Source organism: Bacteroides sp. B1-V-101, assembly GCF_023656585.1.
Classification (GTDB): Bacteria; Bacteroidota; Bacteroidia; order Bacteroidales; family Bacteroidaceae; genus Bacteroides; species Bacteroides thetaiotaomicron.
Window position 1 is genome coordinate 1 of sequence record NZ_JAMOKH010000015.1, and the last position, 115,343, is coordinate 115,343.

The 115,343-nt window shown below is 42.0% G+C and carries 77 protein-coding genes, 4 tRNA genes and 1 pseudogene (1 of these 82 running past the window's edge); 49 read left to right on the forward strand and 33 right to left on the reverse strand.

Annotated features, from left to right (window positions below; all coding sequences use genetic code 11):
- Window positions 1–151 precede the first annotated feature (151 nt).
- Both NBH01_RS13115 and NBH01_RS13120 read left to right on the forward strand, forming a co-directional pair.
- Complete coding sequence (locus NBH01_RS13115; protein ID WP_250700143.1) at window positions 152–3,640, forward strand: SusC/RagA family TonB-linked outer membrane protein; 3,489 nt, start codon at window positions 152–154, stop codon at window positions 3,638–3,640.
- 19 nt (window positions 3,641–3,659) lie between these two features.
- On the forward strand, window positions 3,660–5,534 hold the full coding sequence (locus NBH01_RS13120) for a SusD/RagB family nutrient-binding outer membrane lipoprotein (protein ID WP_041161436.1): 1,875 nt from the start codon (window positions 3,660–3,662) through the stop codon (window positions 5,532–5,534).
- Window positions 5,535–5,725: 191 nt separating this feature from the next.
- On the opposite strand, the pseudogene NBH01_RS26800 reads toward NBH01_RS13120, so the two are convergent.
- From NBH01_RS26800 to NBH01_RS13160, 8 genes and pseudogenes are all read right to left on the reverse strand, one after another.
- Window positions 5,726–5,815: pseudogene (locus NBH01_RS26800) on the reverse strand (transposase); the annotation flags it as partial.
- Window positions 5,816–6,119: 304 nt separating this feature from the next.
- Window positions 6,120–7,088, reverse strand: a complete 969-nt coding sequence (locus tag NBH01_RS13130) for a permease (RefSeq protein ID WP_014299560.1) — start codon at window positions 7,086–7,088, stop codon at window positions 6,120–6,122.
- 45 nt (window positions 7,089–7,133) lie between these two features.
- Window positions 7,134–7,583, reverse strand: a complete 450-nt coding sequence (locus tag NBH01_RS13135; protein WP_014299561.1) for an arsenate reductase ArsC — start codon at window positions 7,581–7,583, stop codon at window positions 7,134–7,136.
- On the reverse strand, window positions 7,580–8,293 hold the full coding sequence (locus tag NBH01_RS13140; RefSeq protein WP_014299562.1) for an aromatic aminobenezylarsenical efflux permease ArsG family transporter: 714 nt from the start codon (window positions 8,291–8,293) through the stop codon (window positions 7,580–7,582). Before NBH01_RS13140 ends, NBH01_RS13135 begins: the two co-directional genes overlap by 4 nt.
- Window positions 8,294–8,303: 10 nt before the next feature.
- On the reverse strand, window positions 8,304–8,708 hold the full coding sequence (locus tag NBH01_RS13145) for a nitrophenyl compound nitroreductase subunit ArsF family protein (RefSeq protein WP_014299563.1): 405 nt from the start codon (window positions 8,706–8,708) through the stop codon (window positions 8,304–8,306).
- 11 nt (window positions 8,709–8,719) lie between these two features.
- The gene (locus NBH01_RS13150) at window positions 8,720–8,950 is read right to left on the reverse strand and encodes a thioredoxin family protein (protein ID WP_014299564.1); all 231 of its coding nucleotides are present in this window, start codon (window positions 8,948–8,950) and stop codon (window positions 8,720–8,722) included.
- A gap of 70 nt (window positions 8,951–9,020) precedes the next feature.
- Entirely contained in the window at window positions 9,021–9,347 is a 327-nt protein-coding gene (locus NBH01_RS13155; RefSeq protein ID WP_025066930.1) for an ArsR/SmtB family transcription factor, read from the reverse strand.
- Between the two features lie 217 nt (window positions 9,348–9,564).
- Window positions 9,565–9,648, reverse strand: a tRNA-Leu gene (locus NBH01_RS13160).
- A 164-nt stretch (window positions 9,649–9,812) separates the two neighbouring features.
- Between NBH01_RS13160 and NBH01_RS13165 the strand changes: the two genes are divergently transcribed.
- Window positions 9,813–10,895, forward strand: a complete 1,083-nt coding sequence (locus NBH01_RS13165; protein WP_117577896.1) for a mannose-1-phosphate guanylyltransferase — start codon at window positions 9,813–9,815, stop codon at window positions 10,893–10,895.
- An 87-nt stretch (window positions 10,896–10,982) separates the two neighbouring features.
- On the opposite strand, the gene NBH01_RS13170 is transcribed toward NBH01_RS13165, so the two are convergent.
- Complete coding sequence (locus NBH01_RS13170; RefSeq protein ID WP_048693374.1) at window positions 10,983–12,632, reverse strand: AMP-binding protein; 1,650 nt, start codon at window positions 12,630–12,632, stop codon at window positions 10,983–10,985.
- A gap of 33 nt (window positions 12,633–12,665) precedes the next feature.
- Window positions 12,666–13,241, reverse strand: a complete 576-nt coding sequence (locus NBH01_RS13175) for a helix-turn-helix domain-containing protein (protein ID WP_008761981.1) — start codon at window positions 13,239–13,241, stop codon at window positions 12,666–12,668.
- 373 nt (window positions 13,242–13,614) lie between these two features.
- Here NBH01_RS13175 and NBH01_RS13180 point away from each other — a divergent pair, with 373 nt between their 5' ends.
- Window positions 13,615–16,239, forward strand: coding sequence for a hypothetical protein (locus NBH01_RS13180; protein WP_234141287.1), 2,625 nt, complete (start codon window positions 13,615–13,617; stop codon window positions 16,237–16,239).
- Between the two features lie 75 nt (window positions 16,240–16,314).
- Here the strand turns inward: NBH01_RS13180 and rpsO are convergent, their stop codons facing one another.
- The gene (gene rpsO, locus NBH01_RS13185; protein ID WP_008761978.1) at window positions 16,315–16,584 is read right to left on the reverse strand and encodes a 30S ribosomal protein S15; all 270 of its coding nucleotides are present in this window, start codon (window positions 16,582–16,584) and stop codon (window positions 16,315–16,317) included.
- Between the two features lie 156 nt (window positions 16,585–16,740).
- On the opposite strand from rpsO, the gene typA reads away from it, so the two are divergent.
- Window positions 16,741–18,540 carry a translational GTPase TypA gene (gene typA, locus NBH01_RS13190; protein ID WP_008761977.1) on the forward strand — a complete coding sequence of 600 codons (1,800 nt, stop codon included), beginning with the start codon at window positions 16,741–16,743 and terminating at the stop codon, window positions 18,538–18,540.
- Window positions 18,541–18,669: 129 nt separating this feature from the next.
- On the opposite strand, the gene NBH01_RS13195 is transcribed toward typA, so the two are convergent.
- The 3 genes from NBH01_RS13195 to pckA form a co-directional block, all read right to left on the reverse strand.
- Window positions 18,670–19,194 carry a chromate transporter gene (locus NBH01_RS13195; RefSeq protein WP_008761975.1) on the reverse strand — a complete coding sequence of 175 codons (525 nt, stop codon included), beginning with the start codon at window positions 19,192–19,194 and terminating at the stop codon, window positions 18,670–18,672.
- Window positions 19,191–19,748, reverse strand: coding sequence for a chromate transporter (locus tag NBH01_RS13200; RefSeq protein ID WP_011108481.1), 558 nt, complete (start codon window positions 19,746–19,748; stop codon window positions 19,191–19,193). The genes NBH01_RS13195 and NBH01_RS13200 overlap by 4 nt, the downstream gene beginning before the upstream one ends.
- A gap of 131 nt (window positions 19,749–19,879) precedes the next feature.
- The gene (gene pckA, locus NBH01_RS13205; protein WP_008761973.1) at window positions 19,880–21,487 is read right to left on the reverse strand and encodes a phosphoenolpyruvate carboxykinase (ATP); all 1,608 of its coding nucleotides are present in this window, start codon (window positions 21,485–21,487) and stop codon (window positions 19,880–19,882) included.
- 281 nt (window positions 21,488–21,768) lie between these two features.
- On the opposite strand from pckA, the gene upp reads away from it, so the two are divergent.
- The gene (gene upp, locus NBH01_RS13210; protein WP_008761972.1) at window positions 21,769–22,422 is read left to right on the forward strand and encodes a uracil phosphoribosyltransferase; all 654 of its coding nucleotides are present in this window, start codon (window positions 21,769–21,771) and stop codon (window positions 22,420–22,422) included.
- A gap of 6 nt (window positions 22,423–22,428) precedes the next feature.
- Here upp and NBH01_RS13215 read toward each other — a convergent pair whose 3' ends face one another.
- From NBH01_RS13215 to ahcY, 6 genes are all read right to left on the reverse strand, one after another.
- Window positions 22,429–23,301 (reverse strand): helix-turn-helix domain-containing protein, encoded by an 873-nt coding sequence (locus NBH01_RS13215; protein ID WP_008765359.1) that lies wholly within the window; start codon window positions 23,299–23,301, stop codon window positions 22,429–22,431.
- A gap of 39 nt (window positions 23,302–23,340) precedes the next feature.
- Complete coding sequence (locus tag NBH01_RS13220; protein ID WP_016268872.1) at window positions 23,341–24,978, reverse strand: hypothetical protein; 1,638 nt, start codon at window positions 24,976–24,978, stop codon at window positions 23,341–23,343.
- A 5-nt stretch (window positions 24,979–24,983) separates the two neighbouring features.
- Window positions 24,984–26,075, reverse strand: a complete 1,092-nt coding sequence (locus NBH01_RS13225) for an HlyD family secretion protein (RefSeq protein ID WP_143919321.1) — start codon at window positions 26,073–26,075, stop codon at window positions 24,984–24,986.
- A gap of 24 nt (window positions 26,076–26,099) precedes the next feature.
- Complete coding sequence (locus NBH01_RS13230) at window positions 26,100–27,425, reverse strand: TolC family protein (RefSeq protein ID WP_008761968.1); 1,326 nt, start codon at window positions 27,423–27,425, stop codon at window positions 26,100–26,102.
- Between the two features lie 337 nt (window positions 27,426–27,762).
- Window positions 27,763–30,294 (reverse strand): YfhO family protein, encoded by a 2,532-nt coding sequence (locus tag NBH01_RS13235; protein ID WP_048693389.1) that lies wholly within the window; start codon window positions 30,292–30,294, stop codon window positions 27,763–27,765.
- Window positions 30,295–30,412: 118 nt separating this feature from the next.
- Entirely contained in the window at window positions 30,413–31,831 is a 1,419-nt protein-coding gene (gene ahcY, locus NBH01_RS13240) for an adenosylhomocysteinase (RefSeq protein ID WP_016268876.1), read from the reverse strand.
- 184 nt (window positions 31,832–32,015) lie between these two features.
- On the opposite strand from ahcY, the gene NBH01_RS13245 reads away from it, so the two are divergent.
- Entirely contained in the window at window positions 32,016–33,587 is a 1,572-nt protein-coding gene (locus NBH01_RS13245) for a PAS domain-containing sensor histidine kinase (RefSeq protein WP_061473684.1), read from the forward strand.
- A gap of 74 nt (window positions 33,588–33,661) precedes the next feature.
- On the opposite strand, the gene NBH01_RS13250 is transcribed toward NBH01_RS13245, so the two are convergent.
- Together NBH01_RS13250 and NBH01_RS13255 are read right to left on the reverse strand one after the other, a co-directional pair.
- Entirely contained in the window at window positions 33,662–35,359 is a 1,698-nt protein-coding gene (locus tag NBH01_RS13250) for a S41 family peptidase (protein ID WP_022470498.1), read from the reverse strand.
- A 44-nt stretch (window positions 35,360–35,403) separates the two neighbouring features.
- Entirely contained in the window at window positions 35,404–36,393 is a 990-nt protein-coding gene (locus tag NBH01_RS13255; RefSeq protein WP_011108486.1) for an adenosine kinase, read from the reverse strand.
- Between the two features lie 77 nt (window positions 36,394–36,470).
- On the opposite strand from NBH01_RS13255, the gene NBH01_RS13260 reads away from it, so the two are divergent.
- A tRNA-Asn gene (locus NBH01_RS13260) sits at window positions 36,471–36,544 on the forward strand.
- Window positions 36,545–36,571: 27 nt separating this feature from the next.
- Window positions 36,572–36,645, forward strand: a tRNA-Asn gene (locus NBH01_RS13265).
- Between the two features lie 424 nt (window positions 36,646–37,069).
- Here NBH01_RS13265 and NBH01_RS13270 read toward each other — a convergent pair.
- Window positions 37,070–37,777: a ComF family protein gene (locus tag NBH01_RS13270; protein WP_011108487.1), complete on the reverse strand. Its 708-nt coding sequence runs from the start codon at window positions 37,775–37,777 to the stop codon at window positions 37,070–37,072.
- 31 nt (window positions 37,778–37,808) lie between these two features.
- Window positions 37,809–38,612: an inositol monophosphatase family protein gene (locus NBH01_RS13275; protein ID WP_011108488.1), complete on the reverse strand. Its 804-nt coding sequence runs from the start codon at window positions 38,610–38,612 to the stop codon at window positions 37,809–37,811.
- 314 nt (window positions 38,613–38,926) lie between these two features.
- Here NBH01_RS13275 and NBH01_RS13280 point away from each other — a divergent pair, with 314 nt between their 5' ends.
- The 8 genes from NBH01_RS13280 (at window position 38,927) to NBH01_RS13315 (ending at window position 51,579) form a co-directional block, all read left to right on the forward strand.
- On the forward strand, window positions 38,927–40,468 hold the full coding sequence (locus NBH01_RS13280; protein WP_008761961.1) for a BT2802 family ribose utilization protein: 1,542 nt from the start codon (window positions 38,927–38,929) through the stop codon (window positions 40,466–40,468).
- Window positions 40,469–40,696: 228 nt separating this feature from the next.
- The gene (gene rbsK / locus NBH01_RS13285) at window positions 40,697–41,620 is read left to right on the forward strand and encodes a ribokinase (RefSeq protein ID WP_008761960.1); all 924 of its coding nucleotides are present in this window, start codon (window positions 40,697–40,699) and stop codon (window positions 41,618–41,620) included.
- 39 nt (window positions 41,621–41,659) lie between these two features.
- Entirely contained in the window at window positions 41,660–42,595 is a 936-nt protein-coding gene (rbsK, locus tag NBH01_RS13290; RefSeq protein WP_011108490.1) for a ribokinase, read from the forward strand.
- A 12-nt stretch (window positions 42,596–42,607) separates the two neighbouring features.
- The gene (locus NBH01_RS13295) at window positions 42,608–45,859 is read left to right on the forward strand and encodes a SusC/RagA family TonB-linked outer membrane protein (protein ID WP_217719704.1); all 3,252 of its coding nucleotides are present in this window, start codon (window positions 42,608–42,610) and stop codon (window positions 45,857–45,859) included.
- Between the two features lie 12 nt (window positions 45,860–45,871).
- Window positions 45,872–47,872: a RagB/SusD family nutrient uptake outer membrane protein gene (locus tag NBH01_RS13300; protein WP_217719703.1), complete on the forward strand. Its 2,001-nt coding sequence runs from the start codon at window positions 45,872–45,874 to the stop codon at window positions 47,870–47,872.
- A 45-nt stretch (window positions 47,873–47,917) separates the two neighbouring features.
- The gene (locus NBH01_RS13305) at window positions 47,918–49,525 is read left to right on the forward strand and encodes a DUF4969 domain-containing protein (protein ID WP_225693443.1); all 1,608 of its coding nucleotides are present in this window, start codon (window positions 47,918–47,920) and stop codon (window positions 49,523–49,525) included.
- A gap of 11 nt (window positions 49,526–49,536) precedes the next feature.
- On the forward strand, window positions 49,537–50,553 hold the full coding sequence (locus tag NBH01_RS13310) for a nucleoside hydrolase (protein ID WP_008765330.1): 1,017 nt from the start codon (window positions 49,537–49,539) through the stop codon (window positions 50,551–50,553).
- A gap of 21 nt (window positions 50,554–50,574) precedes the next feature.
- A complete protein-coding gene (locus NBH01_RS13315) occupies window positions 50,575–51,579 on the forward strand; it encodes a GRP family sugar transporter (protein ID WP_217719701.1) in 1,005 nt (334 codons plus the stop codon).
- Between the two features lie 104 nt (window positions 51,580–51,683).
- Here the strand turns inward: NBH01_RS13315 and NBH01_RS13320 are convergent, their stop codons facing one another.
- The 5 genes from NBH01_RS13320 to NBH01_RS13340 all read right to left on the reverse strand — a co-directional run bounded on the left by NBH01_RS13320 (window position 51,684) and on the right by NBH01_RS13340 (window position 58,443).
- Complete coding sequence (locus NBH01_RS13320; protein ID WP_195381042.1) at window positions 51,684–53,510, reverse strand: endonuclease/exonuclease/phosphatase family protein; 1,827 nt, start codon at window positions 53,508–53,510, stop codon at window positions 51,684–51,686.
- Window positions 53,511–53,637: 127 nt separating this feature from the next.
- On the reverse strand, window positions 53,638–55,188 hold the full coding sequence (gene ahpF / locus NBH01_RS13325; protein ID WP_225693458.1) for an alkyl hydroperoxide reductase subunit F: 1,551 nt from the start codon (window positions 55,186–55,188) through the stop codon (window positions 53,638–53,640).
- 82 nt (window positions 55,189–55,270) lie between these two features.
- The gene (ahpC, locus tag NBH01_RS13330) at window positions 55,271–55,837 is read right to left on the reverse strand and encodes an alkyl hydroperoxide reductase subunit C (protein ID WP_008761950.1); all 567 of its coding nucleotides are present in this window, start codon (window positions 55,835–55,837) and stop codon (window positions 55,271–55,273) included.
- Between the two features lie 182 nt (window positions 55,838–56,019).
- Window positions 56,020–57,489, reverse strand: a complete 1,470-nt coding sequence (locus tag NBH01_RS13335; protein WP_202572604.1) for a sodium:solute symporter family protein — start codon at window positions 57,487–57,489, stop codon at window positions 56,020–56,022.
- Between the two features lie 24 nt (window positions 57,490–57,513).
- Entirely contained in the window at window positions 57,514–58,443 is a 930-nt protein-coding gene (locus tag NBH01_RS13340) for a dihydrodipicolinate synthase family protein (protein WP_008761948.1), read from the reverse strand.
- A 148-nt stretch (window positions 58,444–58,591) separates the two neighbouring features.
- Here NBH01_RS13340 and NBH01_RS13345 point away from each other — a divergent pair, with 148 nt between their 5' ends.
- From NBH01_RS13345 to NBH01_RS13460, 24 genes are all read left to right on the forward strand, one after another.
- Window positions 58,592–59,116, forward strand: coding sequence for an NUDIX hydrolase (locus NBH01_RS13345; RefSeq protein ID WP_011108496.1), 525 nt, complete (start codon window positions 58,592–58,594; stop codon window positions 59,114–59,116).
- Window positions 59,117–59,407: 291 nt separating this feature from the next.
- Window positions 59,408–62,419, forward strand: a complete 3,012-nt coding sequence (locus NBH01_RS13350) for a tetratricopeptide repeat protein (RefSeq protein WP_090612725.1) — start codon at window positions 59,408–59,410, stop codon at window positions 62,417–62,419.
- 12 nt (window positions 62,420–62,431) lie between these two features.
- Entirely contained in the window at window positions 62,432–64,153 is a 1,722-nt protein-coding gene (locus NBH01_RS13355) for a TonB-dependent receptor (RefSeq protein WP_250700144.1), read from the forward strand.
- A gap of 386 nt (window positions 64,154–64,539) precedes the next feature.
- Window positions 64,540–67,713, forward strand: a complete 3,174-nt coding sequence (locus NBH01_RS13360; RefSeq protein WP_225679266.1) for a SusC/RagA family TonB-linked outer membrane protein — start codon at window positions 64,540–64,542, stop codon at window positions 67,711–67,713.
- An 11-nt stretch (window positions 67,714–67,724) separates the two neighbouring features.
- Complete coding sequence (locus NBH01_RS13365; RefSeq protein ID WP_234141290.1) at window positions 67,725–69,482, forward strand: RagB/SusD family nutrient uptake outer membrane protein; 1,758 nt, start codon at window positions 67,725–67,727, stop codon at window positions 69,480–69,482.
- Window positions 69,483–69,511: 29 nt separating this feature from the next.
- Complete coding sequence (locus NBH01_RS13370) at window positions 69,512–72,292, forward strand: SusC/RagA family TonB-linked outer membrane protein (RefSeq protein WP_234141291.1); 2,781 nt, start codon at window positions 69,512–69,514, stop codon at window positions 72,290–72,292.
- A gap of 22 nt (window positions 72,293–72,314) precedes the next feature.
- A complete protein-coding gene (locus NBH01_RS13375) occupies window positions 72,315–74,036 on the forward strand; it encodes a RagB/SusD family nutrient uptake outer membrane protein (RefSeq protein WP_062695880.1) in 1,722 nt (573 codons plus the stop codon).
- A gap of 31 nt (window positions 74,037–74,067) precedes the next feature.
- Entirely contained in the window at window positions 74,068–75,537 is a 1,470-nt protein-coding gene (locus NBH01_RS13380) for a BACON domain-containing protein (protein WP_029425074.1), read from the forward strand.
- A 25-nt stretch (window positions 75,538–75,562) separates the two neighbouring features.
- Window positions 75,563–77,044 carry a BACON domain-containing protein gene (locus NBH01_RS13385; RefSeq protein WP_055221564.1) on the forward strand — a complete coding sequence of 494 codons (1,482 nt, stop codon included), beginning with the start codon at window positions 75,563–75,565 and terminating at the stop codon, window positions 77,042–77,044.
- Between the two features lie 84 nt (window positions 77,045–77,128).
- Window positions 77,129–78,250: a DUF4971 domain-containing protein gene (locus NBH01_RS13390; RefSeq protein WP_234141295.1), complete on the forward strand. Its 1,122-nt coding sequence runs from the start codon at window positions 77,129–77,131 to the stop codon at window positions 78,248–78,250.
- Between the two features lie 145 nt (window positions 78,251–78,395).
- Window positions 78,396–80,117 (forward strand): O-antigen ligase family protein, encoded by a 1,722-nt coding sequence (locus NBH01_RS13395; RefSeq protein ID WP_234141297.1) that lies wholly within the window; start codon window positions 78,396–78,398, stop codon window positions 80,115–80,117.
- Window positions 80,118–80,139: 22 nt separating this feature from the next.
- Window positions 80,140–81,660, forward strand: coding sequence for a hypothetical protein (locus tag NBH01_RS13400; RefSeq protein WP_250700145.1), 1,521 nt, complete (start codon window positions 80,140–80,142; stop codon window positions 81,658–81,660).
- A 14-nt stretch (window positions 81,661–81,674) separates the two neighbouring features.
- Complete coding sequence (locus NBH01_RS13405) at window positions 81,675–82,223, forward strand: DUF5043 domain-containing protein (RefSeq protein WP_250700146.1); 549 nt, start codon at window positions 81,675–81,677, stop codon at window positions 82,221–82,223.
- Between the two features lie 110 nt (window positions 82,224–82,333).
- Window positions 82,334–83,950 carry a hypothetical protein gene (locus tag NBH01_RS13410; protein ID WP_250700147.1) on the forward strand — a complete coding sequence of 539 codons (1,617 nt, stop codon included), beginning with the start codon at window positions 82,334–82,336 and terminating at the stop codon, window positions 83,948–83,950.
- A gap of 20 nt (window positions 83,951–83,970) precedes the next feature.
- Entirely contained in the window at window positions 83,971–84,489 is a 519-nt protein-coding gene (locus NBH01_RS13415) for a hypothetical protein (protein ID WP_055222173.1), read from the forward strand.
- Between the two features lie 173 nt (window positions 84,490–84,662).
- Window positions 84,663–85,211 (forward strand): DUF5043 domain-containing protein, encoded by a 549-nt coding sequence (locus NBH01_RS13420; protein ID WP_250700148.1) that lies wholly within the window; start codon window positions 84,663–84,665, stop codon window positions 85,209–85,211.
- A 110-nt stretch (window positions 85,212–85,321) separates the two neighbouring features.
- Entirely contained in the window at window positions 85,322–86,875 is a 1,554-nt protein-coding gene (locus tag NBH01_RS13425) for a hypothetical protein (RefSeq protein ID WP_250700149.1), read from the forward strand.
- 1 nt (window position 86,876) lies between these two features.
- A complete protein-coding gene (locus NBH01_RS13430) occupies window positions 86,877–87,419 on the forward strand; it encodes a DUF5043 domain-containing protein (protein WP_250700150.1) in 543 nt (180 codons plus the stop codon).
- Between the two features lie 191 nt (window positions 87,420–87,610).
- Window positions 87,611–88,156, forward strand: coding sequence for a DUF5043 domain-containing protein (locus NBH01_RS13435; RefSeq protein ID WP_070103012.1), 546 nt, complete (start codon window positions 87,611–87,613; stop codon window positions 88,154–88,156).
- Between the two features lie 110 nt (window positions 88,157–88,266).
- Entirely contained in the window at window positions 88,267–89,823 is a 1,557-nt protein-coding gene (locus NBH01_RS13440; protein WP_250700151.1) for a hypothetical protein, read from the forward strand.
- The gene (locus NBH01_RS13445) at window positions 89,823–90,359 is read left to right on the forward strand and encodes a DUF5043 domain-containing protein (protein ID WP_055218638.1); all 537 of its coding nucleotides are present in this window, start codon (window positions 89,823–89,825) and stop codon (window positions 90,357–90,359) included. Before NBH01_RS13440 ends, NBH01_RS13445 begins: the two co-directional genes overlap by 1 nt.
- 156 nt (window positions 90,360–90,515) lie before the next feature.
- Window positions 90,516–90,989 carry a hypothetical protein gene (locus NBH01_RS13450; RefSeq protein ID WP_147350289.1) on the forward strand — a complete coding sequence of 158 codons (474 nt, stop codon included), beginning with the start codon at window positions 90,516–90,518 and terminating at the stop codon, window positions 90,987–90,989.
- Window positions 90,990–91,007: 18 nt separating this feature from the next.
- Window positions 91,008–92,996, forward strand: a complete 1,989-nt coding sequence (locus NBH01_RS13455; protein ID WP_234141739.1) for a discoidin/SUN/FTP domain-containing protein — start codon at window positions 91,008–91,010, stop codon at window positions 92,994–92,996.
- 39 nt (window positions 92,997–93,035) lie between these two features.
- Window positions 93,036–94,079, forward strand: a complete 1,044-nt coding sequence (locus NBH01_RS13460) for a glycosyl hydrolase family 18 protein (protein WP_113748079.1) — start codon at window positions 93,036–93,038, stop codon at window positions 94,077–94,079.
- Window positions 94,080–94,618: 539 nt separating this feature from the next.
- On the opposite strand, the gene NBH01_RS13465 is transcribed toward NBH01_RS13460, so the two are convergent.
- Window positions 94,619–98,536 carry a hybrid sensor histidine kinase/response regulator transcription factor gene (locus NBH01_RS13465; RefSeq protein ID WP_113748867.1) on the reverse strand — a complete coding sequence of 1,306 codons (3,918 nt, stop codon included), beginning with the start codon at window positions 98,534–98,536 and terminating at the stop codon, window positions 94,619–94,621.
- A gap of 258 nt (window positions 98,537–98,794) precedes the next feature.
- Here NBH01_RS13465 and topA point away from each other — a divergent pair, with 258 nt between their 5' ends.
- Window positions 98,795–101,143 (forward strand): type I DNA topoisomerase, encoded by a 2,349-nt coding sequence (gene topA / locus NBH01_RS13470; protein WP_008765309.1) that lies wholly within the window; start codon window positions 98,795–98,797, stop codon window positions 101,141–101,143.
- A 175-nt stretch (window positions 101,144–101,318) separates the two neighbouring features.
- Window positions 101,319–103,361 carry an LruC domain-containing protein gene (locus NBH01_RS13475; protein WP_225629643.1) on the forward strand — a complete coding sequence of 681 codons (2,043 nt, stop codon included), beginning with the start codon at window positions 101,319–101,321 and terminating at the stop codon, window positions 103,359–103,361.
- A 159-nt stretch (window positions 103,362–103,520) separates the two neighbouring features.
- On the opposite strand, the gene argS is transcribed toward NBH01_RS13475, so the two are convergent.
- Window positions 103,521–105,314 carry an arginine--tRNA ligase gene (gene argS / locus NBH01_RS13480; protein WP_062694263.1) on the reverse strand — a complete coding sequence of 598 codons (1,794 nt, stop codon included), beginning with the start codon at window positions 105,312–105,314 and terminating at the stop codon, window positions 103,521–103,523.
- Window positions 105,315–105,396: 82 nt separating this feature from the next.
- Window positions 105,397–105,669 carry an HU family DNA-binding protein gene (locus NBH01_RS13485; RefSeq protein WP_008761933.1) on the reverse strand — a complete coding sequence of 91 codons (273 nt, stop codon included), beginning with the start codon at window positions 105,667–105,669 and terminating at the stop codon, window positions 105,397–105,399.
- 215 nt (window positions 105,670–105,884) lie between these two features.
- Between NBH01_RS13485 and NBH01_RS13490 the strand changes: the two genes are divergently transcribed.
- From NBH01_RS13490 to secDF, 5 genes are all read left to right on the forward strand, one after another.
- Window positions 105,885–106,559, forward strand: a complete 675-nt coding sequence (locus NBH01_RS13490; RefSeq protein ID WP_008761932.1) for a rhomboid family intramembrane serine protease — start codon at window positions 105,885–105,887, stop codon at window positions 106,557–106,559.
- Window positions 106,540–107,442, forward strand: a complete 903-nt coding sequence (locus tag NBH01_RS13495) for a rhomboid family protein (RefSeq protein WP_008761931.1) — start codon at window positions 106,540–106,542, stop codon at window positions 107,440–107,442. The genes NBH01_RS13490 and NBH01_RS13495 overlap by 20 nt, the downstream gene beginning before the upstream one ends.
- A 3-nt stretch (window positions 107,443–107,445) precedes the next feature.
- Complete coding sequence (locus NBH01_RS13500) at window positions 107,446–108,531, forward strand: endonuclease/exonuclease/phosphatase family protein (RefSeq protein WP_062694262.1); 1,086 nt, start codon at window positions 107,446–107,448, stop codon at window positions 108,529–108,531.
- A 24-nt stretch (window positions 108,532–108,555) separates the two neighbouring features.
- Window positions 108,556–110,643: a M3 family metallopeptidase gene (locus NBH01_RS13505; RefSeq protein WP_062694260.1), complete on the forward strand. Its 2,088-nt coding sequence runs from the start codon at window positions 108,556–108,558 to the stop codon at window positions 110,641–110,643.
- 165 nt (window positions 110,644–110,808) lie between these two features.
- Entirely contained in the window at window positions 110,809–113,841 is a 3,033-nt protein-coding gene (secDF, locus tag NBH01_RS13510; RefSeq protein WP_062694255.1) for a protein translocase subunit SecDF, read from the forward strand.
- 173 nt (window positions 113,842–114,014) lie between these two features.
- Here secDF and NBH01_RS13515 read toward each other — a convergent pair.
- Window positions 114,015–114,086 (reverse strand) — tRNA-Arg (locus NBH01_RS13515).
- Between the two features lie 203 nt (window positions 114,087–114,289).
- On the opposite strand from NBH01_RS13515, the gene NBH01_RS13520 reads away from it, so the two are divergent.
- A protein-coding gene (locus tag NBH01_RS13520) for a 2-oxoacid:acceptor oxidoreductase subunit alpha (RefSeq protein WP_008761927.1) crosses the window boundary here: on the forward strand, window positions 114,290–115,343 show its 5' portion. It continues 797 nt past the right edge of the window; 1,054 of the gene's 1,851 nt are visible here — the first part of the coding sequence; it begins with the start codon at window positions 114,290–114,292; its stop codon lies beyond the right edge, outside the window.

Genomic DNA, 115,343 nt, shown 5'->3' on the forward strand with positions numbered 1-115,343 from the left:
TCGTTTTCGGGTATATAGGAAGAAAAAGACTCCCTTACGATTGCGGATGTTTGTTACAGATACAATATGGGGTGTATCGGATATTTGTAAACTCCGAATATTGTCGTATATTTACATCCGTGATTTTATGTTAAACTAATCTAATTTTACTATGATTAAAAAGAGATTATCTAAAGTGCTCTCCATTTCCCTGTTTTACTTAACGTGGTTGGCGGGGGGGGTAACCATCTGTCCTTCAATTAGTTATGCCAACACAAGTGAGGCGTTGGTTGTTCAGCAAACACGTACGGTGAAAGGGCTTGTGAGTGATGAGCTCGGTCCGGTCGCCGGTGCAACGGTTATTGTAAAAGGTACGCAGAACGGAGTTATCACCAATGTGAACGGGGAATTTACGCTTTCGGGTGTTAAGGTGGGCGATGTCATCGAAGTGTCATACATCGGTTATGCCACTCTTAGCGTGAAATACAATGGCGAACAACGCTTGAGTTTGCAACTGAAAGAAGATTCGCAACAACTGGGTGAAGTGGTGGTGACTGCTTTGGGATTGCCCAAACAGGCTAAATCAGTGGGATATGCGACATCCCGTGTATCCACGGCTGAGATTGAACGAGCCAATGCATTGAACCCGGTAAATGCGTTGCAAGGTAAAGTGGCCGGCGTACAAATCAATGCGGGAGGTGCATCCGGTATCACTTCTTCTTCCTCCATTACTATTCGTGGAGCTAAATCTGTTGATAAGAATAATTCGCCGATATTTGTTGTCGATGGCATGATTATTCAAGAAGCTATGACGGGTAATCTGGCCGGTACGGACTGGGGTTCTCAGCTTAAGAACTTGAATCCTGCCGATTATGAAAGCGTCACTGTATTAAAAGGAGCGGCTGCAACTGCGCTATTTGGTTCACGTGGTGCCAACGGTGCCATCATGATTGTATCAAAAGGCGGTAAATTCGGAAAGAAAGGTTTGGGAATAGAGGTGAACCAAACGGTTGAAACGACGGATGTTTATAAATCTCCGGTGGACATGCAGAATGTGTTCGGAGCCGGTGTTGTTTACAACGGTTATCAAGGCGACTTGGGGCCTGACGGTACTCTGTTGAAAACGTCAAACAGTTGGGGCCCCAGAATGGACGGCCGGATGATTAACCAATATTTACCGAATGGAGAATCCACTCCTTTTGTCCCCCATGAAGATAACTGGAAAGAGTTTTACCAAACCGGTGTGAACAGTACCACCAATGTGGCTGTCAATGGAGGTAACGAGAAATCGTCTTTCCGTCTCTCTTACGGATATACCGGCAATAAGGGTGTATTCAAAAACAATGACTTCTCCCGTCACAACATCGCTTTCAGAGGTAATACTGAATTGAACAAAGTATTCTCCATAGAATTAGGTGTGAAATATGCTTTTTCTTCCGCCAAGAACGGTGCCAGCCAAGGTGGTTGGGATTGGGGGAACAACGTGGGTATGATGACCTCGTACAACTTGCCTCGCAATTATGATGTAGGCGCCCACTACCAACAATATCGGGATCCTGAGACCAAAGCTGTTGTTAATGCTACGTTCGGGGCGTTGAGCAGTTATTTCCATACCCGGGATACCCAATTGCAGCAACGCAACGAAAACTCCTTATTGAGCGACATTATTCTTCGCGCCAAAATAACACCGTGGCTGACGAGCAGCATCAAGGCCAACTATAATTATTATGCCATCAGTTCTGAAAAGCGTTGGTGCGGTACAGGCGCGAATTACGGTCCTTCCGGTTCGGGAGGCTACGGACGTGGCGGAAGCACGGAGGGCAATTATAACTTTATGGGAATGCTTCAGTTTACAGAACAGCCATTCAAAGTGGGCAATGAAGATTTTACGTTTAGCGCCATTGCAGCGGCCGAACTTTACGGTAATACGGAAAAACATTCGTGGAAAAAAGAGACCAATGGCGGGCTGGTGGTTCCGGGTGTTTTCGCGTTCTCCAATTCCAAAAACAAGATTGAACCGGAATTCGATTATACTCCACGTAATCAGCAGACATTCGGTATATACGGAATCGTCAACTTAAGCTGGCGCGACCAGGTATTCTTGGAATTGACGGCACGCAATGACTGGTTGTCCACTTTGACTTATCCTGTTTACATGACAAGCGGAAGAAACAACTTTTCCGTTTTCTATCCTTCAATCAACGGCTCGTGGGTATTCACAGACACGTTCAGGAAGAAGATGCCCGAGTGGTTCTCTTTCGGTAAGATACGTGCTTCTCTTGCGCGTGTAGGTATGGGAACGAAAGCCTATGCCACCAGTGATGGCTATGGCATCTTTAAACAAAAAAACATTTATCTGCCCGACCGTAGCGGTTCGGTATTGGCTGCAACCCCGAATCTGGGAACTACATACAACGAAGATCTTAAACCGGAAATTCAGCAGTCTATTGAACTTGGCTTCGATGTCCGCTTTTTTAACGAACGGTTGAACATTGACTTCGCTTATTATAAAACGAATACATTCAACCAGATCATGAAGGTAGGTTCCGTAACGGAATCGGGAGCAAACTCCAAGTTGATCAATGCCGGTAATATCCAGAATCAGGGTATAGAGTTGCAGGTTGAAGGCACTCCCATTCGTACGAAAGATTGGCGTTGGAGCCTTGGCGGTAACTTGACGGTGAACCGTGGTAAGGTAATAGAGTTGGACAACGAAGTGAAAGAGTGGCAGTTGATGGGTGGTTATGATGCTGCACCCGAAATTTGGGCCTACGAAGGAGGAGAATTCGGTGTATTGACTTCCTACAAGAATAGTTCTTACATGTCTCCGATTGTTACATGGCAAGGTGAGAAAGGTGACCCGCGCAATGGCAAGATGGTTATCCAGTATGAAAGGGAATACGCTTCTCCGCATTCCGTATCCATGTATTCGCCGGTGACTTACTACCAACGTAATGAGAAAGGTGATCGCGACCGTCACATTTTGGGTAAAGTGGAACCTGATTTTACATTGAGCTTGAATACGTCTTTGTCTTATAAGAATTTCGACTTATATATTCAGGGCGACGGACGCTTTGGCGGAAATTACTTCTCCAATATGTGGAAATATGCTTCCCCGACAGGCTCTTTGAAATCCTCTTTGGAAGGACGTGCCCAAGAATATGGCGGTATAAAGCGTATAAATTATAAAGGCGAAACGGCGTATGACGGCCTTATGCTGGATGCCGTATTTGCCGAAGGAGCCAAAGCTCCGGTGCAGAATCCGGACGGAACGGCCGGTGAATTGGTCGATGTGGGTGGTATGACCTATAAAGAAGCCATTGAAAAGAAGAACATTCGTCCGGTCATGACAGGAGCCTGGTACGCTTGGAATTACGGTTGGGGTATGGCTGCCATGCCGGGTTCCATTCAGGATAACACCTGGTTCTGCCTGCGTGAAATCACTTTAGGCTATCGTTTGCCTGAGAAGATATGTAAGAAGTTTGGAGCCAATTACCTGCGTCTCGGTTTCACAGCCCGCAACATTTGTTATATCATCAACAAATTGACTGATGGTTTGAACCCGGCCTCCATATCAAACAATAACCCGTTGCAACCTATGGATATTGGTGGTGTTCCATTCTATCGTACCTATGCCGTTAATTTAACCGTAAGATTCTAAAACATCTATATTGAAAGATATGAAAACATTTAAATATTTATTTGCAGGAGTTTGTTCCGTGTTCATGCTTATAAGCTGTTTGGGCGAATATCAGGACTTGAACACCGATCCGGAACAATTGAGCGCAACAGATCCGCGTAGCGAGTTTACCGGTGCTACCCAAAACTTCAATAATTGCAGTCGCAATCACCTTACCGGTAAATATCACGGAACCATGATTTATATGCAATATCTGGTTGCGGCGGGAGGCGCTTCCAGCGGTTCGTATGTTTCGGTGTCGAAACCCAATGAGCATCCCGAACCGTACAGCCCGTCCTATGGCTTTTATTACAGTGCCAATAATGACGGTTTTGGTGGATTCGGTTTGAGACTGACCAACATTATAACTTCATCCATTCCTCAGAATCAGGAGGCGGAACGCTTCAACGACTTAAAGGCCATTTCGCAGATTTTGCTGAACTACGAACAATGGTTGATACTTGACACTTACGGAGCTGCTCCTATTACGGAAGCTTTCCGCGAACAAGGCGAAGGCATCCGTACGCCTCGTTACGACCTCTATCAGCAAAGTATCGACGGCAGTACTCCGATGTATAAAAAGATAGATGCAGAGGTAAAGGCGGCCATTGAACTGTTGAAAGCTTCGAATGAGAATCAATATGCCATTGGTAACAGCGATTTCTTCTATTTCGGTGATGTTCGGAAATGGATAAAATTCGGTAATACGTTGCGTGTAAAGATGGCTCAACGGCTCGAAAAGGCCGATGTTGTTTTCTACGAAAGTGTCATTTCCGAAGTCTTGTCATCCAGCGACAATATCATTTCCAATCAGGGAGAATCTTGTATCTATTATCATCCGAATGACTATAACAACAATACGGACGATATTCAGGATATTACCAGTCGTTATGTGGCATCGGCCGCATTTGTGAACTATTTGAATGCGTACAATGACCCGCGTCTGCCTGTTTTGGTCCGTCGTAATGGTTTCGGCGATGGCAACAACAATGCTGAGAACGATAAATGGTTTGAGACTTTTAAGAAAGAATATCCTGATTATCTCACTCAATATTCTGCGTTCACTAATCGCTATGTCGGCATGTCGGCCAATCCGGACAGCGCCAATACCACGTTCCATAAGAACGCATATCTGACATTGCCCTATCATAAAGAAGACGGAACAGAAGCCAATCTGGAAATTCGCATGCACTCTCAGGCTGAAAGTCGCTATTTTGTGAAAAACGGTGGCCGTAATGGTAACAGCAATATGCCTGCACGTGCCATTGAAAGTGTGGATTATGAAATAGACCAAGACAAAATCGGCTGTTTCACGCCTATCCTGACTTATCCGGAAACATGTTTTATGCTGGCTGAAATTGCTGTTAAAAAAGGCTTGGGAGTAGCCGGAAAAGATGCAACGACATGGTTTCGAGAAGGTATACGGGCTTCTGTTGAGCAGTATAAAAATTGGGCCGCCAAAATGTATGTTGTTGCTCAAACAGCCGAAACAGCTCCTAACTTTAATCCGATCACTGAAGAAAAGATTGCCGAATATCTGAAACGGCCGGAATTCCAGACTGCCACTTTGGAAAAGATCATTTCGCAACAGTGGATTAATTTATATATGCAACCGGAAGAGATGTGGGCCACTTGGAAACGGACCGGATTACCTAAATTCAAAGACAAACCGATGCCTGAAGAAGGTGTAGCGTTCCTGGAAACGATTCAGGATGCCAAAGCAGATCTTATTATTCCGCGTCGTAACTCGTTGGGAACTCCCAATTCTTTGAATATGGATAATTATCTTTCTGCCGTTGAGGCTTTGAAGAAAGATGCCAAATACGGTTCCGGAACGGAAAAGACAGAAGGCCGCATCTGGTGGGATAAAGAATAACAAACCTACGTCCTAAGTTTACGGACATGGGAAAAAGAAAGGGGCATCGCTGTTTAAGTATAGCGGTGCCTTTTTTCTTATATAATAACTTGAATTCGGTCTATTTTTTATACAATAAGTCTTTTTTTTAATGATCTCAATATTCATAGTTGGCTTCTTAGGCATGAGTTGACAGGCAATAAGTGTGGCTAATTGGATACGAAGTTATCGATACTTCTGTGCCCGGTATGTTCTATGTGACATACATTCTTGAGTTCATCATTGACTGTTTCAATGGCAGATTGCATATTCCGGAGCAACCCCACCCAATCACTAACGGAAAAATATAGCTCATAAAGCTTTACAAAGTCGTTTCCCGGTGTTTCCGTTCATCCGATTTGAGTTCAAAATTGGATGAATATGACTAAAAGAACGATAGATTTTACCTTTTTCCGGAGCATATCCGTTCACGTTTTGCACTTGTCAAGATACCTTTGCGTTCCTAAAACAGTAAAATGCAAAGATATGGCTGGTACACTAATCGATATGAGTAAAATCAAGCAAATGTTCCGGTTCTACCAGATGGGACACTCCAACACTTTTACACTACAATACCATGTTATACAGATAACCTAACATAATGATAAATAAGGTTATCAATCCAAAGAATATCCCTATCAACCGCCAAGTCATTACTTTTTTCAACAGCGTAGCTTCGGGCAATGACAGCCCAACAACTGCCATCATAAAAGCAAGCGCAGTTCCTATGGGGATACCCTTAGCTACAAAAACTTCAATTACCGGTACTATTCCGGCAGCATTGGCATACATTGGAACTGCCAACACTACTGATAAAGGAACTGCAAACCAATTATCCTTAGACATATACTGTTCAAAAAATCCTTCCGGTACATAGCCGTGCATAAATGCACCGATACCGATGCCGATAAGGATATACAGAAGTACACCTTTGACAATGCCCCATGCTTCTTGCATGATAATCGGCAATCGTCTAAAGAACGGAGTATGCTCTTTTTCCCATGTTCCGGAGTCGGAAGTTGAGTTTTGCTGAATTTGTTTTACCCAATCACTCAAATAAGGCTCCAATTTCATCTTGCCCAAAATAAATCCACCTACCATACCTAACAGAATACCGCTAATCACATAAATAGAAGTAATACGCAACCCAAAAGTGCCGATAAACATGGCAACAGCAACCTCATTCACCAAAGGCGAGGTTATCAAATAGGCGAATGTTACCCCCAAAGGAATACCCCCTTTCACAAATCCGATAAACAGCGGTATGGAAGAACAGGAACAGAACGGGGTAATAGCACCAAATAAGGCTGCAAAGAAATATTGCAATCCATATAGTTTACGAGAGGTCAAATAATTGCGCAAACGTTCTATCGGGAAATAAGCATTTATAATTCCCATTATCACGCTGATAAAAAATAATAATATCAAAATCTTTATCGTATCGTAAAAGAAGAAGTTTATAGCTTCTCCTAAAGCTGTTGAAGCATCCAAACCGAAGATGTCATACACCAGCCAATCTGCAAACCTTTGTATCATAATCCTATTATTGTTTGTAATAATACGAACATATTACCTAAAAAATTAGCGGTTACAAGCACATTTAGGCAGTTCTTGTTTTTTTATCTCTGTAATGTAGAACTTGGCAAATTCATTCTTGATTTCATTACGCACTCTTTCAAATTCGTTTCTGATGAAGTCCGTTGTCCCTATTACTTCCGAGGGGTCATCAAAACCAATATGCAACCGTTTCCCTACATTGCCCTCAAAAGCCGGACACGTTTCGTTAGCACTACCGCATACTGTTATCACATAATCCCATGTATCACTTAAATAAGCAGTTACATTGGTAGGAATATGCTTACTTATATCAATGCCAACTTCTGCCATTGTCTTAACAGCCAAAGGATTAACTTTCTCAGCCGGATGCGTACCAGCGGAATACACTTGTATATTCTTATCAAACGATTGCAGGAAACCATGCGCCATTTGGCTGCGACAGCTATTTCCTGTACATAAAATTAAAATTTTCATATTATACCCAAATTTATCAATCCATAATAAATGCCAACCAAAATAAACAGTATAGCTACCATGTTATTAAACCACTTCTGAAAAGTCTGCACACGGTTATAAAACTTTCCTATCCCTGCTACACTGTATGCCAAAATCCAAGCGACAAGCATAACTGGAAGCCCTGTTGCCAATGCAAAAATGACAGGTAGCAAATACCCCTCACTTTCCATAGCTGACATGGGAATAAGCATGCCAAAATAAAATAGACCACTGGTCGGACAAAACGCCATGGCAAACAATATCCCCAACAACAAACTACCCCATGAGCCTTTTAGTTTTTCTGTCTTTTCAGTAGCGGAAAATCCGAACTTAGGTAATTGCAATTTATCTCCGAATAGCATAAACAGCCCTATCAACATCAAAGCAGGAGCAAGCAGCAGTTCCCCCCATTCGCTGATACCTTTTTGTATGGCAAACATATCTGCACCCTTTCGGAGTATTGCGATAAGTATTGCGCCTAATGCAGAATAAGCCAATACACGCCCTAAAGTATATAGAACACCATTTGTAAATATCCGGTTACGGTTATTTATATCCTTACTGATAAATCCAATAGCGGTAATGTTGGTAGCCAATGGGCAAGGACTTACAGCAGTCAACAGACCGAGCAGAAAAGCGGTAATAATAGGTATCTCACTATTATCCAACCATGTTTGCAAGTATTCCATAAAACTGTATTTATTTTAGCAACTGATTGATTTTCTGTTTTAATTCTTTCTTGAAAGCCGATGTATTGTTTCGGGCATTCTGAAAACCAAAGCGTGTCATGTCGTTACGTTCTTCTTTACCGTTCTTCCATTTATTAACATAAAGAGAAGACCAACTTACACGATATTTCTCTGCCAACTTCTCGCCTTCGGGAGTTGAAATATCTACTTCTTTGAAACGTAGTTTACCATTTTTAACCAACTCTGCCAAATCTGCATTGACCACTTCTTTCGTATATTTCTCAATGGCTTTGCAAGTTACACAACGTTGTTTCCCATGAAAATAAAGAACTTCCACATAGGTATCCGCGGCAATCTGAGCCATTCCACAAATAGAAAACAAACAAGCAATGGTAAGGAATAAAAAGCGTTTCATCATAATCTGATTTACTTGGTTAATACATCTTTTACTTCTTTGGCAGAAAGTTTGCCCTTTGCCACAACCTTACCGTCAACAACGAGGGCAGGAAGTGTCATTACATTGTATTCCATAATCTTCATCAAATCTTCTTCTTTGGTTATTACCGCTTCCAAAGCTAATTCTTTTACTACTTGTTCAACCGTTGCATGCAGAGCCTTACAACCTGCACAGCCTGTTCCTAATACTTTAATTTCCATAATTTATAAATTTATTATATTAAACGTAATTCGCAAAACAACGAACATTGATATTAAAAAAAGGGGATTATCAGCAACACTCCCCCGATTTACAGATACATTGCCCGAAAAACTCCTTAAAGAGTTCACGAGCCAATTGCCAATTCTCTCGGTTGATACAGTATTTCACTTTAGGCGTTTCAACCTCTCCTTGTATAAGTCCTGCATCTTTCAACTCTTTCAAGTGCTGTGATACGGTTGCTTTGGCAATGGGAAGTTCTTCGTGAATATCCCCAAAATAACACGTTTTCTGCTTTGCCAAAAAGTGCATAATAGCAATTCGGGCAGGATGTCCCAATGCTTTGGCAAATCTTGCCAACTGTTCCTGCGTAACAGTATAATCTTTCTTTTCTTCCATATCTCGAATATTGTTCGCAAATATACGAACAATATTATAAAAACCAACAACACTTCTATAATTTAACAAATCAAAATTTATATGATTTTATTCTTTTACTAATGGAAAGGAACGGCTTACTGCTACATTTTTTGCACGTGTGGGGAAAATGTGGGGAAAATTCAAGCAAAAGAAAAAGCTAAGTGATTGATTTTTCAATACTTAGCTTTTATCTTCGTACCCAGACCCGGGGTCGAACCGGGATGGAAGTGAATCCACTGGTGTTTGAGACCAGCGCGTCTACCGATTCCGCCATCTGGGCATGCTTGATTTCTCAATTGCGGTGCAAAGATACGACAATATTTTGATTCCACAATAGCTTGAGAAAAAAAAGGAGCAAAAAATAATAAAACATGTCCCAAAGGCTTCTGTATTTAGAGAATAAACCGTACATTAGCAAAAACATTTAAAAATAGAGTCACTATCATGACAAACATGGATAATTATTGCGTGATTATGGGTGGTGGTATCGGTAGCCGCTTCTGGCCGTTTAGCCGCAAAACATTGCCCAAACAATTTCTTGACTTCTTCGGAACCGGTCGTTCACTCCTACAACAGACCTTCGACCGCTTTCAAAAGGTAATCCCAACCGAAAATATTCTTATTGTCACCAATGCAATGTACGCCGATCTGGTGAAGGAACAACTTCCCGAATTGGATGAGAAACAGATTTTATTGGAACCCGCAAGAAGAAATACCGCTCCATGCATCGCATGGGCTGCCTATCACATCCGCGCTTTAAACCCGAATGCGAATATCGTCGTTGCTCCCTCAGATCATCTGATTTTGAAAGAAGAAGAATTCCGTGCGGCAATCATTAAAGGACTGGAATTCGTTTCTCACTCTGAAAAGTTACTGACACTAGGCATCAAGCCCAACCGTCCTGAGACCGGATATGGCTATATACAAATTGACGAACCAACCAGTGATGGCTTCTACAAAGTAAAGACATTCACCGAAAAACCGGAACTGGAATTAGCCAAAGTATTCGTAGAAAGCGGTGAATTCTACTGGAACTCCGGATTATTTATGTGGAACGTCAATACCATTATTAAAGCTGCAGAAATCCTGCTTCCCGAATTAGTATCCAAACTGGCACCGGGAAAAAACATCTATGCTACAGATAAAGAGAAAGCATTCATTGAAGAAAACTTTCCCGCATGTCCCAATGTATCCATTGACTTCGGTATCATGGAAAAAGCGGACAATGTATATGTATCTTTAGGCGATTTTGGTTGGTCTGACCTGGGCACATGGGGATCACTCTACGACTTATCAGAAAGAGACCGGGAAGGCAATGTGACCTTAAAAAGTCATTCTTTGATCTATAATGGAAAAGATAATATGATCGTACTCCCCAAAGGAAAGCTCGCCGTGATCGATGGCTTGGAAGGCTATCTGATAGCCGAATCGGACAATGTCCTGCTAATCTGCCGTAAAGACGAAGAACATTCTATCCGCAAATACGTGAATGATGCCCAGATGCAACTGGGAGACGATTTCATTTAAGAATGAAGAACTAAAAAAGAAGAATGAAGAATTGCTATGCAGCATACAGCGCAGCTAATTCTTCATTCTTCTTTTTTAATTCTTTATTTAAATAATTTCTATCCCCTGCTCCTTACAAAGCTGCAATCCAAGATCTTTCAGTCTGAATTTCTGAATTTTACCACTGCCTGTCATCGGAAACTCCTTCACAAAGAAGACATATTTCGGTATCTTATAACGGGAAATCTTATTCTTACAGAAGTCACGAACGTCCGATTCATGCATTTTCACCCCTTCCTGCAAGATGATAAAAGCACCAACCGCTTCACCATATTTCTTAGAGGGAATCCCTGCTACCTGAACATCCTTTACTCCATCAAGTTTATAAAGGAATTCTTCGATTTCACGTGGATAGATATTTTCACCACCACGAATAATCATATCCTTGATACGTCCTGTGATCCGGTAATTTCCGTCCTCATCTTTAATGCCTAAGTCGCCCGAATGCAGGAAGTTATCTTTATCAATCACTTCAGCCGTAGCTTCCGGATTCTTATAATACCCTTTCATCGTATTATATCCACGATTGCACATTTCGCCTTGTACGCCTACCGGACATTCTTCGCCGGTTTCAGGATCAATCACTCTGACTTCTGTAAATTCAAAGTCGCGTCCTACCGTATTACAACGTACATCAAACGAATCATCGATGCGGGTAGCGGTCATACCGGGAGCGGCTTCAGTCAGTCCGTATACACTGGTAACCTTCATGTACATCTTTTCTTCTACCTGTTTCATCAGTTCAACCGGACACAACGAACCTGCCATTATACCGGTACGCAGACAAGACATATCAAACAAGTCGAACATCGGATGATGCAACTCGGCAATAAACATCGTAGGCACTCCGTAAAGAGCCGTACAGCGTTCTTTATGAATGGAAGCCAACACGACCAACGGATCAAACCGCTCTACCATCACCTGTGTACACCCATGAGTCAGACAGTTCATCGTAGCCAACACCACTCCAAAACAATGGAATAGCGGCACACAACAACAGAGTTTGTCATCCGCCGTAAACTTCATGTGTTCGCCGGTCAGAAAACCGTTGTTGGCAATATTATAATGAGTCAGCATCACTCCTTTCGGGAAACCGGTAGTTCCTGATGTATATTGCATATTTACCACATCATGACAGTCCACTTTACTTTTAAGTTCAGTCAGGCGATCATCTTCCACATTATTCCCTAGCAGCAAGATTTCCGCAGTATTATACATTCCCCGATGTTTCTCCTGACCGACGTATATCACATTCTTCATATACGGAAAGCGTTCACTCTTCAAATGACCGCGTTCGCAGGTTTTCAGTTCAGGAAGCATCGTATACGTCATTTGCACAAAATCACTGTCCTTTTCACCATTGACGATACAAAGTGTATGCATATCGGAATTCTGGCAAAGATACTCCAGCTCGGCCTGCTTATAATTCGTATTCACCGTGACGTATACCGCACCAATCTTGGCACAAGCATACAGCAATGTCAGCCAATCGGGCACGTTCGCCGCCCAAATACCGACATGAGTACCACGTTCCACACCAACAGCGATCAGTCCTTTCGCCATATCATCCACACGCTGGTTTAGCTGGCTCCATGTAAAACGAAGATTACGGTCGGAATAAACGATATATTCCTTATCGGGAGTCTCTTCAGCCCAATGTTCCAGCCATTGCCCAAGAGTACGTTCAAATAATTGCATGCGATTATTCTTAATATTTGGTATCAGATTTTATTAAATCGGAGTGTAGACTACAGCCAATATTTTAGCAGCCTGCCCTTCGTAAGCATGTACATGATGAGGAACGATGGAGTCATAGTAAATACTATCACCTTCTTCCAGCAAATAGGTATTCTTACCATAGCTGATTTCCATAACCCCTTCCATAACCATGATAAACTCTTCTCCTTCATGCGAAGAAAGCACAAAGTCGCTGTCCTCTGTCGGCATCACGTCAATGATAAACGGCTCCATGTGACGATCCGCTTTCGATTTAGACAATGAATGATATTCCATGTGCTTGCGTGAATGAATCGCATTATTGGAAAAGCTGATGGCATCTTTAGCCTCTTTTTTACGGCATACCACAGGCCCGATTTCATCCTGATCATCCAGGAAAGTGCCCAGACGTACCCCCAGCACACGCGCTATTTTAATCAGCGGTGCAAGAGACGGTATATCGATGTTATTTTCAATTCGTTCGATCTGCTCGATAGCCAAACCCGAACGCTGTGCCAATTCCTCTATACTTATTGATTTATCTTCCCGGAGCGCTTTAATTTTCTCTCCAACAATCTTACTCGTATCCATATTGAAAGTTTTTTAGTTAGCAAAGGTGATAAATTAGAATAATTTGGTTGCAAAAATAGCAAAATCTTTAGATGAACACAATTATAATCCTAAAATATCTCCAGTAATATATCTCTTTTCACCTACTCCCCTATAAAATGAATAAAGTGATTATATAGTCTGGAGATTAACACTAATTAAACTCGGAATTTTCATATTATCATTATTTTTTCTTTTCTTGTAAAATCATAAGTAGTTATTGTTAAACCTCTAAATATATAGCTTATGAACACACACAATCAATTCACAAGTAGTAAAGAGAGAATCCAACAAGTATAGTTATGCTAACACTCGACGTTCCCCTACCTTCAAATTACTGATCACTCAAAATACAATGAGAATACGCTCCATAATCATCATTTTCTGCCTCCTATCAAGTATAGCCGTGCAAATCCATAGCCAGCAAGTTGCGGATTCTATATTCGCAACTTACTTTGCCCGTTCACAAGCCTACGCTGATGCATATCCACGCGAGAAAGCCTATCTGCACTTGGACAACACCAGTTACTACATCGGAGACACAATATGGTATAAGGCATACGTAGTAACGGCCGAGCAAAACCAGCCTAGCCCAATCAGTACCCCACTTTATGTAGAACTATTAGACCAACTGGGAAATACTAGCGACCGACAAATCATACAGTTGCGGGATGGAGAAGGAGAAGGGCAATTCATACTGACCAAAGCCTTATTCTCCGGTTTTTATGAGATTAGGGCCTATACGAAGTGGATGTTGGCATTCAGTGAAAAGCAATATTTCTCGCGTACGATCCCTGTATATAGAAAACGGAGAAGCGAAGTAGACGAAAACCGGAGCATCATCACTTACCGAATGGATGAATCTATGAAGCAACGTCCGCGTTCAAAAGAAAAAGATTTCATGATTCGATTCTTCCCGGAAGGTGGACAATTAGTAGAGGGAGTGCCTTCAGTCGTTGCATTCGAAGCGACAAGTAAAGAAGAAGGTACAGTAGGCATTTCAGGAACTGTTTATGGGCCAGATGATGTAGAACTTACACAATTTACAACTCTCCACGACGGTATGGGATGCTTTACATACACCCCTACAGACAAACAAGCCAAAGCTGTAGTGACCTATCAAGATAAAAAATACTCATTTCAGCTACCGAAGGCTTTACCCCAAGGATATGTGCTAAATGTGGCGTCTAAAGAAAAAGCATTAGTCATCAAAGTTCTCAGAAATTCGACAAGTCTCAAAGATACACTGGCTTTATTCATATCACATCAAGGACGTCCGCTCATGTATCAGACCATTGATTTTAAAGATCAAACAGTATATCATCTCCCGTTATCCACTCAGGGATTGCCGAGAGGAGTCATACAACTCTCTTTAATGAATAGCAATGGGGCAACGTTATGCGAGCGCTTTTGCTATGTAATGCCTTCTCCATCTTTACAATTAACAGCCACATCCACCAATGCATTATACTATCCTTTTGAACCAATTGAGTATCATATCTCAATGAAAGACCATACAGGTCAACCAATACAAGGACATTTCTCCGTAGCGGTCCGGGATGCTTTAAAATCAGACTTCCAACGGTTCGATCAGACAATTTACACAGACCTTTTACTTACATCAGATCTGAAAGGATACATTCATCAACCTGGATATTATTTCGCAAACAATTCTCCCAGACGAAGAGTGGCATTAGATAATCTGTTGATGATTCACGGATGGAGAAAATATGATATAAGCCAAGCCATCAGTGCCACTCCAGAAATACCAATCTATCTGCCGGAAACGAGACTGACTCTGCATGGGCAGGTAACATCTTTTCTGAGAAACAAAGAGCAAAAAGATATCTCTGTAAGCGTCATTGCCCGGAGAGATACGATATCAGCAGCAGGTACTACGGTCACAGACTCTTTGGGATTCTTCCACATTCCAATGGATGCCTTCAATGGTTCCATGAGTGCGGCTATTCAAACTCGCCGTAAAGGAAAAAAGCTGAACCGGAAAACAAACATATCACTTTTCCGTAACTTTACACCCGAACTACGCAAATACGCTTACGAAGAGCTACATCCTAAATGGGAAGATATTAGCGGACTCAGTTGGTGGAGCAGTCTCTCCGACTCTCTTTATCTAGATTCAATTATGGGACACGACACTCATTTGTTGGATCAGGTAACGATTAAAGCCAAACGTACGAAATACAAAAAAATTCTAGCTTTCGAGCAATCTGTAAGAGCTTATTATGATATCCCTAAGGAACTGGATCGAATGCGCGATGAAGGAAAATTCATGGACTATTTCCCTTGGCTAATGACCACATTAAATCCCAATATTCAAGTGAAGTCTAAGTGGAAGGGAGATCCACCATTTATAACCATGAAATACAAGAATCATTATATACTATGCGTCATAAATGGAGTTCTTTACTCAACATTTGATCGGGAGCTTTTTATAGATAAAAATATCGATGCGATAAAATCTGTTATGATTTGCGACGGCACGACAGCAAGTGCCGGAATTGATGAGGACAGCGCTTATCACCTGAGCGACGAAAGTCTAAAAAATCACATGGAAACTTCCAGACTCTCTCCCTTTGAAGAAAAAGCTCTCAAAAGTTATCTGAACAACACAACTCCCTATAATCAACCGGGAAATCTATTTGCAATTTGCTATATCACTACCATCGACAATTGGGACCCGGAAAAGAAGTACCAATCACGTGGTATCCGAAACACACAGATCCAAGGTTACTCCCAACCCATTGAATTTTATTCACCCTATTACCCGGATATCAGTAAAGGACAAGGCAATGACCACCGCCGTACAATCTATTGGAACCCTAAAGTTACCACCGACGAAAATGGAGTAGCCATCATTCGCTGTAATAATGCGAACTCGTCTACATTCCTGACAATTAGTTGTGAAGCACTATACAACGGACAGCCGGCTGCAATCAATGTGCACAGCATAAAATACTAATCCTTCATTGAAAGCCAATAAAAAAACCGTTTCTCAATGTGAGAAACGGTTTTTAATCTTTTCGCGGCAAGTAGATTACTTACGCAAACCAAGTTCTTTAACAATAGAACGATATCTTGTGATATCTTTGTCCTTCAGGTAATTCAGCAAACGACGACGTTTAGCTACCAACATTGTTAAAGCTCTCTCTGTACTATAATCTTTTCTGTTGAGCTTCATGTGCTCAGTCAGGTGAGAAATACGGTAGGAAAACAAAGCTATCTGCGCTTCAGTTGAGCCAGTATCAGAGTTAGACTTCCCGTACTTTCCAAAGATTTCTTGCTTTTCAGCTGCGTCTAAATACATAATTTTTAAAATTTTGATATAGTAAATTATTCTTTTGAGCGTGCAAAGATAGACATTATCTTTATATCTCACAACGTTTTACAAGAAAAAAATGGGGCTATTGCATTTATTTCTAATCCTATTTTCGTACCTTTGCAGCCAAATAATAGGTATTATATGCAAAATATTCGAAACATTGCAATCATTGCCCATGTTGATCATGGGAAAACAACGCTGGTTGACAAGATGTTGCTGGCCGGAAATCTATTCCGCAGCAATCAAAATAGTGGTGAACTTATCCTGGATAACAACGACCTGGAACGTGAACGTGGTATAACGATCCTTTCTAAAAATGTATCCATCAATTACAACGGTACTAAAATTAACATCATTGATACTCCGGGACACAGCGACTTCGGTGGTGAAGTAGAACGCGTATTGAATATGGCAGATGGCTGCATTCTGTTAGTCGACGCTTTCGAAGGTCCGATGCCCCAAACACGTTTCGTACTTCAGAAGGCACTGGAAATCGGTTTGAAACCAATCGTGGTAGTAAATAAGGTAGATAAGCCTAACTGCCGCCCTGAAGAAGTTTACGAAATGGTTTTCGACCTGATGTTCAGCCTCAACGCAACAGAAGACCAACTGGACTTCCCCGTTATTTACGGTTCCGCCAAAAATAACTGGATGAGCACAGACTGGCAAAAGCCGACAGATACCATTACCCCGCTACTGGATTGTATTATTGAAAATATTCCTGCTCCCGAACAACTGGAAGGTACTCCGCAGATGCTGATTACTTCTCTGGATTATTCTTCTTATACCGGTCGTATTGCCGTAGGTCGCGTACATCGCGGTACCTTGAAAGAAGGAATGAACATCACGCTGGTAAAACGTAATGGCGATATGTTCAAATCTAAAATTAAAGAGCTTCATGTATTTGAAGGTTTGGGACGTGTAAAAACAAACGAAGTTTCATCAGGAGATATCTGTGCATTGGTAGGTATCGAGGGTTTTGAGATCGGAGATACAGTCTGCGATTTCGAAAATCCGGAAGCATTACCGCCAATCGCTATCGACGAGCCGACGATGAGCATGCTATTTGCCATCAATGACTCTCCGTTCTTCGGAAAAGACGGTAAGTTCGTGACTTCACGCCACATCCACGACCGTCTGATGAAAGAACTTGATAAGAATCTAGCACTCCGTGTAAGAAAGAGTGAGGAAGACGGCAAATGGATTGTTTCCGGCCGTGGCGTACTTCACCTTTCTGTATTGATCGAGACCATGCGTCGTGAAGGATACGAACTGCAGGTAGGTCAGCCACAGGTTATCTTTAAAGAAATCGACGGCGTCAAGTGCGAACCGATCGAAGAACTGACAATCAACGTACCGGAAGAATATTCAAGCAAGATTATCGATATGGTTACCCGCCGCAAAGGTGAAATGGTGAAGATGGAAAATACGGGCGAACGTATCAACCTTGAATTTGACATGCCTTCACGTGGTATCATCGGTCTTCGTACCAACGTACTGACTGCTTCTGCCGGTGAAGCTATCATGGCACACCGTTTTAAAGAATATCAGCCGCACAAGGGAGAAATCGAACGCCGTACCAATGGTTCCATGATCGCAATGGAAAGCGGAACTGCTTTTGCCTATGCCATCGATAAATTGCAGGATCGCGGTAAGTTCTTCATCTTCCCGCAGGACGAAGTATATGCAGGCCAGGTAGTAGGAGAACACTCCCATGACAACGATCTGGTTATCAACGTTACAAAATCCAAAAAGCTTACCAACATGCGTGCTTCCGGATCTGATGACAAAGTTCGTCTGATTCCGCCTGTTCAGTTCTCACTCGAAGAGGCATTGGAATACATCAAAGAAGATGAATACGTAGAGGTAACTCCGAAAGCAATGCGTATGCGCAAAGTCATTCTGGACGAAATCGAGCGTAAACGCGCGAACAAATCATAAGCAATAGCCCGAGATAATGCAGAAAGCCCGCCGGATTTTATTTAGCGGGCTTTTTCTATTTCCAGTTCATGCATATTAAGCAACTTCTTTACGATCCAGTAGCCAACCCTAGCTTTATAAAAAGTTTTTTTAATACAAGATCACCCCCACCAGACCTGCCAGACAAATCAGCAGAATAGGATGCAAATCCCATTTCCAGGTGATAAGGAATGCCCCAGCAAAGATTCCTATACTTTTATAATCAATAAAATTCTCCCTGTTCATCATCAACAAGGCAGCCGAGGCAATCAATGCCACTGACATGGGAAGCAAGCCGGACATCGCTGCTTTTATGTATTTATTATCCTTGCATTTCGCAAAGAAATAGGAAATGAGCAATACGAGAATAAAAGAGGGCAGACACACCGCTACGGTAGCAAGTACCGCTCCCCATACACTGTGTGTCACTGCATAGCCCACATAAGTAGCACTATTAATTCCAATCGGCCCCGGAGTCATCTGCGAAATTGCCACCACATCCGTAAATTGTTGGGGAGTCAGCCAATGGTGGAGATCTACAATTTCATGCTGAATCAACGAAAGCATCGCATAACCACCTCCGAAACCAAACGTACCTATCTTCAGATACACCCAAAGTAACTGTAAATATATCATGCCTTTATATCTTTAATCTTATTTTTCAACCACAGAGTATACACTAATCCACCGGAAATCCCCGCCAATACCACATAAATAGGAGAAAGCCCGAATTGCCAGATCAGTACTGTGGCAATCACAGGAGCTATCAGTTGCACATACTTCAAATGCAAAGCTCTGACCGCAGATATACAAGGAAACAAAATCAGCGCCACTACAGCCGGACGTATCCCGTTAAAGATACGAATCATCACCTCATTGTCCTGAAAACGGGCAAAGAACATGGCAATCAACATCATAATGACGAATGAAGGGAGAATAGTCGCCAACGCACAAACCAGACTTCCGCTGACCTTATGAAGTTTATATCCCACGAAAATGGATATATTTACCGCAAAAACTCCGGGCAACGATTGAGTCAAGGCAAACATTTCCATAAATTCTTCCTTGCTCATCCATTTTCTCTTGACTATTTCCCGCTCTATCAAGGGAATCATGGCATATCCTCCGCCAATGGTAAACATGCCGATTTTTGCGAATGTACAAAAGAGTTTCAAATAAGTAATAATCATGTATTTGTCAGCGTTTTATCGAACATAATTCAGATTAACAAAGATACAAAATCACCTTCATATAAACAAAAAAAGGCGGCTCCTTTCGGAACCGCCCACATTTTGCATTACATATCTATTGCCTAAAAGGCTTAGAGTTTCGGACCAGCAGCAACTAAAGCCTTACCAGCTTCGTTACCTGTAAATTTAGCGAAGTTCTTGATGAAACGTCCAGCCAAATCTTTTGCTTTTTCTTCCCATTGGCAAGCACATTCGTAAGTGTCGCGTGGGTCAAGGATCTTCGGATCAACACCCGGAAGTTCTGTAGGAACAACAAAGTCGAAGTAAGGCATAACCTTAGTAGGAGCTTTGTCGATAGAACCGTCAAGGATAGCGTCGATGATACCACGAGTATCTTTGATAGAGATACGTTTGCCAGTACCATTCCAACCAGTGTTAACCAAATATGCCTTAGCACCAGTTTTTTCCATCTTCTTCACCAGTTCTTCACCGTATTTAGTTGGGTGCAGTGACAAGAAAGCAGCACCGAAACAAGCCGAGAATGTCGGAGTCGGTTCAGTGATACCACGTTCTGTACCAGCCAATTTAGCTGTAAAACCAGACAAGAAGTAATATTTAGTTTGTTCTGCGTTCAGGATAGATACCGGAGGCAATACACCGAATGCGTCAGCTGACAAGAAGATAACTTGTTTAGCGTGAGGACCTTTAGACACTGGTTTAACGATGTTTTCGATGTGATAGATAGGATAAGAAACACGAGTGTTTTCAGTTACTGACTTGTCAGCGAAGTTGATTTCGCCTTCAGCGTTAACTGTACAGTTTTCCAACAAAGCATCGCGTTTGATAGCATTCCAGATGTCCGGTTCGCTTTCTTTATCCAAGTTGATAACTTTAGCGTAGCAACCACCTTCGAAGTTGAATACACCTTCGTCATCCCATCCGTGTTCGTCATCACCGATCAACAAACGTTTCGGGTCAGTAGACAAAGTAGTCTTACCTGTACCTGACAGACCGAAGAAGATAGCTGAGCTCTTGCCTTCTTTATCAGTGTTAGCAGAGCAGTGCATAGAAGCCATACCGTTCAAAGGCAATAAGTAGTTCATGTAAGAGAACATACCTTTCTTCATTTCACCACCGTACCAAGTATTCAGGATAACCTGGATCTTTTCAGTCAAGTTGAATACAACTGCAGTTTCCGAGTTCAAGCCCAGTTCTTTGTAGTTTTCAACTTTAGCTTTAGAAGCGTTCATGATAACGAAATCAGGTTCACCGAAGTTAGCCAGTTCTTCAGCTGTCGGACGGATGAACATGTTTGTTACGAAGTGAGCTTGCCATGCTACTTCCATGATGAAGCGCAGTTTCAAGCGAGAGTTTTCGTTAGCTCCGCAGAAAGCGTCAACAACGAACAGTCTTTTGTTAGAAAGTTCTTTAGTTGCCAAATCTTTCACAGCTGCCCAACATTTAGCGTCAACTGGTTTGTTGTCGTTTTTGTATTCTTCAGAAGTCCACCATACTGTATTTTCGCTGGTTTCGTCTTTTACGAAGAATTTATCTTTAGGAGAACGTCCTGTATAAACGCCAGTCATTACGTTTACAGCGCCCATGTTAGTTACCTGGCCTTTTTCAAAACCTTCCAAACCTGGTTTTGTTTCTTCAGCGAACAAAACGTCATAAGACGGATTGTGCACAATCTCGGTCACACCTGTGATACCGTACTTGCTTAAATCTAAATTTGCCATTTTTTTTGAATTAATTAAAATTGGTATTTCGTTTTATTATCTCTTTTCACCTGAACATGAGGAGCTTTGGGTGCCTCCTTGTAAATCCGGGTACAAAAGTAATACTTTCTTTGAAAAGGAAGAAGGGATTAGAGAAATTTTTCCCTAATTGAATCTCTTTTATAAATTCCTAACAATATCTGCAAACTGAATATTGCAATTTGAAAGATTATCGTTTACTTTGCAAGCCAGAACGTTCTCAATACGATGAAAATGAGATTAAATTATGATTAAACTATAATATGAAAGTAATTGATTTTAGCCAAACAAATTCGATTCTAAACCAGTACATATCCGAAATCAGAAATGTAGAAGTTCAGAATGACCGCCTACGTTTCCGCCGTAACATTGAACGGATCGGAGAAATCATGGCTTACGAAATGAGCAAAGAGTTCCGATACTCAGTAAAAAACATCCGGACACCACTGGGCATTGCTCCCGTCAGCACACCGGACAACCAGCTTGTCATCAGCACCATTCTCCGCGCCGGCCTTCCTTTTCACCAAGGCTTCCTAAGCTATTTCGACGGAGCAGAAAATGCATTTGTGTCCGCCTATCGAAAATATAAAGATACCCTGAAATTTGATATACATATAGAATATATCGCATCTCCGCGTATTGACGACAAAACGCTGATTATCACCGATCCGATGCTGGCTACAGGCGGCAGTATGGAACTGAGTTATCAGGCCATGCTTACCAAAGGCCATCCCGCCGAAATTCACGTAGCTTCGATCATTGCCAGCCAACATGCAATCGATCATATCAAGAGCGTATTTCCCGAAGACAAAACAACCATTTGGTGTGCTGCCATCGATCCTGAAATCAATGAACATTCCTATATTGTACCGGGGCTGGGCGACGCAGGCGATCTGGCTTATGGAGAAAAAGAGTAATATCGATTAAAGATTCCTTCGATATTGCTGCGGCGACATCCCCATTTGCTTCTTGAAGAATGTGCCAAAATAAGAAGCATTGGGGAAGCCGAATTCATTGGAAATCTCCTGAATATTTTTTTGCGTATTCTTCAACAAAGAGATACACTTACGGATAATCGCCTTGAATACAAGTTCCTGCACCGTATACCCACAGATGCTTTTGGAAAGAGCCGAAAGGTATTTCGGAGACAAACAGAGTTTATCCGCATAGAATTCCACACTCCTTTCCTGCATATAATATTGCTCTATCAACTGGATGAGACGGACAAATATCTCATTTTTCCGCCCGCCCGTTTCCTGTCCGGCACTAATCAATTTACGGTTATAGACCGAACAAATACGATAGGTCAGTGCCAGCAGAAGGAGTTTCTGCTCATAAAGGCTAAACACACTCTCCTCCATTTCCAGCACACTGTCTATCAAAGACATATACTTCATAATCTCATCTTCCTCGCCGGTATTCCATACACAAGAGAGTTCCGGAGTAAGTTTCGAATACATATACATGGAAACCACGGAGTTGCCGATAATGTCACGTATCGGTTCTATCTGATAGGCAAGAATAAGAATTTCCACATCTTCGGTCTCCTGAAGCACTTGAACCCAAGATTCCTCATGAATAAACAAGGTCTCACCCGCCTTGGCAGAAGCGCACTTATTATCAAGAGAAAACTGGAAACTACCTTGCCGGCAGACAATCAAACCAAGCCCCTGCATCAGAAAAGGTTCTTTTAAAGAAGATGGAAAACAACTGAGCACACCTCCCGAACTGCATATATTCTTCCCGCTTTTCAGATCGCGGTCAAGCTGTAATAAACGTTCCTGCTGAGTATCCATAACACTGACTCACTGATAAATTACTATTGAAAAACGATACTAAGTTAGCAATTTTCGTTTGGGATAAGGCACTACGAGCACAAAAATCATACAAATAACGCCTGCATAAATAGTCCACCCTGCCATTTCTTTCACAGCAGAGAGCGTAGCCTGCACCTGTATCCGCCCCTTGACGGACATGGCAGCCATGTTATGCGCTTCCGTTTCACTCTTTCCCTGATATTGCATTCCCTGCACGGTATTGGTATACGAAGCAGAAGCTTCGGGGTTTACCAGATCAACATTTTGTGCATAACGGGTAATATAATGTTGCTGGCGCTCCTGCAGTACATTTGAATAAATAGCCCCTCCGATACCCGGTCCCAGTACCATACGGACGGTAAGCATGATGCAAATCCAGGTCGAAAGATATTTGAAAGGCATCCGCTGATTGGCATATGCTGCCGTCAATGCATATAAAATCATCATTCCGATGGTACGAATAATTACGGGATACTTCATTCGTTCGTAAAGTCCGGCTGTCTGCACTTCGAAGTACATGAATCCTGCCGACAATGCCAGAAAGAAAAAGCCAAGAGCAAAAAGATATTTCAGATGCACCCCTTTAGACCCCAATACAATGGAAATCAAGGCACCGATAAAATAACCGACCATACACCAGTTTGCCAGCGATGCATTCTGCAAATTATCCAGGTGCATCCCGACTCCTGCATACACATTGACAAACATTGCGCTGGAATTGATAATCATCAGCAATAAATAAAGCAAAGCCCCCATACGAATGGTACGCAGCCTCAACGCCCCCAAAATAAAGTAGGAAGACCGCCGGGTAACATCCATATAAAGAAAAATCCCGGCAAAAAGGATACTGATCGCCGTTGCCCAGCAAATAGATGGATCATCATACCAATCCAGCACCTTGCCATAAACCAGCACATAAGTGATGCACGTCAATGATATGCAAAATGCGGTCACATTGCCGAATTTGCGGAAGTTGATAGGGAAACGTCCGGCAAAACCATGATTAGGCATCGTAATGAACAGTATCAGAATGGACAGCAGCAGAATACCCATCATAAAATAATATACATATTTCCATTCGTATTCGAAAGCCAGCCAAGCCGTTAGCGCCGTACCCATTTGCCCCAGGATCATAAAAAACAGATAAACTACCGGCTGGCTGACACATTTTTCGATATCCAGTTTATTCCATCCCGTCGCGTCTTTCGGTTCCATGCCGGGAGTAATATTACGCGTTGCCTCCATGCCAAAAGCATATTTGATCAGCGTAAACAGATTGACCATCATCAGTACCATACGCAGGAACCCTGTCAGCAGGCTGCAGAGTGCCAGCAAAAAGATACTGTCGGTTTTGGCACATACATAGCTGAATACATACATCAGTGCAAAACCTGCGATACACATCAGTTTCTCCCGTCGTATACAAACTAGTTCATACAAGAAGGGAGCAAATGCCGCCATACCGATGGAAGTCACAAAATTGGCAAACTGAATATGCTCGGAAATAATACCCAAGCCGCTCATCATCTCGGTACTGTTCACGGAGTATACCCCGCCCACCGAAAGAATCGGCAGGAAAAAGAACAGCAGAATAATAATACCTATCGGTTTGGGCACCCAATTGTAAAAAGGATAATTTCTAGGACACGAAGGCATGGCTATCAGAGTTTAGCTTTTACTACTACCATCATACCCGCCGCCAGCTTATCATTATCTTCCTTCGATAAATCCGTAAAATCAATACGGACAGGGATACGCTGCTGTATTTTCACAAAGTTTCCGGCAGAATTGTCAGTCGGCACCAACGAATATTTAGAACCTGTCGCTCCGGAAATAGCAGTCACTTTGCCTGTAAACTCTTTCTTACTGATAGCATCTACCGTGATAGCCACCTTCTGCCCGATGCGGAGATTCTCTATCTGCGTTTCTTTATAATTAGCAATAATCCATTTTTGTGTATCGGGCAGAATATATGTAATGCATTGCCCTGCTGTAATGAACTGCCCTTCTTCCAGAGAACGTCTGCCTAACTTGCCATCGCAAGGAGCCAGTACAACCGTATACGAAAGATTCAGCCGTGCCATTTCAAGCGCAGCCGTAGCACGCTGGATGGCAGCTTCCGTATTCTCACGACGGTGAGATACTTCATTCACTCCCGAAAGAGCCGCCTCCCGCTGGCGCCTGGTTGCTTCCAGCTTCTTAAAGGTAGCTTCATACTCTGTTGTAATCTGTTCCAACTGGATAGGTGTCGCCGCATTTCGTTTGACCAAATTTTCATACCGCTGACGGTCTTTCTCCAGTTTTGCTAGCCGGATTTCTATTTCAGCTATAGACGCATCATACACAGATGCAGTCGTTTGTGTAGTCTGCAAGGTAGCATTTATCACAGTGGCGCCTGCCTGCGCATCCTTCAATGCAGCCTCAGCTTCCATCACCCGGATTTTATATTCGCGGTCGTCCAGCACCAGCAAGGTATCACCTTTGCGTACCTGCTGATGTTCCGTAAAATAAATCTTATTAATATAGCCCGATGCACGCAGATTGACAGGCGACACATATTGCTCTATCTGCGCATCATTGCTGGTTTCCGTCTGCTTATAGCCCAGAAAGAGAAAAACAATTTCAATTACTCCCCAAACAATCACAGCAACTCCAAACAGACTTACTATAATCTGCCAGCGGCGTAATTTTCTCATTTTCTTAGCTTTCTCCTGATGCGTACTGGAGATTGTATTATTGTCCATTGTTTCCATATGAATGATTCAATTAGTTATCTGTTATTTGAACAAGGATGAGATCTGTCCGGTTAGTTTCAGTAACATCAGGTTGGTCACCCGATAATTATAATGTGCACTAATGTAGTTGTTCTGTGCCTCGCTCATCCGCATTTCATCCTGCAGAACTTCAGTCATTGAAGTGATTCCTTCCCGATAGCGGTCGGTAGTAACCGTATACACTTCTTCGGCAAGCAGATAATTGTCTTTCTGTTTTTTAAAGTTCCGCTGGTTATTCATCAAGTCATTTACAGCATTCAAATACTGTGTTTGCAGATTCTTCCGTGTATCCAACCGTGAAAGTTTCATGGTTTCGATATCGATCATTGCTTTCCGGATCTTATACTTCTTATCCAAACCATCAAAAATAGGAATACGCAAAGTCAGTCCCACCCCATAAGAACGGAACCAATGATTGGACGGACCGGAATGAAACCAATGATAAGCCTCATCAGTATAAGCGGCAAACCTCCAGTTTCCCGTCAGATTGAGAGAAGGAATATAGCCATTACTTATCAATCGTTTCTGCCGCTCTGCCAGCTGCACCTGTGATTGAAGCAACTGAAGCTCATAGAGGTTTTCCGACAACCCGGTCAAAGCAACCGTAGCGATACTATCCGTATTGACCGGCAACAGGCCGATTTCTTTTTCTGCCGGATAATCCATGATGTACTTCAGCATATTAAGCTGCTGCGTCATCATCGCCTGCGCATTGTCATACTGTACTTTCAGATTTTCCAGATTGATATTCACCCGCTTCAAGTCAACTTCCATCGCCATTCCATTATCAAAGAAAGCCTGTGTGATATCTCTCAGTTCTTCCAATCGGGTGATATTGGCTTTTATCAATGCAATCTGTTCCGCAGTAACCTGTCCCAGATAGTACATTTTACTGATCTGCAAGATCAAATCTTCCCGTGCCTTTTCATACGAAAGCCGGCTCATCTCATCCACAATCTCTGCTATGGAAATCGAAGTATAGAGAGTCTGATTATAAAGTGGCATCTGCAATTCTATCCCGGCATTGGCACTATATTGCAACGTTCGGGTAATATTATAAGGTACTCCATAGGAAGAACCGTCAGTTACTGAGACAGGCGGATCGATATTATCATTAAAGTTGGCAAAGCCATTGATTTGCGGCAACAGCTTCACCCGATTCTCCGAAATGCCATACTTACTTTTCTGCATCGCTTTTCGTTTTCCCTGTAAAGAGAGATTGTTCTCAATCCCTATACGAAGGCAGTTCTCCAGAGTCAGAATATTCTGTGCGCCTCCATGAATGGCAAGGAGGCAAAAAAAGGTAAAAATGAACAATAGTCTTTTCATAATAATCGCTCTATATTCAGGCACAAATTTAATGGGTTGCGACAAAATGGGACTATCCATATATCGACTGTTTATGTTCATATTTTCCTTTTTCAGTCCTGATATCCACCTTAATTATTATAATATCACTATATTTAATAGACAAATCTTCGCCCTTTGTCGATTTCCTTTTCTTCTGTTTAAAGAACCACTTAACTTTGGAATATAAAATCAATTAACAGCAAAACAGCGTTTGTTTTTCATAATTTTTTAGTGAATGCATAAGCGGCTCTCTTCGGGATGAAGAGAGCCGCTTAAGGTATATAGAGTACAATATAGTACAAGATCAGAAAAAAGTTTAAGAGTTCTCAGCCTCCTTTTTTTTCGGAGTTGTTAACTTCTTCTTGCTGAACCAAATCAGAATCATCACCCCGATCAGCAATAAAGCCAGTGACGCATAAGCTATGCTTTCCGTAACATGCAAGCTCTGCGGGTCAAACCACATCTCAATCGTATGCTGGCCTGCGGGGACATTCATCACACGCAAGATATAGTCAGCACGGGCAATATCCACCGGCTGTCCGTCAATCTTGGCCTGCCAGCCCGGATAATAAATCTCAGAGAAAACAGCCACTCCATCTTTAGCAGAAGAAGTTTCATATACCAGGCGATTCGGTTCATAGCTGGTCAGACGAATGGTAGATAAGGAGTCTTTGTAACCTTTCGTCACACCCTTCAACTGATCTTTAAATTTCGCATCAACCACTGCTGTTTCCGTTGGAAGAATATCATTCAGCGCATCAATCTCTTCATTTGCATTATTGACATACTGCACCTTATCCACAAACCAAGCGTTACCATACGCATAAGGGTTTTCAACAGGAACCGTCTGTCCTTGCTGTCCGGCAGGGAAAATAAAGTACTTCGTATTCAGCATATTCAGCACACGGAATTTGGAAGCGTCCACACTATCCATCGCACCGCCTGCGCCGGCAACTTCCTGATAGGCATCCTTCATTTCCGGAGTTATATGATAATCGATCATTTCCTGATAACGACGCAACTTGGCCGCATGATAACCACCCACACTCTTATGCCAATATGAGGTATTATTTTCATTGAAAGTATTACCGGGAAATCCTACGAAATTCAACACCCTATAATTCAAAGCCGTATCCTGAAGAATTATCTCATCCGTCTGAGTTTTAACGAATGCTCCTGTCTGGTTTGACTTCGATACAAATTGTTCATCATTCAAATAGCGCTTATTGACAGTCCACATATCAATCAGACACAGAAGCACGATACCTGCCATAGTAAAAGAAGCCTTCAACTTTTTCTGCTGATAAAGGAATAATAAGAAGCATCCTACTACTATAATAAAGAAACTACGCCATGCATCCGAAGTCAGCATTGCCTTGCGCATTTCGGCCAGATTCGTAATGATCGGAGATAAATACTCAGCAGGTAGTCCCTGCTGCAGAGCGGACATCTCTTGTGCCGGAATATAACTGGAGAAGAAAACTCCCGGGGCAACAGCCAGAATCAGCGAAACACCGGCTGTCAATACCAAAGTGATAATTACTCCTGTCCGATTTTCTTTCAACTTTAATATTTCCGGTTTAGCCAGCACTTCTTTTAAGGCAAAGACTGCTAATAAAGGTATCGTGAATTCAGCTATAACTAAGATAGAAGATACGGCACGGAACTTGTTATACATCGGTACATAATCGATAAAAAAGTCCGTAAGTCCCATAAAATTCTTTCCCCACGAAAGTAGAATAGAGAAGATAGTAGCTCCCAGTAAAGCCCATTTCAGCGGTCCTTTAACAATAAAGCACCCCAATATAAACAGAAACAAAACAAAAGCTCCCACATAGACCGGTCCGGAAGTCATAGGCTGATCGCCAAAGTACTGTGTCAGCTGCGAATAGATGTTACTATACATCGGATTCGCTTTTGCCATGGCAGTCTCATTCTTGGATAACGGAACCGATGCCCCTCCTTTTACATTCGGAACCAGCAAAGTAAGCGTTTCACCAATTCCATAACTCCAGTTCGTTATATAGTTACGGTCCAGTCCGCTGCTGGTCTGATTGGCAGCAGGTCCTTCCTGTTTCAGTTCACTCTTTCCGCGCATAGTCTCCTTACTATACTCATAAGTATGGTATAGATTGGAGAGGTTCGCACACACTCCTATCATCGCAGCCAATGCCAGAACGGCACTTGCCTTGAAAAAATGCGGCAATTCCTTCTTCTTATAAGCATCTTCAAAGTAAGCTCCTACAAAAAACAGGATGACAAACATGAAGTAGTAACTCATCTGAATATGATTCGACTGAATCTGAAGCGCGATAAACAAAGCGGTAACAATCCCTCCCAACAGATATTTTTTCCGATAAGCCAGTACAATACCGGCAATCGTAGGCGGAATATAAGCCAATGTAACAAATTTCCAGATATGCCCTGCCGATATCAGAATAAAGAAATAGGAGGAGAAGGCCCAAATAATCCCCCCTAAAGCAGATAACCAGACAGACAGCCCGAATGCCCGCAAAAGGATATAAAACCCGAGCATCATGATGAAAGTCAGCACCACATAAGGCGGAAGATATAAATGATAGATGTTTTCTATCCACTTCAGCGGTTTGGTAGAATCATAACTCGGAGACATCTGATAGGTAGGCATACCACCAAAAAGAGAGTTTGTCCAGCGGGTACGTTCTCCTGTACGTTCAAGATATTCCTGAGCTTCTTGACCGGCTCCCACTCCAGCCACCGTATCGTGCTGAAACAGAATACGACCTTCGATATCAGCCGGAAAAAAATAAGCAAAAGAAAGAATGATAAAAGCTAAAATAGCAATTAAGTCGGGAAGGAACTTCTTCATAAAATTGACAATTGACAATTGACAATTGACAATTGAAGGTCAACAATAACAGCCCGGCAGATCACTCGTTCCATATAGCTGTTCATTGTCATTTGTCAACTGTCAATTGTCAATTAAATTAGTATCTATAATGTTCAGCCTTATAAGGTCCGTCTACCGATACACCGATATAAGCGGCCTGTTCCGGAGTCAGCTTCGTCAGTTTCACCCCGATCTTTTCGAGATGCAGGCGAGCCACTTCTTCATCCAAGTGCTTCGGCAAGCGGTATACATTCACTTCGTATTTCTTGTTGAACAACTCGATCTGGGCCAGCGTCTGATTGGTAAATGAGTTACTCATCACGAATGACGGATGGCCTGTCGCACATCCCAGATTCACCAGACGACCGTCAGCCAGCAAAAGAATGCTGTGACCATCCGGGAAATAATAGCGGTCTACCTGCGGCTTGATGTTTACACATTTGATGCCCGGATAATGTTTCAACGCATCCACCTGGATTTCATTATCAAAGTGACCGATGTTACATACGATCGCCTGATCTTTCATTTTCTCCATGTGGTCAATGCGAATGATATCGATATTCCCCGTAGTAGTCACGAAGATATTACCTTCGGTGCAGGCATCTTCCATCGTTACGACTTCGAAACCTTCCATAGCAGCCTGCAACGCACAAATCGGATCGACTTCCGTCACAAGCACACGCGCACCATAAGAGCGCATTGAATGCGAACATCCCTTGCCCACATCACCGTAACCACATACCACCACTACCTTACCGGCAATCATCACATCGGTCGCTCTCTTGATACCGTCAGCCAGTGACTCACGACATCCGTAGAGATTATCAAACTTAGACTTGGTAACCGAATCGTTCACATTAAATGCCGGGAACAGCAATTTGCCTTCTTCCTGCATCTGATACAAACGGTGTACACCGGTCGTTGTCTCTTCCGATACGCCGCGCATTTCCTCAGCCACACGATGCCAGCGAGTCTTATCCTCAGCCAATACTTTTTTCAGAATGGCATTCAGTTCGATTTCATCCTCCGCATGCACTTCCTTGTCCAATACGGCAGCATCATTCTCTGCATCATAACCGACATGAATCATCATGGTAGCATCACCACCATCGTCTACAATCACGTTCGGACCTTTGCCGCCGGGGAAATTCAATGCTTGCAATGTGCACCACCAGTAGTCAGCAAGATTCTCGCCTTTCCATGCAAATACCGCAACACCGGAAGCAGCAATCGCAGCAGCAGCATGATCCTGCGTTGAATATATATTACAAGAGCACCAGCGGACTTCAGCTCCCAATGCAACCAGTGTTTCAATCAGTACGGCGGTCTGGATGGTCATATGTAATGATCCCATGATACGGGCACCTTTTAACGGTTTGGATTCTCCATACTTTTCGCGTAGAGCCATCAGGCCGGGCATTTCTTTTTCTGCCAAATCGATTTCCTTGCGTCCGAAATCAGCAAGTGTAATATCTGCCACTTTATAAGGCAGAGTAGAGAATAATTCTGTAGACATATTGTAAATCATTTAAAATGTAATTGGTGCAAAGATAGAACATTCTGATTAGTAGGGCAAAAGCTATCCTTCTTTTTTATATTATAATAACTTGGGAGTTCGCCCGTTTCTTGAATTTTTATTCTATATTTGCAACATAAAAATGCATTTTCTACAACACTAAAATAGTTATTATTCATCTTCTATGGAGGATTACAACAACAAAACAAAAGCGGAGCTGTTAGAAATTATACAAAATCTCGAAAAAAAAGTAGAGCAGCTTTCCTCCGAATCAGTCTCCGGCAGAAAAGAACGCTTTCGCGACAGGTATTCCAATCGGATATTAGATAATCTGCCCGATATGCTTACCGTGCTCGACCGCGATGCCAATATCGTGGAACTGGTTTCCTCCCCGTCAACCAATCACGTAGAAGGTACTACAGCAGACAGCATTACCCAATCCAACATAAAAGATATTCTTCCGGAAGATGCGTACAAGAACATACGCAAGAATATGGAGCAAGTTTTCCGCTCCGGAAAGAGCGCCATCGCCAGGCATGACTTAATGATGGACGGTGTACCGCATCATTACGAACACTGGCTTTCCCTGCTCGACAAAGAATATCTGCTATGTATGTGTCGGGATGTTTCGCAACTTTGGGAAACAGAACAGACCAATGCCGAACAACAAAATGAAATTATGCGGCTTAATTCATTGATGGAAGCCATAGTGAATAATGTTCCTGTATATCTATTCGTCAAAGACTCCGGAAATGATTTCAGATACTTATACTGGAACAAGACTTTTGCAGACTATTCCGGTATCCCTATCGAGAAAGCTATCGGCAGAAATGATTTCGAGATCTTCAAACGGACGGAGGATATGGAGAAATTCCGCCTTGACGATATCAGAGTGCTAAAAGAAGGGAAACTGGACTATTTCGAAGAATATATGGCTGCTTCCGGAGAAATCCGCACGATAACTACCATGAAGCGCCTCGTCCCATCCAGTAACGAACATCCTTATATTATCGGTATCTCCTGGGATATCACCGAAATTAAGAAAACAGAGAAAGCACTGGATGCAGCCCGTATCAAAGCCGAAGAAGCGGACCGGTTAAAATCGGCTTTCCTGGCAAACATGAGCCACGAAATCCGTACCCCGCTTAATGCGATTGTAGGATTCTCCAAACTGATATCCAGCACAAATAATGAAAACGAGAAGAATCAGTATGCCGAAATCATTGAAAGAAATTCTGATATGCTACTGAATCTTTTCAATGATATTCTCGATTTATCCAGCCTGGAAGCCGACTCTCTTAAATTCAACATTCAGCCGGTCAAGATACTGGATATCTGCCTGCAATTAGAACAGCAATATGGTCACAAAACCCAGGCAGACGTAAAACTGATTCTGGATGGCGGAGACGCCAATACATTTGTTTCCGCAGACTGGAACCGGACGATACAAATCGTAAGTAACCTGCTCAGCAATGCTGTAAAGTTTACCTCGCGAGGAGAGATTCATTTCGGTTTCCTCAATAAAGAGAATTTTGTAGAGTTCTATGTGAGAGATACCGGCATCGGTATTCCTGCCGAAAGAGCCGCTACCATTTTTCAGCGTTTCGGCAAAGTAGACGACTTCGTTCAAGGCACCGGACTGGGACTCACCCTCTGTAAGATGCTGGTGGAAAAAATGGGTGGTCACATCCGGGTATGCTCAAAAGAAAACGAAGGTACCACCTTTTATTTCACACTTCCGCTGGCCAACCGGTAAATTATATGCGTCATATACAAAAGCGGTGGACATTGTAAAGATGTCCACCGCTTTTGTATTTATGAAGATAGCTGTTACTTCTTTTCTTCCTTCTGTACTTTTGCACTTAGCATTTCCTTATACTTCGCAGGATCATTCAATACCTTTATTGCTTCCTGCAAATCATCATCATCCTTCAGTTGCTCGATAATGCCACCTCTCTGGAAATAATAACGCTTGATAATTTCATTAGCAATCATTCTCTTTATATCCTTAGAGAAATAATCCAGGTCACGGTCAAGATTATGATTCAATTTCTTTTCCAGTGCCTTGAACTCTTCGGCAGCATCTGTCATATAGCCTTCAAATTCAGCAGCCTCTTTCAGTGTTTTCAGAATCTTCTCACTTTGCTGGTCATATTTAAAATCGGCCTTCTTCACCAATTCCTTGAAATCATTGTAGTCAGCATCCGTCACTACAAACTTTTCAGGAGCAACCACAGTAGGGTGTTTCAAGCAGTATTGAGTCGCATAGTCAAAAATCAGATTATCACGTACGAGATAGAACAAGATATTCGGCAGTTTTTCCTGCTTGACAGTAATATCAGGCATTACACCACCTCCGTCACGTACTTCACGTCCGGCAGCAGTATAGAATACGTTAGTCAGACTGTCGGGAATCGTTCCCACACTTCCATCTTCGTTCCGGTGCTTATAGTCGATCGCCTGCACACAACGTCCGCTTGGGATATAATATTTGGAAGTAGTCACTTTCATCATTCCTCCATAAGGTAAAGAACGGGGAACCTGTACAAGTCCCTTTCCAAATGTACGGTTACCAACAATAACGGCACGATCAAGGTCTTGCAATGAGCCCGACAGGATTTCTGAAGCAGAAGCCGTACCACTGTTTACCAATACGGCAATCGGAATATCCAGATCCAGCGGTTCACGCAAAGTCTTGTATGTGTTGCTTGCCTGTTTCGTCTTTCCCTTGGTGGTTACGATTACTTTTCCACGGGGCAGGAAATAATTGGCTATTTCCACTGCTTCATCCAACAGACCGCCACCGTTATTACGGAGGTCGATGACCAGAGAAGTAGCTCCCTGTTTCTTCAGATCCAGCAATGCTTTTTTGAAATCCTTGGAAGGGTTGCCGGAGAATGTGCTCAGGCTGATATATCCCACTTTATTATCCATCACGGTAGCATATGGGATGGCAGGGGTCTGAATAGATTCACGTACGATAGTAAACTCCATCGGGGTTTGTCCGCCTTTCTCATTAGGACGCTCCACTTTCAGTTTAAAGCTCGTACCCGCCTGTCCGCGCAACATCTGGCTGACTTCCGAATTATTCTTTCCAAGGAGATCTTTTCCGTCTATTTCCATCAGGATATCTCCCGCCTTCAGTCCCGCTTTGGCCGCCGGAGTTCCCTCGAACGGTTCGGCAATCATGGAACGTTTCAGCTTCGTATTATAGGTAATAAGAGAACCGATACCTCCAAAGCTTCCTTTCACCATCTGTTCCAGTTCGCTTTGATCTTCCTCCGGGTAATATTCTGTATAAGGATCCAGCGAGAAAAGCATATTGTCGATTCCTTCGCGAATGGTCTTGTTCGGATCAATGGTATCCACGTAGAACATATCCAGTTCTTTCACAATCGCATTAAATGTATCCAGATTCTTGGCAATCTGGAAATTGCGGTCGTCTCCACTCTTAAAACTAAAGAAAGCTACAGTAGCTATTACAGCCACCAAAACAAGAGCTATCCGCCTATTCAGCAATTTTTTCATATATCTTTCATTAAAATGAGACGTAAAAGTAACTCAAACCTTGGTTATTCCGCCAGAACCTTGTTAATATTTAACTTAATTTCATCCCAGCGCTCCGGAGAGATTGTTGTTCCAATCACCTGAATAACATTTCCCGAGAGAATAGAACCAATTTTTGCACATTTTTCGAGCGAGTATCCGCACGTCAGACCATACAGAAATCCGGCAGCGAAATAATCGCCTGCGCCGGTGGTATCCAGAACTTTTTCTACAGGAATAGCCGACACTTTAATTTCTTCCGTACCTTTACGGATATAAGATCCGTTTGCTCCAACTTTCACAATAGCAATGCTGCATTTCTTGGCTATCACTCTCAGAGCTTCCTCCGGTTCTTCGCCGGTAAATGCTTTCGCTTCTTCCTCGTTTGCAAAAACGATATCCACATACTTATTTATTAATAAGGAGAAAAATTCCAGATCATTCTCCACGATATTATAACTTGCCATGTCGAGACAGATTTGCAGGCCAGCCTCTTTAGCCAGTTCGATGGCATGAAGAATCATTTCGTGATCCTGAACAAGGTATCCTTCTATAAATAAGTATGCATATCCTTTGAACATCTCCAATGTCAGATCTTCAGCTTTCAAAGAAGCGGCCGCTCCCAGATAAGTACCAAAAGTACGCTCTCCATCCTGAGAAATAAAAGTGGATGCCACTCCCGAAGGAAGCTGTTCGGAGGTCAATAAATTGTCTTCAATATTATTTTTCTGCAGATTTTTCCGAAAAAAATCGCCATAATGATCATTTCCTACTTTTCCGATAAAACCTGTTCCGGCACCCAGACAAGCGAGTCCAAGTATGGCATTTCCTGCCGATCCGCCTGTTGCCAGATGCGTTTTCATTTGTGAAAATTTTGTGTTAATCTGCTGTAACTTAGCGTCATCGATGAGTTGCATGCTTCCCTTGGGTAATTCCAGTTCATCCAAGAGTGTATCGTCTTTCAGGGTTGCAAGTACGTCTATCAGGGCGTTGCCCAATCCTATTATTTTGTCCATTCTCAATATTTTTTTTGCAAAGATATTGCATATTTCAAAAAAACCTACTACTTTTGCATCGCAATTGAGAAAAACATTCTTCCTTAGCTCAGTCGGTTAGAGCATCTGACTGTTAATCAGAGGGTCCTTGGTTCAAGTCCAAGAGGAAGAGCAAAACTGAAATTCTTGATTGCAACATTCTTCCTTAGCTCAGTCGGTTAGAGCATCTGACTGTTAATCAGAGGGTCCTTGGTTCAAGTCCAAGAGGAAGAGCAAAAAGAGGTGTATCGAAAGATAGACCTCTTTTTTGTTTCTGCTCTTCTCCCCCCTGCTTCGAAAATAGAGGGTCAGTCCGAAAACCGAAACTCTCATCCCCTTCTTTTATTCACAAAAACATTCTTGTCTTTTGATGGTCTATAAAACTTTAAAGATTCAAAGGTTAACAATAAACTTTCCATCTGAATAAAGTAAGTTCTTTGGGTACATGAATTAATTCGTCCGGCTATAGGCATTCTTTCGTCCGCCTATAGCCGGACGAAAGTTTGCCTATAGGCAACGTTGCGTTTGCCCATAGGCGGACGAATTAATTTATGAAGAGAAAGTACTTATTTGTAGAACAGCAACAACATAATGTAAGCATTGGCATTCATTATAGTTTATATATTAAAGAGAGTCTTCGGGAAGACGACAAGCTACCCTATTCTGCCATAGCCAACGTCAACACACTAATCCGTACTCCTTCAATCTCTGCCAGCCGAGAAGCGCACGCTACGGTAGTTGCTCCAGTCGTCAACACATCATCTACTATTAATATATGCTTTCCTGCCAAATACTCCGAACGATGCAATTCGAAGATTCCATCTACATTCTCCCAACGTTCTAAAGCTGACTTTTGTGTTTGCGTTTCCGTATTCTTCCGGCGTATGATTGCTTCGGTATCCACCGGAATACCTGTTACGGCCATAATCCCGCGCGATATCCATTCACTTTGATTGTAGCCACGTATCTGCTGTTTCTTCTTATGCAAAGGGATGGGAATGATTACATCAACTCCATGAAAGAAGTCGGAAGCCTGCAATTCGGATGCCATATATCGTCCCATAATAGCACCAATTTCTTTTTGTCCTCCATATTTGAGTTGGTGGAGAACTTGCCGAAAATCACTTCCTTTGCGATAAAAGAAAAAAGAAGTGGCACGTTCCAGAGGAAACTTACCCCAAAAGAGTTTTTCTACCGGATTGTCTTTCCGAAGATGATAATCGGTACGAGGCAAGTTTATATTGCACATGGTGCAAATACACTCTTCTCCTTTAGCCAACGATCCGCCACAAACGACGCAGCAACGGGGAAACCAAAGGGACAAAAAAGAATAAAGCCAATCTTTTATAAGTAATGTGTGTTTCATAGTAGTAGCTATTTATACAATCGCAGCAGTCTTACATATCCAACGGAGGAACTTCTGCTAAGAGTTTCAAAAATAAAGGATGCAGGTATCCATTGGTTGCAATAATATGATGACCTTCTATAAAATGGTCGTCACCATAGAAATTAGTCACGCGACCGCCTGCTTCCAACACAATCAGGGCAGCCGCCGAATAATCCCACTTACCGATAAACGCTTCGGCCCATGCATCAAAACGACCATTAGCTATATAACAGATTGCAGCCGCAGCCGAACCGTTCATGCGAATGCCTCCCACGGCTCCATAAAGGTTATCAATCAGATGGAGAGCCGTCGGTTTATACTGATCATAATTATAAGGTAATTCAGTAAACACAAATGCATTCTTGATATCCCGGACATCCGAAACATGAATTTCCTCACCATTCATGAAAGCCTTTCCTCCTTTCCAGGCATAGAAACATTCATTCCGGCAGACTTCATACACAACTCCCAAAAGCAATTCGGTACGACTGCGCAGAGCGATGCATACACAATAAGGAGCCTCATCATGAATATAATTCGTAGTTCCGTCCAACGGATCAATGACCCAGCAGTAAGGTTCGTCCTGATAAGTAGCAGAGCCTTCTTCCGTAATAAATCCTGCTTCGGGCAACAAGGCAGAAAGCGCTTTTACCAACCGTACTTCAGACTCTTTATCCACATACGACACATAATCATGCGCATGTTTTTCCATAACACGCTCACGACGGAAGTTTTTCCGCTCTTCTTTCAGAAAATGCCCAGCTTCGGTAGCTATGCGGCATACTTCAACTGTAAGTTGCTTTAAATCCAACATTTCATCTTTATTATTAAAAAGTACATCGAAGGTATAGCTTTTCTTATGAAAAACCATCCAAAATGAGTATTATTTTCAGATAGACTATCAAACATTCAATTTTCAAGGCAGAAAAACATTCAATCACATTATAATATATTTTTCTGATCTGAGGAAATGAGAATTCCCTGCAATTTTCAGAACAGGCCCGGCCTCTTCCCACAAATATACGCAACAAAGAGCTACAGAAAACACAAAGTGACAGAATGCCAGATTTGCTTTTTACATAAAAATTCCCGAATATTGCAATCTAATACTAATGCAAAGAGTTCCCTATGAAAAGAGTAGATTCCGTTATATCCCTGATATACTCGTTATCTAAATCAGAAAAGAAGCACTTCTCCCTACAGGTTATCAAGGACAAGGAGGAAAAAGACTATCTGGTGATTTATGATATTATCATAAAGAGTAAACAACCGAATGGAAATACTGTAAAAGAGGAATTTTACAGACGCAAGCCCAATGGCTCATTTGAAGTATCCATTCAATACTTATATGAAAAGCTGACGGATACGTTACTCACCCTGCGTAAAAAGAAAGATATCTATTACGATCTGCTGAATAATTTGTGCAAAGCCCGAATGCTTTATGAACGTTCTCTGTTTGAAGAGTGTTTCGAAATACTATCCAATACAATAGAACAAGCACAATTCTATGAGAACAACGAAATTCTGACGATAGCTTTGAAGCTGGAACTGGAATATCTGCTCCGTCTGAACTTTCCCAACATGACAGAACAGGAGCTTTTTCACAAACACTTCATCCAAAATGAAGCTTTGAAAAAGATTCGGAAAATCACAGAGCAATCTTCATTACACAACTTATTGAAATATCGTTTATCTCATATTGGCTCCATCAGAACAGTAAAGCAAAAACAGGATATGAATGACCTTATGGTCAACGAACTTTATATAGCCGCTTCTTCAGACTCCGAAGGTAATTTTGAATTAACACGAAACCATAAACTTTTTCAGGCTAATTACCTGATGGGAGCAGGCGATTACAGAGCTGCCTTAAATTCATACAAAGAACTAGACTCATTATTTGAGCAGAATCAGCAGTTCTGGTCAAATCCTCCTATATACTATTTATCTGTACTCGAAGGAGTACTCGGTAGCCTGCGGTCTGTGAGCAACTATGACGAAATCCCCTACTTCCTTGATAAATTAAGAAAGCTTATATCAGACAGCACTTCGCTCGAATTTAAAGTAAATGCAACTTGCCTTCTCTTCCAATACGAACTATTTCCCTATCTGGATAAAGGAGATTTTTCGAAATGTACCCAACTTATGGCAGACTACCAGGAAATACTTTATGATAAAGAAGCCTGGTTAGGCCCTATTCGAAAAAGTGAATTATTGCTTTACACCACACTCGTACACATTGGTAACCAAGAATATAAAACTGCTAAAAAGTATATCAGCAACGCTATCATAGACCATAACATAAAGTATCTGCCTTTAATGAGAACTATTCGTCTGGTCCGCCTCATCGTCTTTTATGAAGTGCAGGAGCATGAGCTAATCCAGTATGAATCCCGTTCCATCACCCGAAGTCTATCTTCGCCCAAAGAGCAGACTTTTAAAACAGAACGTATCATTTTATGGTTTCTGAATAAAAGAAATATTCCCATCCTGAAAAAAGACAGAGAAGCATTTTGGGAAAAGTTGTCTCCTGAGATTCATGAATTATATAATAATAAATATGAAAGTCAGCTTTTACGCCTCTTTGACTTTACGGCGTGGATGGAATCCAAAATTCGGAAAGAAAAACTGTCTGAAGTCCTCAGAGCACGTGCTAGCGCAAAAGAATGTTAAAGAGTAAGGTGTCTGATTCGTATTTCAGACGATAAAAACACTCTTTTCAAATCTCCATTTTCTCTTTGTAATTATATAAATTCGCTTCACATTACCTCTATATTCTCTCCTCTATACAAGGAAAATCCAATATAAGATATCATTTTTGAGATTATATAAACCAATTATTAATGTAGAAAACTATGCATGATTATTGCTTTCATTTGCATAGTCTTAATTTTTAATACTATGGAAACTATATCAATTCATAGACCCAAAATTGTAGTCATCGGTAGTTGCAATACCGATATGGTCGTGAAAGCCAACAGACTACCTGTTCCCGGAGAAACCATACTAGGCGGAACCTTCTACATGAATCCCGGTGGCAAAGGAGCTAATCAGGCGATTGCAGCCGCCCGACTGGGAGCTGAAGTCACCTTCATATCCAAAATCGGATATGATTTGTTCGGCCTGCAAGCATTGGAAATATACAGATCAGAGAAAATTAATACGGAATATATATTTACCGACCAGAAAAGTCCGTCCGGAGTTGCACTTATCTCCGTAGATTCTTTCGGTGAAAATAGCATTATCGTAGCACCGGGAGCAAGCCGTTCGCTTTCTATTGAGGATATCAATAAAGCCGAAGAAAAAATCAAGGAAGCTGATATTATTCTCATGCAACTTGAGATTCCCATAGACACAGTGGAATATGCAGCTACTATTGCTTGCAAATATGGGAAAAAGGTAATCCTCAATCCGGCTCCCGCGTCCAGCCTGAGCAACTCATTCTTAATGAACGTGCACACCATACTCCCCAACCGCATTGAAGCGGAAATGTTATCCGGAATCAAAGTGATGAATATAGAAAGCGCTCATCGTGCCGCTCAGGCTATCGGAGAGAAAGGTATAGAGAATGTTGTCATTACTTTAGGTAAAGACGGGGCTTACGTAAAAGAGAAAGATGAATATACCATGATTCCCGCAAAGGAAGTAGAGACGATTGACACAACAGGTGCCGGAGATGTATTTTGCGGAGCATTCAGCGTCTGCCTGTCTGAAGGGCATTCACTCGCTAAATCTGTGAAATTTGCCAATGCGGCGGCAGCTATAGCAGTCACGCGAATCGGTGCACAGAGTGCGATTCCTTATAAAAGAGAAGTTGTGCTATAAACGAGATAAGACCTAGGTTAAACACATAAATCTGTTCAAATGAAAGTAGTAGTTATTGGAAGTTCAAACATCGACATGGTTGCACAAGTCAACCATCTCCCGGCGCCTGGCGAAACAGTCGGAGATGCCAGTTTCATGCAATCCCTCGGGGGGAAAGGCGCCAATCAGGCTGTAGCAGCAGCAAGACTCGGGGGATCTGTAACGTTCATTACCTCTTTGGGAAATGATATGTATGCAGAAATTCTAAAAAAACACTTTAAGAAAGAAGGTATCACTACTGATTATATCATAGATGATGTTAATCAGCCCACAGGGACTGCACTCATTTTTGTTGCCGACAGTGGTGAAAACTGCATAGCAGTAGCTCCCGGAGCTAACTATTCTTTATTACCCGGTTCAATTATTCATTTTTCAAAGGTAATTGACGAAGCAGATATCATAGTTATGCAAGCCGAGATTCCTTACGAAACGATTAAAAGAATAGCTCTTCTGGCTAAACAAAAAGGTAAAAAGGTATTGTTTAATCCCGCACCCGCCTGCCTGATTGATGAGGAGCTGATGAAAGCCATTGATATACTAGTCGTCAATGAACTGGAAGCAGCCTTCATCTCAGGAATTGAATATACAGGAAATAATCTTGAAGAAATCGCTCTAAGCTTATTACAGGCAGGTGCACGCAATGCTGTGATCACATTAGGAAGTCAAGGTGTATATATGAAAAACGACAAAGAAATCATTCAGCTTCCCGGATACAAAGTAAATGCGATTGATACTATTGCAGCAGGTGACACGTTCTGTGGTGCATTGGCTGTAATTTGTGCCCAAAGGGAAATAGACCGAGATGCATTGAGTTTTGCGAATGCCGCGGCAGCTATCGCTGTTACACGTTCTGGTGCCCAACCGTCTATTCCTACTCTCGATGAAGTAAAACACTTCATGTTAGAAAAAGAATTAGCCTTATCATTCAACTTTTAAATTTCATGGATTATGAAAACTAATCGACACTCTACTCTCTTAAAGAAAGCTGTCCACCTGATAACTTATAACTCAAGTCATAAGCTTATCTGCCTGCTGGGCTACCTACTTTTATGTTCAATGAATACATATGCTCAGAATTATGTATCCGGAACAGTAAAAGATAATAATGGAGAACCTCTACTGGGAGTTTCCATAAAAGTAAAAGATGGGAATATAGTATCCGGAACCGTCACTGACTTTAACGGACACTACCAAGTGAAAGCGGATCCAAGTTCAACTATTGAATTCAGTTACATCGGATTTAAAACAGTCCAGTTTACAGTAGGTGATAGAAAAATGATAAACGTAACACTGGGAGTTGACGACAATTTATTGGATGAAGTGATCGTTGTAGGTTATGGTACCCAAAAGAAGATTAATTTAACCGGTTCTGTCGGAGTCATTGACTCGAAAGCCTTCGAAGCAATCCCTGTATCCAATGCAGTCCAGGCATTACAAGGACAGGTTCCCGGTTTGAATATTTATAGCAATCAGGGAGGAGGTCTCAATCAGAAACAATCGATCAATGTACGTGGAGTCGGAACTATCGGAGAAGGTTCTACAGGAAGTGCCCTAGTCTTGATAGATGGTATGGAAGGAGATATTTATTCCATTAATCCGCAGGATATAGAATCTATTTCAGTTCTGAAAGATGCGGCAGCTTCTTCTATTTATGGTTCCAGAGCGCCATTCGGAGTAATCTTAGTAACGACCAAGAAAGGAAAGGCCGGTAAAGCGCAAGTTAACTACAACAACAGTTTTCGTGTAAGTAGCCCTATCAACATGCCTTCTTCATTAGACTCTTACACGTTCTCCTTATACTATAATGATGCAGCTGCCAATTCCGGATGGGGACCTTACAACTGGGTCTCGGAAGAAAGGATAAACCGCATCAAAGACTATATGGCCGGCAAGATTACCGATTCTACCATCCCCGTGCCCAATAATCCTTCGTTATGGGCAGACGGATATTCACAAGGAAATGATAATATTGATTATTATGACTATTTTTTCAAAGACAATGTCTTTGCACACGAGCACAATATCAGCGTTACTGGCGGGACAGACAAAATACAATACTATTTATCAGCGAACTATTTAGGTCAGGATGGAGAGCTCAGAATCGGAGATGAATACTCAAACAGATATACTGCATCTGCAAAAATCAACGCACAATTATCAAAAATAGTATCAGTCGGATTCAATACTCGCTTTATCAGAAGTGACTATGTACAGCCGACACATCTTAATGAAAGTTTTTTTGCCGAAATCGGACGCCAATGTTGGCCTACCAAACCTCTCTATGACCCAAATGGTATTCTATATGACGACCATGTGCTCCAAATGCAAAACGGAGGTGAAAAACAAGAACGAAACACTTGGCTCTACCAACAACTGAATATAACGGTAGAACCTATCAAAGGGTGGCGACTGATTGGAGATTTAAGCTATCGATACAACACACAATATTCACACTGGGATTACTTAACTGTTCATCAGACAGGTGTTGACGGAAAGACTAAGGGCAATACATGGAATAACGATTCCCAAGTACATGAAGGCACTTATGCCAGCGATTATTTTAATGTAAATCTCTATACAGATTATGCAAAGACCTTTGCAAAATCACATAATATGAAAGTTCTTTTCGGGTTTCAAGCCGAACAAAATAATTATAAAGATATAGCTGCTGAGAAGCTAGGAGTCATTTATCCGGGAAAACCGACTATCAACACTTCTACCGGAATGGATTCAAATAACCAAAAAGTTGCTCCGAATGTAGCAGGTGGACACAACAGATGGGCTACCGCCGGATTCTTCGGCAGATTGAATTATGATTACCTGGAAAAATATCTTCTGGAAGTAAATCTACGCTATGACGGTTCCTCACGATTTCGTAGCGACAGTCGTTGGGGATTTTTCCCTTCCGCATCAGTAGGCTGGAACATAGCCAGAGAAAAATTCTTCCTGCCTGTCAGCAAAGTTGTCAACACATTTAAGGTCAGAGCCTCTTATGGTAGTTTGGGTAACCAAAATACATCTTCTTTATATCCGACTTATTCTACAATCGGTACAGGAACAGGATCATGGATCATTGACGGAACATTAGCCAATATTGCCTGGGCACCTTCACTCGTCAGCTATAATCTCTCCTGGGAGAAAATCCGTACATGGAATGCCGGAGTTGACTTTGGCCTGTTTAACAATCGGCTAACCGGCTCTTTTGATTATTACATTCGTAAAACTGACGATATGGTCGGCCCTTCGGAGAAATTGCCTGTAGTCCTTGGAACAGCCGTTCCCAGTTCCAATAATACAAATCTTAAAACATTCGGATGGGAACTGGAACTAATGTGGAAAGACCGGTTAAATAATGGATTGAATTATAGTGCCCGCTTTACACTCGCCGACAGTCGTACCAAGATTACTCGTTATTCAAACCCTTCCGGACTGATAGATGGATTTTATGCCGGAAAATACGTGGGCGAAATATGGGGATATGAAACGATAGGTATTGCACAGTCTGACCAGGAAATGGCTGAACATATCGGCAGATTAGTCAACGGTGGACAAAGTAATCTCGGCCAAGACTGGAAAGCCGGAGACATTATGTATAAAGATTTGAATGAAGACGGAAAAATTGATGCCGGAAGCCGCACCTTACAAGATCACGGTGATTTAAAAAGAATAGGTAACTCCACACCCCGATATAATGTAGGGCTAGAATTAGCCGCTGACTGGAAAGGATTCGATATCAGAATGTTCTGGCAAGGAACATTGAAAAGAGATTATTTTCAGGGTAGTTACTACTTCTGGGGGGCAAACGGTAGACAAGGGCCCTGGTTTTCCACAGCACTAAAAGGACACGATGATTATTTCCGAAATGACGAAGCCAGTCCATTGGGAACGAATCTGAATTCCTACTATCCAAGACCCTTATTCAACACCGATAAAAACCAGCAATCACAAACTAAATATTTACAAGATGCATCTTATCTACGTCTGAAGAATCTGCAGATAGGATATAGCTTGCCACACAACATCGTACAAAAAATGGGAATGCAGAACCTAAGGATATTCGCATCCGGTGAAAACTTATTCACCATTACGAGCCTCATTGACTTCTTCGATCCCGAATCAATCGAAGGCGGCAGTTGGGGACACGGAAACGTTTACCCACTATCCCGAACATTCTCTTTTGGATTAAATGTCACATTCTAAAAACAGGATATTATGAAAAGACTTACGATATCAACCTTATTGAGCGGAGTGCTCTTCTTGACAAGTTGCAATGATTTCCTAAACCAAGAACCTCTTGATCAACTTTCTCCAAATGAATATCTGACAACAGAAAGTAATATTGCAGCTTTTGCTACTGATCAATATCAAGTGCTGCCTACTCATGGCACCTATGGATATGGCACTTTTGAAATTGACAATAACACAGATAATATGGCCGGTATGCAACCTAACGTAATGTATGCACCCGGATACTGGAAAGTAGGACAAGAAGGAGGCTCATGGTATTTCGCTGATATTTACCGATGCAATTATTTCTTTGAAAATGTGCTTCCATCGTATGAAGACAATGCCATTGTCGGAAACACGACCAATATCAAACACTATATCGGAGAAATGTATTTCTTCAGAGCTTTCATGTATTTTGAAAGATTAAAATCATTAGGCGACTTTCCTATTATTACTAAAACTTATCCTAATGAACGTGAAGCTCTGATAGAAATCAGCAAACGAGCCCCCCGAAATGAAGTAGCCAGATTTATCTTATCTGATCTGGACAAAGCTATAGAAATGATGCAAAACATAGCTCCTTCCGGAGGTAAGAACCGGCTAAGCAAAGACTGCGCTATCCTTCTCAAGTCAAGGGTTGCACTTTACGAAGGCTCATGGCTGAAGAATTTTAAAGGAACAGCTTTTGTACCCAATGGACCGGGATGGCCGGGAGCAAATAAAGATTATAATGCTAATTACTCATTTAAATCCGGAAGTATTGAAAAAGAATCAGAGTTCTTCTTTGATGAAGCTATTAAAGCGGCACAAATCATAGCAGAAAAATATAATATATTAACTGCCAATACAAGAGTATTCCCACAAACTTCTTCGGAACCTGAAAATCCTTATTTCAGTATGTTCTGCGATATTGACATGGAGAAATACAATGAAGTACTTTTATGGAGGCGCTACAACACAGGATTAGGAGTGGCAAATGAAGTTTGTCAATACGGATGTGTCGGCAACAATGGAGTAGGCACTACTAAAAGCATGATTGACGCCTTTATTCTTAAAAATGGAGAACCTATTTATGCATCCCCGATGTGGGCAGATGAAAACTCATCTTATTGGGGAGATAATAATATCATTCATATCACTAAAAACAGGGATACCCGTGCAGACATCTTCATCAAAAAGCCAGGACAGAAAAATTTGCATACTCAGGCAGGAGATCATGGGGTAGTAGAAGAATGGGGACCCAATATAACCGCCTCTTCTGTTACAGAAAAGTACAATACAGGCTATGCCTTACGCAAAGGATTGAATCCTGACGGGAAATACACAAATAACACTCAAAGTATTGTCGGTTCTATCATATTCCGCACAGCCGAAGCCTATCTCAACTATATAGAAGCTTATTATGAATTGCATGGTTCACTCGACTCCTATGCAGAAAAGTACTGGAAAGCGATTCGTCGCAGAGCCGGCATTGATGAGGACTATACCAAAACAATCAGGCTTACAGATATGTCAAAAGAAGCAGAAACTGATTGGGGGGCATATTCCGGCGGAGAAATTATTGATGCCACACGTTATAATATCCGCCGTGAACGAAGATGTGAGTTGATGGCGGAAGGTTTACGTAGCATGGACTTACATAGATGGCGTTCAATGGACCAGATGATTACCAAACCCTACCATATCCTAGGAATGAATTTATGGCAAGAAATGTATGGCTGGGACTGGTATAAAGATTCTAACGGCAACTCCATTCTTAAAGAAGGAGAAAATGTTTCACCACGTAGCTTCAGTACTTATCTTGCTCCTTATCACATCACAGCCAATAACATTGTTTACAACGGCTATAAATGGAATATGGCACACTATCTCGATCCGATAGCAGCAGAACATTTTCTGGTTACTTCATCCGGAGGTGATTTGGATTCTTCTCCTATCTATCAGAATCCGGGCTGGCCTATGACAGGAGGAGGAACCCCGCAATAATCCAATAATCTACTAATTTAACAAAGACCAATTATGTATAAAAGAATGATAATACTAACTTACGCACTGGTTTTCTTTTCATTATTCGCAACAGCTTGTTCTGACAATAATAATGAAACATACGTCGAACCAATACTTTCTCAAATAGAAGTAAGTAAACTAGTGACTGAAAACAACAAAACATATGTTTCTGTTGACGGTAAACCTTTTCCGTTTCTTGGTGCACAAATACGCCTTGATGCCCTTCTCAATTGTGACAAGATGACTATTAATGAAGTGGAAAACTACTTCAAGAAAGCTCAGGAACTGGGACTAAATTGTGTGCAAATTCCAATTTCATGGAATATGGTAGAGCCTAAAGAAAACAAGTACGATTATAGTATCGTAAACTCAATCTTGCAGTTCGTCAACAAGTATAATTTGAAAATGGAATTACTTTGGTTCAGTACGAATATGGTAGGAGATTCATTCTCCTACCTGATACCTCAATATGTGCTTCAAGAATATAACAAAAGGCTCAGCCGGAATGATGAAGGAAATTTTTGGAACTATTATGGTTATCAATACACCATGATTCTTGATGATGAATGGATACTGGAGAGAGAAACCAAAGCCATCACCGCCTTATTTAACCACATCCGATACTGGGATTCTCAAAATGGAGACAAGCACCCCGTTATATCAGCTCAGATCCATAATGAACCTGATGCCTTAATGCGCTGGAGAATCGACCAAAAAGATTTAAAATATCGGGATGGGACTCCTCTAAGCAAAGAGAAAGCCTGGACAATGATCACAAATGCATTAAATACTGTAGGAAAAGCTGTAAAAAACAGTTCTTACAAAGTAGTAACTCGTGTCAACCTAATTTACGGTGATGGTATTAACCCATTTCCAGAGGCAACCAATGCTCGCCCCAAAGATGTATTCGATCTTCAAGGCATTGATTTCATTGGTGTTGATGCTTATAAAGATAATATTAAACATCTCAAAAATGAAGTCATGGCATATGCATCAATTGCTGGAAATTATGCGTTGGTTGCCGAGAACAAAGGTAGTTATGCAAACAGTCCAAGTCTTATCTTGACATCTTTCGCATTAGGAGGAGGCTATGATATTTACGATTTGGCTACCAGTAACTTCTTTATCAACAACACCACCGAACCGGACCAAATTGACCACGGAATTTATACATGGGATTTACAAGAAAAAGAGTTTACACCTCCTACTCGTAGTCTCATAAAAGGCTTGGCGGCAGCTTATATAGACGTTGCCAAAGTAAAACCAGAGAATTTTGCGGCATTTAATATCAACGATAATCAGCCAAAAGACAAATTAGAACAACTAATATGTACTACTGGAGCACAAATCACATTCCAGACAAATAATGCTTCTTTAGGTTTTGTATTAGATATGCACAATTATTTACTGATTTATAGTTTGAATGACTCTCAATTCAAACTAGAGAATGGTAAATTTGGAGAAACCATTTCCGGAAGATATGATGTAAATGGCACATTTACCAAAGAAGGAACTGCAACTTTAGAAAATCAGACTCTCCATGCTAAAGGAGGCGTACTTTATAAAGTAAATTATTCCTCGCAACAATCATTAACCAGCAATACAATTGAGAATATTGGAAATAACTTATAAAAACCCAAGATATGTTCAAATATATAGCAATCATTCTAATAACCGTCTCTTTATTCTGTTCCTGTGCACAACAGAAAGAGACTACTTCTGCAATTCCTGTCATACTCGACACGGATGTTGGAAATGATATCGATGATGTTTTAGCCATGCAAATGCTGCTTAATTATGAGAAAAAAGGAAAAATTGATTTGCTAGGTATCACTATAAGCAAGTGTAATCCTTATTCACTGGAATATATTGACGCTTATTGTCGTTTCAACGACAAATACGACATACCTTTAGGTTATGCTTATAATGGGATGAATACAGACGACGGACATTATCTCCGCCAAACACTGGATACTATTATTGACAACAATAAAATATTACATCCAAAAAGAAGCCTAAAAGATCATATTCCGGAAGGATATAAACTGTTGCGTAAATTGCTGGCAGAGCAAGAAGATCATTCTGTGGTATTTATAGCCTTAGGCCCGGAAACAAATCTAGCCCGTTTGCTTATCTCGGAAGCAGATGAATACAGCGAGCTGGATGGAAAAGCCTTGGTAGCACAAAAGGTAAAATTACTATCTGTCATGGGAGGACTCTATGGTAATGAATTCGACTTCCCTGAATGGAACATTGTTAATGATCTGAATGCAGCCCAAATTACTTTCAAAGAATGGCCTACTCCAATTATTGCCAGCGGATGGGAACTAGGAAACAAGATTCGATATCCTCATCAAAGTATATTAAATGATTTTGCCGACAGTTATAAACATCCTCTGTGCGTATCATATAAAATATATCAGGAAATGCCATATGACAGAGAAACATGGGATTTGACATCCGTGATACAAGCCATAGAACCGGACAATAATTATTTCAATTTATCCGAGAAGGGAACAATCACCATAGACAGTATCGGACAAAGTCTTTTTTCTCCTTCTGAAAGCGGTAAACACCAATATCTCACTATTCAAGGGGAAGAAAATATTCGGGCAACCCGCAACGCACTTATAAGACAAGTGACAGGAAAAGAAAATTGAAACCTTAAAAAAAAGATCATTATGTATATAGTCAATAGTTACACCTTAGCTATTATCTTCTGCTTTATCACAATGATATGCTGGGGATCATGGGGAAATACCCAAAAACTGGCCAGTAAGAATTGGCGTTATGAACTTTATTATTGGGACTACACCATCGGCATCTTGCTGTTCGCCCTACTTCTGGTATTCACACTAGGAAGTTTCGGAAATTCGGGAAGAGGTTTTCTGGAAGACATCCAACAAGTGGAAGCGGCATATATTGCCAGTGCACTTATCGGAGGAGTTATTTTCAATGCTTCCAATATTCTCCTTTCCGCCTCAGTATCCATTGCCGGAATGGCGGTAGCTTTTCCATTGGGAGTAGGACTGGCATTGGTATTGGGAGTATTCATTAATTATTTCAGCTCTCCCAAAGGAGATCCGTTCTGGCTATTCACAGGAGTCGTGCTGATTGTTATCGCCATCATTTGCAACGGTCTTGCAGCCGGTAAGAATCAAAAGGCGGGAACCAATAATAGCAAAAAGGGAATTATTCTTGCTGCTATTGCCGGTATACTGATGTCATTCTTTTACCGGTTTGTCGCCGCTGCCATGGATTTGAACAACTTTGAATCACCGACAGCAGGAATGGCAACTCCTTATACTGCATTCTTCATCTTTGCTATCGGAATCTTCCTAAGCAACTTCCTCTTCAATACACTTGTGATGAAGCGTCCGTTCGTCGGTTTACCCGTCACTTACAAGGAATACTTTACCGGAAAAGCGAGTACACACATGGTAGGAATTCTCGGAGGATGCATCTGGGGATTAGGTACGGCATTAAGCTACATTGCCGCAGGAAAAGCGGGAGCAGCCATTTCCTATGCACTTGGACAAGGAGCACCGATGATTGCTGCTCTTTGGGGTGTTTTCATCTGGAAAGAATTTACCGGTAGCTCCAAAGCGACAAACAGACTTTTGGGAGTCATGTTTATATTATTCATTTTGGGCCTGACATTCATTGTCATCTCAGGAGGAAGCTAAAATAAAAAAGAGGTAAAGGAACTATAGGTATTATCAACATAAATAAATCACCCCAAAAGTTTAGTATCTAACTTTTGGGGTGAAATTCAATTCCATTACATTATTCAGACCGTTATATCCAACAAAGTTTCTCCCTTTGCATTCAACACCCTGACTCTGAGTTCTTCTTTCTTCTTCTCAAGAATCATCACGGTAGCACCCTCAACCTTATATCCTCCACCTATAACAACCGGAAAATGATTCCCCAATTCACCTTTCGGGTGATAAGCATACTTATGAGTATGAGCATTCAGACAGATATCAAAAGGAGCTTTTTCCAGCAGCTTAGTCCATAGTTCAGTACAAAGATTCTTTCCATCATTACCATAAAGAGGGATATGATGCAGGAGGATACGTTTTTTCGCTTTCTTAAATTCTTTGGCAGCCAGTTCTTTCTTCAGAAAACCGACCTGTTCGTTACGTAACTGGGTGAAATCATTCAAATCATAATAGACCCAATGATCGTCTGTTTTGTCTTCTCCACAGTCCAGCATGACAATACGGGTATCTCCCCAGTTGAAAGAGCCATAAGTCTTGTCACCTACATAATCGAAATGGTCACGCAAACCGATAGAATAAGCGTTCCGGATTTCGTGATTCCCCCGCATAAAGAAAGTCGGGATACAATCACCGCGCACTCCTTCGGTCAGTTCACTGATAAAGGCAGTTGCCTGATCATGACTTGCCGGGTCGTCTACACAGTCACCGTTGAAAACAACAAAATCATAGTCAATATCCTGAATTTGCCTGCACAAAGCCCGGAAGGTATGGGTATGCTGATGCAGATCATTGAACACAACAGCAGTAAAAGAATCCGTACCGGTTACAGGCAGAGTAAATTCACTGAAAGCAGAACGGGCAGTATTTCCGAAAACTTTCTTATATGCCTGATAAAGCAACATTTCTTGTGAACAGACACGATAATAATACTTTTGACCGGGCTGCAAATCATCCAGCCGTATTTTATGTAACTTGTTATTGCAGACTACCTGTCCGTCAACAATAGTACGCGCACGCTTTAATTGAGTCGTATCCGTACCGTATTCTACCCAACAATAAGCAGGAACAGTGGTTTCCCACATCACGGTCATTCCATTTCCAACCGGATTCTGCAAATAGGGTTTAGTACGGAATATCTTATCCGCCTTTTCGGCAGTGCGCAGTTCCACAACAATAGGGCGATGATCGGATGCTACAGGTTCATTCACCACTTCCGAAGAGACGACGGCAAATCCTTTATCATTCTGCTTAAAAGCCGCCACGTAATCGATAGTCTCCTTTGGGGCGGGAGCAGGAAAAGTGTGTTGTCTGGGATTAGAGAGTATCCGAAATTCTTTCTGCAACTCTTTGATAAAATCCGATTCCGGCTCCGCATTCATGTCTCCTGCCAAAAAAAGAGGCTTTTTATAGGAAGCTGCAAAAGTTTTCAGAATCTCCAATGACTTCATCCGGTCTTCTTCCGTAAGGGATAAATGAGTGCAACAGTAAATATAATCTTCAAACTCCGCTAAGATCAATGCACGGGCTTCTTCCCTGCCGGGCAGAGCTATAGTCTGCAAATGAACCGGAGCTTTCTTTGACAGCAGACCGATTCCGTATTTTCCGCCATCATAATCTATAGCCGGAGCAAAGCAGGCATACATCTGTGTCCGCTCGGCTATCTCACCTAATACATATTTCTGATTACTCCGATTGGTCACGCTGTCTACTTCCTGCACGGCTACCACATCGGGAGAAGCGTTATTAATCACATTTGCAATACGCTGGAAGTCACAGACACCATCCATACCTGTTGCATTTTTGATGTTATAGGTCATCAGTCTCAACGTATGCTGAGCCTGCACCGGAACAATTAACAAGATCGCGGAAATCAGTAAGAATATCTTTTTCATGTTTCTCATTGGGGGTTAAATATTAGAATCACAAAGGTAAGAAAAAAATAAAAGCCACAAGAGACTTTTTACAATCTCTGTGGCCATTACTTATACATGAGGGGAAATGTATAAATAATCTATTTTATCAGATGATGCCCCGCATGCGGTCATCAAAGGCAGAAAGGGCAGCTTTCGCACCTTCGCCCATAGAAATAATGATCTGTTTGTAAGGTACGGTCGATACGTCTCCGGCTGCATAAATTCCCGTCACATTGGTACGGCAATGCGCATCGATGACAATTTCACCCGGTCGGTTTGTTTCCACAATATCACGGAAAACGCTGCTATTGGCGGAAAGTCCGATCTGCACGAATACTCCGTCCAGTTCTACCAGACGTTCTTCTTCCGTCTTACGGTCTTTGATGCGCAAGGCTGTCAGTTTATCGCCATTACCGATTACTTCTGTCGTTTGCGAACTCACGAATACTTCCACATTCGGCAGAGATTTAAGTCTTTCCTGAAGAACATTATCCGCTTTCAGTTCATCCATAAATTCAAAGACGGTGACTTTAGAACAGATACCTGCCAAGTCAATGGCTGCCTCGATGCCGGAGTTTCCACCGCCCACTACCGCAACCTGCTTTCCTTTATAGAAAGGACCGTCGCAATGAGGACAGAAAGCGACTCCACGCCCGATATAATCGTTCTCGCCGGGAACATTCAGTTTTCGCCAGCTTGCACCTGTAGCGATAATCAATGCAGGAGCAATGAATTTCTCTCCTACGGAAGTAGTTACCAGTTTATCTTTTCCGGCAAGTTCTACCTTTTCTATCTTACGCTGTTCCAACAAATCAACAGGATAACGCAGAAGATGCGTTTTCAGATTATCGGCAAGTTCGCTTCCTGTTGTTTCGGGAACCGAAATCAGATTCTCAATGCCTACCGTCTCTTTCACCTGTCCGCCGACACGCTCGGCAACAATCGCCACGCGCAAGCCTTTACGGGCAGAATAGATGGCTGCCGATACTCCGGCAGGACCGCCACCGGCTACGATAACATCGTATTCCTTCACTTCCGTCTCCACCTTGGTTTCATCAATACCGTATTGCGCTTCCAGTTTAGCAAGCAATTCGCCAAATTCGCCACGACCTACATGAAGCAGTTTCCCATCGGCAAATACAGAAGGCACGCCTTGTATCTTCAAGGCATCCACTTCATCCTGATACAGTGCACCGTCAACCATTTCATGAGTAATGGAAGGATTCAGTGTGGTCATTGCATTCAATGCCTGAACTACATCCGGACAGTTGGTGCAAGTCAGTGAGACATAGGTCACTAAGTGTATCGGACCCTTCAAGGCTTTCACACGGTTGCAGACAGCCTCATCCGGAAAATTCTTTCCCTTACCGTCCAGATTCAGGATGGCGAGTAATAAAGAAGTAAACTCATGTCCGTTGGGGATAGCACGGAAAGTAATTTCTGTAGGTTTACCATTCTTTCCTATCGTAAATTTAAGTCCGCTTCCTTCATTTACCATACAAGTGATGTGATCGGAACATTCGGCTACATCGCTCAGCAATTCCAGCAATTCGGCACGGCTTTCATGACTGGCTGATACGGATATATCAAAGGTAAAGTCAGCCTCCAGTCCGGCAAAAATACCCTTCAGTTGTTCTTTTAATGCAGGTTCTAACATCTCTCTTTCTCCTTTCATTCTTTTAAAAGAAGGGCCGGCAGCGTCTCCGTTACCGGCCCTTCACACACATTATCAAGATCTATCAAATCTTACCGACAAGGTCAATGCTTGGCTTCAGAGTAGATTCGCCCTTCTTCCATTTAGCCGGGCAAACTTCTCCGTCGTGAGTAGCCACAAACTGTGCGGCTTCTACTTTGCGAAGTAATTCGCTGGCGTCACGACCAATATTGTTATCATTCAGTTCCACCACTTTAATCTTTCCTTCCGGGTTTACGACGAATGTTCCGCGGTAAGCCATACCTTCTTCTTCGATATATACACCCAGTGCACGGCTCAAAGCGCCTGTCGGGTCTGCCAGCATCGGGTATTTGATCTTACGGATACTTTCGGAAGCATCATGCCAGGCTTTGTGTACGAAATGCGAGTCAGTACTTACCGAGTAGATTTCCACACCCATTTCCTGGAACTGAGCATATTTGTCAGCCATGTCTACCAATTCTGTCGGACATACAAATGTAAAGTCGGCAGGGTAGAAGAAAAGGATTGCCCATTTACCTTTCAGGTCGTTGTTGGTTACTGTCTTGAAAGCTCCGTTTTGAAAAGCCTGAACACTGAATTCAGGAAGTTGAGAATTTAAAATTGGTTCCATACTCTTTATTGCTTTTATTGTTATTAATTGATTTGACTTATAACATCAGAAACATCGTTTTGTTTTTTGTTTCTGATGCAAAGATAAAGGCGGAAACCCCGCCTTTGCAAAAAAAGTCCAATCGAATAATTCTATCGGATAATAGATGAAACCAATATGCCTGCCAGTGAAGCTGCCTTCTTCTACTTCTTTGTTTTCAGTAAACGCATACTGAGAAAGCCTGCCAAAAAGATAACAATGGTTCCGAAGACAATAGTCAGGTTAGCATGAAACGGGCTTGCATATTCGCTCATAAAACCATCTTTAAAGAAGATAGGAGACAAGCTCATCCAGACGACAACGATAATGCCACAGATCACTCCCAAAACGGCGTCAACATTCCGCGCCTTCTTTGAAATATACCCCAGCAGGAAGAGTCCCAGCATACCACCGCTGAAGATGGAGGACAAAGCCCACCAGGCATCCAGCGCACTCTCTACGTTCAGAAATGCCAGCGCTACGAAAATACCGATTATTCCGATCAGTACATTCGAAACATACAAGGCTCTCACCGATTGTTTTTCTGTCGGTCTCTTATTTATATAACGGGCATAATAGTCCGTCAGAATGATAGTAGCCGAACTTGTAATGCTTGTAGCCACCGTACTCATTCCCGCCGCGAAAATGGAGGCAATCAATAATCCGGTAAGTCCGGTCGGAAGCGCATGTACAATAAAATAGGGAAAGACCGCGTCCCCCTCGACCCCTGCCGGAAGCAGTTCCGGAAACGTCTTGTAATATGCATACAATGCCGTACCTATCATAAAGAACACTGCAGAAACCGGAATAAACAAATAACCTCCGAAGAGAGCGGAGAACTTAGCCTGTTTATCACTCTTTGCCGTCAAATAACGCTGTACGTAGTTCTGATCAATACCATAATTCTGTAGATTGATAAATATACCGTAAATAAGGCATACCCAGAAAGTAGACTCGGTCAGACTGCTGCCGAAACTTCCCAAACTGAATTTCTGGTCAGTAATGGCTATCTGAAATACCTGCGCAGGCCCTTCGGGCATTTTAAACATCAGCACACAAAGGCAGGCTATCGCACCACCAATCAGAATAAATCCCTGAATCGCCTCCGTCCATATCACAGCTTTCAGACCACCCAGCATTGAATAGGCAATAATGGCAACGCTGGTTACTGCGATAATCATCTTAGTATCCCATCCCAGCAGGGCATTCATAGGCAATGCGAGCAGATACAGAATAGACCCCATCCGGGCAACCTGCGTCAAAAGATAACACGATGACGCATATACACGCGCCCAGGGACCAAAGCGTTCTTCCAGAAAACTGTAAGCCGATACGCTTCCGATAGAACGATAAAAGGGTACAAAGTATTTAGCAGCAAAATACGAGGCTATCGGAATGGACAAGCTGAATACAAAAGCATTCCAATCGGACATATAGGCCTTGCCCGGATAAGCCAGATAACTGATACTACTTACATACGTTGCGAAAATAGACATTCCCACAACCCAACCCGGAAGGGAACGTCCTGCCGAAGTAAATTCCTCCGACGAACGTTTCTTGTTGAAGAAAGAGCAGCCGAAGACAACAACTCCCCCCGTGAAGAATAAAAAGATAATAATGTCGAGAATAGACATAGCCGTTCATTTTTTCTTGATTAATTACCTGAGCACTACATCAACTCCCAAATTTTGAAGTGCCTTCCATATTTTTCCTCTTTCCCGTTGTTCGAACTTATGGAAAGGCGCAGCCACATAATCGCTGCATATTCCGAGTAGACTGAGAGCACATTTCAGACCTTTCAGGTAACTGGACCCATGTTGCCCTACCGTATATATCGTAGCACTGATTTGCATTACTTTTTCCTGCAAACGTCTCACTTCTTCCATATCTGCATTCTTCGCAGCGTTGTATAAGCTCACATACAATTCGGGGAACATATTCGCACCACCGTTTACGCCGCCATGAGCCCCCAGCAGTACGGATTCCGCCATAATTTCTTCCGGTCCCACCAGCATCGAGAAATCCGGATTATCTTTCATGGCATACATCACCGACTGGAAATAAACCGTATTTGCCGAACTGTCTTTAAAACCGATTACGCCGGGATTCTCCGCTATCCGCTGAATCGTAGCCGGTGCAAAGTTCACCTTTGTATGAGTCGGCATATTATACAAGAATAATGGTAACGGCAACTGAGGCAGCAGATGCTCATAAAACTCGATCAGTTCGGGCTGACCTGTCGCAAAGTAGTAAGGAGGAGCGGAAACGACGGCATCGGCTCCATGATCTGCCGCAAGGCAGGCAAGGTTCACACTCTCCACAATCGAAGTATCGGAAATACATACCAATACCGGCAACCGTCCTTTCGCTATACGGCAGGTATTTTTAATCATTTCCATCCTCAATTTATAACTGAGGCTCTGTGATTCACCGGTAGTTCCCAACACAAAAAGAGCATGTACTCCCCCTGCTATCAGATGTTCGATCAATCTTTGCAAACCTTCCACATCCAACACATCATCGTCCAACAAGGGAGTTACCAACGGAGGAATAATTCCTGATAAAGGAATATTCATTTTGTTATTCATAGTCTGATTCTTTTAATTTGTATATGATTGTTATTAATGATACTAATAAGACGGGGTATTTAGCATTTTGTAATCACATTATTCCATATCTGAAGAAAAGATTTTATATTTTTGTCGGCAAACAATCTATTATATAAAATCAGTTATGATGAAACATCCTCTTGCCCAATTCCTGTACTGTCCCGAATGCGGTTCTCCGCACTTCGAAGTGAACAACGAGAAGTCTAAGAAATGCACAGACTGCGGCTTTGTTTATTATTTCAATCCGTCTTCCGCTACCGTGGCACTGATTCTGAATGAAAAGAAGGAACTGCTGGTCTGCCGCCGTGCCAAAGAACCGGCCAAAGGGACACTCGACCTTCCCGGAGGATTTATCGACATGAACGAAACAGGAGAAGAAGGAGTAGGCAGGGAAGTATGGGAGGAAACAGGATTGAAGGTAGAAAAAGCGACCTATCAGTTCTCCCTGCCGAACATTTATATCTATTCCGGCTTTTCCGTTCATACGCTCGATATGTTCTTTCTCTGTACCGTAAAAGACATGAGCCATTTCTCGGCAATGGATGACGTGGCAGATTCTTTCTTCCTGCCATTATCAGAGATACGTCCGGAAGATTTCGGGCTGGATTCCATTCGGCGGGGACTTGTACAGTTTCTGGCTCAACACAATTAACTAAAAGGGGCACTAAACTTTTGGGTATCAGAAAACGTTTTAAATGAGGAAAATACTAAGATTCGTATTATCTTTGTAACCACCAATAATTATAAAACAACAATCACATGAAATTCAACATCAGACTTAATTACTCTCATCAGGAAGATAAAAAAGAGTCCAAAAAGAATAAGTATTTCGGATTCAAAATGGATGAGAGATAATTTACATAAAGATTTAAATGATTATAAAATAACTTTCAAAGGGTTTTCGTTGGAAGATATAGTCGTATTTTTGTCAAAACACTAGATTATGAAGAAAAGAATATCACGAATTATCTGCACCTTGTTGTGTTGTGCACCAATTGCCATCTCCGCACAGACAAGCGAAAAGATAACCTCTCCTGTCAACCTTTATAAAGAAGGGAAAGAGCTTTTCCAGGAAAAAAATTATGCAGCTGCCATACCTGCATTGAAAGCATTTGTAAAGCAAAAGCCAACAGCAAGTCTCCTTCAGGACGCAGAATATATGTTAGTCAGTTCGGCTTATGAACTGAAAGACAAAAACCGCATCGAGTTACTGCGCAAGTACCTCGACTGTTATCCGGATACTCCCTACGCCAACCGAATCTATTCACTACTGGCTTCCTGCTACTTCTACGAAGGGAAATATGATGAGGCCCTGGCACTCTTTAATTCTACACGGCTCGATCTACTGGGAAATGAGGAGCGCGACGACCGCACCTACCAACTGGCAACCTGCTACATGAAGACTGATAATCTGAAAGAAGCCGCCATCTGGTTCGAAACGTTACGTGCCAGCAGTCCCAAATATGCAAAGGACTGCAGTTACTATCTCGCTTATATCCGCTACACTCAGAAGCGCTATGATGAAGCGTTGAAAGACTTCCTCCCTTTGCAGGACGACCCGAAGTACAAAGAACTCGTACCTTACTACATAGCAGAAATCTATGCTATCAAAAAGAACTATGATAAGGCGCAGATCGTAGCACAAAACTACCTGTCGGCCTATCCGAACAACGAGCACGCTGCCGAGATGTACCGCATTCTGGGAGACGCTTACTACCATTTCGGACAATATCACCAGGCAGTGGAAGCATTCACCGGCTATCTGGACAGAGATCACTCTGCTCCCCGCCGGGATGCACTTTATATGCTGGGACTCTCCTATTACCAGACAAAAGTCTACTCCAAAGCAGCCGAAATGCTGGGACAAGTGACGACCGCCAACGATGCCCTGACCCAGAATGCTTACCTGCACATGGGACTCTCTTACCTGCAACTGGCAGAAAAAAACAAGGCACGTATGGCTTTCGAACAGGCAGCCGCCTCCAACGCCAACCTGCAGATTAAGGAACAGGCCGCTTACAACTATGCACTTTGCCTGCACGAAACATCCTACTCCGCTTTCGGTGAATCGGTTACTGCTTTTGAAAAATTCCTCAATGAATTCCCGACTTCTCCGTATGCCGAGAAAGTAAGCAACTATCTGGTAGAAGTTTATATGAATACCCGCAGCTACGAAGCTGCTTTAAAGTCAATCGAACGGATCGCCAAGCCGAGTGCACAGATCATGGAAGCCAAACAAAAGATTCTCTTCCAACTGGGTACACAGTCATTTGCCAATGCCAATTTCGAACAGGCTCTCCAATATCTGAACCAGTCCATCACCATCGGGCAGTACAACCGCCAAACAAAGGCGGACGCTTACTACTGGTGCGGAGAATCTTACTACCGCCTCAACCGGATGATGGAAGCCGCCCGCGATTTCAACGCTTACCTGCAACTGACCACGCAGCCCAATAATGAAATGTATGCGCTCGCCAACTACAACCTAGGATACATTGCTTTCCATCGTAAGGACTATACACAGGCAAGCAATTACTTCCAAAAGTATATCCAACTGGAAAAAGGCGAAAACAGAACAGCGCTTGCAGATGCCTACAACCGTATCGGAGACTGTCATCTAAATGTACGCAACTTTGAAGAAGCCAAGCACTACTACTCGCAAGCCGAACAAATGAATACTCCTTCCGGCGATTACTCCTTCTATCAGCTGGCACTGGTATCCGGTTTACAGAAAGACTATACCGGCAAAATCACTCTTCTGAACAGACTGGTCGGCAAATATCCTTCTTCTCCATACGCAGTGAATGCCATCTATGAGAAAGGACGTTCTTATGTACTGATGGATAACAACGGTCAGGCTATTACCTCTTTCAAGGAATTGCTGGAGAAATATCCCGAAAGCCCCGTCAGCCGGAAAGCTGCGGCTGAAATCGGTTTGCTGTATTATCAGAACGGCAACTTCGACCAGGCAATCAATGCGTACAAACAAGTGATTGAGAAATATCCGGGCAGCGAAGAAGCCCGCCTGGCAATGCGCGATATGAAATCTATCTATGTAGATTTGAACCGTATCGATGAATTTGCGGCTTTAGCCAATGCGATGCCGGGACACATCCGCTTTGACGCCAGCGAACAGGACTCACTTACGTATGCGGCTGCCGAAAAGATTTATGCACGTGGCAGAACAGAAGAAGCCAAGAGCAGCCTTAATAAATATCTGCAAACTTTCCCAGAAGGAGCATTTAGCCTGAATGCACATTATTACCTCTGCCAAATTGGAAATGAGCAGAAGAATTATGATATGGTGCTCCTCCACTCCGGAAAATTGCTTGAATATCCGAATAATCCATTCGCAGAAGAAGCGCTGATCATGCGTGCAGAAGTACAGTTCAACCAGCAACAGATGGCAGAAGCTCTGGCAAGCTACAAGATGCTGAAAGAAAAAGCTACCAATGTAGAACGCCGCCAGCTTGCCGAAACCGGCATCCTGCGTTGTGCCTTCCTGCTGAGAGACGATGTGGAAACAATTCATGCAGCAACCGAGGTGCTGGCTGAAGCCAAGCTTAGTCCGGAACTGAAGAATGAAGCTCTTTATTATCGTGCGAAGGCTTATAAGAATCAGAAAGCAGACAAGAAAGCATTGGATGATTTCCGCGAACTGGCCAAAGATACCCGCAATTCTTATGGTGCCGAAGCTAAATACCAGGTTGCCCAAGCACTTTACGATGCCCAAGAATATGCAGCGGCAGAAAAAGAGCTGCTCAACTACATCGAACAGAGTACGCCACACGCTTATTGGCTGGCACGCAGCTTTGTCCTCCTGTCGGACGTATATGTCGCTATGGGTAAAGACCTCGACGCACGCCAGTATCTGCTGAGTCTGCAACAGAATTACCAGGGCAATGACGATATCGAGAGCATGATTGAAGACAGACTAAAGAAACTAAACAAGTAAAGATTGAAAAGTATGAAACGAACTCTTTATATAGCAGGAGGCTTTACACTGGCATTTCTGATGCCGTTCAACCTTCAGGCACAGAATACTCAGCCGAAAGATACGACCATGAACCGCACGGTCGTCGTAGAACAGGAATATAATCCCGACATTCTGGATGCTTCCAAAGTGAATGTGCTGCCCAAAGTGGAAGAACCTACCGTCAGCAAAAAGGAAGTGGAATATGCCACTACTTTCTTCCCGGCTACCTCTATTCCTGCCGACCTAATGCGTCCCTATGTAGGAACGGAAGTGCAGCCCGGCAGCAAGCCCGGATATATACGCGCCGGATATGGAAACTACGGTAATCTGGATCTCCTTGCCAATTACCTGTTCCGTCTGTCGGACAGGGACAAGTTGAACGTCCGCTTTCAGATGGACGGAATGGATGGCAAACTGACTATGCCGGAAGCAGACACGAAATGGAACGCTTATTATTACCGTACCCGTGCGAATATCGATTATATCCACCAGTTCAACAAGGTAGATTTCAACATCGCCGCTAATTTCGGACTCAGCAATTTCAACCTTTCTCCGGTTCAGCCCGGCAAGCAGAAGTTTACTTCAGGAGACTTCCATCTGGGAGTAAAATCGACAGATGAAAATTATCCCATACAGTTCGAAGCGGAAACCAATCTGATGATGTACAACCGTCAGAACAATAACACTTTCTTTTTCAATGACAAAGTCGGAGAAACACAAGTGCATACCAAAGGATTGATCAGCGGCGCTATCAGCGACGAACAGAGCATCAACATCGGATTGGACATGCGTAATCTCATCTACAATAAAGACCTGAAACTTGCTGACGACCTCCAGGTATATGAGAACCGTACCACTCTGGCACTGAATCCGCATTATAAACTTAGCAGCGACAGCTGGAATCTGCGTGCAGGAGCCAATGTAGATCTCTCATTCGGCAGCGGTAAATCATTCCGCGTGTCTCCGGATGTAACAGCACAGTATATCTTCTCCGACAGCTACGTACTCTATGCGCAAGCTACCGGAGGCAAGCTGGTCAACGATTTCCGCAGACAGGAAACGATCTGTCCTTATGCCTTGCCGGCAGGCCCTATTCTTGATACATACGAACAGCTGAATGCAGCGATAGGATTTAAAGCGAGTCCTTATCCCGGATTATGGATCAATCTGTATGGCGGTTATCAGGATTTGAAAGACGATTTCTTTGAGGTACAGGAAGAAACATTTGTCAACTATGATCCCTCACTTGCCGGTGATGCTCAGGAAGGGAATTCCTCGTCTCCGGTCACAGCACATCAATATCTGAATCTGGAATTTAGCAATGCCAACAACTTCTACGCCGGTATGAAGATCAGCTATGAATACAAAGACCTCATTGCATTGTCCGCTGCTGGAACTTACCGTAACTGGGATGCGAAAGAAAAATACAGCCTGTATATGAAACCCGCCTGCGAAATTAATTTCAGCGCAGACTTCCGCCCGATCACAGGACTGAATATCAATCTCGGTTACGATTATATCGGACGCACAAAGGTAGAAGGCATTAAAGCCGCAGCAGTCAGCGACCTGCATGCCGGAGCCAGCTATAATGTGTTCAAAGGAGTATCCGTGTATGCCCGGATTAATAATATCCTCAATAAGAAATACCAGTATTATCTGGGCTATCCTACAGAAGGTCTTAACTTCCTGGGAGGATTAAGCTTCAGCTTCTAGACAAGACATATTCTCCAAAGAGAAGAACCAATCAGATGCCCATCCTGTTATTGCCTATGTGCAACATAACAGGATGGGCTTTTTTATTGTTCCTTACAAAGCCTCCTTTTCCATCCCGTCTATAATTTTGTATCAAGGTCTACCCATTTGTTACAGATAGTGTTTCTAGCTATTTGTGCACCTAATTTGGTGAATATTGCACGTCCCTTTTTCACATCGCCCCTAATTTTGCATCATCATTAAAAGATAAATGAAGTTAACCTTATTGCACATAAGCAAAGGATATATTTAGAAACTGAAGAGAGAATAAAGAGAATAAAAGTCACCCCAACCCGGTTGACCTAACTATAAACTAAATATATTATTAACCTATCAAATTAAACAGTATGAGAAACGCGCTCAATTTAAGATTCTGCTTTCTTGTTACGTTTCTTTTATTCATACCGATGATGTATGCCTTGCCCCCGGAAGGTATCACAATTAAAGGTAGAGTAACGGATGAAACACTCAAAGAAGGCGTTCCCGGAGCTAATGTGACTGTGAAAGGCACGAGCATTGGGACTATCACAGACTTTGACGGTAACTTTACGATCGTCGCCCCAAGCAAAAAATCCGTATTAAACATCTCCTTTATCGGGTACGTAACCCAGGAGATCGTGGTCGGAGACAGAACAATCATCAATGTTTCCTTAAAAGAAGATGCACAGAACCTCGGTGAAGTGGAAGTTGTAGCTATCGCCTATGGTAATCAGGACAAGCGCATGCTTACCAGTGCCGTCTCCTCCATTGACAACAAAGAGCTGATCAAATCTCCGGCAACAAGTATCACGAACCTCCTCGCAGGAGCATTGCCGGGTGTATCTTCCGTACAGACTACCGGACAGCCTGGTAAAGATGCTGCTGCCATCTACGTACGTGGTGTCGGTTCATTAAATGATTCACAATCCAAGCCCCTGGTTTTAGTAGACGGAATAGAACGTGAGTTTTCACAAATCGACCCGAACGAAATCGAAAGTATTTCAGTATTGAAAGACGCCTCTTCCACCGCTGTATTCGGAGTAAGAGGTGCTAATGGCGTTGTATTGATCACCACCCGAAGAGGTAAAGCAGGCAAAACGCAGATTTCCGCCAGCACCAAACTGGGTCTGCAACAACCCATCTCACTGGTAGAGCAGACCGGAAGTTACGAGTTCGCACGCTTCTGGAATATGAAGCAGGAGATGGACCACGTTACGAATCCTAAGTTATACTTCACTCCAGAACAGGTAGAAGCCTATCGCACCGGCTCAGACCCCATCATGTATCCCAGTATGGACTGGAAGAAGTATATTTTTAATAATATCTATCTTCAAAGCCAGAACAACCTAAATATCTCCGGCGGTAGCGATAATGTACGATACTTCATCTCAGTAGGTTATACTTATCAGAACGGACTTCTGAAAGAACTTCCCGGACAAATGTACGACAATAACTATCGTTACAACCGCTATAACTACCGCGCCAATATCGATGCCAATCTGACCAAGACCACTTCGATGAAACTCGGTGTCGGTGGTGTTTTAGGTAAGATACAGGAACCGCGCAGCGTCGTTTCGGGTACAGGAGAAGACCAAAACCCCTGGGTAATCGCACAGATCTGGTCACATCCGTTTGCCGGACCGGGATTTATCAACGGAGTACGTACACTGATTCCTAAAGATATGGTTCCGCTGGGAGAAGTGATGCGTGACGGTATGTTCGTATTCTACGGACAAGGGTACAATCAGACATATGACACTACATTGAATCTGGATTTGGACATCACACAGAAACTGGACTTTATCACTCCGGGACTGAGTGTTTCCGTGAAAGGTGCTTACGACAATAAGTTCAAACTGGAAAAAGTACGTACGGGAGGCGCCATCGAAGCGCAGACTGTGTACTACAAATCATACTTTGACACCAACGGTACGATGTCACAGACCGATCCCGACTACGATAAATCACTTATCTATGTTCCCAGCGGCAGCGATACTCCGCTCACTTACTCGGAAAGCAGCGGACGCGGACAGAACTGGTATCTGGAGGGACGTATCAACTATGACCGTACATTCGGCGACCACAGAATATCCGGTCTGTTCCTTTACAATCAGTCGCGTAATTATTATCCGGACAGCTACACTTATCTGCCCCGTAACTACGTAGGACTGGTAGGACGCGCTACTTATGCCTATCAAAGCAAATATCTGCTCGACGTAAACGTCGGCTACAACGGTTCGGAGAACTTTGCTCCGGGCAGCACACGTTTCGGTGTATTCCCTTCCTTCTCTGCCGGCTGGATCGCAACTGCCGAGAAGTTTATGGAAAACCAGAAAATCGTAGACTACCTGAAACTCAGAGCATCCTGGGGACGTGTAGGTAATGACAAGGGTGTAGACTCACGTTTTATGTACATGCCTGCCGTATGGGGATCATCGGGCAGTTACAGCTTCGGTGTGGACAATCCGATTTCCCAATCGGCAGCAGCCATCTCACGTATGGGTAATCCGGCAGTAACCTGGGAAACAGCCGACAAGCAGAACTACGGTATCGATCTTAAATTCTTCAACAGTCGCCTGTCCGCTACCTTCGACTACTTTATCGAACACCGCACAGGTATTCTGATCTCTCCGGAATCGACTCCAAGCATCATCGCAACCGCACTGCCTAACCTGAACATTGGTAAGGTAGACAACCACGGTTACGAAGTTTCTCTTGGCTGGCGCGATAAGATCGGAAAAGACTTCAATTATTATGTGGATGCCAACGTCTCTTTCGCACGCAACAAAATCCTCTATATGGACGAAGTGCCCAAGCAATTCTCTTATATGAACCAGACCGGTGGCTCTACCGGACGTCAGACCGGAGTATACAACTATATCCGTCTCTATCAGTACAGCGACTTCATCACCGGAGCCGACGGCGAACTGACCTTAAAGCCGGAATTGCCTCAGCCTTATCAGAAGGTATATCCGGGTGACGCCATGTATGCCGACCTCAATGGAGACCATATCGTGGACGGTAATGACAAGAGCGTAGCAGGTTATGCTACCCGTCCGGAATACGTTTTCGGTATGAACATGGGATTTGACTGGAAGGGATTCAACTTCACCATGCAATGGGTAGGTTCCAAGAACGTTAACAGAATGTATGACATCGAATACCGTATCCCCTATACAAATGCCGGAAAGCGTGGTTTGCTGACCTACTTCTACGACGGTTGCTGGACTCCGGACAACCAACTGGGAGCTACTTATCCGCGACCGTCGGAAGAATCGGAAAGCTGGAACTCCGAACCTTCTACCCTCTGGTTGGTAGATGCTTCCTATCTCCGTTTGAAGAGTCTGAGCTTCGGTTATACCATCACCGGAAAGAAATTCCTGAAGAAACTGGGCCTCAGCTCACTCGGATTAAACTTCAGCGGCTACAACCTGCTGACCTTCTCACCGCTTAAATATCTTGATCCGGAAAGTGATCCTAACCGGTTCGGAGATTATCCGCTGATCAAAGTATATAGCTTCGGTTTAAATCTTAACTTCTAAAAAACGACTGTATGAATAGAATAATAAAAGGACTCGGAATAGCATTAGGTTGCGTACTGATAGCCTCCTCCTGTTCTGAAATCAGCTTCGGGGATAAATTTCTGGGCGACCAGCCTGAGAGTTCCGGAGCGACTACCGAAGAAATGTTCTCTTCGAAAATAAATGCCGAAAAGGTGCTGACCCAAGCATACACCGGACTACCCTACGGATTGCCGACCGGTTCCGACTTTAAATTGGGTGTGAACATCCTTGAATCAATCACAGACTTATGCTATAGTTTCCGTGATAATATCAGTGACGGTCCTGTCAAGCTCTATTACAACGGAGCACTCAGCGCCAACAATGTCCCCAAAAATTCCGCTTACCGTTATGGAAGCAAATCCGACTGGACTACGATCCGTTATGCCTGGTTGTATATTGAGAACGTAGAAAAAGTGCCCGACATGACAGCCAGTGAAAAAAGCGAACGAATTGCGGAAGCCAAAGTTTTGATCTCCCTCTGCTATTTCGAAATGCTGAAATACGTAGGCGGTGTGACATGGCTGGACCACTATGTAGACGTAAACGAGACAATGAATTTCCCCCGTATCACTTTTGCCGAGACGGTAGAGAAGATCGTTGGACTGCTCAACGAAGCGATCAACTCCAACCTGGCTTGGAAAGCGGAGAAAGCAGATGACGGACGTATGACCCTCGCAGGTGCGATGGCATTAAAGTTCAAGGTACTGCAATGGGCAGCCAGTCCGACTTTCAACTCCAACACCAAATGGCATCCGGAAGCAGACGAATATACCTGTTACGGAAACTACAGCGACCAACGCTGGAAAGATGCCGCCGAAGCAGGTGCAGCCTTCTTCACGGAAGTACAGAGACGGGGTGAATACGAACTGATTCAACCTACGGAAGAAACGCACCGGGCAAGACGTCTGGCCTATCGTCAGGCCTATTACAACCGTGGCGGAACAGAAATACTAATCTCCACCCGCAAGGGATACGGTTCCGGTGTTCACGAGAGTTTTATCGGTCAACGTTATTACAGCGGCCCTACATTGAACTATGTAGATATGTTTCCGTGGGAAGACGGAACTGATTTTCCGGCAAATTTCGACTGGAAGTCACCCTCCAAGCAACCGTTCTTTACAAAAGGCGAAATGGTGCCCACCCGCGACCCGCGTCTGTATGAAAATGTAGCTTGCCCCGGAGACACCTACTGTAACGGAACAACCGCTCCTGTTTATATCAACCACGCCGACTACAAAGACGGTAGCGGATTCCTGATCATGAAGTACATCTTACAGGAAAACAACGACCGCGAAGGTCCGGTACAATGGTCACACACCCGTCTGGCGGAAATCATGCTGGGATATGCGGAAGTACTCAACGAAGTCAACGGACGCCCTACCGACGAAGCTTACAAAATGGTAAACGATGTACGAAAGAGAGTAGGTCTGCCGGAACTTTCCAAGGCGATGAATCACGATCAGTTCCTCGAAGCCGTACTGAGAGAAAGAGCACTCGAATTAGGATTTGAAGAAGTACGCTGGTTCGACCTCGTTCGCAGAGACCGTCAGAGCGACTTCAAAAAGAAGTTGTACGGACTCAGAAGCAGAGGTAACGACCTGAACAATCCGACTGAGTTCACCTTCGAGAAGATCGAACTGGGAGACCATTACTGGGCTACCAACTGGGATACCAAGTGGTATCTGGCTCCGATTCCTCAGGAGGAAATCAACAAGCAATATGGAATGACCCAAAACCCGGGCTGGTAAATGACACGTTAACTAATATCGTTTGAACAATGAATAAAATAAATTATATATTAATCACTCTGCTCCTGGGAGGTTCGGTATCCCTGAATGCACAGACATCCAAAGCTGCTTCGGAAATGCAGCTGGCAGATACACTGAGCATCGGCTACCAGATGAACGTATCTTCCCGGACCAGCAGTTACTCTATCAACGGAGTCAATGCTTCCGCATTCGAAAAATCCCCGTACATAGATATCAGCAAAGCTTTGTATGGAAAAGTGGCAGGTCTGAATGTATATCAGGGTACAGGCTCGTCAGCCGATAACGTATCCACCCTCTCTATACACGGAAATGCCCCGCTAGTATTAATTGATGGTTTCCCACGTGATATCAGTGACATCACTTCGATGGAAATCGAATCATGCTACGTTCTGAAAGATGCGGCGGCAGCTGCTCTTTATGGTATGCGTGGTGCGAACGGAGTAGTACTGATCACGACTAAACGCGGAATAAGCAATGGCCTGAAGGTAAATGTGGACTATAATTTCGGTGTCAATACCCAATTCCGTTCTCCGGACTTCGCAGATGCCTATACGTATGCGAACGCTCTTAACACCGCATTAAGCGGAGACGGTCTGCCTGCACGCTACAATGCGCAGGAACTGGATGCTTTCCGGACAGGAATCTATCCGTATGATTATCCGAATGTAGACTGGTGGAATGAAACGCTGAACAACACAGGATTGACCCACAACCTGAAAATGTCTTTCAGCGGAGGTAGTGACAAGTTCCGTTTTTACACGGTAGTAGACTATTACCGGGATCGCTCCATGTTGAAGAAAAACACGGAAGATACACGTTTCGACACTACTCCGACAGACACACGTCTGACCGTGCGTACCAATCTGGACGTAAAAGTAACGGAAAGCACATTGCTGAAAGCCGGCATTGTAGGCAGACTGAAAGAATTCAGAGGTACCCGCTATGGACGCAGCGCTATCTTCAACAGAATCTATGGCATTCCATCCGCTGCATTCCCCATTCGTTATGAGAATGGTATTTATGGAGGTAGCTCTGTGTACGGAACCGGTAATCCGGTAGCTCTGTTGAAAGACTACGGACACATCCGTAACGTCTACGGAACACTACTCGCCGACCTGAGCATCCGTCAGGATTTGGGTGCGTTGACCAAAGGGCTGGCAGCCGAAGCATCCGTCTCTTTCGATAATATCGGAGGAATGAATGAAACCACCAATAAAGAGTATCGTTACATGAACAGCAATGCAAGTATCACCAGCGATGGTACACTGGTGACAACTCCTGCCATTTATGGTACAGACTCCGAAACACTGGGACACAACCAGCCTTTCGAAAGACTGATGCTACGCAGCGATTTCCAGGCAAAAGTGGATTATAACCGCACTTTTGGCAAACATCAGGTGGGAGGAGCATTGATTTATGATATGCAGTCTGTTGTCAAAAACGGCAGAAACAACTCTCAGAAGAATCAGTCTGTGCTGGTGAACGCCACATATACTTACGACAACCGTTACAGCCTCAATGCCGTATTCAACCGCTCGGGATCAGCTTACCTGCCCGACGGAGACAAATACTCGAACTATCCTGCCGTTTCCGCTGCATGGATCGTCTCCAACGAAGCATTTATGGAAAAGGTGACACCGATCAATCTCTTTAAGATTCGCGCCTCTTACGGTCTGTCCGGATGGGACGGCAATCTGAGCCACGAACTATGGCGTCAGTCTTATGGCAGCGGCGGTGCCGGTTATAACTTCGGAGTGAATGCCGGAGGACAGTCCGGTGGCAGTGAAGGCGATTTGCCGGTTATCGGCCTGGTAGCGGAAAAATCACAGAAAGCGACTTTCGGATTTGATCTCGCCGCTTTTGATAATCGTTTGAATGCAACAGTAGAAGGTTTCTACGAAAAACGTTCGGATATACTTGTGTCAGGTGCCAATTCTACTTCCGGTATTATCGGTATCACAGTAGGTCAGGTGAACGAAGGAATCTATAAATACAAAGGACTGGATGCTTCTTTGAGTTGGAATGATAAGATCGGTGATTTCCATTATGGTGTTGGCGCAAGTATGTCATATCTGAACTCAGAGGTAGTCAATGTAAACCAGGCATATCAGGAATACGACTACTTGTACACCAAGGGCAATCGTATCGGACAGATGTACGGTCTGGAAGCTATCGGCTTCTTCAACAGCCAGCAGGAAATCAACAACAGTCCGCAACAAACCTTCTCTGACGTAGCTCCCGGTGACGTGAAATACAAAGATCAGAACGGTGACAACCGCATCGACGAGAAAGACGTTGTGAAAATGTTCGGTTCATCTGTTCCACGCTTCTATTTCGGATTCAACCTGAACTTCTCGTACAAGAGATTTGAACTTTCTGCTGATTTCCAGGGAATGACAGGAGTCACTGTTTCATTGCTCAACAGTCCGCTTTACATTCCACTTGCAAGCAATGGAAACATCTCGAATACATTCCTGAATGAAGAAATAAGCTGGACACCGGAGAATAAAGCCAATGCAACCATGCCGAGACTGACTACGCAGGAAAATCTGAACAACTATCGCGCCAGCTCACTGTGGTACCGTGACGGTTCATTCCTGAAACTGCGTAACCTATTGGTAGCTTATACTTTCCCGAAATCGCAGACTCGTTTTGCCGACCTGAAAGTATTCGTACAAGGCACCAATCTGTTCTCATTAGACAATCTCCATTTTGCCGACCCGGAACAACTTGGCATCGCTTATCCGTCGACAAGAAGTTATTGGGCAGGTATCAAACTTAATTTTTAATGCAAAGTAACAAATGAACATTATGAGAACCAAATACATACTCTTAACCATTTTGTCTTCGTTGGTCTTTGCTTCGTGCAACTACCTTGACTTTGATGAAACGAACAACCTGAAGACAAAAGAAGACATGTACAAGTATTTCGGTACAAGCAAATCAATGCTTACCCATGTATACTCATACATGCCGCAAGGCTACCAACTGTTTGCGACCTCCGGTGGACTCTTCACCGAAGATATGTATTCCATGCGCGACTGCGCCAGTGATGACGGCGAATTCGGAGCCTATGCAGATAATATCCAGAATACCAATAACGGTAACTGGTCGCCTATTAAAACTTATGACGATTCATGGACCCTGTATCGTGGTATACGTGCCGCCAACAGTTTTATAGCAGAGATTGCCCAAGTGGACTTCACACGCTATGAGCACGACGGACAATATACAAACTGGATGAAGCAGCTAAAATATTTCCCTTACGAAGCCAGAGTGCTGCGGGCACACTACTTCTTTGAACTGGCACGCCGCTACGGTGACATCGCCATGCCATTGGAAGTACTGACTGAGGAGGAAGCCAATACAATCGGCAAGACACCATTCAGCGAAGTAATCAGCTTCATTGTCAGTGAATGCGACGACGCTGCCAATAACTTGCCGGACAGCTATATAAACGAACCGGGAGCAGAAATCGGCAGAGTGACCAAAGGCTTTGCCATGGCAGTAAAGTCAAAAGCACTGCTATATGCTGCCAGTAAGCTACACAATCCTTCTATGGATACCGAATTGTGGAAAAAGTCTGCCAAAGCAGCAATAGATATTATCAACACAGGGCTTTACTCTCTCGACCCCCAGGAGAGTGCCAACAACCTCGACTCAAAAGAAGTTGTACTGATGAGGATCAATGGTGATGATTCGAACTTCGAAATGTTTAACTTCCCGCTTCGCATGATTGCGGGAGCACGCACTTCCAGTCTTATCCCATACAGCAACTACCCATCACAAAACCTTGTGGACGCATTCGAGACAGTCAACGGTTACAAAGTAACCCTAGAAAACACAGGATGGGTTTGCGAAGACCCTGCATTTGACCCGCAATCACCTTATGAGAATCGTGACAAACGTTTCTACCGCGCTATTCTTGCTAATGGAATGTCGTTTAAAGACTACACCATTGAAACCTTTAAAGGTGGCGCCGACGACGGAATCGTATCACAAGGCGGTTCACCGACAGGATACTTCCTGCGCAAATACATTCAGGAAGCTACCAGCTTCGAACCGGGTAAAGAAGCTGTCAGCAAGCATCATTGGGTGATTTACCGCTATGCGGAAACATTGCTAACGTATGCGGAATCTATGGTCAACGCTTTCAATGATGTCAATTACACAGATGAGACTTATAAGTATTCTGCTCTGTGGGCTATCAATGAAGTGAGAAAGAATGCCGATATGCCGTTGATTCCTTCCATGGGAAAAGAAGATTTCCTTGAACGCCTGTACAATGAATGGCGTGTAGAGTTTGCTTTCGAAGATCATCGTTTCTGGGATGTACGGAGATGGAAGATTGCCGATACTACCCAGCGGGAACTATACGGAGTAAAGATCGAGAAGCAGGCGGACGGCACGTTCAACTTCTACAAGAACCTTTACGAAACCCGTAACTGGAGAGATTGTATGTATCTGTATCCGATCCCTCAAAGCGAACTATACAAGAATACAAACTTAAATCCTCAAAACACAGGATGGTAATTAATTGTCTAATCTAATATTTAAAAGATATATGAAAAAGTTATATAGCAACACGTTAATGCAACTGATTCTTGCACTGTGCACATTCAGTTTTGTAGCATGCCAGGAGTTCGACATCGACTCACAGCCGGAAGGCCCTCTCAATATCCAGATAGATGCTCTGGAGTCTTACACTGCTTTGGCAACTTCTCCAAGCAATGTAGTGTTCAACATCAGCTCCAACACTCCCTGGACGATCGAAAGCGACCAGCAGTGGTGTAAGCCGACTCCTTCGATGAGTGCAGCCAGTTCACTGGTGTCGGAGATTGTGGTGACAATGGAAAACAATACAGGAAAGAAAGCACGTACAGCCAAACTGACTATCAAGGCAGAAGGCGTTGAAGGCACCAAGGTAGTTACTATCGAGCAGGCTTCGAAAGAAGACTTGGTGGTGGTTCCTTACGATGAACTGGTACCGACAGAAGGCGGCAGCATCACCTTTACCATTGCTTCCAACAAAGCTTGGGAAATCATTCCTTCCACCGCTTTCCTTTCCAATATCGACAAAACATCCGGTACAGGTAATGAAGATGCCATAGCAGAAACCGTAACTGTGACACTGCCCGCCAATGCAGGTGCCAAGAGAGCAGGCACGCTGACTGTAAAAACAGAGTTTGAAGAATACACCTTTACCATTACTCAGAATGGAGTGATCATTGAACTGGAAGAAGATCCCGAAAGTACAACAATCAGCATGCCCGGAACAGGCAGTGGTATGGAAAAGACTGTACTGATTCGCGCAAACAAAGAATGGAAAGTTGAAGTTCCTAAGGAATATCAGAGTTGGCTGAAAGCTGAGGCACTGAGTGAAACAGAGTTGAAAGTAACGACAACAACGACTAATAATCTGATGGTAAACCGTGTCGGCCACATCATTATGAAGACCAAAGAAGTCATCGACGGATTTGACGGCATTACGTTCGACATCAGTCAAGGTACTGCTTTCTGGAAAGAAGGAGGAGCAGATAACTATGTTGTGGATGAGGAAACCGGTTACATGACACTCTATGGCAGTGGAATAGTCACCAACTATTTATTCAAAAAAGGACGTCTCGCATTCGATTTCGAATCTATCAATTTAACCGGAGAAGATTGGATTGAGTTTAATATGTGGCCCAACTCAGGAAATACAAACTTCCATTTGCATTTCTACGCAAATAAAGAAAGTAACTTCACTTGTGGAGGTTCAGGCTTAAACTGGACTCAGAAAACATTTACCTGGACATCGGAACAAACGAATGTAGTGAAGAAGATTGAATTCCTTGTTGTCAACAAAGAAGAAGGTTCGAACGCATTAGTTCTTAAACTGATTATTGATGGTGTTGAGGTTGCCGTATTAGATAATAACATAACCGATCCTTATGCAACCGAACCGGGAGCACCTGTATACTTCAGGATGCATACCACAAATAAAGCTTCCAATTTCACCGTGAAGTCTATCACATGGGAACCAGTAGAATAATAACCGAACCCTAAAATTCAAGAGTATGAGATTAAATATCAGAAAATCAATAATTACAGGCATTTCTCTTGCCACATTGCTACCTGCATTCTCTTTATTGCAGGGCTGCGATGACAGTGAAGCAGAGAAATGGGTAGACCTGCGCTATAGAGTAGAAGACTCCTATCTGGTTGAAGCGAAAAATCCGGAACCAGTCTCCTTCCAGGTCAAGTCAACTGACCCGTGGGAAGTATTCGGAAAATATGATTGGTACACCATCTCACCCAGTACGGGTGAGGCAGGTGAGACCTACACCGTAACTGTTACCTGCAAAGAAAACACTGAATTGGACGACCGTATAGACACACTCAACATTAAAAGTGACTACTGGACCGGAAAAAGATTCGTTCTGACCCAGAAAGGTACTGCTTACCTGAATGTAGAAGGCGTGGATATGATCGACCAGGAAGGAAACAGCGAAACATTCAGCGTACTCAGCAATCAGAAATGGACTGCTAAAGTAACAGACGGTGATGTTTGGCTCTCCATCCAATCCGGAGCATCGGGCGAAATGAACGGAGAAATTACTGTCACCGCTTCACCGAATACAGGCGAACAACGTACCGGTATTGTAACCATCTATGACCGGCACGGGAAAATAGCCAGAGAAGTACAATGTATACAAGACGGTGTGTTGCTGACACCAGATACACCGGAAAACGGTAAGTGGTTTGCTATGTATGAACAGGCTCAGCAACTCACCATCCATGTAGAATCGAATGCAGAATGGGAAGTATCCAAAGAAAACGAAGCGGATGATACCTGGTATCACTTCGAAAAGACTTCATTCGACGGTTCTGCCGACATCGTGATTAACGTAGACGCACACGAAGGCTCTTCTGTCCGTACCGGAATTATTGTACTGAGCACCAAAGCTGCCGAAGGCGCTACTCCGCTTATGAAGACAATCAAGATTAAACAAGCGAATCCACAAAGACCTGTGGTTACTGAAGTAAACAGATCCATCAGCGGTGCTTACTACGGACCGGGTGGTTTAATGCCGGGTCATTACAGCTTCTATTGGGAACCGCTTGGCGACGCCAGTCTGACTACTTTCTTCTCTTGGAGCGGAAAAGCATTTGACGGAGGAGACGTAGAACTTCGCTTCCATATTCTGAGCAAACGGACTCAATTAAGTACAAGACCGTGGAACGGTGACGTATACAATGAGAACAGCGGCCGTGATGTAGATACCAGCAAGCCAAACGTATTATCATTCGAGATACGCGAAGCTATAGATGCCAATGATCCAACTCAATCATGGATTTACTCGGAATGGATTCTCAACGGTACAGTCATAGGAAAAGCAACCAGCGACGGTGTGATAGACGCTAACGGTACAAGTGATACTTACAAAGTACCATTCTCGGATACCAAAGATGGTGGTAATTTCTCGATGACAATTTCCGGCGGCAGTGCCACACTGACTAAATGGGAATACATCGCTCCACTAGTATGGGGAGACTAATTCTCTAAAGATAGTGATTGCCTGAACTCCCCCAATCAGGCAATCGCTTCTAACAAACTCAAAAATCAATAAAAAGAAAAGAGTATGATGAAAAGAAAAATATTACTTATACTGAACATGGCAATCATCGGATTTTCCACTGCTGCCTGTTCGGATGATGAGACCAATTACATCACTCCGGAAAAGAAATATCCGCTCACCGCTTTTGCCGTAGCAGTAAATAATGTGTCAGCGAATACGACTTCCTATTATCATGGGAAGATAGACCAGACAACCCACAGAGTGGAAATCGGTACGATCGAGGATGCCAATACCATCACCGGCGTAGACTATACGCTAATGAGCGACGGAGCCACCATCTCACCGGACCCGGCAACATTTGTACACAACTGGAAAAAAGAACAGACAGTAACCGTCACCACCGAAGACAATCAAACAACGACCTATACTATCGTACTGACCAAGTTTGACGACACCATGAAGGACGTTCTCTTCATGGACGAGTTTGACGTGGACGGCAATCCGGACCCGACCAAATGGGTACTCTGCCAGAAAGCAGGTTCCGACTGGAACGACGAAATGTCCGAAAGCTATGACCAGGCTTACGTAAAAGACGGCAGACTGATACTCAAAGCTGAAAAAATAGGCAACGAATACAAAGCCGGAGGTATCGAGACACAAGGCAAGTTTGACTTCACCTTCGGACGGGTAGAAGTAAAAGCCAAAATCACCAGTTACCCCAACGGTGCATTCCCCGCTATCTGGATGATGCCGAAGAAATATATCTATGACGGATGGCCGAATTGCGGAGAAATCGATATCATGGAACATGTGAAACAGGAATCCGCGATCCATCATACGATACATACTCACTACACGTATGATTTGAACATCAAAGATCCGTCCAACACCGCACAAGTAACTTGCAATTATCAGGACTGGAACATCTACGCTTTAGAATGGAGCGAAGACAAACTGACTTTCTTCGTCAATGGACAGGAGACTTTCTCTTATTCAAACCTGAAACTGGAGAATGAAGCAGAAATGAAGCAATGGCCGTTCACAAAAGATTCTTCATTCTATCTCATCCTGAACATGGGATTAGGAGGAGACAGACCGGGCTCATGGGCAGGTCCTATCGATGATGCCAACTTACCTGCCATCATGGAAATTGACTGGGTGAAAATAACCAAGTTAGATAAATAGGTTTTAAGGTAGGAGCCAAGGTTTTTAGGAACTTCTAAAGAAAAGAGGAGGTTTACATAGTCTCCTCTTTTCGCTTTATTGACACCAATTCCATTGTTAGGAAGTATTTGATATAATATGATGAAAATTAAGCCTAAAAACAAAGATGGCAGTAACCAGAAAAAATATAGTATCCTTACTTATCGGATTCCTTTTATTAGGCTTGCTATTCCATCCGATCAAAGAAATACCTGATGTTCCTCATCAATCATTCTTGTTTACCTGTACGTTCCTGGCGACAGTAATAGGTATTGCAGCTTTCTATCCCACTAAGCCATTCATTCAACGACTAACTATTATAGACTTGTTAGTCATTCTAATAGCGGTAGGGAGCATATACTTTTATCCTCCTAACTCTAACCTTCTCGGATTAGCCCGTTTTGCTCTGATCATACTATATTGGAGCATACGTCAGACAGGAGGATTAAATGGCACTCTCTTATATACTATCATTCTCATAACTATTTTAGTTCTGTCAATGATCGGTTATATGCAAATACTGCATATACTTCCCTCCCATCATCCTCATTTTGATATAACAGGTCCTTATGGAAACCCTACGATTTATGCCGGAATATTATGCTTGTTACTGAGTGCTCCTATTGTGGTATTATCTCATTTCAAGTCAGATACCATCCATAAATATACTTATTTAGTAAGTTTTCTTACATGTATTGTAGCTCTGCCCATATTGTGGCTTACTCACTGTCGTTCTGCCTGGATAGCAGTATTGGCTATCATCAGCTATTCCATTTATTGTCGCTTTTCAATCTCTTTCCGATGGTGTATACTAACCTTGATTACAATTTCGCTACTTTCCTGCTTGCTATATCAGTTCAAACCGGCCTCAGCTGATGGAAGAATACTGATCTGGAAAATTACCACACAAATGATAAAAGAGAAGCCTTTTACCGGGTTTGGTCCTCATGGTTTTACTGCCAACTATATGCATTTTCAAAGTGAATATCTGAAAAAAGAAGGAAACATATATGAAAAACAGTTAGCAGATAATAACCACTATGTCTACAACGAACCTTTACGCTGGACAGTAGAATATGGAGTTGCAGGATTGCTACTTTATATTGGAATATTATATTGCATTTTCTCGTATAAGAAAAGCGAGATACAATCTTTATCCGCCCAGGCGATATACATAGCCGGACTTGTCTGGGGATTATTTTCTTATCCCGATCAGACTTTCCCGATTCTGGCTGTTATGACTATAGCACTGGCAGAAATGTCCAACAGACAAAGAGAATGTGTAATTAAACAACTTCCTCACAAATATATATTTCTGAAAGCAGTCATTTTCCTTGCCATAGCAGGACAGGGAGCTCTACTAATAAAAATGTTTCAATGCCACCGGGAGTTATATCAAATATCCCATCGTACTTCCGGCCAATCACCGGAAGAAATTATAACGAGCCTTTCACAGCTGGAAACAGCAATGAAGAATGAAACAATATTCTGGCCATACTATTGTCATACTCTTTACAAATCACAGAGAGACAGCATCTTACTGGACAAGATCACTTATTGGGAACAATTATATCCAAGCACACATACCTATATTCTTAAAGGCGACGCTCTACAACGTACAGACAAAATAAAAGAGGCTGAAACAGCTTATTGGGCAGCTCACTTTATGGTACCCTCCCGACAGAAAGCACGATACAAGTTAGCTCTCATGTACTATCAGCAAAAGCGTATCTCTGAAGCAAACCGACTTGCCAATGAAGTGCTTACTGAAAAAGTAAAAGTATACGGTTTTGAAACCTATGAAATGCATAGAGAATTACGAAGGATTTTCGAAGATCAGCTACAATAATTATTCACTAGAATCTAAGAACATGAAAACAAAAAAAATCAAACGACCTGTTTGTTACTTTGTCGGACTTCTTGCCTTTGGTCTGATGCTGTATTCCTGCTTACAGGACGAAACAGATCTGGACTCACAGGAAACGACAGGAAAAATTATTAAAGGTAAAAACCGTGAGCTGAGTATAGATGTAGCACGGAGTTGGTACGAAGCTCGTCAGACACCTGTAGTTACTACCCGCTCTGTTGTTACCCATTTCGAGTTAATGACTAAGCTGCATTGGAAGAAAGGCTACGAAAATCGAAAAGGAAAGTTTGAAGTAGTGGAAGTCCCTCTATTGACAAGAGGAGGTGCAGTTTTAATGGATCGTGAAACTATGGAAAAATATAAGGAAAAAGAGCGCGGAAAGATACGAAACATCTCCCGAATGGTGATCATCAAGAATCTGGAAACAGGGGAAATCATCAATTTTGTGATGCATATCGTAGGTACTTATGACTATCTTATGAAAGCTAAACACTTTGAAGATAATAGTTACTTGTATCGTGCTCCTGATCTAAGTGGCAGTGTTTACTTCTATGAACCGGAAGGTGGCTTAGTTAATGGTTGGCAATATGAAAATGGAAAAATCGTAGCAACGATTAGCCAGGGGACAGAAGAAGGGCTAAAAATGCAAGCTACTGCGGATACACGTAGCGAAAGTTCAGAATGTCATTATGAAAGTGTCTTTGTTGAATATGATGAATGTACACCATTTATTTATGAAGATCCTGAATACGGAATCGGCTTCGGTATCGAGTGCCGTACTCGAACAAAATATGAAACCAAATTAGTATGCAACAACATATACCATGATGAAAATGGAAATGCCCATACATGGTTTCCTCCAGAAGTAGATAGTGGTGGTGGCGTTGGAGGAGGTTATCAACCAGTGGCTCCTAAAGCAAAAGCGATATTTCGTAATTCCAATATGACAGATAATAGCTGGAAAACAATTGAGAATCTACTTGATAAAATGACTAAGACCAAGATTGGTGAAGCTTTATATCACAAATTACAAGAAGCACTTAAAGGAAAAACTTTGATTATTCAATTTGTTAGTGACAACATGAATAGTAATTTCGATCCTGGTTTAGGAGGTATTAAAATGAGAATGGATATAACTAGCAGTGCTCTTTTGCATGAGATGGTTCATGCTCTCCAATCATATACAGAGCAAGAAACATGGAATGCAACGCAGTTGAATCGAGAATTCGAAGCACATCTCATTCAGCAAATATATATAAATAATTTGGGGGAAAGCGAAAGGACTTGGTGGTATGAAAAAAGCAAGAATGACTCTAGATGGAATGCAACACGTGATTTGATGAGATATATTGATGCATATGGCAATTTACAGCCAGGTATGACTGAAGGAGACTTACAGGATATAATAAAATCGAAAATTATTGATGGCTACCGAAGAGTAGGTTATGATAATTCAAATTATCCATGGCTTGAGAGTAGGAAAGGAACTGATAATTTTAAGAATTTACAAAATCTATATAAATAATACAGATAAATATTATGAAGAAAATATTAACATTCACTAGCTTTTTATTTAACATAGTGTTTGCTTTAGCGCAAACCACTAATTATTATGCAGTAACTAAAACTTTTAACGAGCAAGGATATACTTATCAATGTGACGTAGTTAAAGGAAGAGGCGTTACATTATATAATAAGAACAATAAATGGACATACGTAGACCAAATGAAAAAAGGTTCTAATACTCCATTTTATGTAACACCAGAAAACTTCAGCCCGTTATATGTTAATGACAAGAGTAAGGCTTATAATGATTCCATTTTCAAAGTAATTGTTAATAATGCTTTTGCTAATTATAAAGGAAAGATGAAAGGATTCGAACTGATCATTATTACTTGTACTGACTCTGAAACAGGAAGAATTAGTGAAGTTATCTTTGATTTTCCCAATTTTACTCCTTATGCTACAGTACCCGTATCAGTTTATCGTGAAATAGAGACCAAATTGATTGGTCTAAAGTATACATTAACCTCCTTGGCTAAAACATTGAACTATGTATACCAATGGTGGCCAATAGAACCTAAGTAATCTGTAGTCTCGATAGTAATTTTGAGAGCCGCTTTTATAATAAGAGGCTATTCAATATTGGAATAACCTCTTAATTCAAATTATCTATTTCCATTTAACAATATAAAAAGATGAAAACAAAAAAAATCAAACGACCTGTTTGTTACCTTGTCGGACTACTTGCCTTTGGTCTGATGCTGTATTCCTGCTTACAGGACGAAACAGATCTGGACTCACAGGAAACGACAGGAAAAGTTATTAAAGGTAAAAACCGTGAGCTGAGTATAGATGTAGCACGGAGTTGGTACGAGGCTCATCAGACACCTGTAGTTACTACCCGTTCTGTTGTTACCCATTTCGAGTTAATGACTAAGCTGCATTGGAAGAAAGGGTACGAAAATCGAAAAGGAAAGTTTGAAGTAGTGGAAGTCCCTCTATTGACAAGAGGAGGTGCAGTTTTAATGGATCGTGAAACTATGGAAAAATATAAGGAAAAAGAGCGCGGAAAGATACGAAACATCTCCCGAATGGTGATCATCAAGAATCTGGAAACAGGGGAAATCATCAATTTTGTGATGCATATCGTAGGTACTTATGACTATCTTATGAAAGCAAAACATTTTGAAGACAATAGTTACCTGTACCGGGCTCCCGATCTTAGTGGTAGCATTTACTTCTATGAACCGGAAGGTGCCCTGGTTAATGGTTGGCAATACGAAGATGGAAAAATTGTAGCTACAATAAGCCAGGGGACAGAAGAAGGTTCAAGCATGCAAGATACAATAGATACACGTGGTATAGTATTAAAACCAGTATGCCACACAGAATCGGTCTATGTGGAACATAATGAATGCAATGGATTTATCTATCAGGATCCGGAATACGGTCTTAGTTTCGGTGCTGAATGCCGCAAGGTGGGAACATGGGAAACAGTGGAAGTATGTATCGAAGTACCCACTTATGAAGAAGATGGTAATATTGGTGGGGAATGGAATCCTAATGAAAATACAAATGGAGGATATATACCACCGAAGCCAAATGAGGAACCTCCTTTGGATGATGACTTGAAAAGAATTATACGCGAAAATAAAAACCTAAATGAAACAGAACTTAACGAACTTTCAGATATTGTGAATCGTATACCCGATAACTGCGGTGATTATGCTGTTTATACATATCTAATAAATAATAATCATTGCTTTAATACAGTATCAAGAAATAATAATGTAGGAGGAGAAGGAGCAACGGCCGGGTATCAACCAGGAAGCAGCAATCTTGTTTTTTATGGTAATGACCCTATACAATATTCTTCATTTACCCATGAAATGTTTCATTTCTTCCAACACAAATTTAGAGGTTATTATAAAGAAGAAGAAAAAGGATTCATGGAGTTTGAACGAAATCTTTATGCAGACATAATCTTCTTCGTTAATAATCTAAAAGGAAACTGGCATGATTATGATACATTAGCACAAAAACAAGAAGGTTGGGTCTATAGCGGAGCAGACTGCAAAGAAGAATACGATACAACCAATGAATATAAAGAATGGTTAAAGGATATAACTAATAATTGTACAACATTGCCAACAATAATAAGGCAAGAAGATTTTTTGAAATTTGCCAAGTTTTATGGGCAAGTTAACCATGCCTACAATGTAGAGAAAAAATATTTATATGATGAAAATATAGGGTATACTCCTGTAGCCATATCAAATGCACTCACTATTGCGCATAATAATTGTAAATAAACGAATAAATAGTAAAGAATATGAAAACATTTTATTTCATTTTAATCTTAATTACATTCTCATTGAATGCTTTAAGTCAGACAAAAGAAAAAGTCGTCTATCAAGAAAAAGGAGAAACAGAAACTTATGAAATAAGGAAAGGAGACAAAAGAAAGTTTATATATAGAGCAGAAATATCTTTTGAAAAAGTAGCATCCCCTGATGTAGCAGTAAAAGAATATAAGGTATGGCCTATAAAAACGATAGTCAATGACAAGGAGTATGTGAAGAAATATCTCAAATCAGAAATTAAAGAGAATATAACTTCTGAAAATTCTTTCTTGGCTATCTCATACCTTTATGAATTGACCTCTGGAAAAATTAAGTGGATAACAGTCTTTCATAATTCATCAATTACGATACCGATAAAAGCAATTGAAAAATTTGAGAAGATAATGAGAGCAGAAGATAAAGCAACTTTTAATCGTAACACGTCTGACATTAAAGACATATTATTTTTCGAACGCTATGTATCATACGATCTATTAAATCTAGATTAATGCAAAGGATTCAAAGTATAACTAAAATTCAAAAAACATAACCTAAAACTATTTTCTTGGGAAAGCATTTATTTTTCCAAGAAAATATCCTGATATATCATGCACATAAGGGGTAGGCTATTAATTAACATCCACAAATGTAGTTATGCTATATAATACAAAGTAAAAAAGATATGAAAAAGATATTTATATTAATCAGCCTATTGTATAATGTTTCATTGGCTCTTGCTCAAACAAATTATTATACAACTACTAAAACTTTTAACGAGCAGGGATACATCTATCAATGCGATGTAGATACTGAAAGTGGGGATATAAATTTGTATAATAAGAACAATAAATGGACATACATAGACCAAATGAAAAAAGGTACTAATACTCCATTTTATGTAACACCGGAAAACTATAGTCCCTTATATGTTAAAGATAAGAATGAGGCTTATAATGATTCCATTTTCAAAGTGATCGTTAATAATGCTTTTGCTGACTATAAAGGAAAGATGAAAGGATTCGAACTGATCATAATTACTTGTACTGACTCTGAAACAGGAAGAATAAGCGAAGTTCTTTTCAATTTTGCCGATTTCACACCTTATGCCACTATACCTGTATCCATTTATCGTGAAATAGAGATCAAGTTGATTGGTCTAAAGTATACATTAACCCCCTTGGCTAAAACATTGAACTATGTATACCAATGGTGGCCAATAGAACCTAAGTAATCTGTAGTCTCGATAGTAATTTTGAGAGCCGCTTTTATAATAAGAGGCTATTCAATATTGGAATAACCTCTTAATTCAAATTATCTATTTCTATATAACAATATAAAAAGATGAAAACAAAAAAAATCAAACGACCTGTTTGTTACTTTGTCGGACTTCTTGCTTTTGGTCTGATGCTGTATTCCTGCTTACAGGACGAAACAGATCTGGACTCACAGGAAACGACAGGGAAAGTTATTAAAGGTAAAAACCGTGAGCTGAGTATAGATGTAGCACGGAGTTGGTACGAGGCTCGTCAGACACCTGTAGTTACTACCCGTTCTGTTGTTACCCATTTCGAGTTAATGACTAAGCTGCATTGGAAGAAAGGCTACGAAAATCGAAAAGGAAAGTTTGAAGTAGTGGAAGTCCCTCTATTGACAAGAGGAGGTGCAGTTTTAATGGATCGTGAAACTATGGAAAAATATAAGGAAAAAGAGCGCGGAAAGATACGAAACATCTCCCGAATGGTGATCATCAAGAATCTGGAAACAGGGGAAATCATCAATTTTGTGATGCATATCGTAGGTACTTATGACTATCTTATGAAAGCAAAACATTTTGAAGACAATAGTTACCTGTACCGGGCTCCCGATCTTAGTGGTAGCGTTTACTTCTATGAACCAGAAGGTGCCCTGGTTAATGGTTGGCAATACAAAGATGGAAAAATTGTAGCTACAATAAGCCAGGGGACAGAAGAAGGTTCAAGCATGCAAGATACAATAGATACACGTGGTATAGTATTAAAACCAGTATGCCACACAGAATCGGTCTATGTGGAACATAATGAATGCAATGGATTTACCTATCAGGATCCGGAATACGGTCTTAGTTTCGGTGCTGAATGCCGCAAAGTGGGAAAGTGGGAAACAGTGGAAGTATGTATCGAAGTACCCACTTATGAAGAAGATGGTAATACTGGCGGACAATGGGATCCCAATGAAAACACAGGTGGAGGTGGTGGAGGAGGTTATCAACCACAATCAATAGCCCCCAAAGCTAAGAAATTATTCACAAATCATAATATGTCTGACGAAGAATGGAAGAAATTAGAGGATATGTTAGATAAATTGACTGATGATTGTATGGGAGGAGATTTGTATAAAAAATTATGCAACAGTGCTGCACTAAATGGAAATTTTATATCCTTCCGATTTGTGGAAGAAAAGGAAGCAATATATGACCCCAGTACTCGAACGCTCAAATTAAACAGGAATATGGATAGCAATGAACTATTTCATGAAATGCTACATGCCTATCAATACCAAAATGAAAAGAATTATACATCATTTGTTTATGCGAGAATGAATCTTGACATAGAAGCACATTATGCACAATACCTTTATTTAAAGGGCTCTTTGGAATATGATGTCTGTGAGTGGCGACAAGCTGTTGAAGTTAAAAAAAGCAGGCGTCATCTTGCAGTAATGACCCTGAATGATTATCTAGATGACAAAGGTTATTTGCATGAAGGAATGGACCAAGAGCTTGTTAATTCATTCGTTGAATTTAACATTGTTGAGGCTTTTAAAAGAACTATTGAATACAAAGATTATAAATATGACAGCAATCGGGATATTCAATCTAATTTTGCAAATCTAAGAGAAATTACTAAAAATTGCTAGTATGAAAAGGATGATTATATTTATTGGGCTTGTGTCTATAATAATAGAAATCTCTGCTCAAGTTTCAAATTATGACAAGACTAAAACATTTCATGAAGAAGGTTACACTTATCAATGTGATGTAATTGATAAAGCCAAATTCGTAAGACTTTACAACAAGGAAAATAAGTTTACTTATGCAGATCAAATCAATAAGAGCACAGGTAAAACGATAACTATAGCCGAAGAAAATGAAGAACATATTGAAAGAGAAACATGGACTAAACCTAAATGTTTTTCCATCATTAATAATACTTTCTCGAGTATAGAAAAACAGAGGATTAAGGGTAAAGCGTTTACGATTATTTTATATATCAATCCAGATGATGGTAAAATTGCAGAAGTAGAATATCAATTTGTATCTTTTGGTCCTTATGCCACAATCCCTGTTTCTGTATATCACAATATAGAGGCAGAACTGAAAAAAAACATCTGGTTTACACCCACAAAGGAAGGCGCTAAATATAATTACATATTTTTAGGCTGGAGGCATGAGGTAAAATAGTGTCTATTTTTATGAGCCGGAAGATAGAAGACTCTGGAGTTGAGTTTTAAGCTCACAACAGAAGGTAAAAAACTAAATTATATTCTTTATTGGATTGATGTTTCTCCCGAATGGCCATAGACAAATAACGATAGGCTATTATTTAACATCCACAAATGTAGTTATGCTATATAACACAAAGTAAAAAAGATATGAAAAAGATATTTATATTAATCAGCCTATTGTATAATATTTTATTGGCTCTTGCTCAAACAAATTATTATGCAGTAACTAAAACTTTTAACGAACAGGGATATACTTATCAATGCGATGTAAGTGGAGGAAGAAATGTTACATTATATAATAAGAACAATAAATGGACATACGTAAACCAAATGAAAAAAGGTACTAATACTCCATTTTATGTGACGCCGGAAAACTATAGTCCCTTATATGTTAAAGATAAGAATGAGGCTTATAATGATTCCATTTTCAAAGTGATCGTTAATAATGCTCTTGCTGACTATAAAGGAAAGATGAAAGGATCGAAACTTACAATAATTACTTGTACCGATTCTGAAACAGGAAAAATAAGCGAAGTTCTTTTCAATTTTCCCGGTTTCACACCTTATGCTACTATACCTGTATCCATTTATCGTGAAATAGAGACCAAGTTGATTGGTCTAAAGTATACATTAACCCCCTTGGCTAAAACATTGAATTATGTATACCAATGGTGGGCAATAGAACCTAAGTAATCTGTAGCCTCAATAGTAATTTTGAGAGCCGCTTTTATAATAAGAGGCTATTCAATATTGGAATAACCTCTTAATTCAAATTATCTATTTCTATATAACAATATAAAAAGATGAAAACAAAAAAAATCAAACGAGCTGTTTGTTACCTTGTCGGACTTCTTGCCTTTGGTCTGATGCTGTATTCCTGCTTACAGGACGAAACAGATCTGGACTCACAGGAAACGACAGGAAAAGTTATTAAAGGTAAAAACCGTGAGCTGAGTATAGATGTAGCACGGAGTTGGTACGAGGCTCGTCAGACACCTGTAGTTACTACCCGCTCTGTTGTTACCCATTTCGAGTTAATGACTAAGCTGCATTGGAAGAAAGGGTACGAAAATCGAAAAGGAAAGTTTGAAGTAGTGGAAGTCCCTCTATTGACAAGAGGAGGTGCAGTTTTAATGGATCGTGAAACTATGGAAAAATATAAGGAAAAAGAGCGCGGAAAGATACGAAACATCTCCCGAATGGTGATCATCAAGAATCTGGAAACAGGGGAAATCATCAATTTTGTGATGCATATCGTAGGTACTTATGACTATCTTATGAAAGCAAAACATTTTGAAGACAATAGTTACCTGTACCGGGCTCCCGATCTTAGTGGTAGCGTTTACTTCTATGAACCAGAAGGTGCCCTGGTTAATGGTTGGCAATACAAAGATGGAAAAATTGTAGCTACAATAAGCCAGGGGACAGAAGAAGGTTCAAGCATGCAAGATACAATAGATACACGTGGGACGATATTGAAACGAGAATGCCACACTGAAACGAAGTATGTGGAACATAATGAATGTAATGGATTTATCTATCAAGATCCAGAATATGGTCTCGGATTCGGTTCTGAATGCCGCAAAGTGGGAAAGTGGGAAACAGTGGAAGTATGTATCGAAGTACCCACTTATGAAGAAGATGGTAATACTGGCGGACAATGGGATCCCAATGAAAACACAGGTGGAGGTGGTGGAGGAGGTTATCAACCACAATCAATAGCTCCTAAAGCGAAAACAATTTTCCGAAACTCAAGTATGATAAATGAGAATTGGAGGGTGATTGAAAAGATGCTGGATAAAATTACACAAAATTGTATGGGAAAAGGATTATATAATGGATTAGTTGATATTTTAAAGGGAAAAACAATTACGATTGAATTCAATTCTGGTACTAACGGTGGCTTCGGCAAGCGTAACGAGGATGGTTCGTTTGGAATAACATTAGGTAAACAAATGGAAAGCAATTGCCTTATACATGAAATGATGCATGCTTTTCAATCATATAGAGAATCAACTTCATCCTACAATGAATCAACTTTAAATGCCGAGATTGAGACTCATTTTGTACAATATTTGTATCTAAGAAGTCTTAAAGAATATCCTAAAAGCAAATGGGAAACAAGAGATAATACAGATCCACGCCGTAGATCCATTAAAGATATTAATCGATTTATAGATGAAAGAGGTTTTTTAAGAGGTGACGCAACAATTACATCATTAAAAGAAAAACTCAAAGAAGCTGCATCGACTTTTGAATCTAATGGATATACAGCTCAAAGAGGGTTTGTTTTTGATTCAAACAGGCCTATATTAGATAACTTTAAGAATTTAAGAGAAATAACTAAAAATTGCATCTAATGAAAATAATATTAACATTAATCAGTATGCTTTTTTGCATAGCACATACATTTGCTCAAACAAACTATTATACTAGTACTAAAACATTTAATGAAAATAGTTACACCTATCAGTGTGATGTAGCCGGTTCAGGAACTATTAGATTATACAATAAAACTAATAAGTGGACGTATTCACCTCAGATAGATACGACAATCGGTGAACCTTATATGCACCCTGACGTATATGTACCCTTGTTTGAAGATGATAATTGGACGCGTTCTAAACGCTTTGATATTGTAAATAGCGCATTTTCAACTACTGAGAAAAAACGTATAAAAGAAGAGCTAATTATAAGTATGTATATTGATCCAAAAACAGGAAAGGTGTCCGAAGTGGACTTTATATTTCACACTTTTGATTCACTAGCCACAATTCCAGTTTCTGTTTATCGTAAGATTGAAACTGAGTTAAAGTCTAATATTTGGTATACTCCAACTGAACTTGGAAGAAAAATGAATTATATCTTATATTGGTGGGATCAAAAGCCAAAATAACAAATGCATCTAAGATGCTATATACACCTAAGTAGTCAACCTGTAGTCTCAATATTGACATTGAGAGTCACTTTTATAATAAGAGGCTATTCAATATTAGAATAACCTCTTATTATAGATATTAAAATACTGACAATCAACACATATATAAATACAATGAAAACAATTATTACAACAGTATTATTAATTACAATGTTACCAATAATGGGGCAACAACGGCAAATGAGCCTGGAAGCAACATTTGACAAGCAAAAGAAATGCCTGACATTTACTCTAAAAAACAATGACAAGAAGCTGAAAGCTATTCTTCGCCATTCTCAAACGAATGACGGTAGCGATACAGGAAGTTTTTACGATCTTAATATTTATGATAAGAACAATAAAAAAATAGGCTATAGCAGATGTATGTATCATCCAACAGAGTTATATCTTAATTTCCTCCCGAAAGAAACTAAAAAAAGTAATATCAGTTTATTAGAGCTAAAAAAAGGAGGATATGTAAAAGACTTGGATTCAATACACAAAATACAATTACATTGTGTCATTTATAGCTGGACCTTTAAAAGAAATGACAATGGAAAACGGAATAGAGAACTCTACGAAAAGGAGTATACATTTTATTGGAAATAGACCTTAAAAGATAGGATAATGAAAAAGAAATGGTTAAATTATTTATATATTTCCGGAATGCTTCTACTAGTTTCTTGCACTCAAAAAAGTGCTTTAGACAAAACGTTGTCATCCGCCAAAGAAAACCGTTCGGAACTGCAAAAGGTTTTAAAACATTACGCAAACGACTCGTTGAAGCTAGAAGCTGCCAAGTTTCTAATCTCCAACATGCAGGGATCATACGCCAATGACTCCAACTTGCAAACTGTATATGCTCCTTTTTACAAGATATACGACAATGTCAGAAAGAAATACAATTATGAAATAAATAAGAAATGCGGAGAAGAAATTGACAGTTTATGGCAAGTGTTCTGCTTTGCATACTCAGATGAATTGATGGCAAAAAACAGGAACGATGCAGAGCACTTAACAGCCTCAACTATTATCTCTGAAATTGAACTGGCATTCAAAGCATGGAAAGGGAACGTATATACACAAAATTGTTCGTTTAATGAGTTTTGCGAATACATCTTGCCATACCGGAGAGAAAACGGATTGGTAATCGACAATTCAAGAGATAGATATTATCAACGCCATCATAAAGACTTTTATGCAACACATGGAAAGAACGTCATGGAGGAGACCGACTCTTTATTGTTTCTTTATAAAGATATCGTTCATTCTCCCTACTATGTTCCATTCATCCCAATATTAACTGCATCTACATTCGAAAAGATAAAAACCGGTACATGCGAACAGCGATGCTGGTTCAACTCCTTGCTACTTTCATCAGTAGGAATGGCCGCCGCCGTAGATTTCGTTCCCGTATGGGGCAATCGCAACGGAGGGCACAGCTGGAACGTGATCATTGTAAACGGAGAGTCTTATGCTTTTGAAGCATTCTGGGATGACGACCGTTGGAAATATAAACGTATTTATAATAACAAATCATACGATAGCTTTTGGGGGAAGTTCAGACTGCCCAAAGTCTATCGCAAGACTTTCTCCAATCATATGGAAGGTCCATTATCCGATGAGAAAGTTACACGTGAGGATATTCCACCTCTATTTCTGAATGAAAAGAAGAAAGATGTATCTTCTGAATATTTTGAAACTCAAGATGTACGAGTGGTATTGAATACAGATTCTATTAATCCGATCCCCGGTTATGCTTATTTATCAGTTTACAACTATCAAGACTGGATTCCTGTTCAGTGGGGCAAGATAAAAGGGCAACAAGTAACATTCGACAAAATGGGAAAAGATATTGTATACCTTCCTACTTATTTTGCAAAAGGGAAAAGCATACCGGCAGGACAACCGTTCTGGTTAAAATCCGACGGTACCCTGCAAAATCTGTCTGCCAACGGAGAAAAGAGGCAAGTCGTAATTCGCAATTTTGCGGGTCAAGTGCCGTTCAACGAGAACAGGAAGAACCTGACTTCATTAAAAGGAAGCAAACTTTGGGGAATGAAAAATGGGAAAAAAGATAAACTATTGTATACCATCAATGATACATTACAGATACAACATCAACTTTTCAGAATAGACGACCCGATGTCTTATCGATTTGTCCGGCTTTATTTACCATCGCCCGGCATTGCTCTAGGAGAACTTTCATTTTATAGTGCAGACAAACTGATCACCGACATTCAAATCCTGTCTCCTTTGCCGCATAACAACGAAGATGAAAAACCGGAAATGCTAATTGACGGATTGAGCGATACCGCCTTCAGCGGAGAAGCCTCCAAAGGATATATTGATTTTGATTTAAATAATGAATACAAATTATCTGCCATAGGAATAAGTCCCTATATAAGATCATGGCTTGGCAAATCGAACACATATGAATTATCATATTGGGAAAATGAATGGCGTACAATTGAACGCAAAGAAGGGAATGGCAGCTATCTTATATTCAACAATGTCCCTCGAAAGGCATTATTGAAATTAAGTCACTGCAGTAAAAATACTCAAGAACATCATAGAATCTTCCTTTATGAAGATGGAAAAGTCATTTGGTTATAAACTCGTAAAAAAACATTATTCACTTAATATCAATTCATTATGAAACATGTATTATACGCATTATTAACAGCTGTAAGCATTTTATTCACTAGTTGCGGACCCTCTTCTAATACCAACAACCCACAGGTGCCCAATGTGCCTCAACCGCAGCCTCAGCCCCAACCGGAAGTCACCCAGAAAGTAGTTATCGGCTACCTTGCGCTTGACGACTGGGAGTTTGAAAATTTATTTCCTACGATAGAATGGAAATATCTGACGCATATCAATGCCAGCTTTGCAAGAGTAAAAGCAGACGGCACACTCAACATCGAACCTGTCCGGAAGAGAATTGAAAGTGTACGTGAAACGGCTCACAAGCATAATGTCAAGATTCTGATATCTTTGGCAAAGAACAGTCCGGGAGAATTCACTACCGCCATCAATGATCCGAAAGCCAGAAAAGAACTGATACAGCAGATTATTGCATTCACTAAAGAATATAAACTGGACGGCTTCGACATCGATTATGAGGAATATGACAACTGGGATAAGAATTTCCCCTCATTATTGGTTTTTGCCAGAGGTTTATACCTGGCAAAAGAGAAAAATATGCTGATGACCTGTGCCGTCAACAGCCGCTGGCTTAATTACGGAACCGAATGGGAGCAATACTTCGACTATATCAACCTGATGAGTTATGACCGGGGAGCATTTACCGACAAACCGGTCCAGCATGCTTCATACGATGACTTTGTGAAAGACCTCAAATACTGGAATGAACAATGCCGTGCAGCCAAAAGTAAAATAGTGGGAGGACTTCCTTTTTATGGATATTCCTGGGAGGAAAGTCTGCAAGGCGCAGTGGATGACGTTCGTGGAATCCGCTATAGCGGCATACTCAAACATCTTGGAAATGAAGCAGCGGACAAGGATAATATAGGCAAGACTTATTATAACGGCCGCCCTACTATAGCCAACAAATGTAAGTTCATCAAAGAAAACGACTATGCCGGCGTGATGATCTGGCAATTATTTCAAGATGCCCACAATGATAACTATGACTTAAAGCTCATAAACGTTGTAGGCAGAGAAATGATGGAATAGACGAGATATATCGCTTTCTCTTATGCAGAAGACCCTATCCTGTTGTGCTTTTCACCTATTGTTATCAGATTTTTAATAGGAGATCTTCATCGTTCCACTCGAGTGATCTGATCTCATCACTAGAGTGAACAGATTTCTCCACTCTAGTGGCAAGATCGTTTCACCCGGGTGGAACGATGAAGATGTCGGTAAGAAAACATAAGTATATAGGCTTGATATGGCAAAGATATAAGGTATCCGAGCTACAAAGTACCTGTTATTTGAAACTGACATATGAGATATTAACCCTCAAAAGGTAGACAGTTTTACCTACTTACGCAAGGAAAGGGAATGAGAGATGAGCAAAAAAGGAGGAGAGATAAGCTAAATTGAAGGCATTTTGCGTAGAAAACAATGAGAGATACCTTATAGAAGAAGTATCTCTCATTGTATATCACACTGATTATATGCTATTTACCTCATATAGAATGAGAGTATGAGACTAATATTTATTTTTTTATTTCTAGTATATGTTCCTAAGTCCAAGTTATCAATGCGATTTACTTATCCTGCTTCCTATAAGCGGAAGGAATCTCTCCTTTAATAGACTTGAAAACCTTACTGAAATAACGCAAAGAAGAGAAGCCGACCACTTCGGAGATTTCAGTAATGTTCATGGTAGTAGTAGTAAGTAACACGATTGACTGCTCAATGCGCTGCTTATTCACATAGTCTACAATCCCCATACCCGTGATGGCCTTCACTTTATTGAATAACAACGAACGGCTGATGCACATATTAGTAGCAAGGAATGCAACATCCAGATCCGGATTACTCATATTATCCGCAATCAATGTATTCAATTTCAGCAGGAAAGTCTCATCCGCATTACTAAAGCTCACTTCCTTATGCGTCAAGAGCTTATCATCTTTATATCTTGCCCGTATCTGTTCGCGCTGCCTCAACTGATTATGAATCAATGCCAGCAATCCGTCTATTTCGAAAGGTTTCGGCAAAAAGGCGTCCGCTCCAGTCTTATAACCGGTATACATATTCTGAGAATTATGATAGGCGGTCAATAAGACAAAAGGAATATGGCTGATATCCAGATTAGTCTTCACTTCCCGGCAAAGTTCAAACCCATTCATCCGGGGCATCATGACATCACTGATGATAATATCCGGCAATCGGTCTTTGATCTGTTCTAATCCCTCTTTCCCATCCTTGGCAACATATACACGGGCAAAATAATTACTCAGCGTTTCTTTCAGATAACTTCGCAGTTCGGGAGTATCTTCGACCACCATCACTGAATATTTTTTCAGGAAGGTATAATCGATTCTATCCGGTTCATTCACTTCCACGCCTGTAGCTGCTTCCACAGAAGCCGGTTCCAGCTGTCCGCAAGTATCCGTGAATAAGGGTAGTTCAAAATAAAAGATTGCCCCTTTTCCCGCTGCATTCGAAGCGCCCACTCTTCCTTTATGGTGTGTGATGAGACTCTTCGCATAGGATAATCCGATGCCGCTTCCTCCTTTTTCATGTCCCCCCTGATAGAAACTGGAGAAAAGAGAGTCTGTGTCTACCATATTCAGTCCCATCCCTTCATCCCTGACAGAGATCCGAACCCAGTCTTTCTCTTGTGACAAGGTGGTAATCAGTGTAGTAGTGGTACCCGATTCGCTAAACTTCAACGCATTCATCAGGAAGTTGGAAAGAACGAACTCGCACTTATTCTGATCGAATGGTACCTCTTTTATCTGTTCGTCCAACTCATATTCGAGTCTGATACCTTTCACATGAAACTCATTGATGAACTTATCTCCCACAGAGCACACCCACTCATTCAAAGGATGCGGCAATATATGCAGCATATCTTTTCCTTCTTCCAGTTTCCTTACATCGAGTACCATATCGATGATACTCTTCATCTGGTATGCCTGCTTATAGATCGGGACCAACAACTTTTCCACATCCTGCTTGTCCGACTCCTTATTGATAATACGCTTCAATGGTGCACAAATCAGTGTAAGAGGAGTGCGAAGTTCATGACTGATGTTCGTCAGGAAATTAATCTTTTCTTCATACATCTTATTTTTCAGACGCATAATCTCCCGCTTCTGTTTGGCTTTCTTCTTGCGATAGAAGTAGTAGACAATGCTATAAGCCACTGCTCCCAACAATATATATAATCCCACATAGAACCAACCGGTCTTCCACCAAGGCGGAGTAACCACAACATGCAGAATGGGTTGTTTCATACTCCACCCTCCGTCACGGGTATAATAAGAAGCGGTAATCGTATACTCCCCTATCGGCAGATAATTGATAACCAAAGAGTTTGAATTGGAACTCGCCAATTCCTGATCGAGCCCCTCTATATTGAAACGAAAGAAATTCTTGCGGAACACATCGCTTTCATTCAGCAGAACTTTCAGTTGCAGGGAAGAAAAGTTCCAGGGAATCTGAATTGTTTCAGCCGCTTCCTGCGGCTCTTCGGATAACGAGACAGGCAGACCGTTTAATAATACATCCAGCAGTTCGACCGTATAATCCTCATCTGTATCAAAATGAACGGCAGAGTTTATCACCGTCATGCCTGTAGTTCCACCGACAAAAACATCTCCGTTTTTGGCCAGAAGAGTAGCATGAAAGATGTATTCGTTAGGCAAGACTCCATCTACCTCCTCCAAGGTAGTAAAATTATGGGTACGGGAAGAATAAACAAATAAATGACGTCTCGTTCCTATCCAGATTCGATATTGATTATCGGCAACAACAGAAGCTACATCCTGAAACAGGCTTGTATTTATCAGTTCACTCTTCCCTGTCCGTGGATCATAACGTACCAAACCTTCGGTAGAAGCCAGCCAAAAAATACCATCCTGATCCATAGAGGCGTCATTGATAGTGTATTGTCCTTGATAAATCGTCCGGAAAGTCCCTTCCGAAGAATCATACTCACAAATATTCTTCAGATCGGAAAGGTATGTCTTTGCACCTTTCGTAGCTATTATCAGTGGAGAATGACGCTCGTACTCTTCTCCCATAGTAGCCACTATATCAAACTTACGGGTGACCATATCATATATAAAAATATGCTGGGCACTGAAAAGAATTTTAGTCTTCGTTATCCGCTGGATATTGACAGAAAAACCATTGATACAGGTCTGATCATTCATTTCCTTGTCAATCAGCACAAAGGGACGTATCTGCCCCGTTTGCTTATGAAAGATAAAGAGTCCTTTATTAAAGGAGAAGAACAACAGTTCGTCAGGAGTATATTCCACAATGGAAACAACTTTCTCATATTTGGTGGCAGGATAATGTTTGAAGGTACCCGATACCGGATCAAACCGGTTGATACCTCCCCCATCGGTCCCCACCCAGACTATTCCGTCACTATCCTGAAAGAAACTATTAATAGTCTGGTTGCTTAATCCGTACAGATTGCCAAAAGGAACGTTCTGATAAGAACAGGCATACACATTCTTTATACCAATCAACCCTCTTCTGATACTGCCTGCCCACATATTATTGGCCGGGTCCAGATAGAGGCGGTATATAGTATTGGCTGGAAAGGAATGAACATCATCCTGTTTTTGTTGAATATTAGTAAATGAGAAATCATCTAAAGAGATTATATTGATTCCACCACCATCAGTGGCTACCCAAAGCTGATTATCTCTCTCCATGATATCATGAATGACATCATACGTCAAAGGAGAATTTGACGCCGTAAAGTGTTTTATCAACTGGTCTCCCTGATAGCAATACAGTCCGTTACCATAAACACTTACCCACAGACGCTTGTAGGAGTCCAGATAGATACTGGTATAGTTATTTTCTGTAAACGACTCTATTTTCTTCACTTCATACGTCTTCATATTGAAGGAATATATGCCGTGCCAACGTGAATTGAGCAGGATATTCTCTTCATCATAACGTATCATCTGCCAAAAGGGATTGTAATAAACAGGGTCTTGCGCATAATACAAAGGTTCCAGCTTATTAGTGGCATAGACATATTTGTATATAGCTCCTGATCCTCCCAGTAAGATTCCTCCTTCAACCAATAAATAGGAAGCAACATAGATCGGTTTACCATTATTCGATAAAGTTCTGAAACTATCACTCCCTCTGTCGTAAAGGCAAATGCCATTCATCGTAGCTACCCATAGATTGCATAAAGAGTCCTCGGCGATAAAAGTGATATTGTTGGAAGGGAGCGTTCTTTCATCTCCCGGCCGATGCAGATATTGCTTCAGATGGTCACGGTCATAACAATTCAAACCGGATTCCGTACCAATCCAAAGATACCCCCGATGATCATTCAGAACACATTGTACTTTCGACTGTGAGAGTCCTTCCTTTATTCCGAGTTGTTTGTAATAATAATAAGGAGACTGGCTCAATATAGGTTGTGCAATACCTACAAAGAAAAACAATAGATATATTTTAAATAGAATCTTTCTCATAAATAGCCACATAATACTGTACAAAGGTGTAAATATAGGAAATTCTATTTAAATAAAACTGTTTTATATTAATTTCCCCTTAATTATAGAACATTTCTTTAATAATACTTGCACATACAAAAGAAATGCAGATTTACTCAAAACCTATTTTTTTCCAAAAAAATATTAGTTTCTCCTTATATTATAAGGTAGGGCGAATCTTTTTTTTTACTTTTGCCCCGAAATATTATGGTACAAGCCATTATAAAAGAAAGAATTATGCAAAAAAACCTTGTCATTGTCGAGTCTCCGGCAAAAGCAAAAACGATTGAAAAATTTCTCGGGAAAGATTTCAAAGTCCTTTCTAGTTACGGACATATACGTGATCTGAAGAAGAAAGAATTCAGTATCGACGTAGATAAGAATTTTAAACCCGATTATGAAATTCCGGCAGACAAAAAGGCTTTGGTCAGCACGCTGAAAGCAGAAGCTAAAGAGGCAGAAACCGTATGGCTCGCATCCGATGAGGACCGCGAGGGAGAAGCTATTGCCTGGCATCTGTATGAAGTATTAAAACTAAAACCGGAAAACACAAAGCGAATCGTATTTCACGAAATTACCAAAGGTGCTATTTTAAAAGCAATCGAGCAACCACGCAATATCGACCTCAACCTCGTAAATGCACAGCAGGCACGACGAATCCTGGATAGAATTGTAGGTTTTGAATTGTCTCCTGTACTTTGGAGAAAAGTTAAACCATCTCTGTCGGCAGGACGCGTACAGTCGGTAGCTGTCCGCCTGATTGTAGAACGTGAACGCGAAATTCATGCGTTCAAATCAGAAGCCGCTTACCGGGTTATTGCCATATTCCTGGTTCCCGATACAGACGGCAAGCTGGTAGAAATGAAAGCGGAACTGTCACGCCGTATCAAGACGAAAGAAGAAGCAAAAGCATTCCTTGACGCATGTAAGGGAGCGACTTTTACGATTGAAGATATAACCACCCGTCCGGTAAAGAAAACACCGCCGGCTCCATTCACAACTTCCACCCTGCAACAGGAAGCGGCACGCAAACTGGGATATACCGTAGCACAAACGATGATGATCGCACAACGTTTGTACGAATCCGGATTTATCACTTATATGCGTACGGACTCCGTCAACCTGTCGGAATATGCAACAGCCAGCAGCAAAGACGCTATCATACAGATGATGGGCGAACGCTATGTACATCCGCGCCACTTCGAAACAAAGACGAAGGGAGCACAGGAAGCGCACGAAGCCATTCGTCCGACTTACATGGAAAATCAATCCATAGAAGGCACAGCACAGGAAAAGAAACTGTATGATCTGATCTGGAAGCGCACCATCGCATCACAAATGGCGGATGCGGAACTGGAAAAGACTACTGCTACCATCTCTATAAGCAAAAGCGGTGATGCATTCACTGCCATCGGCGAAGTTATCAAGTTCGATGGTTTCCTGCGTGTATACCGTGAGTCTTATGACGATGAGAATGAACAGGAAGATGAGAGCCGTCTGTTGCCTCCTTTAAAGAAAGGCCAGAAACTGGAATATGGACCTATCGTTGCCACTGAACGTTTCACTCAACGTCCGCCACGCTATACGGAAGCAAGCCTTGTACGCAAACTGGAAGAGCTGGGTATCGGTCGTCCGTCCACATACGCTCCTACGATTTCTACTATCCAGCAACGCGAATATGTGGAAAAAGGAAATAAAGACGGTGAAGAACGTACATTTAATGTGCTGACACTGAAAGACAATCAGATTAAAGATGAAAGTCACAATGAAGTGACGGGAGCAGAAAAGTCGAAACTCTTTCCTACAGATACAGGAACTGTAGTGAATGACTTCCTTACCGAATACTTCCCGGATATTCTGGATTACAACTTTACCGCCAGTGTAGAAAAGGAATTTGACGAAATAGCGGAAGGAGAAGTAAAATGGACTTCGATCATGAAGACTTTCTATGATCAGTTCCATCCGGCAGTAGAAAAGACATTATCCATAAAGACAGAACATAAAGTCGGTGAACGTATGCTGGGAGAAGAACCGGAAACAGGCAAGCCTGTATCTGTAAAAATCGGTCGTTTCGGCCCTGTAGTACAGATCGGTGCCGCAGATGATGAAGAGAAGCCTCGCTTTGCCCAGATGAAGAAAGGGCAGTCCATGGAGACCATTACCCTGGAGGAAGCGCTGGAACTGTTCAAGCTACCGCGTACTTTAGGTGAGTATGAAGGAAAGACTGTCACTGTAGGTATAGGTCGCTTTGGTCCTTACATCCAGCATAACAAGGTATATGTATCACTGCCGAAAACACTTGATCCGATGAAAGTTACTCTGGAAGAAGCAGAGCAGCTGATTCTGGAAAAACGGACGAAAGAAGCAGAACGCCATATCAAAAAGTTTGATGAAGAACCGGAACTGGAGATTCTGAATGGTCGGTACGGACCTTACATTGCATACAAAGGCAATAATTACAAGATCCCTAAAGACATTGTTCCTCAAGATCTGAGTTTGAAGAGTTGCTTCGATCTAATCAAAATACAAGATGAGAAAGGTCCTGGCACTTCTGCCAAAGGTAAACGAACCGCAAAAAAGAAATAATATTTGCATCCAATGAGACATCAAAGTCCGGTAACCTATATCAACTGGTTACCGGACTTTTGTTGTATTTACCATGCTATATATTTCTTTTTAAACGATTTATTTCCAAACTCTTTGTTTTGATATATTAAATGCATACATTTGCGGGTCACAATCAAATTATCAGAACACAGTTATGCAAACAAACAATTTCAAATCTCTCTCAATGGGGGTACTATGCGCACTCTCGTTAGCCGGTTGTATGGAAAAGGACTTATATCAGGCTCCAGAAGAAAAAACTGCAGATGAATATTTTGGCTTTACAACATCCTCCAGTTGCACAGTTGATTTAAACTATGGTTTAAATTATCAGGTTGTTTTTGAGTTATATGCCGAAAATCCGCTATCGGAAGATAAGGATGGAAACATTATCAAGACAAAAGAAGAGCCTGTCTATCGCGGGGCTACGGATAAAAAAGGAATCTTTAATGATTTCATATCTATTCCGTCTTATCTTACAGAACTTTACCTTTATTCAAACTATCTTGGAACTGTCAGCCCGATTCAGCTACAAATTACAAACGGAAAAATATCTTTTGATCAGAAAGCTTTTATACAAAGTAAGAGAAATGCGAAGGGTACGAGTAGAGGGGTTACCAATAGCGGCTACAAATATCCGGAAGGTTTCCAGGTTTTAGGTGAATGGAATGAGATAGGATGTCCTACTTATCTTTCTTCTACTCCAACGGAAATAGATGGGCAGCTCATGTATAATATCCGTGAAGTTTTTATTAAGCCGGGTGGAAGTGCAGCGATGGAAGATTATTATCCTGAATATATAGGTGATAATGTAAATATAGAAATCAATGTTAAGAAACCAACAGAAATAGGACTGGTTATGCTCAGCAGTACAGGTACCAAGCAAAATACAGTCGGTTATTTCACCTACCCTACCGATCAAAAGCCGACTGATATAAGTCAAGTTACACCGATCATTGCCTATCCGCGCATATCGACTGCCGTGTGTAATTCCAGCAGTACAGCAGGTAGTATGTATACCGGCGACAGAGTAAAACTGAAATATTGGGATGGCACAAAGTTCGTGAACGAGTTCCCTGCGGGAGTAAGCATAGCATGGTTTCTTATTGAGTCTTCCTACAACCAAGGCACAAAGGAGATTATGAATAATAAACGTACTTTCTATTCTATTCGTGATCTGAATAAGAGCAAAGAACACCGTACCATTGCCCTAAAGAACAAATCAGGAGAAGTCGTTGCATTTGGTATGGAGGATGCAACCAACTTTGAACCGATAGGAGATAATACCAGAAAAGGAAACTTTGGCGATGCCGTATTCTATCTTGATTTCTCAGATGGATCAGCCATTGAGACTGGTGGTGTAGAAGAACTCCCAGACAAATCCATTAATGACAAAGAGATTTATAACTCCTTTAAAGGTGTATTATCATTTGAAGATTTTTGGCCATCCAAAGGAGATTATGACATGAATGATATGATTGTCGAATATAAGCGCGAAATTTATAAGAGTGTTCTCACAAGTAAAGTCGTAAAAGTTATAGATACATTTGTGCCTAAACATGATGGCGCAAACTGGCAAAACGGTTTTGGTTACCAGCTCACAGGTATAGCAAATAGTGATATAAAGAAAATAACCGTAGAATCCGGCGGAATCGTCTCACAATTCATGGAAGGGCAAGACCGGGAACCTGGTCAAAATTATCCCACTATTATCCTTTTTGACAATCAAAAAGCAGCTATAAACAAAACGTTTACTGTAACGATAGACGTCGCCCAAGAAAGATTTACAGAAACGGCATTTACTCCTTTCTTTAATAACAAATTTTGGGAACAAACATACAGCAAATTTAATATGAACCCCTTTATCATCATTTCTGCCAATACAGGACGTGATAAAGAAGCACATATTGTGAAATTCCCTCCAACAAGTAAAATGAATTTCTCTTATTTCGGCACAGGTAGTGATGTATCCAGGCCTGATGAGGGATTATATTATGTAAATAATGAGAATATGCCAACGGGACTGCAGATTAGCGGTATCAGTGTAGGAACTAAACGTGGTACCGATTTCCTTGTACCAGTAGAAACGACAAGCATTTTGGAAGCGTATCCTAAATTTGGTGACTGGGCATCCAGCTTCGGCGCTTCCAATCCATATTGGTGGAAAGACCCTGATAATTCGAAAGTAATTACCCAATAATAAAAAAGACTGTCTGAAAAGTATGTAATCCCTATCATTAACTTTACCCAAAGTCTTTCTTAAAGATAGTGTACAATTCCTTTTCGGACAGTCTTTTTCTATTCAACAACATCCAGTCCCTTTCCGGAACACATAAATATATTTTGTTCAGGGCAGGTATTACATTCTGGAAGGTACCTCAATGCCCAACAAGCTCATTCCTAAGCGAACCACTTTTGCCACATTGGCAGACAGAGCAATACGGAATACTTTTACCGCCTCATTCTCTTCACGCAGAATACTGAAATCATGGTAGAACTGATTATATTCTTTCACCAAATCATAGGTATAATTCGCGATAATAGACGGACTGTAGTCTTCTCCGGCCTGTTTTACAACTGCCGCAAAGTCAGCAACCATCTGAATCAGTCCTTCTTCCTTCTCGCTCAGCTCGATACCAGCAGGAATCTGTTCAGGTATCACAATTCCAGATTCAGCCGCTTTACGAAGCACAGACTGAATACGGGCATATGTATATTGAATGAACGGTCCTGTATTACCATTGAAGTCAATAGACTCTTTCGGATTGAAAGTCATATTCTTACGGGCATCTACTTTGAGAATAAAGTACTTCAAAGCACCCAGACCGACAATACGGGCAATATCATCCGCTTCTTCCTGCGTCAAACCATCCAGTTTTCCGAGTTCCTGCGAAGTTTCTTTGGCAGTCGATACCATCTCTTCCATCAGGTCATCAGCATCAACAACGGTTCCTTCACGGGATTTCATCTTACCTTCCGGCAATTCTACCATACCATAAGAGAAATGTACAAGACCTTTACCCCATTCAAAACCGAGCTTATCCAACAGGATAGAAAGTACCTGGAAGTGATAATTCTGTTCGTTACCAACGACATAAATCATTTTATCAATCGGATAATCAGCGAAACGAAGTTTGGCAGTACCGATATCCTGCGTCATATAAACAGAGGTTCCGTCGCCGCGAAGAAGCAGTTTATGATCCAGCCCCTCGGTAGTCAGGTCAGCCCAGACAGAGCCGTCTTCTTTTTTGAAGAAAAAGCCTTTTTCCAGTCCCTCCATTACTTTCTCTTTTCCTTCGAGATAAGTATTGGATTCATAATATATCTTATCGAAGCTGACACCCATTTTCCGGTAAGTCTCATCAAATCCGGCATACACCCAGTTGTTCATCATTTCCCACAGGGCACGTACTTCCGGATCGCCGGCTTCCCATTTCACCAGCATCTCGCGGGCTTCCTGCATCAACGGAGAAGCAGCTTCCGCTTCCTCTTTCGACTTGCCTTTTTCCATCAGTTCGGCAAGTTCCGCTTTATAATGCTTGTCGAAAGACACATAGTAGTCGCCTACCAGATGATCACCTTTCTTGCCGGTGCTTTCAGGAGTTTCGCCGTTTCCGTATTTCTTCCATGCCAGCATGGATTTGCAGATATGGATACCACGGTCGTTTACTATATTTGTCTTTACTACTTTGTTTCCGTTTGCAGCCACAATGTTAGCCAGCGCATTTCCCAAAAGATTGTTGCGCACATGCCCCAAGTGAAGCGGCTTGTTGGTATTCGGTGAAGAATACTCAATCATCACCAACGGAGAAGTTTCGGTAGCTTTCACCAGGCCGTACTCTTCATCCGACTGAATCTCATTCAGTAACTCAATCCAGGTAGCCGATGCAATAGTCAGATTCAAAAAGCCTTTTATCACATTGAAAGCAGCTACAGCCGGTTCGTTCGCCTTCAGATATTCGCCAATTTCCTGCGCTGTCTGTTCCGGTCCTTTTCTTGACATTTTCAGAAAAGGGAACACGACCAGTGTCAAATGTCCTTCAAATTCTTTCTTCGTTTTTTGCAACTGCACCATCTTCTCAGGGACTTCCTGACCGTAAAGTGCTTTTAGTCCGTTGATGACGGACGCTACAAGTTTATCTTCTATCTTCATAATCAAGTTGTTTCTTGCGCGCAAAGATACAAAAAAAGGAGACGCACGCGCCTCCCTCTTCTAATTTCTTTCAACTATATGTTTATTCAACAGCTGCAGACAATTCAGCACCAGCTTTAAATTTAGCTACTTTCTTAGCAGGAATAGTAATAGCTGCCTTTGTAGAAGGATTAATACCGGTTCTTGCTGCTCTTTCACTTACAGAGAACGTTCCAAAACCAACCAAAGCTACCTTATCACCAGCTTTCATAGCGTTAGTAACTGAAGAAATGAAAGCATCAAGAGCTTTCTTCGCATCGGCTTTACTCATTTGAGCTTCAGCAGCCATTGCACTAATAAGTTCAGACTTATTCATGATACGTAAAATGATTAATTAATATATATGTTACACAAAAGATTTCCCATTACGACTTTACAAATATAGATGAACAAAACAACATATCAAATAAAAACATAAAAAAAACGCAGCAAATTATTGAAAAAGAGCTAATAGGGAAGCTTTTCCATGCTTTAAAACAGAATTTATTCGTACTTTTGCGTTCATTACTTAAATATTCAGAATATAAAATTATGCCAACTGTAACTAAAAACCTGATAATTATCAATGTACTAGTCTTTTTCGGGACACTTGTCGCCCAACGATATGGTATCGATCTGACTAATTATCTGGGATTGCATTTTTTCCTCGCCAGTGACTTCAATCCGGCACAGCTTATCACTTATATGTTCATGCATGGCGGATTCAGCCACATTTTTTTCAATATGTTTGCCGTTTTCATGTTTGGAACTGTTCTTGAACGGACTTGGGGACCGAAACGTTTCCTTTTTTATTATATCGCCTGTGGTATCGGTGCAGGGCTCATCCAGGAAGGAGTGCAATACATCAAATATATAGTAGACTACAGCCACTATTCACAAGTGGATATAGGAACGGGGATTATTCCTATGGGAGAGTTTTTGAACATGCTGACCACCGTGGGCGCTTCGGGAGCTGTATATGCCATTTTGCTCGCATTCGGTATGTTGTTCCCCAACAACCAGCTATTTATCTTTCCGTTGCCCTTCCCTATCAAAGCTAAATTCTTTGTTTTCGGTTATGCTTTGATTGAACTGTATGCCGGTTTTGCCAATAATCCCGGAGATAATGTCGCGCATTTCGCCCACTTGGGAGGTATGATATTCGGATTTATCCTGATTATGTATTGGAGAAAAAAAAGTAGAAACAATGGGACATATTATAACTGATTTAAAAGAAACGTTCAGAAGAGGAAACACTTTCATCCGACTGATTTACATTAACGTAGGCATCTTTGTTATCGGTACGTTAATCAGTGTCATATTGCAGCTGTTCAACCTGAGTGCAACGGGAATATTCGATTTATTCGCCCTTCCGGCTTCCCTTCACCGGTTTATTCTTCAGCCATGGTCATTGCTCAGCTATATGTTCATGCATGCAGGCTTCCTGCATATCCTGTTCAACATGCTCTGGCTGTACTGGTTCGGAAGTTTGTTTCTCTATTTCTTTTCGGGAAAGCATTTACGGGGATTGTATGTATTGGGAGGTATCTGCGGAGGATTGTTCTACATGATAGCCTATAACATCTTCCCTTATTTCAGCCAGACATTGCCGTTCTCCACACTCGTCGGGGCTTCCGCTTCCGTGCTGGCCATCGTAGCTGCCACCGCCTACAGAGAACCGAACTATCGGGTACAGCTTTTCCTTTTCGGCGCCGTCCGTTTGAAATATCTCGCACTGATCGTTATCGGAACGGACCTGCTCTTTATTACATCCAACAATGCCGGAGGACACATCGCCCACTTAGGCGGCGCACTTGCCGGGCTCTGGTTTGCAGCCAGTCTGAGCAAAGGCAAAGACGTGACTTACTGGATCAACTGGTTCCTTGACGGCTTCGCTTCCCTGTTTCAGAAAAAGACATGGAAACGCAAACCAAAAATGAAAGTACATTATGGAAGCGATACAAGTCGCGAGAAAGATTACGATTATAACGCCCGTAAGAAAGCACAATCGGATGAAGTAGACCGCATTCTGGAAAAGCTGAAAAAATCCGGTTATGAAAGCCTGACGACGGAAGAGAAAAAGAGCTTGTTCGACGCAAGCAAAAGATAAAGAATGGAACACATTGGCAAAGTTGTCCTGTATTTGATATTGGCAGTCAACGCACTCTTTGTAGGGATGTTGATTCTGAGTGCCTATAGCCCGTATCTTCAACCGAAAATACACCCGATAGCTTCTTGCCTGGGGCTTGCCTTCCCCATCTTCCTTGCTGTCAACATCTGTTTCACCCTCTTTTGGGTAATCATCAGCTACCGCTATGCCTTATTACCGGTCATCGGTTTTCTGGTATGTATTCCACAGATACGAACCTATATTCCCATCAATTCTACAGTAGAAACGATACCGGATGGCAGCATCAAATTCCTCTCTTACAATGTGATGGGATTTAACAATCTGGAGAAAAAGGAAGGAAAGAATCCGATATTATCCTATCTGGCTGACAGTGAGGCTGACATAATCTGTCTCCAGGAGTACAATTCAACCAAAAACAAGAAATATCTGACAGACGAAGACATCAGAAAAGCATTGAAAGCATATCCCTACCATTCCATTCACAATCCGGAAAGAGGAGGCAGCCAGTTGGCCTGTTTCTCCAAATTCCCCATACTTTCAGCACGTCCCATCAAGTATGAAAGCACTTACAATGGTTCGATGCAGTACACCCTGAAAGTAAATGAGGACACTATCACCCTCATAAACAACCATCTGGAATCCAACAAACTGACGAAAGAAGACAAGGTGATTTATGAAGATATGATTAAAGACCCGAACGCAAAGAAGGTAAAAACGGGACTCCGGCAATTAATAAAGAAACTGGCAGAAGCATCGGCTATCCGTTCTTCGCAAGCGGATTCTGTAGCCGTCGCCATCGCAAACAGCAAATACCCGACTATTATTACCTGTGGCGATTTCAACGACGCTTCTATTTCATACACCCATCGCATCCTGACACAACAGCTGGATGACGCCTTTACACAATCCGGCAGGGGACTGGGCATCTCCTATAATTTGAATAAATTCTATTTCCGGATAGACAATATTCTGATCAGCCCCAACCAGAAAGCCTACAACTGCACCGTAGACCGTTCGATCAAAGATTCGGACCATTACCCGATCTGGTGCTATATAGGCAAGCAATAATGCAGAAAAACTTAAATAAATACCATGATGATTAGAAAAACTTTAACCATTTTAGCAGTAAGTTGTATGATGTACTCCTGTGAAACAAAAACAGAAAGCAACCCTTTCTTCACTGAATTTCAAACAGAGTATGGTGTTCCTTCTTTCGATAAGATCAAACTGGAACATTACGAACCCGCCTTTCTGAAAGGTATTGAAGAGCAGAACCAGAATATCCAGGCCATTATCGCAAGCCCGGAAGTGCCTACCTTCGACAACACGATTGTAGCTTTGGACAACAGCGCACCCATTCTGAACCGTGTAAGCGCCATTTTCTTCAATATGACGGATGCGGAAACAACCGATGAGCTTACCGAGCTCTCTATCAAAATGGCACCGGTCCTTTCCGAGCACGAAGATAACATCTCCCTGAATCAGGAACTTTTCAAACGTGTAAACGCTGTATATCAACATAAAGATTCCATGAATCTGACAACGGAACAGAAACGCCTGCTGGACAAGACTTACAAAGGATTTGTCCGTTCGGGTGCCAATCTGGATACAGAGAAGCAGGCACGTCTGCGTGAAATCAACAAAGAACTTTCTACTCTCGGCATCACATTCAGCAATAATGTACTGAATGAAAACAATGCTTTCCAACTTTCCGTAGACAAGAAAGAAGATTTAGCCGGATTGCCCGAATGGTTCTGCCAAAGCGCAGCCGAAGAAGCAAAAGCTGCCGGACAACCGGGGAAATGGCTGTTCACCCTGCACAACGCCAGCCGCCTGCCGTTCCTGCAATACGCTGAAAACCGCCCTCTCCGTGAGAAAATGTACAAAGCATACATCAACCGCGGCAATAACAATGACAAGAATGACAACAAAGAAACGATCCGCAAGATCGTCTCCCTCCGCCTGGAAAAAGCAAGGCTATTGGGCTTCAACAACTACGCCAACTTCGTACTGGATGAGACAATGGCAAAGAATGACAGCAACGTAATGAACCTGCTGAACAACCTCTGGAGCTATGCCCTCCCGAAAGCGAAAGCCGAAGCCGCAGAACTTCAACAGTTAATGGACAAAGAAGGCAAAGGCGAAAAGCTGGAAGCCTGGGACTGGTGGTACTACACAGAAAAACTCCGCAAAGAGAAATACAACCTCTCCGAAGAAGACACCAAACCTTATTTTAAACTGGAAAATGTACGCGAAGGAGCTTTCGCAGTCGCCAACAAACTATATGGTATCACGCTGAGCAAACTGGAAGGTATCCCGACTTATCATCCGGATGTAGAAGTCTTCGAAGTGAAAGACGCCGACGGCTCCCAACTGGGTATATTCTATGTAGACTATTTCCCGCGTTCCGGAAAAAGCGGTGGCGCATGGATGAGCAATTACCGCGAACAGCAGGGAGCAACGCGTCCCTTGGTATGCAACGTATGCAGTTTCACCAAACCGGTCGGCGATACCCCTTCTCTGTTGACTATGGACGAAGTAGAAACCCTGTTCCACGAATTTGGCCATGCCCTGCACGGCTTACTGACAAAGTGCGAATACAAAGGAACTTCCGGCACCAATGTCGTACGTGACTTTGTTGAACTTCCTTCTCAGATCAACGAACACTGGGCTACCGAACCGGAAGTACTGAAGATGTACGCCAAACACTATCAGACAGGTGAAGTGATCCCCGATGAAATCATCGAAAAGATTCTGAAACAGAAAACGTTCAACCAAGGATTCATGACCACCGAATTACTGGCTGCCGCCATCCTCGACATGAACCTTCACATGATAACAGATGTAAAGAATCTGGATATGCTTGCTTTCGAAAAAGAAGCCATGGACAAGCTCGGTCTGATCCCCGAAATTGCCCCCCGTTACCGCGTCACTTACTTCAATCATATCATTGGCGGATACGCTGCCGGATACTACAGTTACCTTTGGGCGAATGTACTTGACAATGATGCCTTTGAAGCCTTCAAAGAACATGGAATCTTTGATAAAAACACCGCCGACCTCTTCCGCTACAACGTATTGGAGAAGGGAGACAGCGAAGATCCGATGATACTTTATAAGAATTTCCGCGGTGCAGAACCAAGTCTGGAGCCGTTACTGAAAAACAGAGGAATGAAATAAAACGGCAAAAAAGCCCTTAAACATCAAATATTTGAGGGCTTATTACATATGAATGTGAAAAAAAAACTATATTTGCAGCCTTGTATGCGGCAAATAGTACTTGTATACGACAGAATTTAACTGAAAATTAAATTAAAAAAGTAATCATCATAAATTAAAAGTAAAATGCAAAACAAAGGATTTGTAAAGGTTTTTGCGGTACTGCTCACGCTGGTGTGCGTGTTCTACCTCTCCTTCTCCTTCGTAACTCGCCATTACACAAATAAGGCGAAAGAGATTGCGAACGGCGACCCGAAAGTAGAACAGGACTACCTTGACTCTCTCTCCAATGAGAAAGTAATGCTGTGGAACTGGACGCTGAAACAATGTCGTGAAATGGAGATCAGTTTAGGTTTGGACCTGAAAGGTGGTATGAACGTTATCCTTGAAGTTTCTGTGCCTGATGTTATCAAAGCATTGGCTGATAACAAGCCGGATGAAAATTTCAACAAGGCGTTGAACGAAGCTGCAAAGCAAGCTGTCAACAGCCAGGATGATATCATCACCCTGTTCGTCAGAGAATACCAGAAGACTGCTCCGGGCGCAAAACTTTCCGAACTCTTCGCAACACAACAGTTGAAAGACAAAGTTAACCAGAAATCATCAGATGCTGAAGTAGAAAAAGTATTGAGAGCAGAAGTAAAAGCTGCCGTTGAAAACTCATACAACGTACTTCGTACCCGTATCGACCGTTTTGGTGTTGTTCAGCCGAACATCCAGAGCCTGGAAGATAAAATGGGCCGTATCATGGTGGAACTCCCGGGTATCAAAGAACCGGAACGTGTGAGAAAACTTCTTCAGGGTTCGGCTAACCTCGAATTCTGGGAAACATATACCGCCAAAGAGATTCTTCCGGCTATGCAGTCGGCTGACTCCAAGTTGCGTGCTCTATTGTCACAGGAAACCGCTACCGATTCCACTGCCGCTAATGTAACTGCAGACACAATCCCTGCAGCCAAACTGGCAGAAGCTACTCCGGCAAAGAAAGCCGTAAGTGTTGCCGACAGCCTCGCAGCTACTCTGAAAGGAGACGCGAAAGACGAAAAGGCGGGAGCAAACATGGAAGAAATCAAAAAGCAATATCCGTTGCTGGCTGTTCTTCAGTTGAACTCAAGCGGTCAGGGTCCGGTTATCGGTTATGCTAACTATAAGGATACTGCCGATATCAACAGATATCTGAGTATGCCCGAAATCCAGGCAGAACTTCCGAAAGACCTTCGTCTGAAATGGGGTGTTTCTCCTTCTGAATTCGATAAGAAAGGACAGACATTCGAACTGTATGCTATCAAGTCTACCGAACGTAACGGCAAAGCTCCGTTGGAAGGTGATGTAGTAACAGATGCAAAAGACGAATTCGACCAATACAGCAAACCGGCTGTAAGCATGACCATGAACTCTGACGGTGCACGTCGCTGGGCACAGCTGACCAAGCAGAACATCGGTCGTTCTATCGCTATCGTTCTTGATAACTATGTATATTCTGCTCCGAACGTAAACTCTGAAATCACAGGCGGACGTTCACAGATTACAGGTCACTTCACTCCGGAACAGGCAAAGGACTTAGCTAACGTATTGAAATCAGGTAAGATGCCGGCTCCGGCTCACATCGTACAGGAAGATATCGTAGGTCCGTCTCTGGGTCAGGAATCTATTAACGCAGGTATTTTCTCATTCGTTGTAGCTTTGATCCTGTTGATGATCTATATGTGTTCCATGTATGGTTTCATCCCGGGTATGGTTGCCAACTGTGCATTGTTCCTGAACTTCTTCTTCACGCTGGGTATCCTTTCATCCTTCCAGGCGGCACTGACCATGTCTGGTATTGCCGGTATGGTGTTGTCACTCGGTATGGCGGTGGATGCGAACGTACTTATCTATGAACGTACAAAAGAAGAGCTTCGTGCCGGCAAGGGTGTGAAGAAAGCGTTGGCTGACGGTTATTCAAATGCCTTCTCTGCTATCTTCGACTCCAACCTGACATCTATCATCACCGGTATCATCCTGTTCAACTTCGGTACAGGTCCTATCCGTGGTTTTGCCACTACATTGATTATCGGTATCCTTGTATCCTTCTTCACTGCTGTGTTCATGACTCGTCTGGTTTACGAACACTTCATGAATAAAGACAAGTGGCTGAACCTGACATTTACTTCCAAGATTTCCAGAAACTTGCTGGTAAATACCCGCTTCGACTTCATGGGAACCAATAAGAAATCACTGATCATCGTAAGCGCTATTATCCTTGTTTGTATCGGTTCGTTTGCATTGCGTGGTTTGAGTCAAAGTATCGACTTCACCGGTGGACGTAACTTCAAGGTACAATTCGAGAATCCGGTAGAACCGGAACAAGTTCGTGAGCTGATCGCTGACAAGTTCGGTGAAGACGTCAATGTAAATGTGATCGCTATCGGTACAGACAAGAAGACAGTACGTATCAGTACTAACTACCGTATCGCAGACGAAGGTAACAACGTAGACTCTGAAATCGAATCATACTTATATGAAACATTGAAGCCGTTGCTGACACAGAACATCACACTGGCTACTTTCATCGACCGTGACAATCACACAGGCGGTAGTATCGTTAGTTCACAGAAAGTGGGTCCGAGTATCGCAGACGATATCAAGACAGGTGCCGTATGGTCAGTTGTTCTGGCTCTGATCGCTATCGGTCTGTATATCTTGATCCGTTTCCGCAACATCGCTTACAGTATCGGTTCTATCGTAGCTCTGAGCTGTGATACCATTATGATTATCGGTGCTTACTCACTGTTGTGGGGTATCGTTCCGTTCTCACTGGAAATTGACCAGACATTTATCGGTGCTATTCTGACGGCTATCGGTTACTCTATTAATGATAAGGTGGTAATCTTCGACCGTGTACGTGAGTTCTTCGGCTTGTATCCGAAACGTGACAAGCGTCAGTTGTTCAACGACTCTCTGAACACTACACTGGCTCGTACCATCAATACTTCATTGAGTACGTTGATCGTATTGCTGTGTATCTTCATCCTCGGTGGTGATTCCATCCGCAGCTTCGCATTCGCTATGATTCTCGGTGTTGTTATCGGTACTTTATCTTCGTTGTTCATTGCATCTCCGATTGCATACAACATGATGAAGAACAAAAAAGTAGTGGTAGCAGCTACGGAAGAATAATAAATTCCAGAAATAGAAAAAGCCTCTTCCGAACATTCGGAAGAGGCTTTTTCTATTGATTATTAAAACAAATAGAAGCTATAAGACGTTAATCTTTAAAGAAGCCATTGTAATACTTAAAACTCAATACAGTATGAAGCAAAACAACACCGCCTCCCGCAGATTTCTCTTAGTAGCCCCGAGGGGAATCGAACCCCTATCTAAAGTTTAGGAAACTTCTATTCTATCCGTTGAACTACAAGGCCGCTTTTATTTTGGTTGCAAAGATAACGGTTTCTGTTGATTTAACAAGAATAAAAATGCAGGTTCCTTTCAGTAATTCCAATTATTTGGCGTCAATAGGACAATAAAGTTCGATTTATTTTGATAATTCGATTAACTTTCCGACCTTTGCGCTCACAAATTGAAAGTAAAATCAGTTTTTAAATTAAATATAGTAATTAAAGTTATGGCAGACGAAATGATGGTTAAAGAATTGGAGGAAGTCGTAGTACGTTTCTCCGGCGACTCCGGCGATGGTATGCAGCTGGCAGGCAACATCTTCTCGAACGTGTCGGCTACAGTAGGAAATGACATCTGTACATTCCCCGACTATCCGGCAGACATCCGTGCCCCGCAAGGTTCGCTGACCGGTGTTTCCGGTTTTCAGATCCACGTAGGCGCAGGACAGGTGTACACTCCAGGAGACCGTTGCCACGTATTAGTAGCGATGAACCCCTCCGCACTGAAAACACAAATCAAATTCTGTAAACCGCAAGGACTTATCATTACCGACTCCGACTCGTTCGAAGCCAGAGACCTGGAAAAAGCACAATTTAAGACCAACAATCCTTTTGAAGAATTAGGCGTTAAACAAGAAGTGCTGGAAGTGCCCATCTCTTCTATGTGCAAAGAAAGTCTGAAAGATTCCGGACTGGACAATAAAACGATTCTCCGTTGTAAGAATATGTTCGCGCTCGGACTGGTTTGCTGGCTGTTCAACCGCAATCTGGCAGCAGCAGAAAAGATGCTGCGCGAGAAGTTCGCCAAGAAACCGGAAATCGCAGAAGCAAATATCAAGGTATTGAACGATGGCTACAACTACGGCGCCAACACACACGCTTCTACCTCTACTTATAAGATTGAAAGCAAAGCCCCGAAATCAAAAGGGCTTTATACAGATATTAATGGTAACAAGGCAACGTCTTACGGACTGATTGCCGCAGCCGAAAAAGCCGGTCTGGAACTATATCTGGGTTCGTACCCGATCACTCCGGCTACCGACATTCTGCATGAACTGGCCAAACATAAATCACTGGGAGTAAAAACCGTACAGTGCGAAGACGAAATCGCCGGTTGTGCTTCTGCCGTTGGTGCAGCTTTTGCAGGTGCGCTGGCAGTAACGACAACTTCCGGTCCGGGCATCTGCCTGAAAAGTGAGGCGATGAACTTGGCCGTTATCGGCGAACTTCCGTTGGTGATTGTCAACGTACAGCGTGGTGGCCCGTCTACGGGTCTACCTA

Coding starts and splice junctions, on each gene's coding strand:
- NBH01_RS13115 (WP_250700143.1), top strand. CDS start 152: ATGATTAAAAAGAGATTATCTAAAGTGCTCTCCATTTCCCTGTTTTAC.
- NBH01_RS13120 (WP_041161436.1), top strand. CDS start 3,660: ATGAAAACATTTAAATATTTATTTGCAGGAGTTTGTTCCGTGTTCATG.
- NBH01_RS13130 (WP_014299560.1), bottom strand. CDS start 7,088: ATGATACAAAGGTTTGCAGATTGGCTGGTGTATGACATCTTCGGTTTG.
- NBH01_RS13135 (WP_014299561.1), bottom strand. CDS start 7,583: ATGAAAATTTTAATTTTATGTACAGGAAATAGCTGTCGCAGCCAAATG.
- NBH01_RS13140 (WP_014299562.1), bottom strand. CDS start 8,293: ATGGAATACTTGCAAACATGGTTGGATAATAGTGAGATACCTATTATT.
- NBH01_RS13145 (WP_014299563.1), bottom strand. CDS start 8,708: ATGAAACGCTTTTTATTCCTTACCATTGCTTGTTTGTTTTCTATTTGT.
- NBH01_RS13150 (WP_014299564.1), bottom strand. CDS start 8,950: ATGGAAATTAAAGTATTAGGAACAGGCTGTGCAGGTTGTAAGGCTCTG.
- NBH01_RS13155 (WP_025066930.1), bottom strand. CDS start 9,347: ATGGAAGAAAAGAAAGATTATACTGTTACGCAGGAACAGTTGGCAAGA.
- NBH01_RS13165 (WP_117577896.1), top strand. CDS start 9,813: ATGACAAACATGGATAATTATTGCGTGATTATGGGTGGTGGTATCGGT.
- NBH01_RS13170 (WP_048693374.1), bottom strand. CDS start 12,632: ATGCAATTATTTGAACGTACTCTTGGGCAATGGCTGGAACATTGGGCT.
- NBH01_RS13175 (WP_008761981.1), bottom strand. CDS start 13,241: ATGGATACGAGTAAGATTGTTGGAGAGAAAATTAAAGCGCTCCGGGAA.
- NBH01_RS13180 (WP_234141287.1), top strand. CDS start 13,615: ATGAGAATACGCTCCATAATCATCATTTTCTGCCTCCTATCAAGTATA.
- rpsO (WP_008761978.1), bottom strand. CDS start 16,584: ATGTATTTAGACGCAGCTGAAAAGCAAGAAATCTTTGGAAAGTACGGG.
- typA (WP_008761977.1), top strand. CDS start 16,741: ATGCAAAATATTCGAAACATTGCAATCATTGCCCATGTTGATCATGGG.
- NBH01_RS13195 (WP_008761975.1), bottom strand. CDS start 19,194: ATGATATATTTACAGTTACTTTGGGTGTATCTGAAGATAGGTACGTTT.
- NBH01_RS13200 (WP_011108481.1), bottom strand. CDS start 19,748: ATGATTATTACTTATTTGAAACTCTTTTGTACATTCGCAAAAATCGGC.
- pckA (WP_008761973.1), bottom strand. CDS start 21,487: ATGGCAAATTTAGATTTAAGCAAGTACGGTATCACAGGTGTGACCGAG.
- upp (WP_008761972.1), top strand. CDS start 21,769: ATGAAAGTAATTGATTTTAGCCAAACAAATTCGATTCTAAACCAGTAC.
- NBH01_RS13215 (WP_008765359.1), bottom strand. CDS start 23,301: ATGGATACTCAGCAGGAACGTTTATTACAGCTTGACCGCGATCTGAAA.
- NBH01_RS13220 (WP_016268872.1), bottom strand. CDS start 24,978: ATGCCTTCGTGTCCTAGAAATTATCCTTTTTACAATTGGGTGCCCAAA.
- NBH01_RS13225 (WP_143919321.1), bottom strand. CDS start 26,075: ATGGAAACAATGGACAATAATACAATCTCCAGTACGCATCAGGAGAAA.
- NBH01_RS13230 (WP_008761968.1), bottom strand. CDS start 27,425: ATGAAAAGACTATTGTTCATTTTTACCTTTTTTTGCCTCCTTGCCATT.
- NBH01_RS13235 (WP_048693389.1), bottom strand. CDS start 30,294: ATGAAGAAGTTCCTTCCCGACTTAATTGCTATTTTAGCTTTTATCATT.
- ahcY (WP_016268876.1), bottom strand. CDS start 31,831: ATGTCTACAGAATTATTCTCTACTCTGCCTTATAAAGTGGCAGATATT.
- NBH01_RS13245 (WP_061473684.1), top strand. CDS start 32,016: ATGGAGGATTACAACAACAAAACAAAAGCGGAGCTGTTAGAAATTATA.
- NBH01_RS13250 (WP_022470498.1), bottom strand. CDS start 35,359: ATGAAAAAATTGCTGAATAGGCGGATAGCTCTTGTTTTGGTGGCTGTA.
- NBH01_RS13255 (WP_011108486.1), bottom strand. CDS start 36,393: ATGGACAAAATAATAGGATTGGGCAACGCCCTGATAGACGTACTTGCA.
- NBH01_RS13270 (WP_011108487.1), bottom strand. CDS start 37,777: ATGAAACACACATTACTTATAAAAGATTGGCTTTATTCTTTTTTGTCC.
- NBH01_RS13275 (WP_011108488.1), bottom strand. CDS start 38,612: ATGTTGGATTTAAAGCAACTTACAGTTGAAGTATGCCGCATAGCTACC.
- NBH01_RS13280 (WP_008761961.1), top strand. CDS start 38,927: ATGAAAAGAGTAGATTCCGTTATATCCCTGATATACTCGTTATCTAAA.
- rbsK (WP_008761960.1), top strand. CDS start 40,697: ATGGAAACTATATCAATTCATAGACCCAAAATTGTAGTCATCGGTAGT.
- rbsK (WP_011108490.1), top strand. CDS start 41,660: ATGAAAGTAGTAGTTATTGGAAGTTCAAACATCGACATGGTTGCACAA.
- NBH01_RS13295 (WP_217719704.1), top strand. CDS start 42,608: ATGAAAACTAATCGACACTCTACTCTCTTAAAGAAAGCTGTCCACCTG.
- NBH01_RS13300 (WP_217719703.1), top strand. CDS start 45,872: ATGAAAAGACTTACGATATCAACCTTATTGAGCGGAGTGCTCTTCTTG.
- NBH01_RS13305 (WP_225693443.1), top strand. CDS start 47,918: ATGATAATACTAACTTACGCACTGGTTTTCTTTTCATTATTCGCAACA.
- NBH01_RS13310 (WP_008765330.1), top strand. CDS start 49,537: ATGTTCAAATATATAGCAATCATTCTAATAACCGTCTCTTTATTCTGT.
- NBH01_RS13315 (WP_217719701.1), top strand. CDS start 50,575: ATGTATATAGTCAATAGTTACACCTTAGCTATTATCTTCTGCTTTATC.
- NBH01_RS13320 (WP_195381042.1), bottom strand. CDS start 53,510: ATGAAAAAGATATTCTTACTGATTTCCGCGATCTTGTTAATTGTTCCG.
- ahpF (WP_225693458.1), bottom strand. CDS start 55,188: ATGTTAGAACCTGCATTAAAAGAACAACTGAAGGGTATTTTTGCCGGA.
- ahpC (WP_008761950.1), bottom strand. CDS start 55,837: ATGGAACCAATTTTAAATTCTCAACTTCCTGAATTCAGTGTTCAGGCT.
- NBH01_RS13335 (WP_202572604.1), bottom strand. CDS start 57,489: ATGTCTATTCTCGACATTATTATCTTTTTATTCTTCACGGGGGGAGTT.
- NBH01_RS13340 (WP_008761948.1), bottom strand. CDS start 58,443: ATGAATAACAAAATGAATATTCCTTTATCAGGAATTATTCCTCCGTTG.
- NBH01_RS13345 (WP_011108496.1), top strand. CDS start 58,592: ATGAAACATCCTCTTGCCCAATTCCTGTACTGTCCCGAATGCGGTTCT.
- NBH01_RS13350 (WP_090612725.1), top strand. CDS start 59,408: ATGAAGAAAAGAATATCACGAATTATCTGCACCTTGTTGTGTTGTGCA.
- NBH01_RS13355 (WP_250700144.1), top strand. CDS start 62,432: ATGAAACGAACTCTTTATATAGCAGGAGGCTTTACACTGGCATTTCTG.
- NBH01_RS13360 (WP_225679266.1), top strand. CDS start 64,540: ATGAGAAACGCGCTCAATTTAAGATTCTGCTTTCTTGTTACGTTTCTT.
- NBH01_RS13365 (WP_234141290.1), top strand. CDS start 67,725: ATGAATAGAATAATAAAAGGACTCGGAATAGCATTAGGTTGCGTACTG.
- NBH01_RS13370 (WP_234141291.1), top strand. CDS start 69,512: ATGAATAAAATAAATTATATATTAATCACTCTGCTCCTGGGAGGTTCG.
- NBH01_RS13375 (WP_062695880.1), top strand. CDS start 72,315: ATGAGAACCAAATACATACTCTTAACCATTTTGTCTTCGTTGGTCTTT.
- NBH01_RS13380 (WP_029425074.1), top strand. CDS start 74,068: ATGAAAAAGTTATATAGCAACACGTTAATGCAACTGATTCTTGCACTG.
- NBH01_RS13385 (WP_055221564.1), top strand. CDS start 75,563: ATGAGATTAAATATCAGAAAATCAATAATTACAGGCATTTCTCTTGCC.
- NBH01_RS13390 (WP_234141295.1), top strand. CDS start 77,129: ATGATGAAAAGAAAAATATTACTTATACTGAACATGGCAATCATCGGA.
- NBH01_RS13395 (WP_234141297.1), top strand. CDS start 78,396: ATGGCAGTAACCAGAAAAAATATAGTATCCTTACTTATCGGATTCCTT.
- NBH01_RS13400 (WP_250700145.1), top strand. CDS start 80,140: ATGAAAACAAAAAAAATCAAACGACCTGTTTGTTACTTTGTCGGACTT.
- NBH01_RS13405 (WP_250700146.1), top strand. CDS start 81,675: ATGAAGAAAATATTAACATTCACTAGCTTTTTATTTAACATAGTGTTT.
- NBH01_RS13410 (WP_250700147.1), top strand. CDS start 82,334: ATGAAAACAAAAAAAATCAAACGACCTGTTTGTTACCTTGTCGGACTA.
- NBH01_RS13415 (WP_055222173.1), top strand. CDS start 83,971: ATGAAAACATTTTATTTCATTTTAATCTTAATTACATTCTCATTGAAT.
- NBH01_RS13420 (WP_250700148.1), top strand. CDS start 84,663: ATGAAAAAGATATTTATATTAATCAGCCTATTGTATAATGTTTCATTG.
- NBH01_RS13425 (WP_250700149.1), top strand. CDS start 85,322: ATGAAAACAAAAAAAATCAAACGACCTGTTTGTTACTTTGTCGGACTT.
- NBH01_RS13430 (WP_250700150.1), top strand. CDS start 86,877: ATGAAAAGGATGATTATATTTATTGGGCTTGTGTCTATAATAATAGAA.
- NBH01_RS13435 (WP_070103012.1), top strand. CDS start 87,611: ATGAAAAAGATATTTATATTAATCAGCCTATTGTATAATATTTTATTG.
- NBH01_RS13440 (WP_250700151.1), top strand. CDS start 88,267: ATGAAAACAAAAAAAATCAAACGAGCTGTTTGTTACCTTGTCGGACTT.
- NBH01_RS13445 (WP_055218638.1), top strand. CDS start 89,823: ATGAAAATAATATTAACATTAATCAGTATGCTTTTTTGCATAGCACAT.
- NBH01_RS13450 (WP_147350289.1), top strand. CDS start 90,516: ATGAAAACAATTATTACAACAGTATTATTAATTACAATGTTACCAATA.
- NBH01_RS13455 (WP_234141739.1), top strand. CDS start 91,008: ATGAAAAAGAAATGGTTAAATTATTTATATATTTCCGGAATGCTTCTA.
- NBH01_RS13460 (WP_113748079.1), top strand. CDS start 93,036: ATGAAACATGTATTATACGCATTATTAACAGCTGTAAGCATTTTATTC.
- NBH01_RS13465 (WP_113748867.1), bottom strand. CDS start 98,536: ATGAGAAAGATTCTATTTAAAATATATCTATTGTTTTTCTTTGTAGGT.
- topA (WP_008765309.1), top strand. CDS start 98,795: ATGCAAAAAAACCTTGTCATTGTCGAGTCTCCGGCAAAAGCAAAAACG.
- NBH01_RS13475 (WP_225629643.1), top strand. CDS start 101,319: ATGCAAACAAACAATTTCAAATCTCTCTCAATGGGGGTACTATGCGCA.
- argS (WP_062694263.1), bottom strand. CDS start 105,314: ATGAAGATAGAAGATAAACTTGTAGCGTCCGTCATCAACGGACTAAAA.
- NBH01_RS13485 (WP_008761933.1), bottom strand. CDS start 105,669: ATGAATAAGTCTGAACTTATTAGTGCAATGGCTGCTGAAGCTCAAATG.
- NBH01_RS13490 (WP_008761932.1), top strand. CDS start 105,885: ATGCCAACTGTAACTAAAAACCTGATAATTATCAATGTACTAGTCTTT.
- NBH01_RS13495 (WP_008761931.1), top strand. CDS start 106,540: ATGGGACATATTATAACTGATTTAAAAGAAACGTTCAGAAGAGGAAAC.
- NBH01_RS13500 (WP_062694262.1), top strand. CDS start 107,446: ATGGAACACATTGGCAAAGTTGTCCTGTATTTGATATTGGCAGTCAAC.
- NBH01_RS13505 (WP_062694260.1), top strand. CDS start 108,556: ATGATGATTAGAAAAACTTTAACCATTTTAGCAGTAAGTTGTATGATG.
- secDF (WP_062694255.1), top strand. CDS start 110,809: ATGCAAAACAAAGGATTTGTAAAGGTTTTTGCGGTACTGCTCACGCTG.